113 protein-coding genes, 1 pseudogene and 1 riboswitch (2 of these 115 cut by a window edge) are annotated in these 109,757 nt (G+C 65.6%); of the genes and pseudogenes, 53 read left to right on the top strand and 61 right to left on the bottom strand.

Translation table 11 applies throughout. The features are described 5' to 3' along the window. On the top strand, window positions 1–445 hold the 3' portion of the coding sequence (locus B5M41_RS15070; protein ID WP_134648172.1) for a sulfite oxidase-like oxidoreductase. It extends 209 nt beyond the left edge of the window; the window shows 445 of its 654 coding nt (coding positions 210–654); its start codon lies off the left edge, out of view; the stop codon is at window positions 443–445. Between the two features lie 3 nt (window positions 446–448). Here the strand turns inward: B5M41_RS15070 and B5M41_RS15065 are convergent, their stop codons facing one another. The 3 genes from B5M41_RS15065 to B5M41_RS15055 are packed head-to-tail and all read right to left on the bottom strand — an operon-like array spanning window position 449 to window position 2,637. Next, complete coding sequence (locus B5M41_RS15065) at window positions 449–793, bottom strand: ArsC family reductase (RefSeq protein WP_134648170.1); 345 nt, start codon at window positions 791–793, stop codon at window positions 449–451. Between the two features lie 46 nt (window positions 794–839). Next, window positions 840–1,460, bottom strand: a complete 621-nt coding sequence (locus B5M41_RS15060) for a YitT family protein (protein WP_134648168.1) — start codon at window positions 1,458–1,460, stop codon at window positions 840–842. 7 nt (window positions 1,461–1,467) lie between these two features. Further along, complete coding sequence (locus tag B5M41_RS15055; protein WP_134648166.1) at window positions 1,468–2,637, bottom strand: amino acid aminotransferase; 1,170 nt, start codon at window positions 2,635–2,637, stop codon at window positions 1,468–1,470. Window positions 2,638–2,788: 151 nt separating this feature from the next. On the opposite strand from B5M41_RS15055, the gene B5M41_RS15050 reads away from it, so the two are divergent. Further along, window positions 2,789–3,268, top strand: coding sequence for an Lrp/AsnC family transcriptional regulator (locus tag B5M41_RS15050; protein WP_167718930.1), 480 nt, complete (start codon window positions 2,789–2,791; stop codon window positions 3,266–3,268). A gap of 85 nt (window positions 3,269–3,353) precedes the next feature. Continuing rightward, on the top strand, window positions 3,354–4,196 hold the full coding sequence (locus tag B5M41_RS15045) for an endonuclease/exonuclease/phosphatase family protein (RefSeq protein ID WP_230640100.1): 843 nt from the start codon (window positions 3,354–3,356) through the stop codon (window positions 4,194–4,196). Here the strand turns inward: B5M41_RS15045 and B5M41_RS15040 are convergent. Next, window positions 4,168–5,628: a phospholipase D-like domain-containing protein gene (locus B5M41_RS15040; protein WP_134648164.1), complete on the bottom strand. Its 1,461-nt coding sequence runs from the start codon at window positions 5,626–5,628 to the stop codon at window positions 4,168–4,170. The genes B5M41_RS15045 and B5M41_RS15040 overlap by 29 nt on opposite strands. Window positions 5,629–5,742: 114 nt before the next feature. Continuing rightward, complete coding sequence (locus tag B5M41_RS15035; protein ID WP_134648162.1) at window positions 5,743–6,801, bottom strand: M14 family metallopeptidase; 1,059 nt, start codon at window positions 6,799–6,801, stop codon at window positions 5,743–5,745. Between the two features lie 129 nt (window positions 6,802–6,930). Here B5M41_RS15035 and B5M41_RS15030 point away from each other — a divergent pair, with 129 nt between their 5' ends. The 3 genes from B5M41_RS15030 to B5M41_RS15020 all read left to right on the top strand — a co-directional run bounded on the left by B5M41_RS15030 (window position 6,931) and on the right by B5M41_RS15020 (window position 8,741). After that, window positions 6,931–7,515 (top strand): methylated-DNA--[protein]-cysteine S-methyltransferase, encoded by a 585-nt coding sequence (locus B5M41_RS15030; protein WP_134648160.1) that lies wholly within the window; start codon window positions 6,931–6,933, stop codon window positions 7,513–7,515. Window positions 7,516–7,582: 67 nt separating this feature from the next. Continuing rightward, window positions 7,583–8,161 (top strand): TetR/AcrR family transcriptional regulator, encoded by a 579-nt coding sequence (locus tag B5M41_RS15025; protein ID WP_134648158.1) that lies wholly within the window; start codon window positions 7,583–7,585, stop codon window positions 8,159–8,161. A gap of 88 nt (window positions 8,162–8,249) precedes the next feature. Then, entirely contained in the window at window positions 8,250–8,741 is a 492-nt protein-coding gene (locus B5M41_RS15020) for a hypothetical protein (RefSeq protein WP_134648156.1), read from the top strand. Window positions 8,742–8,806: 65 nt separating this feature from the next. Here B5M41_RS15020 and guaA read toward each other — a convergent pair whose 3' ends face one another. The 13 genes from guaA to B5M41_RS14955 all read right to left on the bottom strand — a co-directional run bounded on the left by guaA (window position 8,807) and on the right by B5M41_RS14955 (window position 22,244). After that, complete coding sequence (gene guaA / locus B5M41_RS15015) at window positions 8,807–10,369, bottom strand: glutamine-hydrolyzing GMP synthase (protein WP_134648154.1); 1,563 nt, start codon at window positions 10,367–10,369, stop codon at window positions 8,807–8,809. 54 nt (window positions 10,370–10,423) lie between these two features. Continuing rightward, window positions 10,424–11,068 carry a 5'-methylthioadenosine/S-adenosylhomocysteine nucleosidase gene (locus B5M41_RS15010; protein ID WP_134648152.1) on the bottom strand — a complete coding sequence of 215 codons (645 nt, stop codon included), beginning with the start codon at window positions 11,066–11,068 and terminating at the stop codon, window positions 10,424–10,426. Further along, entirely contained in the window at window positions 11,065–11,514 is a 450-nt protein-coding gene (locus tag B5M41_RS15005; RefSeq protein ID WP_134648150.1) for a PaaI family thioesterase, read from the bottom strand. Before B5M41_RS15005 ends, B5M41_RS15010 begins: the two co-directional genes overlap by 4 nt. 96 nt (window positions 11,515–11,610) lie before the next feature. Then, window positions 11,611–12,066 (bottom strand): TspO/MBR family protein, encoded by a 456-nt coding sequence (locus tag B5M41_RS15000; protein ID WP_134648148.1) that lies wholly within the window; start codon window positions 12,064–12,066, stop codon window positions 11,611–11,613. 42 nt (window positions 12,067–12,108) lie between these two features. Continuing rightward, a complete protein-coding gene (locus tag B5M41_RS14995) occupies window positions 12,109–13,212 on the bottom strand; it encodes a DUF1513 domain-containing protein (protein WP_134648146.1) in 1,104 nt (367 codons plus the stop codon). Then, the gene (locus tag B5M41_RS14990; protein WP_134648144.1) at window positions 13,212–14,381 is read right to left on the bottom strand and encodes an imelysin family protein; all 1,170 of its coding nucleotides are present in this window, start codon (window positions 14,379–14,381) and stop codon (window positions 13,212–13,214) included. Before B5M41_RS14990 ends, B5M41_RS14995 begins: the two co-directional genes overlap by 1 nt. Then, window positions 14,381–15,916: a di-heme oxidoreductase family protein gene (locus B5M41_RS14985; RefSeq protein ID WP_134648142.1), complete on the bottom strand. Its 1,536-nt coding sequence runs from the start codon at window positions 15,914–15,916 to the stop codon at window positions 14,381–14,383. Before B5M41_RS14985 ends, B5M41_RS14990 begins: the two co-directional genes overlap by 1 nt. Window positions 15,917–15,964: 48 nt before the next feature. Beyond that, window positions 15,965–17,242, bottom strand: a complete 1,278-nt coding sequence (locus B5M41_RS14980; protein ID WP_134648140.1) for an imelysin family protein — start codon at window positions 17,240–17,242, stop codon at window positions 15,965–15,967. A gap of 193 nt (window positions 17,243–17,435) precedes the next feature. Beyond that, window positions 17,436–18,725 (bottom strand): RsmB/NOP family class I SAM-dependent RNA methyltransferase, encoded by a 1,290-nt coding sequence (locus B5M41_RS14975; protein WP_134648138.1) that lies wholly within the window; start codon window positions 18,723–18,725, stop codon window positions 17,436–17,438. A gap of 73 nt (window positions 18,726–18,798) precedes the next feature. Continuing rightward, window positions 18,799–19,161 (bottom strand): septal ring lytic transglycosylase RlpA family protein, encoded by a 363-nt coding sequence (locus B5M41_RS14970; protein WP_134648136.1) that lies wholly within the window; start codon window positions 19,159–19,161, stop codon window positions 18,799–18,801. 362 nt (window positions 19,162–19,523) lie between these two features. Next, on the bottom strand, window positions 19,524–20,399 hold the full coding sequence (locus tag B5M41_RS14965) for an SDR family oxidoreductase (protein ID WP_134648134.1): 876 nt from the start codon (window positions 20,397–20,399) through the stop codon (window positions 19,524–19,526). Then, window positions 20,396–21,541: a tRNA epoxyqueuosine(34) reductase QueG gene (queG, locus tag B5M41_RS14960; protein ID WP_134648132.1), complete on the bottom strand. Its 1,146-nt coding sequence runs from the start codon at window positions 21,539–21,541 to the stop codon at window positions 20,396–20,398. The genes B5M41_RS14965 and queG overlap by 4 nt, the downstream gene beginning before the upstream one ends. Window positions 21,542–21,551: 10 nt before the next feature. Continuing rightward, the gene (locus tag B5M41_RS14955) at window positions 21,552–22,244 is read right to left on the bottom strand and encodes a glutathione S-transferase family protein (RefSeq protein WP_134648130.1); all 693 of its coding nucleotides are present in this window, start codon (window positions 22,242–22,244) and stop codon (window positions 21,552–21,554) included. 186 nt (window positions 22,245–22,430) lie between these two features. Between B5M41_RS14955 and B5M41_RS14950 the strand changes: the two genes are divergently transcribed. Then, window positions 22,431–23,237 carry an undecaprenyl-diphosphate phosphatase gene (locus B5M41_RS14950; protein ID WP_134648128.1) on the top strand — a complete coding sequence of 269 codons (807 nt, stop codon included), beginning with the start codon at window positions 22,431–22,433 and terminating at the stop codon, window positions 23,235–23,237. A 39-nt stretch (window positions 23,238–23,276) separates the two neighbouring features. On the opposite strand, the gene B5M41_RS14945 is transcribed toward B5M41_RS14950, so the two are convergent. The 7 genes from B5M41_RS14945 to dnaN form a co-directional block, all read right to left on the bottom strand. Then, the gene (locus B5M41_RS14945; protein ID WP_167718928.1) at window positions 23,277–23,426 is read right to left on the bottom strand and encodes a hypothetical protein; all 150 of its coding nucleotides are present in this window, start codon (window positions 23,424–23,426) and stop codon (window positions 23,277–23,279) included. A gap of 252 nt (window positions 23,427–23,678) precedes the next feature. Further along, window positions 23,679–24,659: a complex I NDUFA9 subunit family protein gene (locus B5M41_RS14940; RefSeq protein ID WP_134648126.1), complete on the bottom strand. Its 981-nt coding sequence runs from the start codon at window positions 24,657–24,659 to the stop codon at window positions 23,679–23,681. A gap of 120 nt (window positions 24,660–24,779) precedes the next feature. Next, on the bottom strand, window positions 24,780–25,067 hold the full coding sequence (locus tag B5M41_RS14935; protein ID WP_134648124.1) for a DUF1330 domain-containing protein: 288 nt from the start codon (window positions 25,065–25,067) through the stop codon (window positions 24,780–24,782). Between the two features lie 213 nt (window positions 25,068–25,280). Further along, complete coding sequence (gene pyrF / locus B5M41_RS14930) at window positions 25,281–25,979, bottom strand: orotidine-5'-phosphate decarboxylase (RefSeq protein ID WP_167718925.1); 699 nt, start codon at window positions 25,977–25,979, stop codon at window positions 25,281–25,283. Window positions 25,980–25,981: 2 nt separating this feature from the next. Then, window positions 25,982–26,563 carry a histidine phosphatase family protein gene (locus B5M41_RS14925; RefSeq protein ID WP_134648120.1) on the bottom strand — a complete coding sequence of 194 codons (582 nt, stop codon included), beginning with the start codon at window positions 26,561–26,563 and terminating at the stop codon, window positions 25,982–25,984. A 9-nt stretch (window positions 26,564–26,572) separates the two neighbouring features. Next, window positions 26,573–27,175, bottom strand: coding sequence for a phospholipid N-methyltransferase PmtA (pmtA, locus tag B5M41_RS14920; RefSeq protein ID WP_134648238.1), 603 nt, complete (start codon window positions 27,173–27,175; stop codon window positions 26,573–26,575). Between the two features lie 206 nt (window positions 27,176–27,381). Beyond that, a complete protein-coding gene (gene dnaN / locus B5M41_RS14915; protein WP_134648118.1) occupies window positions 27,382–28,500 on the bottom strand; it encodes a DNA polymerase III subunit beta in 1,119 nt (372 codons plus the stop codon). A 261-nt stretch (window positions 28,501–28,761) separates the two neighbouring features. On the opposite strand from dnaN, the gene rsmI reads away from it, so the two are divergent. From rsmI to B5M41_RS14895, 4 genes are all read left to right on the top strand, one after another. Next, complete coding sequence (gene rsmI / locus B5M41_RS14910; RefSeq protein ID WP_134648236.1) at window positions 28,762–29,661, top strand: 16S rRNA (cytidine(1402)-2'-O)-methyltransferase; 900 nt, start codon at window positions 28,762–28,764, stop codon at window positions 29,659–29,661. Next, window positions 29,651–30,019, top strand: a complete 369-nt coding sequence (locus tag B5M41_RS14905) for a YraN family protein (protein ID WP_134648116.1) — start codon at window positions 29,651–29,653, stop codon at window positions 30,017–30,019. Before rsmI ends, B5M41_RS14905 begins: the two co-directional genes overlap by 11 nt. A 117-nt stretch (window positions 30,020–30,136) precedes the next feature. Next, on the top strand, window positions 30,137–31,081 hold the full coding sequence (gshB, locus tag B5M41_RS14900) for a glutathione synthase (RefSeq protein ID WP_134648114.1): 945 nt from the start codon (window positions 30,137–30,139) through the stop codon (window positions 31,079–31,081). Between the two features lie 199 nt (window positions 31,082–31,280). Continuing rightward, entirely contained in the window at window positions 31,281–32,810 is a 1,530-nt protein-coding gene (locus B5M41_RS14895; RefSeq protein WP_134648234.1) for a YifB family Mg chelatase-like AAA ATPase, read from the top strand. Between the two features lie 178 nt (window positions 32,811–32,988). Here B5M41_RS14895 and B5M41_RS14890 read toward each other — a convergent pair whose 3' ends face one another. The 3 genes from B5M41_RS14890 to B5M41_RS14880 form a co-directional block, all read right to left on the bottom strand. Next, entirely contained in the window at window positions 32,989–33,387 is a 399-nt protein-coding gene (locus B5M41_RS14890; protein WP_134648112.1) for a VOC family protein, read from the bottom strand. A gap of 59 nt (window positions 33,388–33,446) precedes the next feature. After that, window positions 33,447–34,412, bottom strand: a complete 966-nt coding sequence (cysK, locus tag B5M41_RS14885; protein WP_134648110.1) for a cysteine synthase A — start codon at window positions 34,410–34,412, stop codon at window positions 33,447–33,449. 127 nt (window positions 34,413–34,539) lie between these two features. Then, window positions 34,540–35,157, bottom strand: coding sequence for a LysE family translocator (locus B5M41_RS14880; protein WP_134648108.1), 618 nt, complete (start codon window positions 35,155–35,157; stop codon window positions 34,540–34,542). 321 nt (window positions 35,158–35,478) lie between these two features. Here B5M41_RS14880 and B5M41_RS14875 point away from each other — a divergent pair, with 321 nt between their 5' ends. Beyond that, window positions 35,479–36,063, top strand: a complete 585-nt coding sequence (locus tag B5M41_RS14875; RefSeq protein ID WP_268998355.1) for a LysE family translocator — start codon at window positions 35,479–35,481, stop codon at window positions 36,061–36,063. On the opposite strand, the gene B5M41_RS14870 is transcribed toward B5M41_RS14875, so the two are convergent. After that, complete coding sequence (locus B5M41_RS14870) at window positions 36,064–36,954, bottom strand: GNAT family N-acetyltransferase (protein WP_134648104.1); 891 nt, start codon at window positions 36,952–36,954, stop codon at window positions 36,064–36,066. It lies immediately after the preceding gene. Beyond that, window positions 36,954–37,427 (bottom strand): dUTP diphosphatase, encoded by a 474-nt coding sequence (gene dut, locus B5M41_RS14865; RefSeq protein ID WP_134648102.1) that lies wholly within the window; start codon window positions 37,425–37,427, stop codon window positions 36,954–36,956. The genes B5M41_RS14870 and dut overlap by 1 nt, the downstream gene beginning before the upstream one ends. 95 nt (window positions 37,428–37,522) lie before the next feature. On the opposite strand from dut, the gene B5M41_RS14860 reads away from it, so the two are divergent. Further along, on the top strand, window positions 37,523–39,103 hold the full coding sequence (locus B5M41_RS14860) for a peptide chain release factor 3 (RefSeq protein WP_134648100.1): 1,581 nt from the start codon (window positions 37,523–37,525) through the stop codon (window positions 39,101–39,103). Between the two features lie 52 nt (window positions 39,104–39,155). Beyond that, a riboswitch (TPP riboswitch) is annotated at window positions 39,156–39,250 on the top strand. Window positions 39,251–39,291: 41 nt separating this feature from the next. Further along, complete coding sequence (gene thiD / locus B5M41_RS14855) at window positions 39,292–40,101, top strand: bifunctional hydroxymethylpyrimidine kinase/phosphomethylpyrimidine kinase (RefSeq protein ID WP_134648098.1); 810 nt, start codon at window positions 39,292–39,294, stop codon at window positions 40,099–40,101. Between the two features lie 3 nt (window positions 40,102–40,104). Here thiD and B5M41_RS14850 read toward each other — a convergent pair whose 3' ends face one another. From B5M41_RS14850 to B5M41_RS14835, 4 genes are all read right to left on the bottom strand, one after another. Next, on the bottom strand, window positions 40,105–40,716 hold the full coding sequence (locus B5M41_RS14850; protein WP_134648096.1) for a LysE family translocator: 612 nt from the start codon (window positions 40,714–40,716) through the stop codon (window positions 40,105–40,107). Window positions 40,717–40,790: 74 nt separating this feature from the next. Beyond that, window positions 40,791–41,591, bottom strand: a complete 801-nt coding sequence (locus B5M41_RS14845) for an AraC family transcriptional regulator (protein WP_134648094.1) — start codon at window positions 41,589–41,591, stop codon at window positions 40,791–40,793. A 3-nt stretch (window positions 41,592–41,594) separates the two neighbouring features. Next, on the bottom strand, window positions 41,595–41,999 hold the full coding sequence (locus B5M41_RS14840) for a GFA family protein (RefSeq protein ID WP_134648092.1): 405 nt from the start codon (window positions 41,997–41,999) through the stop codon (window positions 41,595–41,597). Window positions 42,000–42,054: 55 nt separating this feature from the next. Beyond that, window positions 42,055–42,966: a pirin family protein gene (locus B5M41_RS14835; RefSeq protein WP_134648090.1), complete on the bottom strand. Its 912-nt coding sequence runs from the start codon at window positions 42,964–42,966 to the stop codon at window positions 42,055–42,057. 275 nt (window positions 42,967–43,241) lie between these two features. On the opposite strand from B5M41_RS14835, the gene B5M41_RS14830 reads away from it, so the two are divergent. Further along, window positions 43,242–44,063, top strand: a complete 822-nt coding sequence (locus B5M41_RS14830) for a class II glutamine amidotransferase (protein ID WP_134648088.1) — start codon at window positions 43,242–43,244, stop codon at window positions 44,061–44,063. On the opposite strand, the gene coaBC is transcribed toward B5M41_RS14830, so the two are convergent. From coaBC to ubiE, 4 genes are all read right to left on the bottom strand, one after another. Continuing rightward, on the bottom strand, window positions 44,056–45,261 hold the full coding sequence (gene coaBC, locus B5M41_RS14825) for a bifunctional phosphopantothenoylcysteine decarboxylase/phosphopantothenate--cysteine ligase CoaBC (protein WP_134648086.1): 1,206 nt from the start codon (window positions 45,259–45,261) through the stop codon (window positions 44,056–44,058). The two genes, B5M41_RS14830 and coaBC, sit on opposite strands and share 8 nt — an antisense overlap. Window positions 45,262–45,363: 102 nt before the next feature. Next, the gene (locus tag B5M41_RS14820; RefSeq protein ID WP_134648084.1) at window positions 45,364–46,167 is read right to left on the bottom strand and encodes a potassium channel family protein; all 804 of its coding nucleotides are present in this window, start codon (window positions 46,165–46,167) and stop codon (window positions 45,364–45,366) included. 40 nt (window positions 46,168–46,207) lie between these two features. Next, complete coding sequence (gene ubiB / locus B5M41_RS14815; RefSeq protein ID WP_134648083.1) at window positions 46,208–47,782, bottom strand: 2-polyprenylphenol 6-hydroxylase; 1,575 nt, start codon at window positions 47,780–47,782, stop codon at window positions 46,208–46,210. Between the two features lie 37 nt (window positions 47,783–47,819). Then, window positions 47,820–48,596, bottom strand: coding sequence for a bifunctional demethylmenaquinone methyltransferase/2-methoxy-6-polyprenyl-1,4-benzoquinol methylase UbiE (gene ubiE / locus B5M41_RS14810; RefSeq protein WP_134648081.1), 777 nt, complete (start codon window positions 48,594–48,596; stop codon window positions 47,820–47,822). 175 nt (window positions 48,597–48,771) lie between these two features. Here ubiE and mutM point away from each other — a divergent pair, with 175 nt between their 5' ends. The 4 genes from mutM (at window position 48,772) to dnaA (ending at window position 53,379) form a co-directional block, all read left to right on the top strand. Further along, window positions 48,772–49,662 carry a bifunctional DNA-formamidopyrimidine glycosylase/DNA-(apurinic or apyrimidinic site) lyase gene (gene mutM / locus B5M41_RS14805; protein WP_134648079.1) on the top strand — a complete coding sequence of 297 codons (891 nt, stop codon included), beginning with the start codon at window positions 48,772–48,774 and terminating at the stop codon, window positions 49,660–49,662. A gap of 48 nt (window positions 49,663–49,710) precedes the next feature. Continuing rightward, window positions 49,711–50,484, top strand: coding sequence for an enoyl-CoA hydratase (locus B5M41_RS14800; protein ID WP_134648077.1), 774 nt, complete (start codon window positions 49,711–49,713; stop codon window positions 50,482–50,484). Window positions 50,485–50,674: 190 nt separating this feature from the next. Further along, complete coding sequence (gene rpsT / locus B5M41_RS14795) at window positions 50,675–50,941, top strand: 30S ribosomal protein S20 (RefSeq protein WP_134648075.1); 267 nt, start codon at window positions 50,675–50,677, stop codon at window positions 50,939–50,941. 986 nt (window positions 50,942–51,927) lie between these two features. Beyond that, window positions 51,928–53,379, top strand: a complete 1,452-nt coding sequence (gene dnaA, locus B5M41_RS14790) for a chromosomal replication initiator protein DnaA (protein WP_134648073.1) — start codon at window positions 51,928–51,930, stop codon at window positions 53,377–53,379. A 95-nt stretch (window positions 53,380–53,474) separates the two neighbouring features. Here dnaA and hemW read toward each other — a convergent pair whose 3' ends face one another. Genes hemW through rph form a run of 4 tightly spaced genes read right to left on the bottom strand, consistent with a single transcriptional unit; the run spans window position 53,475 to window position 56,470 of the window. After that, window positions 53,475–54,668, bottom strand: a complete 1,194-nt coding sequence (gene hemW, locus B5M41_RS14785) for a radical SAM family heme chaperone HemW (protein ID WP_370340559.1) — start codon at window positions 54,666–54,668, stop codon at window positions 53,475–53,477. Between the two features lie 7 nt (window positions 54,669–54,675). Next, window positions 54,676–55,320 (bottom strand): RdgB/HAM1 family non-canonical purine NTP pyrophosphatase, encoded by a 645-nt coding sequence (gene rdgB / locus B5M41_RS14780; RefSeq protein ID WP_134648071.1) that lies wholly within the window; start codon window positions 55,318–55,320, stop codon window positions 54,676–54,678. 9 nt (window positions 55,321–55,329) lie between these two features. Further along, window positions 55,330–55,740 carry a VOC family protein gene (locus B5M41_RS14775; protein ID WP_134648069.1) on the bottom strand — a complete coding sequence of 137 codons (411 nt, stop codon included), beginning with the start codon at window positions 55,738–55,740 and terminating at the stop codon, window positions 55,330–55,332. Window positions 55,741–55,753: 13 nt separating this feature from the next. After that, a complete protein-coding gene (gene rph / locus B5M41_RS14770) occupies window positions 55,754–56,470 on the bottom strand; it encodes a ribonuclease PH (protein ID WP_134648067.1) in 717 nt (238 codons plus the stop codon). 148 nt (window positions 56,471–56,618) lie between these two features. Here rph and hrcA point away from each other — a divergent pair, with 148 nt between their 5' ends. Together hrcA and grpE are read left to right on the top strand one after the other, a co-directional pair. Continuing rightward, window positions 56,619–57,698 (top strand): heat-inducible transcriptional repressor HrcA, encoded by a 1,080-nt coding sequence (gene hrcA, locus B5M41_RS14765; protein ID WP_134648065.1) that lies wholly within the window; start codon window positions 56,619–56,621, stop codon window positions 57,696–57,698. Between the two features lie 90 nt (window positions 57,699–57,788). Continuing rightward, a complete protein-coding gene (gene grpE / locus B5M41_RS14760; protein WP_134648063.1) occupies window positions 57,789–58,406 on the top strand; it encodes a nucleotide exchange factor GrpE in 618 nt (205 codons plus the stop codon). Window positions 58,407–58,486: 80 nt separating this feature from the next. On the opposite strand, the gene ptsN is transcribed toward grpE, so the two are convergent. The 6 genes from ptsN to lptC form a co-directional block, all read right to left on the bottom strand. Then, the gene (ptsN, locus tag B5M41_RS14755) at window positions 58,487–58,948 is read right to left on the bottom strand and encodes a PTS IIA-like nitrogen regulatory protein PtsN (protein WP_134648061.1); all 462 of its coding nucleotides are present in this window, start codon (window positions 58,946–58,948) and stop codon (window positions 58,487–58,489) included. A gap of 73 nt (window positions 58,949–59,021) precedes the next feature. After that, entirely contained in the window at window positions 59,022–59,597 is a 576-nt protein-coding gene (gene hpf / locus B5M41_RS14750) for a ribosome hibernation-promoting factor, HPF/YfiA family (protein ID WP_134648059.1), read from the bottom strand. A gap of 248 nt (window positions 59,598–59,845) precedes the next feature. Further along, window positions 59,846–61,399 (bottom strand): RNA polymerase factor sigma-54, encoded by a 1,554-nt coding sequence (gene rpoN, locus B5M41_RS14745; protein ID WP_134648057.1) that lies wholly within the window; start codon window positions 61,397–61,399, stop codon window positions 59,846–59,848. 140 nt (window positions 61,400–61,539) lie between these two features. Continuing rightward, complete coding sequence (lptB, locus tag B5M41_RS14740) at window positions 61,540–62,328, bottom strand: LPS export ABC transporter ATP-binding protein (protein WP_134648230.1); 789 nt, start codon at window positions 62,326–62,328, stop codon at window positions 61,540–61,542. A 40-nt stretch (window positions 62,329–62,368) separates the two neighbouring features. Next, the gene (locus tag B5M41_RS14735; protein ID WP_230640096.1) at window positions 62,369–62,926 is read right to left on the bottom strand and encodes an LptA/OstA family protein; all 558 of its coding nucleotides are present in this window, start codon (window positions 62,924–62,926) and stop codon (window positions 62,369–62,371) included. Window positions 62,927–62,933: 7 nt separating this feature from the next. Beyond that, window positions 62,934–63,602: an LPS export ABC transporter periplasmic protein LptC gene (lptC, locus tag B5M41_RS14730; protein ID WP_134648053.1), complete on the bottom strand. Its 669-nt coding sequence runs from the start codon at window positions 63,600–63,602 to the stop codon at window positions 62,934–62,936. Between the two features lie 195 nt (window positions 63,603–63,797). Between lptC and sppA the strand changes: the two genes are divergently transcribed. From sppA to B5M41_RS14715, 3 genes and pseudogenes are all read left to right on the top strand, one after another. Beyond that, window positions 63,798–64,748: a signal peptide peptidase SppA gene (gene sppA, locus B5M41_RS14725; RefSeq protein ID WP_134648051.1), complete on the top strand. Its 951-nt coding sequence runs from the start codon at window positions 63,798–63,800 to the stop codon at window positions 64,746–64,748. Between the two features lie 18 nt (window positions 64,749–64,766). Continuing rightward, a pseudogene (locus B5M41_RS14720) lies at window positions 64,767–65,075 on the top strand (integration host factor subunit beta); the annotation flags it as partial. A gap of 93 nt (window positions 65,076–65,168) precedes the next feature. Further along, window positions 65,169–65,513, top strand: a complete 345-nt coding sequence (locus B5M41_RS14715) for a LapA family protein (protein WP_134648049.1) — start codon at window positions 65,169–65,171, stop codon at window positions 65,511–65,513. Window position 65,514: 1 nt separating this feature from the next. Here B5M41_RS14715 and B5M41_RS14710 read toward each other — a convergent pair whose 3' ends face one another. Continuing rightward, window positions 65,515–65,964: a CoxG family protein gene (locus B5M41_RS14710; protein WP_134648047.1), complete on the bottom strand. Its 450-nt coding sequence runs from the start codon at window positions 65,962–65,964 to the stop codon at window positions 65,515–65,517. Window positions 65,965–66,098: 134 nt separating this feature from the next. Here B5M41_RS14710 and B5M41_RS14705 point away from each other — a divergent pair, with 134 nt between their 5' ends. The 5 genes from B5M41_RS14705 (at window position 66,099) to olsB (ending at window position 71,842) form a co-directional block, all read left to right on the top strand. Beyond that, on the top strand, window positions 66,099–67,196 hold the full coding sequence (locus tag B5M41_RS14705; protein ID WP_329959094.1) for a class I SAM-dependent methyltransferase: 1,098 nt from the start codon (window positions 66,099–66,101) through the stop codon (window positions 67,194–67,196). Next, window positions 67,193–68,047, top strand: coding sequence for a TrmH family RNA methyltransferase (locus B5M41_RS14700; RefSeq protein WP_134648045.1), 855 nt, complete (start codon window positions 67,193–67,195; stop codon window positions 68,045–68,047). Before B5M41_RS14705 ends, B5M41_RS14700 begins: the two co-directional genes overlap by 4 nt. After that, entirely contained in the window at window positions 68,044–68,535 is a 492-nt protein-coding gene (gene lspA / locus B5M41_RS14695; protein WP_134648043.1) for a signal peptidase II, read from the top strand. The genes B5M41_RS14700 and lspA overlap by 4 nt, the downstream gene beginning before the upstream one ends. Before the next feature lie 55 nt (window positions 68,536–68,590). Then, window positions 68,591–70,861 (top strand): hybrid sensor histidine kinase/response regulator, encoded by a 2,271-nt coding sequence (locus tag B5M41_RS14690; RefSeq protein WP_134648041.1) that lies wholly within the window; start codon window positions 68,591–68,593, stop codon window positions 70,859–70,861. Between the two features lie 102 nt (window positions 70,862–70,963). Next, window positions 70,964–71,842 (top strand): l-ornithine N(alpha)-acyltransferase, encoded by an 879-nt coding sequence (gene olsB / locus B5M41_RS14685; RefSeq protein WP_134648039.1) that lies wholly within the window; start codon window positions 70,964–70,966, stop codon window positions 71,840–71,842. Window positions 71,843–71,908: 66 nt separating this feature from the next. Here olsB and B5M41_RS14680 read toward each other — a convergent pair whose 3' ends face one another. Next, window positions 71,909–74,194: an NADP-dependent malic enzyme gene (locus B5M41_RS14680; protein WP_134648037.1), complete on the bottom strand. Its 2,286-nt coding sequence runs from the start codon at window positions 74,192–74,194 to the stop codon at window positions 71,909–71,911. A gap of 115 nt (window positions 74,195–74,309) precedes the next feature. Here B5M41_RS14680 and mutS point away from each other — a divergent pair, with 115 nt between their 5' ends. From mutS to murJ, 3 genes are all read left to right on the top strand, one after another. Further along, the gene (mutS, locus tag B5M41_RS14675; RefSeq protein ID WP_230640093.1) at window positions 74,310–77,048 is read left to right on the top strand and encodes a DNA mismatch repair protein MutS; all 2,739 of its coding nucleotides are present in this window, start codon (window positions 74,310–74,312) and stop codon (window positions 77,046–77,048) included. Window positions 77,049–77,142: 94 nt separating this feature from the next. Next, window positions 77,143–79,986 carry a [protein-PII] uridylyltransferase gene (locus B5M41_RS14670; RefSeq protein ID WP_134648224.1) on the top strand — a complete coding sequence of 948 codons (2,844 nt, stop codon included), beginning with the start codon at window positions 77,143–77,145 and terminating at the stop codon, window positions 79,984–79,986. Continuing rightward, complete coding sequence (murJ, locus tag B5M41_RS14665; protein ID WP_134648035.1) at window positions 79,983–81,575, top strand: murein biosynthesis integral membrane protein MurJ; 1,593 nt, start codon at window positions 79,983–79,985, stop codon at window positions 81,573–81,575. Before B5M41_RS14670 ends, murJ begins: the two co-directional genes overlap by 4 nt. Window positions 81,576–81,581: 6 nt before the next feature. Here murJ and B5M41_RS14660 read toward each other — a convergent pair whose 3' ends face one another. Further along, window positions 81,582–82,061: a YcbK family protein gene (locus tag B5M41_RS14660; protein ID WP_413713170.1), complete on the bottom strand. Its 480-nt coding sequence runs from the start codon at window positions 82,059–82,061 to the stop codon at window positions 81,582–81,584. A 269-nt stretch (window positions 82,062–82,330) separates the two neighbouring features. Between B5M41_RS14660 and trpS the strand changes: the two genes are divergently transcribed. The 15 genes from trpS (at window position 82,331) to trmB (ending at window position 95,690) form a co-directional block, all read left to right on the top strand. Beyond that, window positions 82,331–83,398 (top strand): tryptophan--tRNA ligase, encoded by a 1,068-nt coding sequence (gene trpS, locus B5M41_RS14655; protein WP_134648033.1) that lies wholly within the window; start codon window positions 82,331–82,333, stop codon window positions 83,396–83,398. A gap of 37 nt (window positions 83,399–83,435) precedes the next feature. Further along, complete coding sequence (locus tag B5M41_RS14650; RefSeq protein WP_134648031.1) at window positions 83,436–83,927, top strand: universal stress protein; 492 nt, start codon at window positions 83,436–83,438, stop codon at window positions 83,925–83,927. Window positions 83,928–84,024: 97 nt separating this feature from the next. Further along, on the top strand, window positions 84,025–84,594 hold the full coding sequence (locus B5M41_RS14645; protein WP_134648029.1) for a NifU family protein: 570 nt from the start codon (window positions 84,025–84,027) through the stop codon (window positions 84,592–84,594). 30 nt (window positions 84,595–84,624) lie between these two features. Beyond that, window positions 84,625–85,266, top strand: a complete 642-nt coding sequence (tsaB, locus tag B5M41_RS14640) for a tRNA (adenosine(37)-N6)-threonylcarbamoyltransferase complex dimerization subunit type 1 TsaB (protein WP_134648027.1) — start codon at window positions 84,625–84,627, stop codon at window positions 85,264–85,266. After that, a complete protein-coding gene (locus B5M41_RS14635) occupies window positions 85,267–85,761 on the top strand; it encodes a GNAT family N-acetyltransferase (protein ID WP_134648025.1) in 495 nt (164 codons plus the stop codon). A gap of 38 nt (window positions 85,762–85,799) precedes the next feature. Further along, window positions 85,800–86,225: a Fur family transcriptional regulator gene (locus B5M41_RS14630; protein ID WP_134648023.1), complete on the top strand. Its 426-nt coding sequence runs from the start codon at window positions 85,800–85,802 to the stop codon at window positions 86,223–86,225. A 57-nt stretch (window positions 86,226–86,282) separates the two neighbouring features. Then, entirely contained in the window at window positions 86,283–87,071 is a 789-nt protein-coding gene (gene olsA / locus B5M41_RS14625; RefSeq protein ID WP_134648021.1) for a lyso-ornithine lipid O-acyltransferase, read from the top strand. A gap of 69 nt (window positions 87,072–87,140) precedes the next feature. Further along, window positions 87,141–88,532, top strand: a complete 1,392-nt coding sequence (gene miaB, locus B5M41_RS14620) for a tRNA (N6-isopentenyl adenosine(37)-C2)-methylthiotransferase MiaB (RefSeq protein WP_134648019.1) — start codon at window positions 87,141–87,143, stop codon at window positions 88,530–88,532. 27 nt (window positions 88,533–88,559) lie between these two features. Next, a complete protein-coding gene (locus B5M41_RS14615) occupies window positions 88,560–89,612 on the top strand; it encodes a PhoH family protein (protein WP_134648017.1) in 1,053 nt (350 codons plus the stop codon). Window positions 89,613–89,626: 14 nt separating this feature from the next. Then, the gene (ybeY, locus tag B5M41_RS14610; protein ID WP_134648015.1) at window positions 89,627–90,133 is read left to right on the top strand and encodes an rRNA maturation RNase YbeY; all 507 of its coding nucleotides are present in this window, start codon (window positions 89,627–89,629) and stop codon (window positions 90,131–90,133) included. A gap of 13 nt (window positions 90,134–90,146) precedes the next feature. Next, window positions 90,147–91,298, top strand: coding sequence for a hemolysin family protein (locus B5M41_RS14605; protein WP_134648013.1), 1,152 nt, complete (start codon window positions 90,147–90,149; stop codon window positions 91,296–91,298). Between the two features lie 121 nt (window positions 91,299–91,419). After that, entirely contained in the window at window positions 91,420–93,003 is a 1,584-nt protein-coding gene (lnt, locus tag B5M41_RS14600) for an apolipoprotein N-acyltransferase (RefSeq protein ID WP_134648011.1), read from the top strand. Between the two features lie 148 nt (window positions 93,004–93,151). Next, on the top strand, window positions 93,152–93,571 hold the full coding sequence (locus B5M41_RS14595) for a helix-turn-helix domain-containing protein (protein ID WP_134648009.1): 420 nt from the start codon (window positions 93,152–93,154) through the stop codon (window positions 93,569–93,571). A 171-nt stretch (window positions 93,572–93,742) separates the two neighbouring features. Beyond that, the gene (gene metK, locus B5M41_RS14590; protein WP_134648007.1) at window positions 93,743–94,981 is read left to right on the top strand and encodes a methionine adenosyltransferase; all 1,239 of its coding nucleotides are present in this window, start codon (window positions 93,743–93,745) and stop codon (window positions 94,979–94,981) included. Between the two features lie 7 nt (window positions 94,982–94,988). Continuing rightward, entirely contained in the window at window positions 94,989–95,690 is a 702-nt protein-coding gene (gene trmB, locus B5M41_RS14585; protein ID WP_134648005.1) for a tRNA (guanosine(46)-N7)-methyltransferase TrmB, read from the top strand. A gap of 21 nt (window positions 95,691–95,711) precedes the next feature. On the opposite strand, the gene B5M41_RS14580 is transcribed toward trmB, so the two are convergent. Beyond that, window positions 95,712–95,969, bottom strand: coding sequence for a BQ00720 family protein (locus B5M41_RS14580; RefSeq protein WP_134648220.1), 258 nt, complete (start codon window positions 95,967–95,969; stop codon window positions 95,712–95,714). Between the two features lie 132 nt (window positions 95,970–96,101). Beyond that, a complete protein-coding gene (locus B5M41_RS14575) occupies window positions 96,102–96,533 on the bottom strand; it encodes an Hsp20 family protein (protein ID WP_134648003.1) in 432 nt (143 codons plus the stop codon). Window positions 96,534–96,714: 181 nt separating this feature from the next. Between B5M41_RS14575 and B5M41_RS14570 the strand changes: the two genes are divergently transcribed. Continuing rightward, window positions 96,715–97,656 carry a nucleoside hydrolase gene (locus B5M41_RS14570; protein WP_134648001.1) on the top strand — a complete coding sequence of 314 codons (942 nt, stop codon included), beginning with the start codon at window positions 96,715–96,717 and terminating at the stop codon, window positions 97,654–97,656. Then, a complete protein-coding gene (locus B5M41_RS14565) occupies window positions 97,656–98,015 on the top strand; it encodes a hypothetical protein (protein WP_134647999.1) in 360 nt (119 codons plus the stop codon). Before B5M41_RS14570 ends, B5M41_RS14565 begins: the two co-directional genes overlap by 1 nt. Window positions 98,016–98,092: 77 nt before the next feature. On the opposite strand, the gene B5M41_RS14560 is transcribed toward B5M41_RS14565, so the two are convergent. The 3 genes from B5M41_RS14560 to B5M41_RS14550 all read right to left on the bottom strand — a co-directional run bounded on the left by B5M41_RS14560 (window position 98,093) and on the right by B5M41_RS14550 (window position 102,858). Continuing rightward, window positions 98,093–100,429, bottom strand: a complete 2,337-nt coding sequence (locus tag B5M41_RS14560; RefSeq protein ID WP_134647997.1) for a methyl-accepting chemotaxis protein — start codon at window positions 100,427–100,429, stop codon at window positions 98,093–98,095. 291 nt (window positions 100,430–100,720) lie between these two features. Next, a complete protein-coding gene (locus B5M41_RS14555; RefSeq protein WP_134647995.1) occupies window positions 100,721–101,620 on the bottom strand; it encodes a ribokinase in 900 nt (299 codons plus the stop codon). A gap of 44 nt (window positions 101,621–101,664) precedes the next feature. Further along, window positions 101,665–102,858: a DNA recombination protein RmuC gene (locus B5M41_RS14550; protein ID WP_134647993.1), complete on the bottom strand. Its 1,194-nt coding sequence runs from the start codon at window positions 102,856–102,858 to the stop codon at window positions 101,665–101,667. Between the two features lie 111 nt (window positions 102,859–102,969). Here B5M41_RS14550 and def point away from each other — a divergent pair, with 111 nt between their 5' ends. The 3 genes from def to truA all read left to right on the top strand — a co-directional run bounded on the left by def (window position 102,970) and on the right by truA (window position 105,267). Continuing rightward, window positions 102,970–103,494 carry a peptide deformylase gene (gene def / locus B5M41_RS14545; RefSeq protein WP_134647991.1) on the top strand — a complete coding sequence of 175 codons (525 nt, stop codon included), beginning with the start codon at window positions 102,970–102,972 and terminating at the stop codon, window positions 103,492–103,494. Window positions 103,495–103,582: 88 nt separating this feature from the next. Next, window positions 103,583–104,524 carry a methionyl-tRNA formyltransferase gene (gene fmt / locus B5M41_RS14540; protein WP_134647989.1) on the top strand — a complete coding sequence of 314 codons (942 nt, stop codon included), beginning with the start codon at window positions 103,583–103,585 and terminating at the stop codon, window positions 104,522–104,524. Further along, window positions 104,524–105,267 (top strand): tRNA pseudouridine(38-40) synthase TruA, encoded by a 744-nt coding sequence (gene truA, locus B5M41_RS14535; protein WP_134647987.1) that lies wholly within the window; start codon window positions 104,524–104,526, stop codon window positions 105,265–105,267. The genes fmt and truA overlap by 1 nt, the downstream gene beginning before the upstream one ends. Here truA and B5M41_RS14530 read toward each other — a convergent pair whose 3' ends face one another. The 4 genes from B5M41_RS14530 to dapD form a co-directional block, all read right to left on the bottom strand. Next, window positions 105,268–105,864 (bottom strand): hypothetical protein, encoded by a 597-nt coding sequence (locus tag B5M41_RS14530; protein WP_134647985.1) that lies wholly within the window; start codon window positions 105,862–105,864, stop codon window positions 105,268–105,270. Continuing rightward, a complete protein-coding gene (dapE, locus tag B5M41_RS14525) occupies window positions 105,851–107,044 on the bottom strand; it encodes a succinyl-diaminopimelate desuccinylase (protein WP_134647983.1) in 1,194 nt (397 codons plus the stop codon). The genes B5M41_RS14530 and dapE overlap by 14 nt, the downstream gene beginning before the upstream one ends. A gap of 86 nt (window positions 107,045–107,130) precedes the next feature. After that, window positions 107,131–107,514 carry a DUF805 domain-containing protein gene (locus B5M41_RS14520; protein ID WP_134647981.1) on the bottom strand — a complete coding sequence of 128 codons (384 nt, stop codon included), beginning with the start codon at window positions 107,512–107,514 and terminating at the stop codon, window positions 107,131–107,133. A gap of 6 nt (window positions 107,515–107,520) precedes the next feature. Then, window positions 107,521–108,378 carry a 2,3,4,5-tetrahydropyridine-2,6-dicarboxylate N-succinyltransferase gene (dapD, locus tag B5M41_RS14515; protein WP_134647979.1) on the bottom strand — a complete coding sequence of 286 codons (858 nt, stop codon included), beginning with the start codon at window positions 108,376–108,378 and terminating at the stop codon, window positions 107,521–107,523. Window positions 108,379–108,553: 175 nt separating this feature from the next. Here dapD and B5M41_RS14510 point away from each other — a divergent pair, with 175 nt between their 5' ends. Beyond that, window positions 108,554–109,444, top strand: a complete 891-nt coding sequence (locus B5M41_RS14510) for an LOG family protein (protein ID WP_134647977.1) — start codon at window positions 108,554–108,556, stop codon at window positions 109,442–109,444. Between the two features lie 143 nt (window positions 109,445–109,587). On the opposite strand, the gene B5M41_RS14505 is transcribed toward B5M41_RS14510, so the two are convergent. Continuing rightward, window positions 109,588–109,757 carry the end of an EF-hand domain-containing protein gene (locus B5M41_RS14505; RefSeq protein WP_167718918.1) on the bottom strand. Its footprint extends 790 nt past the window's final position, so 170 of the gene's 960 nt are visible here — the last part of the coding sequence; the start codon falls outside the window, past its right edge; the stop codon is at window positions 109,588–109,590.

The raw sequence follows: 109,757 nt of genomic DNA, 5'->3' as shown, positions 1-109,757 counted from the left end.
AAACCCGATGTCCTTCGACTGGGCGGCCTTCCTCGCCCTGCCGCAGAGCGACCGGCTCACCGATATCCACTGCGTGACCACCTGGTCGCGCTACGACAACCGCTGGCAGGGTGTGGCGACGCGCGACCTGCTGGCGCTCGTCATGCCGCGGCCGCAGGCGCATTTCGTGATGCTGACGAGCTATGACGGCTACACGACCAACCTGCCGCTTGCCGATTTCGCCGCCGAGGACGCCATCCTCGCCACCCATTGGGAGGGCCAGCCGCTCTCCGTCGAGCATGGCGGTCCGATGCGGCTCGTCGTGCCGCATCTCTATTTCTGGAAAAGCGCCAAGTGGCTGACGCGCATCGACTTCCTGCCCGGCGACCAGGCCGGCTTCTGGGAGCGCAACGGCTATCACATGCGCGGCGATCCCTGGGCCGAGGAGCGCTACTCCGACGACTGAGCCTCAGAACAGGGTTTCGTAGATCTCGGGCTTGAAGCCGGCGGTCAGCGCGCCGTCGCGATCGAGGATCGGGCGCTTGATCATCGAGGGCTGGGCGAGCATCAGGGCGATGGCCTTGCCGGCATCGAGGTCCTGCTTGTCGGCATCCGGCAGGGCGCGGAAGGTCGTGCCGGAGCGGTTGAGCACGGTTTCCCAGCCGAGCGTCTCCACCCAGCGCTTCAGGCTCTCCGCGTCGATGCCCTCGGCCTTGTAGTCATGGAACCGGTAGGCCACGCCCTTGGCGTCCAGCCAGGTACGGGCCTTCTTCATCGTGTCGCAGTTCTTGATGCCGTAGATGGTGACGGTCACGCATGTCTCCTTCTGTCGTTTGCGCCTTCTTAAGCCGCGAAGGGGCTTACGTCACGCCCAGATAGCGGCCCGGGCGATGGTTGATGGCGAGCGTCATGTTGACGATGACGGCGCCGATCAGCGACAGCGCGAGCCGGTCGGCCGGGATGACGAACCAGGCGGCGGCGAGGATGGCGAGGTCCACGGCAAGCTGGAAATAGCCGGCGCGCAGGCCGAAGCGATCCTGCAGGTAGATGGCGAGAACGTTGATCCCGCCGAGCCCTGTGCGGTGGCGGAACAGGATGAGCAGGCCGGTGCCGGCGAGCGCCCCGCCCATGACGGCCGCATAGAGCGGATCGAGATGGGAGAAGCCGACGAGTTCGGAGGTCAGCCGGCTGAGCACGGAGACGAGCGTGACCGCCGCGAAGGTGCGCAGCGTGAACGCCCAGCCGAGCTTCTTCACCGCCAGCACGTAGAACGGCAGGTTGATGAGGAAGAACAGCCACCAGAAGCCGATGCCCGTCGCATATTGCAGCAGGAGCGCCAGACCAGACGTGCTGCCCGTGAGCAGCACGGCCTTGGTGTAGATCACCACGCCGAGCGCCACGAACATCGTGCCGATGAGGATGGCGATGACATCCTCATAGACGGAGTGCCGTTCCGGCGAGGTCGTGGTCCCGGTCGTCATGGAGGCCTCACAGGCTCAGGAATTTTTCGATGACGGCATCGACCTCGGCCGACTTGAGGCCGGCAATGTTGATGCGGCCGGAGGCGGGCATGTAGAGGGCGTGTTCGGCGCGCAGCTTCACGACGTCGGCTTCTTCCAGCGGCAGCAGCGAGAACATGCCTTCCTGCGCGCGGATCGCCGTCAGCACCTGCCAGCGGGCGGAAAGGCCGGCGGCGAGGCGTTCGCGGATCGAGGTGATGCGCTGGCGCATGGTTTCCAGTTCCGCCATCCAGTCGGCCTTGAGCGCGGCATCGCCGAGAATGGTGGCGACCACGGCCGCGCCATGGTCCGGCGGCATGGAATAGTTGGTGCGGGCGAGCGAGGCGAGGTTGCTGCGCACGGAAAGCGCCGTTTCGGCATTGCCGCAGGCGGCATAGATCGCGCCGGTGCGCTCGCGGTAGAGGCCGAAGGACTTGGAGCAGGAGACGGCAACCAGCGCCTCGGGAACGGCTGAAAGCAGCGTGCGCAGCCCTGCGGCATCCTCCTCAAGCCCGCGGCCGTAACCCTGATAGGCGATGTCGACGAGCGGCAGCAGGCCGCGCGCGGCGATGAGATCGGAGACGGCGCGCCACTGGTCGTCGGTGAGGTTGGCGCCGGTCGGGTTGTGGCAGCTGGCATGCAGGAGGACCGCATCGCCGGCAGACGCCCCCGACAGGGCCGCCATCATGCGATCGAACAGCACGGTCTGGGAGGGGACGTCGAAGAAGGGATAGCCGATGACCTCCAGACCGGCGACCTTGAAGATCGCCGCATGGTTCGGCCAGCTCGGCAGGCCGAGCCAGACGCGCTTTGTGCCCATGAGCGCCATGAGATCGGCGGCGAGGCGAAGCGCGCCGGAACCGCCCGGCGTCTGGAGGGCGGCGGTGGCGCGGCCCTTGCCGGCCTCGCCCGTCGTCAGCGTCCAGAGATGATCGAGAAAGACCGGGTTGCCCTCGGGGCCGACATAGGCCTTGGTCGGCTGCGTCTCGACAAGGCTGCGCTCGGCGGCCTTGACGGCGCGAAAGATCGGGGTCGCGCCCGTCTCGTCACGATAGACGCCGACGCCGAGATCCACCTTGCCGGCGCGCGCATCCGTGCGGAAAAGGCCGATCAGCGCAAGCAGCGGATCGTCGGGCTGGCGGGCGAGGGCATCGAACATGTCAAGGGATCCTGTCTGGGGTGGCAATGGTCGTGGTGTAGAAGAAACCTGCCGCAAAATCGACCATGATTTTGCGGGCATCGCGCAAGGTACTTTTATCTTATTGCGCATTTCAGCTAGACTGATCCTGATTTTTGCTGATGGGGCCGATATGGACAGAAAGATTGCCGATGACGCCGTGCTGGACCAGACGGATCGGCGCATCATCCGCCTGCTCGTCGAGGATGCGGGCCTCTCCAACAACCAGCTCGCCGAAAAGGTCGGCCTGTCGCCAGCACCGCTGTCGCGCCGGCTGGCGCGGCTTGAGGCGAGCGGTGTGATCCGCCACACCGTGATCGTCGATCCGCGCGCCGCCGGCATCGGCTTCCAGGCCTTTCTGGAGGTGTCGCTCGAGCGCACCGGCCCGCGCGTCGGCGAACGGTTCATCGATCTCGTGCGGCGCATGCCGGAGGTGGTGGAATGCCACACGGTCGCCGGCAGTTTCGATTTCCTGCTGAAGATCGCGGTGAAGGACGCCGGGGATTACCGCCGGCTGCTGTGGAGCGAATTCGAGCGCATGGGCGAGATCAAGACGCTGCGCTCGACCATCCTGCTCGACAGCCCGAAGATGCAGGTGAGCCCGCTGCCGTGATTTTTCCGGAACCTTCCCGCCGCCGGGCGGTTGCCGGAAAGGCGCGCGCGCCCATATGATGCATGGGTGCCACGAGGAAGGTGCATTGGACAGGAACAGCAGGACGACATCCGCCACATTGCTGACGGCCATCCGCAATCGCCGCGGTCATCGGCCGCCGGAAAGCAATCGCCCGGGCGACACGGTGATCGCCTCCTACAACGTGCACAAATGCATCGGCGTCGACCGGCGCTTCGATCCCGAACGCACCGCAAGCGTGATTGCCGAGATCGACGCGGACGTGATCGCGGTGCAGGAGGCCGACAAGCGTTTCGGCGAGCGCTCGGGCCTGCTGAACCTCGAGACGCTGGAGCGCGATTGCGGGCTGGTGCCGGTGCCGATCACATCGCTCTCGTCCTCCGGCCATGGCTGGCACGGCAACATGATCATGATCCGCAAGGGCGTCGTCGGCGCCGTCCGGCAACTCAAGCTGCCAGGCGTGGAACCGCGCGGCGCGCTCGTCGTGACGCTCGACCTGCCGCGCGGCAAGCTCCGGCTCGTCGCCGCCCATTTCGGCCTGCTCAAGCGCTCACGCGAGCAGCAGGCCATGGCGATCCTCGCCTCGGTGGCCGAGGAGGAGGCCATGCCCACGCTGCTCGTCGGCGATCTCAACGAATGGCGCGTCGGACGGCGTTCCTCGCTCGCGCGTCTCCAGCCGACCTTCGACCCGGCATCGGGCGCGGTGCCGAGCTTTCCCTCGCGTTTTCCCGTCCTGGCGCTCGACCGGGTGCTCGGCCATCCGCACGATCTCGTCACCTCCGTCGAAGTGCACGACACGCCGCTGGCGCGCATCGCCTCCGATCACCTGCCGATCAAGGCGCATATCGACCTGGAAGCGGTGTCGAGCCGCGCGGCGGATCCTAAAGATAGGGCGAGCCAAGCCAGGTAATGTGCTCGACGAGGCGCTGGACGAAGGGCCGCGCCCTGATCTCCTCCAGCGTCACCTCGTGGGCACCGGCAAGGGCGGTATCGATGCGCTCGCCGACAAGGCTGGCGAAGCCCGTATCCACCACCTCGATATCCACCTCGAAATTCAGCCGCAGCGAGCGCGGATCGATGTTCGACGAGCCGATATAGGTCCAGGCGTCGTCGACCACCGTGAGCTTGGAATGGTTGAACACGCCGGCCGCCCGCCAGATGCGGCAGCCGTGTTTGAGCATCTGGTCGAACTGGGCGCTCATGGCGAGGTCGACCAGTTTCAGGTTGTTGGAATAGGGCACGACGATATCGATCCTGACCCCGCGGCGCGCGGCCGTGAGAATGGCGCTGATCAGTTCGCGGTCCGGCAGGAAATAGGGCGACATGATGCGGATGTGCTTCTTGGCGACGGACACCGCCCCCATCAGCACGCGATGGTTGGTTTCGAGGCTCTTGTCGGGCCCTGACGGCACGACGCGGGCCAGCATGCCGCTGCCCGGCGCATCCGGCGGCGGCGCGATATGCCAGGCCTCGCCGGAAAGCTCGTCGCCACCCGAAAAGCGCCAGTCCTCGTAGGCGAGGCGGAAGAGATCGCCCACCACGGGGCCGGTGACGCGGAAATGCGTGTCGAGCGCCGCGGCCGCGCCGGCGAATTCCGTGCAGAAACCGGCGCGGATGTTGAGCCCGCCGGTGAAGGCGACGCTGCCGTCGACGATGAGGATCTTGCGGTGGGTGCGCAGGTTCGCATAGGGCAGCCGGAGGCCCATGACGATATTGCCGTTGAAAACGTCGACCGGCACGTTCGCCCGCTTCAGTTCCGACACGACGGAGGGAATGGAATAGCGCGCGCCGACGGCATCGATCAGCACGCGCACCTCGACGCCGCGTTCCACCGCATCGGCAAGTGCTGCCACGAAGCGGCCGCCGGCATCGTCCCGGTCGAAAATGTAGGTTTCCAGCAAAATGGAGCGTTCGGCGGCGTCGATGGCGGCCAGCATGGCGGCATAGGCCTCGTCGCCGCTCGACAGGAGGCCGATGCGGTTGCCCGAGGTCAGCCGGAAGCGGCCGACCGTGTCGCCCAGCCGCTGCATGGCGGCGAGCGCCCCGCCAAAGGCCACCTGCACATGCTCGTTGGACACGTCGTATTCGGCGCGGTGCTCCCAGCCGGAGGCCAGCAGTCCCTCGCGGCTGAGGCTGAGCGTCTTGCGGCGGATGCGGTTCACCCCGGCGACGTAATAGATGACAGCGCCGACGACCGGCGAGAGCACGATGACGCCGACCCAGCCGATGGCGGCGCGCACCTCCTCCTTCGTCATGGTCGCGTGGATCGCGGCCGGAACGCCCAGCGCGATGGACAGCGCGACGAGGATATGCGGCCAGTAGGCGGTGAAAGTGTCAAACATGATGCGTTCGGCTCATCCCGCGGGCGGCAAGCCCGCCCCGCTATATATTGCCCCGGATGATGCGAATGCGAGAGGGTGTTTTGCCCCTTGGCGGAAAGATTTTCCGCCCTGGCGTCAATCCTCCAGCGTGCCGGGCTTGCGATCGCGTCGCGTCTGCTCGTGGCCGGCGATCTTCATGAGGTCGTCGCCGCGCCGCGCATAGCGGGCGGAACTGCGGGTGGCGATCAGCCCGTCATGGCGCGCCGCCACGGTGATCGTGCCGTCCGCCTCGCCGGGGCGGGTGATGAGGGTGGCGAGGATGTCGCCCGCCCTGACGGTTTCGCCGATATCGCGGTGGAAGAGGATGGTGCCCGGCGTGGGCGCCTTCACCATCTCGATATTGTCGAGCGGAACGGCCGGGCCGGTATAGGCGCGCACGCTGAGCGCGGGATCGGCGACGACGCCGCGCCCGGCGAGGAAGGCCCAGAGGCCATCGGCATCGCGGGCGGCCATGCCGGCATAGACGTCGCGGCGGCCGCGCAGTTCCACGGTCACGGAGAGACGTCCGGGCACGGTTTTCAGCTTCTCTTCGCCCTGATGCTTGAAGGCGTGGCCGACGGCCTCCTCGAAGGCGGTGCTTTCGCCGTCGGAGAGGAACACCGCCTGCATGTCGAGGGCTGCGGCGAGATCGGCCGCCTCCGGCCAGAAGGCATCGTCGATATAGGCATATTGCAGGGATTCGTCGTCGCAATGCAGGTCGAGCACGAGGTCGTGGCCGAGTGCCGTGTGGAGCAGCGTGCGCTTCAGCCGGTCGATGGCGCTGCGGCGGTCCATGTCGGCGATGAGCGTCTCACGCTCGGCGAGCGCCACGAGCGGGAAATCCCGGTTGAAATTGGTGCGCGAGCCCAGGTCGAACCGGCCTTCCATCTCGCCGAAATGGGACTGGGCAAGCCCGATCGGATTGGCCTGCGGGATGACGGTGATGTCGCCGCGGATTGTGCCTTCGGCCTCCGCCGCGCGCAGCTTCTCGAGGAGGAAATGCGCGACCGCGACGCCGGGCAGTTCATTGGCGTGGAGGGCGGCCTGCATATAGACGGAGGGCGCCGTCGCATCGCTGCCCTTGAAGCGGAAGACCGGCGCGCGCCATTCGATGCCGGCCGTATCGCCGCTTATGATGATCTCTGTCCGTTCCACGTCATGCCCTCGCTGCTTCGTTTCGCCCGGTTATGCGAAGGGATGGCGCGTTCCGCAAGCCCCGGCAAGAATCGGGTTGAAAGCGGCGGGCCAAAGCCCGATCTTCGGTGAAACGGAAAGGAACCGATCATGCCCGGCAATATCCGCTATCTGATCTTCGACACGGCTGGCGGCCCCTGCGGCATCGCCTGGACCCCGGCCGGCATCGTGCGCTTCCAATTGCCGGGCGAGGATGCGGCGACGACGCGCCGCCTGCTGTTGCGCCGCCTGCCCGAGACCGAGACGGAAGCCGAGACAGCGGCCGAGACCGGCGCGCCGCCGCCGGATGTCGCCCGCGCCGTGGATGCGGTGAGGCGCTATTTCGCAGGCGAGGCTGTCGATTTTACCGGCGTCGCGCTCGACCTTGCGGGCCGGAGCGATTTCTTCCTGAAGGTCTATGAGGCCGCGCGCCGGGTGCCATGGGGCAGGACGACGACCTACGGCACGATAGCCCGCGATCTGGGCGCAGGCTCGGAAATGGCGCGCGAGGTCGGCCAGGCCATGGCGAAGAATCCCGTCGCGCTCATCATTCCCTGCCACCGCGTGCTCGCCGCCGGCGGCAAGGTCGGCGGCTTCTCCGCGCCGGGCGGCTCGTCCTCCAAGCTGAAGATGCTGGCGCTGGAGGGCATCTCCTTCGCGCCGCCCGCACCGGCGCAGCAGTCCTTCGGCTTCTAGGGACGTCGACGGCGGTGCGGCGGATGATGGGACTTGCATTCCGACCTACTAGTTGGTAGGTAGCGACATGAGCAACCTTCCTTCCACTGCCGACGACATTCTCCGCTGCGCCCGCACCCTCCTCGTGCGCGGCGGCTATAACGGTTTCAGTTATGCCGATATCGCTGCCGTCGTCGGCATCCGCAAGGCCAGCATCCACCATCATTTTCCGGCGAAGGCCGATCTCGTCCGGGCGGTCGTCGCGCAGTATCGCGAGGAGGCGCGGCAGGGCCTGGCGAACCTGGAGCAGGCCGTCGCCGATCCGCGCGCGCAGGTCGAAGCCTATCTCGGCTATTGGGAGGCCTGCATCGCCGATGCGTCGCACCCCTTCTGCGTCTGCGCGCTGCTCGCCACCGAGATGCAGCTTTTGCCCGAGGCGGTGGCGCTCGAAGTCCGCGCCCATTTCCGGCACCTCTCGGGCTGGCTCGCCGCCGTGCTGGAGCGCGGTGCCGCCGAGGACCGCTTTACATTGGCCGGCACGGCTGGCGATAATGCGGAACTGTTCATGGCCGCCGTGCACGGCGCGATGCTTTCGGCGCGCGCCTATGGCGAGCCTGCCGCATTCGCCACGGTCTCCCGCTCCCTGCTGGAGCGCATCGCCGTCTGAAACCGGCAATTCCAATGGCGCAACGCTGACACCAATTGCCTACCAACTAGTAGATAGTTGAACCGCTCACACCAGAAAGGACAATTTGATGTTCGGAATTTCTCCCCTCGGCTGGGTCCATACGCTCGGCAGCCTGCCGGCCATACCCGTGGCGCTCTACATGTTCGCCCGGCACGGCCGCATCGTCCCGCGCTCGCGCGCGGGCATGATCTATCTCGTTTCCATGCTGATCGGCGCTGCGACCGCCTTCCTCGTCGCGCACCAGCCCGTGAGCTACGGTATCGCCGGGGCGACGATCCTGTTCCTGGCCGCGGGTTACGGGGCGCAACGCCTGTTCGGCCAGACGCGCCTCGCACGATATGTCGAGACGATCTGTCTCACCCTGAGCGCGTTTCTTCTGATGCTGCCGACCATTACCGAAATCCTGCGCCGGGTTCCGGACGGACACCCGCTGGCGCCCGATCTGAATTCGCCGCTGCTGCTCGGCGCGCAGGCGACGCTGCTGGCCATCCTGATCATCGGCCTGGCCGCGCAGATCCTTTTCCTGCGGCGGCAGAACGGGGCTGTCGCGGCCACATGAGCCGCAAAGCCATGGCCCGATAAAGTTTGTCCCGGCGATGAGAGGCTATCGCCGGGACAAAACCATTATTCCCACTCGATCGTGCCCGGCGGTTTCGAGGTCACGTCGTAGACGACGCGGTTGATGCCGCGGACTTCGTTGATGATGCGGGTCGCGGCGCGGCCGAGGAAGTTCATGTCGTAATGGTAGAAGTCGGCGGTCATGCCGTCGACGGAGGTGACGGCGCGCAGCGCGCAGACGAATTCATAGGTGCGGCCGTCGCCCATGACACCGACGGTCTGGACGGGCAGCAGCACGGCGAAGGCCTGCCAGATCTTGTCGTAGAGGCCCGCCTTGCGGATTTCGTCGAGATAGATCGCGTCGGCTTCGCGCAGGATCTCCAGCTTGTCGCGGGTGATGCCGCCCGGGCAGCGGATGGCAAGGCCCGGACCCGGGAACGGGTGGCGGCCGATGAACGAGTCGGGCAGGCCGAGTTCGCGGCCGAGCACGCGCACCTCGTCCTTGAAGAGTTCGCGCAGCGGCTCCACGAGCTTCATGTTCATGCGCTCGGGCAGGCCGCCGACATTGTGGTGCGATTTGATCGTGACCGACGGGCCGCCGGTGAACGACACGCTTTCGATGACATCGGGGTAAAGCGTGCCCTGCGCGAGGAATTCCGCGCCGCCGAGCTTCTTCGCTTCCTCCTCGAACACCTCGATGAACAGGCGCCCGATGATCTTGCGCTTGGTCTCGGGATCCGAAACGCCTTCCAGCTCGCCGACGAAGCGGTCGACGGCATCGACATGGATGAGATGAAGGTTGTAGTGCTCGCGGAACATGGCGACGACATCGGCCGCCTCGTTCTTGCGCATCAGGCCGTGGTCGACGAGGATGCAGGTGAGCTGCTCGCCGACGGCCTCATGGATGAGGAGCGCCGCCACGGAACTGTCGACGCCGCCCGAAAGCGCGCAGATGACGCGCTTGTCGCCGACCTGCTCGCGGATCGCTTCCACGGCGCGGGCGCGGTAGGCCGACATCGACCAGTCGCCCTTGATGCCGGCGATCTTGTGCACGAAGTTCGACAGCAGCTTGGCACCATCCGGTGTGTGCACCACTTCCGGGTGGAACATCGTGGTGTAGTAGCGCTTCGCCTCGTTGACGCAGATGGCGAAGGGCGCGTTTTCCGACGTGCCGATGACCTCGAAGCCCTCGGGCGCCTTGGTGACGCGGTCGCCGTGGCTCATCCAGACCGGATATTTTTGGCCGACGTCCCAGAAGCCCTCGAAAAGCGGGCTGGACTTCAGGATCTCGACGTCGGCGCGGCCGAACTCGCGGGCATGGCCGCCTTCGACGGTGCCGCCGAGCTGCAGGCTCAGCGTCTGCTGGCCGTAGCAGATGCCGAGGATCGGCAGGCCGGAATCGAAAACCACCTGCGGCGCGCGCGGGCTGCCCTGGTCGAGAACCGAGGCGGGGCCGCCGGAAAAGATGATCGCCTTCGGCTTCATGCGGTGGAAGGCTTCTTCCGCCGACTGGAAGGGGATGATCTCGCAGTAGACGCCTGCTTCGCGCACGCGCCGCCCGATGAGCTGGGTCACCTGGCTGCCGAAATCGATGATGAGAACGCTGTCGGGATGGGCTGTCTGGGTCATGGCGAGCCTTTAATGAATATCCGTGCGACGCGCAACCGGGGACAGGCCGGATTTTCAGCCTTTCAGCACGATCGTGCCGTCGCGCAACGACGCTTCCAGCCGGTCGACCGCCACGGCGAGCTTTTCGTCGATGACGCCGAGGTACTGCGTCCAGTCGCCGATATGGCTGAGCTCGGTCTTGCCGTCGGAAATGCCGCGCAGGCCGATGAGCCGCACGCCGAAGGCCTGGCAGGCGCGCAGCGCCCCGTAGGTCTCCATCTCCACCATGTCGGCATCGATGGCCGCATGGGCAGCGCCCGAGACGATATTGGCGCCGGTGGAAAGCCGCGCTTCGGCGATGCCGGGAATGCGCGCGGGAAGCGGCACCTCCGCCGGCAGGGCGAGAAAGGGCGTGGCGCCCTTGGTAAAGCCGATGGCCGAGGCGTCCATGTCGCGGTAGGAAACCGAGGTGGCCTGGTAGATGCCGGTCTGCTCCAGCGTGGCGGAGCCGGCCGAACCGAGCGAGACGACGAAATCCGGCAGGCGCGCTTCCGCCGCGAGATGGCTGAGCGCCAAGGTCAGCTGCACGGCGGCCTCGACGGGGCCGACGCCGGTCAGGAGCGGCGTGATGCGCGATTTCAGATGCGGGCCATATTCGGCATCCACGGCCATGACATAGAGGACACGATGGTTGCCGACGGACTTGATGGTGAAGCTCATCCCGCAACGTCCTCGCGTCCGCGCACCACCATCATCGTGCCCGTCATGGACGCGATCAGCTTGGCCGGGCCATCGGAAACGGCATAGCCGCGCCCGTCGGCGACGATGATGTTGGAGCCCGGCTTGGTGACCTCGCCACGGAACAGGAAGCGCTCGCCGCGCCCCGGCGACATGAGGTTGACCTTGAATTCGATGGTGAGGATCGAGGCATCGGGATCGATGACGGAATAGGCGGCGTAGCCGCAGGCCGCGTCGAGCGCGGCGGAAATGATGCCGGCATGCAGGAAGCCGTGCTGCTGCGTCAGCTTCTCGTCGAAGGGAAGCTCGATTTCCACCGTGCCGTGGGAAATGCGGGTGAGCTCCGCGCCGATCAGGCGCATGGCGGCCTGACGCTCGAAACTCCTGGCGATGCGGTCGGCGAAACCCGACGGTGGAAAGCCTGTCATGATACTCACACGGTTGCCGGCGCGCCGGCCGAAAGCGGGACAGGCGGAAGGTTGCATGGCCGATGCTGCACTGCAAGCGTCATGATGGGACGCGTGTCAGTTCAGCGTGACGATGGCGGTGTTGAGCGCCGTCGCGAAGGCGACCCAGGCAAGGTAGGGCGTAAACAGCAGGGATGCCGTGCGATCCTGCCGCCAGGAGGCGGCCATGAAGCCGATGACGGCGACCAAGAGGCCGAGGATGACGATGAGCGCGGAGGAGGGATCGCGCAGGCCGAAGAACAGCGGCGACCAGGCGAAGTTGAGGATGAGCTGGGCAAACCACAGCCGCATCGCCATCGTGCGGCGGAAGGAAAGCCAGGTCCGCGCGCCGACCGCGCCGATGATGACATAGAGGATGCTCCAGACCGGCGCGAAGACCCAGTTCGGCGGGTTGAACGACGGCTTGGCGAGGGATTGATACCATTCGCCCGGCACGTTGTTGGCGCCGATGAAGAGGCCGCCGCCGAGAACGACGACGATGAAGACGAGATAGGTCAGGGTCTTGTTGCTCATGCTGCGCAAAGTAGCGCGCTCCGGCGCGTCGTCCACATGGATTCAGCGGCTAGCCGAGAGTTTCGCGATGTGCTGGTCCCAGGCTACGGGCTCGCGCCGTCCGGCGAAGTGGCCGTCATAGGAGGAGACGGCAAAACCGTGCGGCGCGGCGGCGATGCCGGCGGCATCCGCGACGCCTTCGTCCCGGATGACCCGGCCGCTGTCTGCCTCCAGCACGACGAAGCGCCCGCCGTTCGGCGAGGTGAGACCGATGAGGCCCTCGCTTCGGTTGACGGCGATGGCGCCGACATAGTTGGCAAGCCCGATCGTCGTTTCCGCCGGCAGCGAGAGGAATGTCAGGTCCTCGCCCTTGCCGAAATGGCCGACGAGCGGCGGCAGGTCGTTGCGCGGCCCCTCGTACTGGCAGGCGAACCAGATGCGGCCCTTGTCGTCGAGATCGATGTGGCGGGTCGAAAGCCGGCGCAGCTTTTCCGGCAGGGCGTGGCGTTCGACGAGCGCGCCGCTCGCCGCGTCGATCAGCGCGAGCGAGGGCTCCATATGGTCGAGATTGAGCTTGGTGCGGCCGAAATCCGGGTGGGTCTCGATGCCGCCATTGGCCGCGATCAACAGCCTGCCGTCGTCGCTGACCGAAAGGTCATGGGTGCCGATGCCGTAGGTCTGGTACTCGCCGATGCGGCGGTAGCCGTCGCGGGCGTCGTAAAGGCCGATGACGCCGCGGCGGTTGTCGAAATCGTTTTCGCTGGCATAGAGCAGCCGCCCGTCCGGCGAAAAGCAGCCGTGGCCGAAGAAATGCCGGTCCTCGGCAGCCGCGATGGCGACGGGCTCGGCCCGGCCCGTGCGGTCGATCACCAGCGCGAAGGTGCCGGGCCGCCGTGCGAAGGCGACGAGATGGCCGGTGACGGGCGAAAAGGCCATGCCGTGGCTGCGGGCGGGAAGCGGCGTGCGGTCGATGACGGTGCCGTCCTCGGTAAGCACGGCGATGCCGAACGTGCCGTCGCGGTCGCGGTAGCCGGAGGCGAAGACCGCATCGGTGCGCGACAGGGCGAAGGATGGGCGCGGCGCGAGCGCGGCGACGAAGGCCACGCCCGCCATGCGCAGGAAGGCGCGGCGCTCGATGGCCGCACTGGACCGGCCCGCCGCGCGCATCAGTCGCCGTCCGCGAAGGAGAAGCCGGCGCCCAGCCCCATGGCCGTGCCGTATTCGCCGTTCAGCCGCTCGATCAGGTCACGGGAATTGACGAGCAGGAAGGCGATCTTCTGCTGTTCCTCGGGCGTCGACACCGCCTTTTCGATATCGGGATCGATGGTCGGCGTGACGCGCGCCAGCGCCTTCAGCACGAAATCGATATTGCCGCCGATGGACACGAAGCCGGGATCGATGAGGCCGGCCATGCCCGACGTGTCGAACAGCGCGCGCAGGCCGTCGATATTGGCGCCGATCGACACCCAGGTGTTGCCGGAGCGCCAGAACAGCGCCGATTTCGGGCGCGCGATGCCGCCGTGCCGGTAGAAGGTCTCGATGCGCTGGTCGCGCACCGCCTCCGCACCGTGCACGAGGATGCCGAGCAGCGCGGTCATGGCCTCGCGGCCGGTGCGGAAGACCGGGTTCTGCGGGCCGGGGTGTTTCCAGTCGCGCTGCACGCCGTCGGGCGCATCCCAGGCGGCGACGAGCTGCCCCGCCGTCTTTTCGATATGGCTGGCGACGGCGGCGGCGTAACGGCAGCGGAAGCCGTCCGGCCCGGCCATCAGCGCGTCGGCGCCCGTGCCGTAGAGCGCGAATTCCAGCGCGCCGAAGCCCTGGATGGCGACGCTCCTGGCGCCCATCGTGGCGGCGTCGGCATCCGCCGGATCCTGCTTTTGAAGAAGCGCCTGCACCTGCTTCAGGCCGGTGCTCTTGCGGTCGGGATAGAAGAGGATGCGTTCGAAGCGGTTGTCGTCGAGCACGGGGCCGATGCGCACGATCTCGATGCGGCCCCAGTCGGCGACCGCCTGGCGAAACGCCGTGTCGACCGCCTGCCGCGCTTCGGCGGACGGGGCTGCGCAGAAGGCATCGGTCGCCTTGGCGAGCGCGCCGGCGGAGGTGTGGAAGGCGCGGTAGCCGGGGCGGATGACCTCGTCCACGGCCTTGGTCATCACGCCGACGACGTTTTCATCGGTGAGATCAGGCGGCACCGGCGCGGTGCCCTCCTGCGCCAGTGCGGGAAGCGTGGCGGTGACCGTAAGGCAGGCGGCGAGAAGCAGAGTGGCTATCCGGGGTTTGCCCGGCTTTAGCCGCGGGCGCAGGGAAAAGCGGAGGAAAGAAAGGCGCCGGATCATCAGAGGCTCTCCAGGAAGGTCAGAAGGGCGTCGCGGTCGTGTTTTTCCAGCGCGGCGAAGCGGTCGCGCGCCGCCTGGGCCTCCCCGCCGTGCCACAGGATGGCCTCGGTGAGGTTGCGGGCGCGCCCGTCATGCAGGAAGAACGTATGACCGTTGACGGTTTTTGTAAGGCCGATGCCCCAGAGCGGCGGGGTACGCCAGTCGCGGCCGGTGGCAATGCCGACTGCCTGCCCGTCGGCAAGGCCGTCGCCCATGTCGTGCAGCAGGAAATCGGAATAGGGCCAGATCAGCTGGAAGGCATGGGCCTTGTTGTCGGCATCGCGCCGCGTCACGAATTTCGGATGGTGGCAGGACACGCAGCCCGTCTCGTAGAAGACGCGCTTGCCGGCCAGCGTTTCGGGGAAACTCGCCTTGCGCCGCGCGGGCACGGCGAGGTTTTCGGCATAGAAGGTGACGAGGTCCATGACCGGCGGCGGCGCCTCCACGTCGCCGAGGCGCGGCTGCACGCCGTTCGGCCGTTCCAGGCAGGCGGTCTGCGCGGGCGTGCAATCGCCCTGGTGCAACGGCACCTCCGGCGTCGAGATGCCGATATCGAAGGCGAAGGCTTCCGCGCTCTGCCGGCGCACCGTGGCAGACTGCGCCTTCCAGCCGAAACGGCCGAGCGCCTGCTTGCCGGTCGCGGGATCGATGGCGATGGCCGCGCGGCCGCGGATGCCGTCGCCATTCGCATCGTCAGGGTCGGCAAGCGCGCGGATATCGGCCTCGTGGATCGCCTGGATCAGCCCGAGGCCGAGCATCGGCTGGGTGACGCGCGGCGACAGCGTCGTGGCCGGGTCGAGATCACCATAGGCGAGATCGGTGACGGAGTAATGCGGCCGGCGCAGCATGACCATCTCGCCGCCGGCAAGCGTCACCGGTTCCTCGGTATAGGTGACGGCCATGCGTCCCTCTGCCTTGAGGCCGGGCACGGCCTGATCCTGCAACTGGCGTCCGTAGATGGGATCAGGCAGGCTCATCTGGCCGAAACTGGCGAGGGCGGCCTTTTCGTCTTGCGTGCGCGCCGGGCGGGCAAGCCGCAGGAACATGGAGGTGGCATCGGCCGCGCCTTCCGGCGGATGGCCGCGGCCGTCGCGGATATGACAGGTCTGGCAGGAGCGCGCATTGTAGAGCGGGCCGAGCCCGTCGGAGGCCTGCGTGGAGGAGGGCGAGGAGACCCAGAGCTTCTGGAAGAGGGCGTTGCCGAGCTTGAAGCTCTCGCGTTCCTCGAAGGTGATGTTTTCGGAAAAATGCGAGAAGCTGTTGATGTCCGTACGGGCGAGCGACGTCGCGGCCCCGCCGGACATCGCCTCGTACTGCTCCGCCTTGGAAAAATCGGTGGTCAGGGCGGTCGCCGCCTCGACGCGCTTTTTGTCCTTTGCGGAGAGATCGTCCCGGGCGCGCCCGGAGGAATGCGCCGCCCCAAGCGCAAAAACGCCTGCCGACACGGCGACCGCGGCGAAAACCGCGAGCAGACGGCGGGCAGGGCGTTTCGTCATGCATGAAATCGGGCCACCGTTCCCGGGAGCGGCGGCCCGCCTTCTTTCTTATTTGAAGACAGCGTTAGGATTATCCAGGCTGTCGGAGCCTTCAAGCTCGATCTTGCCGAGATCGAGCGACGCAACGACGCGCTCGATCGTCTTGGTCTGGTCGACCAGCGTGTCGATGGCGGTCTGCACGACCTTGTTGCCCTCGGCATTGCCCTCGCCGATCATCTGGTCATAGGCCTCGCCGCCTTCCGCGCGGTCCACCAGCGCCTTGAAGGCGGCATGGCTGGCGTCGAGCTTCCCGGTCATCTCCTTGTCGAGCGCTGCGTCCTTTTCGGCGACGAGCTCGTGGAGCGACGGGCCGGTCATCTTGGTGCCGTCCGGGCGGGTATATTCGCCCGTATAGACGGTCTGGATGCCGACGACGTCATAGTAGTGCGAATTGTGCGTGTTGTCGGAGAAGCAATCGTGTTCTTCTTCCGGATCGTGCAGCAGGAGGCCGAGCTTCATGCGCTCGCCGGCAAGCTCGCCGTAGGAGAGCGAGCCCATGCCGGTCAGCATGGCGGTGATGCCGGCCTTCGGGTCGGCCGTCACGTTCTTGGTGGCGTCGCCGTCCGGCGACCAGGCCTTGACCATGTCCTGAAGGTCGGAGACGAGCAGCGAGGAGGCGGCCTTCAGGTAGGCGGCGCGGCGGTCGCAATTGCCGTTGGTGCAATTGGCCGTATCGTAGTCGCTCGCCTGGCGGTTGCCCGCACCGGGGCCGGTGCCGTTCAGGTCCTGGCCCCACAGCAGGAACTCGATGGCGTGGTAGCCGGTCGCCACATTCGCCTCGACTTCGCCGGCCTCGTGCAGCTCCTGCAGGACTTCGGGCGTGATGGTGGCGGCGTCGATGGTCTTGCCGGCGATTTCGAGCTTCGGATTGGCGATGACATTGCCGACGAACAGCGCGTTGGTGTCGCTCTCGGTGCCGTAGCTCGCGTCGACATAGTCGATCAGGCCTTCATCGAGCGGCCAGGCATTGACCTTGCCTTCCCATTCGTCGACGAGCGGGTTGCCGAAGCGGTAGGCTTCCGTCTGCTGGTAGGGCACGCGGGCCTTGAGCCACGCCGCGCGCGCGGCCTTCAGCGTTTCGTCGCTCGGCTTGGCGATCAGCGCGTCGACGGCGGCATCGAGCGCCTTGGCGGCATCGAGCGAGTCCGAGAACTTCGCATGCGCGATCTCGGCATAATGCTTGACGATGGCGGCCGGATCGGCAGCCGCATGCGCCGTGCCGATGGCAAGGCCGGATGTCGCAGTGGCGAGTACAAAGACGGCCGCGCGAAGGAAGGAAGTGGTCATGACGTCTCCTGGTGTCCTGTTTGGCGTGTCCCCCGACGCCGGGCAGCAGCCGATGGCCGCAGTCCGGACGGCCCTCAAAACCGGGGCCGGGTCTGTTCAGGCCTTGATGTCATGGACCAAATAAAAACTAGTGTCAAAGTGTATAGTTTAGAACGGTTTCAAGCTGTTCCGCGCTTTTGACACAACGCAATCTTCAGGGCTTGCGCGCCATGGCGCAGAAGAAGAAACCGTCCGTGTCGGTGGTCGCCGGGGTGAGCGTCACCGTCTTGCCGTCGCGCGAGCGCGGCTGCGGCTTGTCCTTGCCGAAAAGCGTGCTCCAGGTCTCGGTGGCCGGCAGGAGTTCGAAGCCGGGATGGTCCTGGCAAAAGGCGTGGACCTGCGCCTCGTTCTCCTGCGGCAGGATGGAACAGGTGACGTAGAACAGCAAACCGCCGGGGCGCACGAACACGCTGGCATTGGCAAGCGCCTCCCGCTGCTGGGCAAGGCGCTCCTCCAGGTTCTTTTCGGTGAGGCGCCACTTGGTATCGGGGCGGCGGCGCCAGGTGCCGGTGCCCGTGCACGGCGCATCGACCAGCACGCGGTCGAAACGGTCTTTCAGGGGCGCGAGGCTGGAAAGATCCTCGTGGACCTGCACATTGCGGGTGCCGGCGCGCTTCAGCCGCTCGATGATGGGCGCAAGGCGCTTGCGGTCCGTGTCATAGGCATGGACCTGGCCCTTGTTGTGCATGGCCGCCGCCATGGCGAGCGTCTTGCCGCCGCCGCCCGCGCAGAAATCGAGCACCTGCTCGCCTTCGCGCGGCACGACGAGATCGGCGACGATCTGCGAGCCCTCGTCCTGCACCTCGAACCAGCCCTTCTGGAAGGCGAGGTCGGCGGTGACGTTGGGCAGGCGCGAGGCGCCTTCGCCGGCAGGAATGCGGATGCCCTGGCGGGCGATGGCCGAGGCGACGGCGCCGTTGCGCTCCAGCGCCTTCAGAACCTTCTCGCGGTCCGCCTTGAGCGTGTTGGCGCGAAGGTCGAGCGTCGGCCGGCCGGCAAGCGCCTTGGCCTCGGCCAGCCAGTCGGCGGCAAAATTCGTCTCGAAGGCGGGCTGGATCCATTCGGGGATATCGCCCTGAACGTGGGGCGCGGCAGCGTCGAGATTGCGGGCGCGGAAGGCGGCGAGCTTTTCGGCGCCGAGAGGTTCCGGCGCGAAGCGGTCGCCATCGAACTCCGCCGCAAGGGTTTCGGGCGTGAGGCCCCACTGGCGCAGCAGCACGGCATGGCCCAGCGCGTTGGGGCTGTCATCGTCCATCAGATAGGCGTGCGACAGTTTCATGCGCAGCGCGTCATAGACGATATTGCCGATGGCGGCGCGGTCGCCGGAGCCGGCGAACCGGTGGGAGAGGCCCCAGTCCTTGAGCGCATCGGCGACGGGGCGTCGCCGCGTCTCGATATCCGTCAGAACCTCGATGGCTCCCGAGAGCCGCCCACCCAATCGCATCCGTTTACTCCGTTTTGCGTCGTGGTAGCGGCGGAATGCAGCAAGAGCAAGCCGGAGCCGGTAGAATTCGGGATCAGCCGATGACCTCGTAGCAGATCTTGGCATGGCCGGAGCGGATCATGCCGATGTTGGAAGCCGCCGCCTTGGAGAGATCGAGAACCCGGCCGCGGATGAACGGGCCGCGATCGTTGATGCGAACGACGACGCTCTTGCCGTTGTTGGCGTTGGTCACCTTGACCTTGGTGCCGAAGCGCAGGCTGCGATGCGCTGCCGTCATGAGGTTGGGGTTCATGCGCTCTCCCGAGGCGGTGCGCGAGTGCAGCGCATACCAGGAGGCGCGGCCACAACCGGCGGCCTGCGCATCGGAGAACGACACGAAGGAAGAGGAAGCGGCGACGAGCGCGGCGATGGCGATGCTGGAGAGCTTGGACGTCATATATCGGTGGACCTTCAGGGCAGGTTGTAGGCTTTCGCTGTGATTGGCGCCCTATGAGGAAGCAAAAATGGCAAAAACGTGCCTCAACCGGCCACACTTGCTGGCGCAAGCCCGCCGGATATACAGTCCATCGCCCGCGATGGATCTTTAACCTTCGTTAACGGGTTCGGAAAAGTTCTTTGGAATCAGTCGATAAACTGTTTCGACTTGAAAAGCGGAATGGTCTTCCGGCATTAGCGCAATTTTTCGGAAAAAACTTTCAATATCCGCCGGAATCGCACAGGAATTCGGCGGCAATAATGTGGCAGATAAATTTCAGGTTGCATGAAATCGCAAAAAGACGGCCTCGCCGTCTCCCGCCTTCAGCCGCGCCAGCGGCCGGAGGAATGGAGTTCGGCAAGCGAAACGCGGTAGTTCGGATATCGAAAACCGAAGCCCGCGGCGCGCAGTTTCGCATTCGAAACGCGCTTGTTCTCGCCGTAGAAAGACCGCGCCATGGGAGAAAGTTCCGCCGTCTCGAAAGGAATATCCGGCGGCACGGGATAGCCCATCAGGCGGGCGGCCTCGGCCACCACGTCCTGCGGCGGGCCCGGTTCGTCGTCGGTGATGTTCCAGATGCCGCCAAGGCTCCGTTCCGCGAGGAAGAGGGTTGCCCCGCCGATATCCTCGACGCGGATGCGGTTGAACACCTGGTCCTTCTTGATGAGGCGGCGGGCGGTTCCCTCCTCGATGTTGCGCAGCGCGTTGCGGCCCGGCCCGTAAATGCCCGAGAGGCGAAGCACCGCGACGGGAAGGCCGGAAGCCTGCCCGAAGGCGAGCCAGTGGTTTTCGGCCTCGACACGCTCGATGGAACGGGTGGAGACCGGGTTCAAGGGCGTGTCCTCGTCCACCCAGGCGCCCTTGTGATCGCCATAGACGCCGACGGTGGAGAGATAGCCGGCCCATGCCAGCTTCGGCATCAATGCGGAAAGCGCGGGACTTGCGGCACGAAACAACGGGTCGCCATCCCGGCCCGGCGCGATGGACTGCACGACATGCGTGGCGCGCGCCATGGCGGCGACGAGCGCAGCCGACAGGTCGTTGCCGTCATAGAGGACGGGTTCGATACCCAGCGCACGGAGGCTTTCCGCCTTCTCCTCGGAGCGGGTGGTGCCGGAAACCGTATAACCGGCCGCCCGGAAGGTTTCGCCGATGGCCTTGCCGGAAAACCCGGCGCCGAGGATCAGGAGGTGCTTCAACGCGCGTCTGCCTTTGCTCTCTCATATTCCGCGCGCACGTCCTCGTCCGCGTCCTCAACCCTTCCTGCCGCAAATCTTGCGAATTCGCCAGCATCCATCAGCCGCGACAGCGCCCATGCGGCCATGCCGCGCACCATGGGCGCCGCATCGTCGGCGAGACGGAGGCACGCAGCGATCAGGCCGCGGTCGCGCGAATTGCCGGCGGCGATCAGCGTGTTGCGCACGAAGCGGTCTCGCCCGATGCGCTTGACGGGCGAACCGGAGAAATGGCTGCGGAAGGCCGGATCATCGAGCGCAAGCAGATCCGCGATGGCGGGCGCCTTCAGCTCCTCGCGCGCCACGAGCTTCATCTCCGAGGCTGCCGCCGCGAACTTGTTCCACGGGCAGGCGGCGAGGCAATCGTCGCAGCCATAGATGCGGTTGCCGATCTTCTCGCGCATGTCGGGCGCAATCGTGCCCTTGTGCTCGATGGTGAGATAGGAAATGCAGCGCCGCGCGTCGAGCTTGTAGGGCGCGGGAAAGGCATCCGTCGGGCAGGCGTCGAGGCAGGCGCGACAGGAGCCGCAATGATCGCGCTCGGGTTCGTCGCGCAGAAGATCGGCGGTGGTGAAGAGGCTGCCGAGAAACAGCCAGGAGCCATGCGTGCGGCTGACGAGGTTGGTGTGCTTGCCCTGCCAGCCGAGGCCGGCGGCCGCCGCGAGCGGCTTTTCCATGACGGGTGCGGTATCGACGAAGACCTTGACGTCCTCTCCGCCGCGCGCGGCAAAGCGGGTCGCCACTTCCTTCAGCTTGCCCTTGATGATGTCGTGATAGTCGCGGTTTTGCGCATAGACCGAGATCGCCGCCCGGTCCGGCAGGCCGAGCACCTCGCGCGGATCGTGCGCCGGGCCGTAGTTCATGCCGAACAGCACGATGGAGCGCACGTCGCTCCACAGGACACGCGGATCGGCGCGGCGGGCCTGTGTCTCCGCCATCCAGTCCATGGTGCCGTGATAGTCGGCGGCGAGGAAATCGGCGAGCCGGGCAGGCGCTTGCGGAATGGAATCGGGTGCGGTGATGCGACAGAGGTCGAACCCCTTGTCGGCCGCTTCCGCCTTGATGAAATCGGTCAGGCGGCGCCGGATCTTCTCGTCGCCCGACATGATCAGGTCCTCAGAAATCCAGGTCCGCGTAATGCGAGACCGGCGTGACCCCGCGCACGCGCTCGGCCAGCAGCGGTCGGAAGGAGGGGCGCGATTTCAGCCGCTGATACCAGTCCTTGGCCTGCGGCGCCTCGGTCCAGTTGATCTCGCCCATATAGTCGAGAACCGAAAGACAGGCCGCGGCGGCAAGATCGGCATAGGAGAGACGGTCGCCGGCCAGATAGGTGCGCGAGCCGGCCAGCCAGGACAGGTATTTCATGTGCTGGCGGATATTGGCGCGCGAGTTGCGCAGGATCTTGCTGTCGGGCGGCCCGCCGCCCTGGTCCGATGTCATCTGGAGCTTGAAGATGCGCTCGCGCACCAGGGGACGCGTGACGTCCTGCTCCATCTTCTGCAGGAACCATTCCGTCAGGCGGCGGATCTCCGCGCGCTGGAAAGGGTCTTCCGCCAGCAGGCGACGGTCGCGCTTCAGGACGCCATGGGTCTCGTCGAGATATTCCGAGATGATGCTGGCGCCACAGAGCGCGCGCATGCTGTCATCGACATAGACGGGAAGCGTGCCGGCCGGGTTGAGCGCCAGGAAGTCGCGCCGGTTCTCCCAGGGTTGCTCCTCGGCGAGCTCCGTCTGGAACCCGTATTCCGCAAGGATGAGGCGGACGAAGCGGGAGGCGGCAGACATCGGGTGATGATAGAGTGTTGGCATGAACGCGGCTTTTACTCATCGTGCGGAAAGGAATGCGCCGGGCCCGCCGACTCATGCGGAACTGATTTGGCCACGGATTTGACGAACCTATAGAAATTTGGTGGTACAAACACAAGCGAATCGGGCCTCGTGCTGCAAGCCCGCTTTCGCTTCTCGCCTTTCCTCCCAAAGACTCAAGGAAGTTTCATGGCAGACCAGTCCATCGTCAGCGCCCTCATCCTCGGCCTCATCGAGGGCCTGACCGAATTCATCCCGGTGTCTTCGACCGCCCATATCCTGCTCGCCGGGCATTTCCTCGGCTTCAAGTCGCCGGGCAACACCTTCGCCGTGCTCATCCAGCTCGGCGCGATCCTGGCGATCCTGTCCGTCTACGCGGCGAAACTCTGGAAGGTCGCGGTCGCGCTGCCGTCGAGCCCGGAGGCGCGGCGCTTCGTCATCAGCGTCCTCGTGGCCTTCCTGCCGGCGGTCGTCATCGGCATGCTCGCGCATGATTTCATCAAGACGGTGCTGTTCGAAACGCCCATGCTGATCTGCATCGTGCTGATCATCGGCGGCGTCATCCTCTACGTCATCGACCGCATGCCGCTTCAGCCCCGCTATACGGATGCGATGAAGTACCCGCCGTCGCTCGCCTTCAAGATCGGCCTTTGCCAGTGCCTTGCCATGATCCCCGGCACGTCACGCTCGGGCGCCACCATTGCCGGCGCGCTGCTGATGGGCACCGACAAGCGCTCGGCGGCGGAATTCTCGTTCTTCCTGGCGATGCCGACCATGCTCGGCGCCTTCACGCTCGACCTCTACAAGAACCGCGACGCGCTGTCCTCCGACGACATCCTGATCATCGGCGTCGGCTTTATCGCCGCCTTCATCGCGGGCCTCTTCGTGGTGCGCTCGCTGCTCGACTTCGTGTCGCGCCGCGGCTTCACGATCTTCGCCATCTGGCGGATCATCGTGGGAACGCTGGGCCTGATCGCCCTTCTGATCTGGGGTTGAAAGACCGGCTTCGGCCGGTCGCTTCAGACGGGCCGAAGCTTACTTGACCGACGAGGTCGTGCAGGGGTCGACGCCATAGGCCGGCGTGCAGCCGTGCTTGCCGGCGGAGACCGTCGTGGGTGCGGCAAAGGATCCGGCCACGATGATCAGAGCCGAAAATCCGAAGAAGATTGCAATTGCCTTGCCCATTTGCGCCGAAAGCCTCTCGAGGTGCTGAAATACGCCGCACACTGCTTTCCTGCAGGACGCGACGGGGGCGGTGTTTATTCTCTGACCCTGACACAAGCAATATCGCGACATGCTGAATCCGGCGTAAATGCCGCCACGCTTTTTTTAACCGCTGCATAAGTGCAACAGCCGCCGCAAAGCCCCTTGCGCCAAACACAACGGCCGCCGCGCGAGACCTCGCACGGCGGCCGTTTTCATGGGGGAAAGGCAGGCTCAGGCGGTGCGGTCGAGGCGCGTGAACTGGCCCTGCTGGCGATAGCGAACGAGGTAGCTCGGCAGGATGGCTTCCACCAGCGCCGGCTCGATGCCGATGGCTTCCAGCGTGCGGCCCTCGCTGATGGCGGCCTGCGAGACGATGTTGTCGGAGCGCAGCAGCGTCACCTGGTCGGAGGTGAGCGGCGGCTTCACGAAGGGCACCAGCGAGGCGATGGAGCCGATCAGCGACGCGATGCCGAAGGGAAGCGAGACGAAGGGGTTCTTGCGGTCTGTCACGCGCAGCATGGTTTCGAGACACTGGCGGAAGGTCAGGACCTCCGGGCCGCCGAGTTCATAGATGCGGCCGCGGGCGATCGTGCCGTCGACGGAGCGTGCGACGGCTTCGGCGACATCGGCGACATAGACCGGCTGGAGCTTCGTGTGGCCGCCGCCGATCAACGGCAGGACGGGCGAGAAGCGCGCCATGGTGGCGAACTTGTTGAAGAAGCCGTCCTCGGGACCGAAGACGATGGACGGGCGCAGGATGACGGCATCCGGAACCGCGCGCAGCACGGCAGCCTCGCCGCGCGCCTTGGTGCGGGAATAGGTGGAGGCGGATTTTTCATCCGCACCGATGGCGGAGATGTGGGTCAGCGTCGCACCGGCCGCGCGGGTGGCCTCGGCGACGGCGCGCGCGCCGAAATCCTGCACCGCATCGAAGGTGTTGCGGCCGCTTTCCAGGAGCAGGCCGACGCAGTTGATGACATGGTCGGAGCCCGCCACGGCGCGGTCGACCGACTGCCGGTAGCGCAGGTTCGCCTGGACGAAGGAAATCTGCCCGACGCCACCCATCGGCTGAAGGAAGCCGGCGAGATCGGGACGGCGCACGGCGACGCGGATGCGGTAGCCGCGGCGCGCCAGCGCGCGCACCACATGACGCCCGACGAAGCCCGAGCCGCCGAAGACGGTGACGAGCGGCGGAAGGTTGGACAAGGTCATGAGGCTGCTCCTGAGAAATAGGATCGGTAGGTGAGGCCTACATAGCCCAAAGCATCGGCAAGGTGAAGCGCGGCGAAGCGTCTCGCGCGCCGGTTTTTCAGGCGTCGGCCCGCCGGATGCTCATATGCCCTCGACGACGACCATCTCCGCGTCCGCCACTTCCTGCCGGATGGCGGCGGCGATCTGGTATTCGGGCGAATTGTAGCAGTCGACGGCGGCCTGGAGCGAGGGGAACTCGATCACCACGTTGCGGGCGCGCACCTGGCCTTCCAGCGGCTCGAAAGCGCCGCCGCGGGCCAGGAAATTGGCGCCGTATTTCTCGAAGGCCGGCTTGGCGGCGGCGACATAATCCTTGTAGCGTTCGGCATCGCGCACATCGACCCGTGCAATCCAGTAACCCTTCGCCATGGTTTTCTCCCTTTTGATCGTTGAAGCCCGGCCGCCCCCCTCATCCGCCTGCCGGCATCTTCTCCCCGAGGGGAGAAGGGGACAAATGAGAGGTCGCCACCCTTCCTTCTCCTCACAGGGAGAAGGGCATTGTCGCCGACGTCTCGCTTCCCTTCTCCCCTCGGGGAGAAGGTGGCCCGAAGGGTCGGATGAGGGGGCCGCCTGTCCGTTATTTCACGCCGCCAGCGCGCCGTCCATCTCGGCGAGGATCGCCCGGGCGGCGGCAAGCGGATCGGCGGCCTTGACGATGGGGCGGGCGACGACGAGATGGCTGGAGCCGGCCTTCAGGGCATCGGCGGGCGTCATCACGCGCTTCTGGTCGCCAGGCTCGGCGCCGGCCGGGCGGATGCCGGGCGTGACGATGGCCATGTCCGCGCCGACGATCTTGCGCACGGCGCGCGCCTCCTCGGCGGAGCAGACCACGCCGCCCATGCCGGCGACGCGGGCCTGTTCGGCGCGGCGCAGCACCAGCGTGTGCGGATCGTATTCATAGCCGGCGTCGATGACGTCCTTGGCATCCATGGAGGTGAGCACGGTGACGCCGAGCAGGCAGAGATCCGAACCCTTCGTGGCGGCGACCGCGGCGGCCATCGCCTTCGGATAGGCATGCAGGGTCAGCATCGACATGCCCATCTTGACGATGTTCTCGACGCCCTTGGCCACCGTGTTGTCGATGTCGAGCAGTTTCATGTCGAGGAAGACCTTCTTGCCATCCCTGGCAAGATCGCGGGCGAATTCCAGGCCGCCGGCGAAGACCAGCTGGTAACCGATCTTGTAGAAGAGGGCGGTGTCGCCCAATGTCCTGACCACCCGTTCCGCCTCCGCGATGGTCGGTACATCGAGGCCAACGATCAGGCGGTCGCGCGCGGACATGGTCAAAACCCTTTCCAAGATTCCATTGCCGTCCAGTCGCATGTGACGGTGCGGTCCGCAAGCCGGAAAGCGAAAAGATTGCCGCCGCCGGCAGGCTGGTCCCGGTCGCGCGCGATCGGCCTGCCCTGGAGGTGGCATTTGAGCAGCGTGCCGACCCCGCCATGGCCGACGAAGGCGATGGGGGCGGAGGGATCGTGCCCGGCCAGCGCCCGCTCGACGGCCGCAACGATACGCGCCTGCGCATCCACCGCCCGCTCCCAGCCGTTGAAGCTCTCCGCAGGATGCGCAAAGAACCAGTTTGCGGCGTCCTCGAAGGCGTCGGGCGGCAGGTAGCCGGTGGCGGAACGGTCGTTCTCGCCCATGGCGTGGTCCGTCTCGATCGTGATGCGCCCGGCGGAGAGGATTTCGGCGGTCTCGATGGCCTTGCGCTCGGTGCTCGCGGCAAAGCGGCCGATCTCTCCCGCCCAGCCGGAGGAAGCCGCAAGCCGCGCCCTTTCCACGCCCCTTTCGGAAAGGCCCCAGTCCGGCACCGGCACGGCCGGGTCGATGGCAACCTGCGGATGGGTGATGTAGACGGCGAACACCGCAACACCTCAATGGGTGCGGCGGTAGGTCCACAGCTGCGCCGGCGGGATGTTGCGCACGACGAAGTCGAGATGGCTGATCTGGTAGCGGTCCGGCATGGCGACGACGGGGGAAAGCGGCCCGTAGGAAATCTGCACGACCGGCCGGCCGATGGGGATGCGCGACAGGAGGTCCTCGATCAGCTCGACGCGGCGGTGCATGGGGAAGTTGAGCAGCGGCACGGCGGAAATGACGCTGTCGAAGGTCATGTCCTTGAGATCGCCGAGCGTCTTGTCGAGATCGAAGGCATCGCCGTTGATGAAGTTGACGCCGTGGAAGCGTTCGACGAGGTGATTGTAGAAATCCGTCGAGAATTCCACGGAAACCAGCTTGTCCGGGGCGATGCCCGCGCCGAGGATCGCCTTGGTGATGACGCCGGTGCCCGGGCCGAGCTCGAGGACCGGAAGGCCGGAGGCGGGGTTGACGACGCTCGCCATCCGCCGGGCGGTGACGGAAGAGGTCGGGATGATCGCGCCGACCGCCTTGGTGTTGCTCACCCAGCCCTTGAAGAAACGGATCTCGTCATCGAATTTCTTGCCGAAGCGTTCCTTCACCTTCATGCGCAGCGTCATGTCGTTCCCCTTCATGGTTCATCCGCAAGCCGCTGGCGGGTTGTGCCCCCTCGACTCATCGGCCCGGCGAATATGCGACGCGGTTTGCGTCAAAAACAAGTCTGATTGCGTCGCTGTCAGGCGTTTCCGGTCAGCGACCGGGTAAAAAAGAACCCGCCGGCGGCCGGCGGGTTCCTGAACGGTTTACCCAAGCCGCGAGACCGGCCCTAGACGCGCATCGGCATCAGAACATAAAGCGCGTCGTCGCCGGCGAGATCACGCACGAGCGTCGGCGAGCCCGGATCGGCCAGCATGAACACGGCTTCCGAGCCCGAAAGCTGCGCGGTGATGTCGAGCAGGTACTTCGCGTTGAAGCCGATTTCGAGCGGATCGTTGTCGTAGCCGACGGGCAGTTCTTCCGTCGCACTTCCGGAATCAGGGTTGTTGACGGTGAGCGTCAGCTGCCCCTCGGCCAGCGCCAGCTTCACGGCGCGGCCGCGTTCCGACGAGATGGTGGAGACGCGGTCGACGGCCTGCGCGAAGGACTGGCAGTCGATCTTCAGTTCCTTGTCGTTGTTCGTCGGGATCACGCGCTGGTAATCCGGGAAGGTGCCGTCGATCAGCTTGGAGGTCAGCACGATGGAGCCGATGGTGAAGCGGATCTTCGCATCCGACACCTCGACGGTGACAACGAGCTCGGGATTGTCCACCAGCTTCTGCAACTCGCCGACCGTCTTGCGCGGGATGATGATGCCCGGCATGCCCTCGGAGCCCGAAGGCGCTTCCACGTCGGCGCGCGCCAGGCGATGGCCGTCGGTGGCGACCGCGCGCAGCTTCAGCTGGCCTTCGCTCTCGATCGTGTGGATGAAGATACCGTTGAGGTAATAGCGGGTCTCTTCGGTCGAGATCGCGAACTGCGTGCGATCGATCAGCATCTTGAGGTCCGTCGCCTTGAGGCGGAACGTGTGCGAGAAGCTGCCGGCGGTGAGATCGGGGAAGTCGGACTGCGGCAGGCACTGCAGCGAGAATTTCGAGCGGCCCGACGTGACCGACATGGACGAGCCGTCGGCATTGGTGGCGAGCGCGACTTCCGAACCGTCGGAAAGCTTGCGCACGATATCGTAGAGAAGGTGGGCCGGAACGGTCGTGGCGCCGGCCTGGTCGACCTGCGCGGGCGTCGCCTCGGTGATCTCGAGGTCGAGGTCCGTCGCCTTCATGTCGAGGCTGGCGCCGTCGCAGCGCAGCAGAACGTTCGAGAGGATCGGGATCGTGTTGCGCCGCTCGACCACGCGATGAACGTGGTTCAACGACTTCAGGAGATTGGACCGCTCGAGAGTAATGCGCATGAACTGTACCGCTTTCGACCGCTGGCACGCCGGAAACCGGCGCGGCATTGCCTTGAAATTCCGGCCAGGCCGGAAAGATGGGACGGGCAAAATGGCAGAATTTCGCGACGGATTGCAAGTGCTAACGGTGCGCGACACGCGATAGTCAACCGTCGTCTCTTGCGAGCGTGCCGGTGCTCGACCATAAGGGGTGGAATGCACGGCCGTTCACGCGGCCGGAAAGGCGTGGGATCGATGCGGGACGAAAGCGTGGCAAGCGGGATGGGCGAAGGCGGCAGGACGTTCCGCCTGCACAATGCCGTGGTGCCCGCCCGGCCGCTGGAGCCGGCGCTCTATCTCGTGGCGACGCCCATCGGCAACCTCTCCGATATCACGCTGCGGGCGCTCGAAACGCTGGCCGGCGCCGATGTGCTGGCCTGCGAGGACACGCGCGTCACCCGCGTGCTGCTCGACCGCTACGGCATCGTCAACCGGCCCTACGCCTACCACGAATACAATGCCGACGAGGTCGGCCCGCGCCTGATCGCGGCACTGGAGGCCGGCAAGTCCGTCGCGCTGGTGTCGGATGCCGGCACGCCGCTCGTTTCCGACCCCGGTTATCGCCTCGCATTGCTCGCCATCGAGGCCGGTCACCGCGTCGTGCCCATTCCCGGCGCTTCGGCGCCGCTCGCCGCCCTTGTCGGCGCGGGTCTTCCGAACGACGCCTTCTTCTTCGCCGGGTTCCTGCCGTCGAAGGACAAGGCCCGGCGCGACCGGCTGGCCGAGCTTGCCGGCGTTCCCGCCACGCTTCTCTTCTTCGAATCGCCCCATCGCATCGCCGCCACGCTGGTGTCCGCGGCCGATGTGCTGGGCGAAAGCCGGCCGGCCTGCGTCTGCCGCGAACTGACCAAGACCTTCGAGGAATTCCGCCGTGGGACGCTCGGCGAGCTCGCGGCGCATTATGCCGAGGCCAGCGCGGTCAAGGGCGAGATCGTGCTGGTCATCGGCCCGCCGGGCGAGGCGGCCGCACCCGAGGCGGAAGACGTCGACCGCCTGCTCGCAAAGCTTGTCCGCGACATGCCGGCCGGCAAGGCGGCGACCGAGGCGGCCCGCCAGACAGGCCTGCCGCGGCGCGATCTCTACCAGCGCCTGCTCGACCTGAAGGACGGCGATGCGCGATAGGCCGGCGGATCCGAACCGGCTCAAGGCCTTCCGCCGCGGGCACGTCTCGGAATATCTCGCCGCGCTCTATCTTCTCGCCAAGGGCTATCGCATCCGCGCGATCCGCTACCGCACCAAGGCCGGCGAGATCGACATCATCGCCCGGCGCGGCGATCTGGTGGTCTGCGTGGAGGTCAAGGCGCGCCGCGATGCGGACAGCGCCGTCTTCGCGGTGACCGGCACGGCCCAGCGCCGCATCCGCGCGGCGAGCGAAGTCTGGCTCGCCCGCCAGCCCGACGCCCACCGTATTTCCCTGCGCTACGACATCGTCGCGGTGCGGCCATGGCGGCTGCCACGGCATTTCGTGGATGCGTTCTGACGGGAAAGAGCCCTGAAGTCTGTCCGGGCGACGCCACCGCGGATTTCGCCTCCGGCCGGCGTTGTCTTCGCGCCCGGGGCGTCCTAAATGTGAGCGGCATTTCTGAGGGGACTTTTCATGGCTAAGATCAAGAACGTCGCGGTCCAGATGGACCATGTGTCGACCATCAGCATCGCCGGCGATTCCACCTTCGCCATGAGCCTCGAGGCGCAGGCCCGCGGCTACAGGCTCTTTCACTACACGCCCGACCGGCTGAGCCTGCGGGACGGGAAGGTCTATGCGAGCGTCGAGCCGATGGAACTGCGCGACATCAAGGGCGACCACTATACGCTGGGCGAGGCCGAGCGCGTCGATCTCTCGACCATGGACGTGGTTCTGCTGCGCCAGGATCCGCCCTTCGACATGTCCTATATCACCTCCACGCACCTGCTCGAGCGGATCCATCCGAAGACGCTCGTCGTCAATGACCCGGCCTGGGTGCGCAATTCGCCGGAGAAGATCTTCGTCACCGAATTCGCCGACCTGATGCCCAAGACCCTGATCACCCGCGATCCCGCCGAGATCCGCCGCTTCCGTGACGAGATGGGCGACATGATCCTCAAGCCGCTCTATGGCAATGGCGGCGCCGGTGTCTTCCATTCGACCAAGGACGACCGCAACCTGTCGTCGCTGCTCGAAATGTTCGGCCAGATGTTCCGCGAGCCCTTCATCGCCCAGCAATATCTGCCCGACGTTCGCAAGGGCGACAAGCGCATCATCCTTGTCGATGGCGAGCCGGTGGGTGCGATCAACCGCGTGCCGGCCGAGCACGATGCCCGCTCCAACATGCATGCCGGCGGCCGCCCGGAGCCGACGGAACTGACGGGGCGCGAAAGGGAAATCTGCGCCCGCATCGGCCCTGCGCTGCGCGAGCGCGGCTTCCTGCTCGTGGGCATCGACGTCATCGGCGACTACATGACCGAGATCAACGTCACCTCGCCGACGGGGTTGCGCGAGGTGAAGAAGTTCGGCGGCGCCGACATCGCGGCCCTGTTGTGGGACGCCATCGAAAGCAAACGCTGACGCCGGCGGCGGGGCCCGCGGTTCGCCGCCGCCCCGCCTTTGTTCCGCCGATACAACCGCATGCAACCGATGCGCGGATAATTCTCGCCGAAGTTCTATAGTTGTTCTTGTTTCATTCCGCATTCCATGCCAGATTTGCAGCTGCAACCCTGGGGCGGGTTTGATGGTCCGTTTTCGGCTGGAGCGAGCGGGGGCAGTCATGGTGGCGCGTGTCGGGACAATAGCGTTTCGGGGCATCGAGGGCGTGCCTGTCGATGTGCAGGTGATGGTCGCGCCGGGCAAGGTGGGCATGCAGATCGTCGGCCTCGCCGACAAGGCGGTCGCCGAAAGCCGCGAGCGGGTGCAGGCCGCTCTGCACGCCTCCGGCCTCTCGCTGCCGCCCAAGCGGGTCACGATCAACCTTGCCCCGGCCGACCTGCCCAAGGAGGGCAGCCACTACGACCTCGCCATTGCGCTCGGCCTGATGACGGCGCTCGGGGCGGTGCCGGGCGATGCGCTGGATGATTATCTCGTCATCGGCGAACTCAATCTCGACGGCACGATCGCGCCGGTTGCCGGTGCGCTTCCCGCAGCCATGGCGGCCAACGCCCTGGGCAGAGGCCTGATCTGCCCGGCGGAAAACGGCGCGGAAGCCGCCTGGGCCGGCGGCGGTCTCGATATTCTGGCGCCCCGCAGCCTGATCGCGCTTGCCAATCATTTCAAGGGCAGCCAGGTCCTGTCGCGCCCGGCGCCGGCCATTCGCGCCGCTGCCGCCGGCCTGCCGGATCTTGCCGATATCCGCGGGCAGGAAAGCGCCAAGCGCGCGCTGGAAGTGGCGGCGGCGGGCAACCACAACCTGCTGATGGTCGGGCCGCCCGGCTCGGGCAAGTCCATGCTCGCCGCGCGGCTGGCCGCCATCCTGCCGCCGCTCTCGCCGGCGGAGCTGCTCGACGTCTCGATGATCCATTCCATCGCCGGCCAGCTTTCCGGAGGGCGCCTGTCGGATCGGCGCCCGTTCCGCACGCCGCATCATTCCGCCACCATGGCGGCCCTTGTGGGCGGCGGATCGCGGGCAAGGCCCGGTGAGGTGTCGCTCGCGCACAACGGCGTGCTGTTCCTTGACGAGCTGCCGGAATTCTCGCCGCAGGCGCTCGATGCCTTGCGCCAGCCGCTGGAGACGGGCGAATGCATCATCGCGCGGGCCAACCACCGCGTCAGCTATCCCGCGGCCTTCCAGCTCGTCGCGGCGATGAATCCCTGCCGCTGCGGCATGGCGGGCGAGCCGGGACGCAGCTGCGCGCGCGGGCCGCGCTGCATGAGCGAGTATCAGGCCCGCGTTTCCGGCCCGTTCATGGACCGCATCGATATCCGCATCGATGTGCCGGCGGTGTCGGCGAGCGATCTCATCCGCCCCGTGGCCACCGAGCCGAGCGAGGCGGTTGCCCGGCGCGTCGCGACCGCGCGCGCCCTGCAGGTCGACCGGTTCGCCCGTCTGGGCATGCCCCGGGTGACCAGCAATGCCCGCGCCTCCACCGCCCTCGTCGAACGCATGGCCGAGCCCGATCCGGCGGGCCTCCAGCTGTTGCGGGATGCGGCGGAGAAGATGCGGTTTTCCGCGCGTGGCTATCATCGTGTGCTCAAGGTCGCCCGCACGCTGGCCGATCTCGACGAAGCCGCGATCGTCGGACGGATCCATCTGGCGGAAGCCATTTCCTATCGCATCGTGGGAGAGCGGATGGTCGCGGCCTAAAGCATTTCCAGCCGAAGCGAAGTCGCTTCGGCGTCGGATAATGCGGCAAAAACAGGAATCTGGAGCATGTCCGGTGAACCGGAGTTCACCGGAAATGCTCTAGCGCCGGGCCCGCGACTGGCGGCGTGAACGGGAGATGGCACGCGATATCGAGCGGGTCATGCGGCGTGCCGTGGCGTCACGCCGGCCACTTGAAGACGGCTTCGATCCGGTGCCCGTCCGGGTCGATGACGAAGGCGGCATAATAGTCCGGGCCATACTGCGCCCGAAGCCCGGGTGCCCCGTTGTCGGTGCCGCCGGCCGCCAGTGCGGCGGCGTGGAAACGGTCCACGGCCGCGCGGCTCGACGCGGCGAAGGCGATGTGGAAGCCCGGTCCGGGAGGATGCGCAGCGACGCCAAGTTCCTTGATGGCGAGCTTATCGCCACCGCCCGGGAGACCGTAGCCCACAGCCTGTCCGGGCTCACCCGGCCGGATGTCGGACCAGACGCGTGCATAGCCGAGCGCCGCCATCGCGGCGTCGTAGAACACGACGGCCCGGTCCAGGCTGTGAACGCCGAGGGAAAGATGGTGGAGCATGGCAGAGCCCGCCTGTTGCGGAAGGCCCACCGCGGTTGTGGCGGCGGGCCCATCCTCTGTCAGGCGAGGCCTTCGAAGAGCGCGGTCGAGAGATAGCGTTCCGCAAAGGACGGGATGATGACGACGATCGTCTTGCCAGCATTTTCCGGGCGGCTGCCCACCTTGGCGGCGGCCGTAAGAGCCGCACCCGAGGAGATGCCGACCGGAACGCCTTCGAGGCGCGCCACCAGGCGGGCATTCTGGAAGGCCTCGTCATTGGTCACGGTCACGACCTCGTCGTAGACCGACTTGTCGAGGATCGCGGGGGCGAAGCCCGCGCCGATGCCCTGGATCTTGTGCGGGCCGGGATTGCCGCCTGATAGCACCGGGCTGTCGGCCGGCTCGACGGCGACGACCTTGAAGCCGGGCTTCCTGGCTTTCAGCACCTGGCCGACACCGGTGATCGTGCCGCCGGTGCCGATGCCGGACACGAGGATGTCGACGGCGCCGTCGGTGTCGTTCCAGATTTCCTCGGCCGTCGTCTTGCGGTGGATGTCCGGGTTGGCCGGGTTCTCGAACTGTTGCGGGATGACGGCGCCGGGAATGGTGCTCGCCAGCTCCTCGGCCATGGCGATCGCGCCCTTCATGCCCTTGGGCCCCTCGGTCAGCACGAGCTCGGCGCCGAGCAGGGCGAGCATCTTGCGGCGCTCGACCGACATGGTCTCGGGCATGGTGAGGATGAGACGATAGCCCTTGGCGGCCGCCGCGAAGGCCAGCGCGATGCCGGTATTGCCCGATGTCGGCTCGACCAGCGTCGACTGGCCGGGCGTGATCTTGCCCTGCGCTTCCAGCGATTCGATCATCGCCACGCCGATACGGTCCTTCACCGAGGCGATCGGATTGAAGAATTCGAGCTTGCCGAGAAGATGGGCGACGACGCCGTTTGCCTTGGCGAACTTGTCGAGCCGCACAAGGGGTGTGTCGCCGATCGTCTCGGTGATGGATGCATAGACGCGGCCGCGGCCGGGTTTGCGGGTGTCGCTCATCGGGTACCTCCTGGTTCTCGTTGACGGGAATGTAGGAGGGAATGGGCCTTTAGACGAGTCCGGATTTCGCGGCAAAAGCGCCGGTTGTGGAATAATCGGGTCGTTCCGCTGCGAAAGCCCGCTCCCGTCAGGCCGCCCTCGTCGCGATATAGGCCGCCGTGCCGGCAAGAACGCTCGCCGCGACGCGGTTCAGCCTTTGCAGGGCCTTGGGCTGCCTGAGAAGCAGCCGGGCGCGCGAGGCGAGCGCGATATAGGGAATGAGCACGGCGAGAAGCACGATGAAGGTCGCAGCCAGCAGCAGGCCGTAGTCCGCAAGGCCGACGGCGTTGAGGTCGACGAGCGTCGGCACGAGCGCCACGTAGAACAGCATCGTCTTGGGATTGCCGAGCGTCACGAGCAGGCCGGAAAGGAAGGCCGCGCCGTTGCTCGTGGTGCGGCGGGCCTCGATATCCTGCGGCAGGAGCCCGGTGGTCCACAGCTTCCAGGCGATATAGCCGAGATAGAGCGCACCGGCGATCTTGATGACCATGAAGGCCGTGGTGAAGGTCTGCGCGATGAAGGCGAGGCCGAGGATGACGGCCGTCAGATAGACCATGTCGCCGAGGATGAGCCCGAGCCCCATGAAGAAGGTCGGCCGGAAACCGGAACCGAGCGCACGCGCCACGATGGCCGTGATGCCGGGGCCGGGAATGATGGCGGCGATGAAGAGCGCGCCGGAATAGGCGAGAAGAACGGCAAGCGACATGGAGAGCTCCTTGATCGGCTCCTCTTACGCCCGACGCCGTTTTCCGGCAATGGGTCGCGCGCTCGCTGATCCGTCATCTGAACGCGCGAAAACGGCGCGTGAAAGCCGGCGGGACCGGTTCATTCGGCCCGGGCAAGGCGGTATCGCGGCGCCTGCATTCGCGTCAACGGCGGGCCACGGCCGGCGGCGGCACTTGTCACCGGGACAAGGGCCCTCCTTGCGATGGCCGCAGCCGCGGCGTAGGCTTTAGGGGCGCATCAGGGAGAAACGTCCGTGCCCGACCCGACAAGCCTTGCCGCCTTCGCCCTCATCGCGCTCGGCATGGTGCTGACGCCGGGGCCGAACATGATCTATCTCGTCTCCCGCTCGATCTGCCAGGGGCCGGCGGCCGGTCTCGTCTCGCTCGGCGGCGTCGCGCTTGGCTTCGTCTTCTATGTCTTGTCGGCTGCGCTCGGCATCACCGCCTTCCTGATGGCGGTGCCCTTTGCCTATGACGCGTTGCGGCTAGCCGGCGCGCTCTATCTCGCCTGGCTTGCCTGGCAGGCGCTGCGCCCGGGCGGCCGCTCGGCCTTCGAGGTGAAGGCGCTGCCGCGCGACAGCAACCGCAGGCTCTTCTTCATGGGGTTTCTGACCAATCTCCTGAACCCGAAGATCGCGATGCTCTATCTTTCGCTTCTGCCGCAGTTCATCGATCCCGCAAAGGGGAACGTTCTCCTGCAATCGCTGGTGCTGGGCGGGGTGCAGGTGGTCATCAGCGTCAGCGTCAACGCGCTGATCGCCGTTTCGGCCGGCTCCGTCGCGGCCCTCCTTTCAGCGCGCCCGCGCTGGGCGCTCGTGCAGCGCTGGCTGATGGGCACGGTGCTGGCCGGGCTCGCCCTGCGCATGGCGACCGAAGCGCGCCGCTGATCAGAACGCGGCCATCGGCGGCAGGGCGAAGGGCAGGGCGGGCTGAAGATCGTCCGGGCCGCGCAGCATGAGGACCATCTCGCCGTCGTCGGCAGTCGCCTCGCCATCCCACGCCAGATGATCGGGCGCGAAATGCACGGTCACGCGCTGCGGCGTGACATCGAGGCTCGCCAGAATATCCGCGAGGGCGGGCATGCGCGTGCCGACGATGTCGAGGATATCGACATTGCCTTCGCCATCCGCCTGCCAGGCGACGACCGCGCCCGCCTCTCCCAGGAGGTCGAGCTTGAGATCCGGCATCAGCGATGCGTTGAACAGGAACATTTCCTTCTGCCGGAGCGGCGCGAAGCGGTCGGAGACGGGTGCGCGGCCATCGAGCAGACGGCTGAGCAGCGTCAGGTCCGCCTCGTTCGCGAGGTGAAGCCGGCGGGTCGCGAACGCCTGCCCGCCCGTGGGAGGCACGCCGGCGAAGCGGTGCTGCGGGAGCGGGCGAAAGCCATGTTTCTCATAGAGCGCCGGCTTGTCGGTCAGCAGCACGACGGCCTCGAAACCCTCGGCATCGCAATGATCGAGCGCCGCCTCCATGACGGCGCGGTAGAGCCCGCGGCCGCGATGGCTCGGCCGGACTGCGCCGGATTGCAGGCCTGCCGCCCGCACGAAGACGCCGTCGATGACGAGCGGCATGGCGAAGGCGGTGATGTTGGCGATGCAGGCGCCGTCGGCGTCAAAGAAGCCGAAGGGCGCGCTGGTCGGGTCCGGCCCGCCGAGCCGGTCAAGGCCCGAAACGTCGATCTCGAAGATGTCCCGGAGCAGGTCGCAGAGGCCCTGCCAGGCGGCGCGGTCGTCGATGTAATGCGCGCGGAAGATGAGGCCCGCCTTGCCGGATGACATCACCGCACGCCGGTGGAGCCGAAGCCGCCGGCGCCACGCGCGGTTTCGCTTGCCTCCACGGCCTCGCGCACGGCGACCTGCGTCACGGGCGCGATGATCATCTGGGCGATGCGCATGCCGCGTTCGATGGTGAAGGCCTCCTCGCCGAGATTGACGAGCAACACCTTCACCTCGCCGCGATAATCGCTGTCGATGGTGCCGGGCGTGTTGAGGCAGGTGACGCCGTGCTTGAAGGCGAGGCCGGAGCGCGGCCGGATCTGGGCCTCGTAGCCATGCGGGATTTCGAAGATGAAGCCGGTCGGCACGAGCGCGCGTTTTCCCGGCGCAAGCATAAGCGGCGCGTCGGCATCCACCGCCGCGCGCAAATCCATGCCGGCGGCGCCCGTCGTCTCGTAGGCGGGAAGCTCGATATCCGCGCCGTTGGGCAGGCGAACGAGGGAGAGCGTGGGCTTGGCGGGGGCGTGTGCGTTCATGGCACCCATAAGCCGGCCGCAGGCGCGGGCCGTCAATTGCATCTTCGCGGCGGAGCCTGTAAAGACCGCGCCAACTCACAGGATATTGCTTGAACATGGCCGAAACCCTTGCCGAGGCGGTCTCCCGCCGCCGCACCTTCGCGATCATCGCGCACCCGGACGCCGGTAAAACAACGCTCACCGAAAAGCTGCTGCTGTTCGGCGGCGCCATCCAGCTCGCCGGCGAAGTGAAGGCGAAAAAGGACCGCATCCAGACCCGTTCGGACTGGATGAAGATCGAGCGCGAGCGCGGCATCTCGGTCGTGACCTCGGTCATGACCTTCGAATATGACGGCAACGTCTTCAACATTCTCGATACGCCCGGCCACGAGGACTTCGCCGACGACACCTACCGCACGCTGACGGCGGTGGATGCGGCCGTCATGGTCATCGACGCCGCCAAGGGTATCGAGCCGCGGACGCTGAAGCTGTTCGAGGTCTGCCGCCTGCGCGATATCCCGATCATCACCTTCGTCAACAAGATGGACCGTGAGAGCCGCGATCCCTTCGAGATCCTCGACGAGGTGGAAGAGAAGCTGGCGCTGGACACCGCACCGGTCACCTGGCCGGTCGGCCGCTCCAAGACCTTCTGCGGCTCCTATCATCTGGCCGATCGCACCTTCCGCGGCTCGGACACGCAGGTCCAGCCGACGAAGATGGACGATGCCGCCGAAGTCGCCAAACACCTGCCGGAAAACGAGCGCCAGGCCTTCATCGACGAGATGGAACTGGCCCGCGAGGCCTGCCGCCCGTTCGACCGCGAAGCCTTCCTCGAAGGCCACATGACGCCGGTGTTCTTCGGTTCGGCGCTGCGCAATTTCGGGGTGCGCGATCTCATCAACGCGCTCGGCGCCTTCGCGCCGCCGCCGCGCGACCAGGTGGCGGATGTGCGCAAGGTCCACGCCGCCGAAGACAAGATGACGGCCTTCGTCTTCAAGATCCAGGCCAATATGGATCCGAACCACCGCGACCGCATCGCCTTTGCCCGTGTCTGCTCCGGCATGCTGGAGCGCGGCATGAAGGTGCGCCTTGCCCGCACCGGCAAGCAGATCGGCCTCTCGGCGCCGCAGTTCTTCTTCGCCTCGCAGCGCCAGCTCGCCGATACGGCCTATGCCGGCGACGTGGTGGGCATTCCCAACCACGGGACGCTGCGCATCGGCGATACGCTGACGGAAGGCGAGGCGCTGGTGTTCGAGGGCGTGCCGAACTTCGCGCCGGAAATCCTGCGCCGCGTGCGGCTGGAAGACGCGATGAAGGCCAAGAAGCTGAAGGAAGCGTTGCAGCAGATGGCGGAAGAGGGCGTCGTGCAGCTCTTCTCGCCGGAAGACGGCACGCCGGCCATCGTCGGCGTCGTCGGCGCGCTGCAGCTCGACGTTCTCAAGGAGCGCCTGCAGCAGGAATACGGCCTGCCGGTATCCTTCGAAATGTCGCGCTTCTCCGTCTGCCGCTGGATTTCCTCCGACAATGCGGCCGAACTCGACAAGTTCGTCACCCAGCGCCGCGGCGATATCGCCCGCGACCTCGATGGCGATCCGGTCTTCCTTGCGCAGGACAGCTTTTCGCTGCGCTACGAGGCGGAACGTTACCCCGCTATCAAGATGGTCGCCATCAAGGAGTACCACGTCACCAAGGCGTGACGGCGGCCTGTCACTTTCAAGGTGACAGGCGCCTCTCCATTTGCGAAAAGCGTTGCCGAGACAGGGGCGTCCGCGCAGGCGGGCTGAGAAGCACCCTTTGAACCTGAACCGGATCATGCCGGCGGAGGGAGTCGCTGGCACTGCAATCGCCGTTGTCCCGCGCCCGCCTCCGTCCGCAAGGAGGCGAGATGGCAGACACAATCGCAAACATCCTGTCGATCGCAGGCTCCGACCCCTCGGGCGGCGCGGGCATCCAGGCCGACCTCAAGACCTTCGCCGCCCGCGGCACCTACGGCATGGCCGTGCTGACCGCGCTGACGGCGCAGAACACGCAGGGCGTTTCCGGTCTGCATCTCGTGCCGCCGGCCTTCGTCGCCGCGCAGATCGCCGATGTCTTCGCCGATGTGCGGGTGGGCGCCGTCAAGATCGGCATGATCGCCTCGGGCGAAATCGCCGAGGCGGTGGCGAATGCGCTGTCGCCGCATCGCTCCGTCCCCGTCGTGCTCGATCCCGTCATGATCGCCAAGGGCGGGGCCTCGCTTCTGGCCGCAGACGCCGTGGAGGCCCTGACGCGCCGGCTGCTGCCGCTGTCCACGCTGCTCACGCCCAACCTGCCGGAGGCGGCCGCCCTGCTCGGCGAAGCCGAGGCGGCGGACCGCGCGGCGATGGAAAACCAGGCGAAGCGCCTGCTGGCGCTCGGGCCGAAAGCGGTTCTGCTGAAGGGCGGGCATCTGCCGGGCAACGAGAGCCCCGACGTGCTGGCCATGCCGGGCGCGCTGCGCTGGTTCGAGGGCGTGCGCGTGCTCACGCGCAACACCCACGGCACCGGCTGCACGCTGTCGAGCGCGGTGGCGGCGGAACTGGGCAAGGGGCATTCGCTGCCCGATGCCGTGGCGGCGGCCAAGAGCTTCGTCGCCGGTGCCGTGCGCGGATCCGGTGCGCTGGCGGTCGGCGCGGGGCACGGTCCGCTGCATCATTTCCACGCGCTCTGGGCGTGATGGTCAGCGGTCCGAAAGCGCCAGCCGCAGGCCCATGAGCCCCAGGGCCGCGGCGAAGCTGCGCTGCATCCAGGTCATGACCGCCGGTCGGCCCAGCACCTGCCGGCGCAGGCTGGCCGCAAGCGCGGCATAGACGGCGAAGACGAGGAAGGTCAGCAGCATGAACACGCCGCCGAGCACGAGCATCCGCGCCGTCAGGTCCGGCGCGCCATCAGGCACGAACTGTGGCAGGAAGGCGAGGAAGAACAGCGAGAGCTTCGGGTTGAAGACATTGGTGAAGGCGCCCTTGCGCACGATGCGCGCGGCGGCCTCCACCGGCTGTTCCGGTGCCGTATCGAGCGCAACGCTTTCGCGCAGCATGCTCCAGGCGATGAACAGCAGATAGATGACGCCGATGATGCGCAGCATTTCGAAGGCAAGCGCGCTGGCATGCAGGATGGCGGCGAGCCCGGCGATGCTGGCCAGCATATGCGGGATGATGCCCAGCGTGCAGCCGAAGGCCGCAAGCAGGCCGGCGCGAAAGCCGCCGCTGACCCCACGCGCCACGGTGTAGATGACGCCGGTGCCCGGAAGCAGGATGACGATGAGCGAGGTGATGAGGAATTCGGCGGTCATGTCGGGTTTCCATGCGCTTGAAGAGGCGGCAGGAAACACCGGATGGTCATCGCGGTCTTGAACGAAATTGCAGGTCAGGAGAGGGCGGCGAGATAGGCGCCCGGCGTGTAGCCGTAGCGCCGTGTGAAGTTGCGCGTCATGTGGCTCTGGTCGGCAAAGCCGGCGCCGGCCGCGGCATCCGCAAGCGGATTGCCGGCGGCGATGAGGCGTCGGGCGAGATCCGTCCGGCGCTGGATGAGATAGGCGTGGGGTGTCAGCCCCGTGGCGCGGGCGAAATCCCGCACCAGCCGGAAACGGCCAAGGCCGCAATCGGCGGCCAGCGCATCGAGCGTGACGGGCGAGACCGGGTCGGCGTCGATCCGCTCGCGTGCGCGGGCGATGCCGGCGGCCGCAATGCCCTCGCGGCGTGGCGCCCGTTCGCGCAGCACCGCCGCCAGCAGCAGGAGAAGGCGCTCGTCGCGGCAGATTGCGGCGGCCTTGCTGTCGACCAGCGCCGCCAGGGCGGCTGCGACAAGCCGGCCGACACGGCCGTCGTCCAGCACGGGGGCATGAAACTCGTCGCGGGCGCTCCCTTCGAAAATGTCCTGTGCCGCGGCCGCGACGATACCGGGCCGCATATAGAGCATGCGCCAGGCGCGGGACGCCCCGCCGAGCGGCGCGCCGTCATGCACCTCGCCGGGATTGACGGTGATCGTGTTGCCGGCCTGCGCCTCCACGCGGCCGCGCCCGCTCGCCGACGTCTGCGCGCCGCGTTCGACAAGGCCGATGCCGTAGGTGTCGTGGCTGTGGCGGGCGAAGGCGTGGCTGCTGTCGGCGATGACGGCCTCGACGCCGTCGATGGCCGTGCGCAGGATCTGGAAGCGCCCGGCTGCCATGCCTTACTCCTGGGGCGTGCCGGGAAGCGCTTTGGTCTCGCCGAACCAGTCCATGGCCGAAGAGCACCAGATCTGGCGCTTGGGCTTGAGGGCGGCGCGCTGGTTGATGCTGCCCCAACGGATGCCCCAAAAGGCGGCCGCCCCGCCCGTGCCGGAGGAAAACAGCGGCGTTCCGCATTCCGGGCAGAAGTGCAGAAATCGCTCGCGGCCGCTTTCGGCGATCTTGGTGTAGACCTTCGGCGTCTCGCCGGTGAGGGTGAGATCGGCCCGCGGCACGCGCACGGTAACGCGATAGGGCGAGCCGGTCAGCCGCTGGCAATCCGTGCAGTGGCAGATGAGCAGCCCATCGGGATCGATCTCGGCTTCATAGGTCACGAAGCCGCAATGGCATTGTCCGTCGATCCGCATCTCTCGTCCTTCCGCCTCGGGTAAAGGCGGAAGGATAGGCGCCTGTCGCGCGACGTCAATGCGCCGGCTTGATGAAGGTGCCGTTGCGCAGTTCGCGCATGGCCTGCTGCAATTCGGCCTGCGTGTTCATCACGATGGGGCCGTGCCAGGCGACGGGCTCCTCGATGGGCTTGCCCGAGACCAGCAGGAAGCGGATGCCCTGCTCGCCGGCCTGCACCGTCACCTCGTCGCCCGTGTCGAAGACCACGAGCGTGCGGTTGCCGGAGAGATCGCGGATGTTCAGCTCCTCGCCCTGGAACTCCTTCTCCACCTTCACGCCGAAGGGCTTCGAGGCGTCGCGGAACGTGCCGGAGCCGGCGAAGATATAGGCGAAGGCAGAGCGGTAGGTATCGACCGGCAGGCGCTTCGTCTTGCCCGGCGGCACCGAGATGTCGAGATAGACGGGCTCGGCGGCGATGCCGTCGACCGGGCCGGTCTTGCCCCAGAAGCTGCCGGCGATGACGCGCGCCACCGTGCCGTCGTCGTCGACGGCGACGGGAATATCGGCGGACTTGATGTCCTGATAGCGCGGCGCCGTCATCTTGAGCGACGAGGGCAGGTTGGCCCAGAGCTGGAAGCCATGCATCTTGCCGGCGAAATCGCCGCGCGGCATTTCCTGGTGCAGGATGCCGCTGCCGGCCGTCATCCACTGCACGTCGCCGGCGCCCATGACGCCGTGGTTGCCGAGGCTGTCGCCGTGCTCGACGCTGCCGGCCAGCACATAGGTGATGGTCTCGATGCCGCGGTGGGGATGCCAGGGGAAGCCGCGGATATAGTCGTCGGGATCGTTGTTGCGAAAGTCGTCCATCATGAGGAACGGGTCGGTCAGCGACGGATCGCCGAAGCCGAAGACGCGGTGCAGTTTCACGCCGGCGCCTTCCATGGCGGGGCGGGCAATGCTTTCGTGTTTGACGGGGCGTATGGACATGGGAGAAGTCCTTTCGACTGGGTTGCTTGTCCCTTCTATACGCCAGCGCCATTGTTCACGAAATCTGCCCGACGTGAAACGCAGTGTTCACAACAAGCGACGTTCGTGGCGCGCAGCCGTGCGGCTCGCCTGTGCGGGAATGACACGCATGGTTTCCGCCCGTTTACTTTCGTTAACGCATTTTTACCCATTTGCGTTGAAAATCCGGGTAGTGCCATGGTTAATGCGTCGGATCCGTCACCGGTTCGCACCGGTCCAATCAAGCAGGAAATGTCATGTGCCGTTGGGCAGCCTATCGCGGAGAGCCGCTCTTTCTCGAGGAACTCGTGTCCTCGCCCGCCCATTCGCTGATCGAACAGTCCCACTGCGCCACGCGCGCCAAAACGGCCACCAACGGTGACGGCTTCGGCATCGCCTGGTACGGCGACCGTCCGGAGCCCGGCCGCTACCGCGATATCCTGCCGGCCTGGTCCGACTGCAATCTGCGCAGCATTGCGCGGCAGGTCCGCTCGCCGCTCTTCCTCGCCCATGTCCGCGCCGCGACGGGCGGCGGCACGCGGCGCGACAATTGCCATCCCTTCGTGCACGGCATCTGGTCCTTCATGCACAATGGCCAGATCGCCGATTTCGAGCATCTGCGCCGGCCGCTCGAGACCATGCTGGACAATGATCTCTACAGCGCGCGCACCGGCTCGACGGATTCGGAACTGCTCTTCCTGCTGGCGCTGCAATTCGGCCTTGCTCGCGATCCGCTCGGCGCCATGGCCGAGACCATCGCCTTCGTCGAGCGCCTTGCCGCCCATCTGGAGCATAAGGTTCTCGTGCGGTTCACGGCCGCGTTTTCCGATGGCAAGCAGCTTTATGCCGTGCGCTATGCGACGGACTATGCGGCACCGACGCTCTACGCCGCGCCGATGGGCGATACCGGCGGCTATTGCCTCGTATCCGAGCCCCTGAACGACGACACGGAGGCCTGGGTGGAAATTCCGGATGGCAGCGCCGTGGTGCTCGGCGAAAACGGCGTCGACATGCGCATCTTCTCGCCTGCCGGCCGCCCGGCGGGATCGATGGAAGCCAAGCTCGCCCTCGTCAAATAAGCCGTTCGGCAATCCAGCCGGCGAGACGATCGGCGACATCGTCCTTGGACAACTCCGGCCATGCCGTGATGCCGTCGGCGGTAATGAGCTTCACGCTGTTCGTCGTGCCGCCCATGATGCCGGTTTCCGGGGAGACATCGTTGGCGACGATGAGGTCTGCGCCCTTTTTTTCGAGCTTCACCCGACCGTTGTTTTCGACATCCTGCGTCTCGGCCGCAAAGCCGATGACGACAGTCGGGCGCTTCGTGTGATGGCCGACGGTCTTCAGGATATCGGGGTTTTCCGACAGCATCAGCGGCGGCGGGCCTTCGCCGGGCTGCTTCTTGATTTTCTCCGCGTTGGGCGTCGTCACGCGCCAGTCGGCGACGGCGGCCACCATGACGGCGATATCCGCCGGCAGCGCGCCGAGCACCGCCTCCAGCATCTCCGACGCCTGCTCGACGCGGATCACCGTCACGCCTGGCGGGTCGGGGATCGCGACCGGCCCGGAAACGAGCGTCACCTCGGCTCCAAGCCGCGCGAGCGCTGCGGCGATGGCATGGCCCTGCCGGCCCGAGGAGCGGTTGGCGATGTAGCGCACGGGATCGATGGGCTCATGCGTCGGACCCGACGTGACCACGGCCTTGCGGCCGGCAAGCGGCTTAGCCCCGCCATCCAGCAGGCGCTCCACCGCCGCGACGATCTCCAGCGGTTCGGCCATGCGGCCGGCACCCGCCTCGCCGCTCTCGGCCATTTCGCCGGCATTGGGGCCGATGAAGGCAAGGCCGTCGCGGCGCAGCGTCCCGACATTGCGGCGCGTCGCGGCATGGGACCACATTTTCGGGTTCATGGCCGGCGCGAGCAGCACGGGGCGGTCGGTGGCGAGAAGCACGGTCGAGGCGAGGTCGTCGGCCAGCCCGTTCGCCATCTTGGCCATCAGGTCGGCCGTGGCGGGCGCGACGACGATGAGGTCGCAGTCGCGCGCCAGGCGGATATGGCCGACATCCTGCTCGTCCTCACGCGAGAACAGGTCCGTATAGACATGGCCGGACGACAGGGCGCCGACGGCAAGCGGCGTGACGAAGTGCTGGGCGCCCGACGTCATGACGGGCCGCACCTCTGCGCCGCGTTCGCGCAGGCGGCGGATGAGATCGAGGCTCTTGTAGGCGGCGATCCCGCCGGAAATGACGAGGAGGATGCGTTTTCCTGCAAGCGGCATGGCATGTCCCGGGCTCGTGAGGCGCAAGCGGCCCCGAAGGGCGTTCGTGATGTCCTATCGCGTCGAAACCGCATTTCCAAGCGCGCTCTTCGCCCGAACGCCTCAACTGCCCTCGTCGGGAATGTTGAGGACATGGCCGCAGGCCTTGCAATGCACGGCGTCGGCGTCGTGCCGCGAGAGGCCGCACTGCGGGCAGGGGAAGGTCACCTTGTAGGGCCGTACGATGGCCTGGGCGAGGCGCACGAAAAGCGAGATGCCGACGATCATCGTCACGATGGCGGTGAGCTTGCCGAGCGTGCCGGGCAGCACGATATCGCCGAACCCCGTGGTGGTGACGGTCGCGACCGAGAAATAGAGCGCGTCGACGAAGCCGGCAAAGCCCTCCGCGCCGTAGAAGAAGTTGGAATAGACGAAGCCGGTCACGAGGAAGAGGAAGACGAGGAAGTTCACGCAGGCCTGGATGAGGTCTTCCTTGTCGCCATGCCCGGTGCGCCGCAGCGTCAGCGTGACGAGCTTGCTCTGGCTGATCGCCCAGATGCGCAGCACGCGCAGGAAGGCGAAGTTGTGCAGCTGGTGGGGAAAGAGCAGCGTGCCGAGAATGACGATATCCACCCAGGTCATCGGCCGCATGAGCCAGTAGCGCAGGTTGGGCGCGATCAGGGCGCGGGCGCACAGTTCGAAGGCGATGACGGCGGCGATGAGATAGTCGACGATCACATAGGCCGAGCCCTTTCGCAGATAGGGGCCGGCAATGAAGAAGGCGAGGATCGCCACATCGAGCAGAAGCATGCCGATCTGGAAGCGGATCGCCTCCCGGTCCCGGCCGAAATAGAGCCCGCGCAGCTGCCGTCGCGTGCGCTCGATAAAGGATAGGGATTCGTCGACGCCGGGTGGCTCTGCGCTCATGGCAGGGAGACTAGCGCCGGGCCGGCGCCGGTCAAGCGGCTCAGGTGAGCTTCCAGGCGATGTAGACGAGCGTCGCGGCGATCAGCCAGAGCGCGACGCGGCCCGAACGGCTGTGGCGGGCTTCCGAGCGGCCGATGGCTTCCGCCGTGTCCGCGTCGAAGCGCAGGCCGCGCTCTGCCATGACCGTCAGGTCGTGCGAGAACTTCTCGGCCTTGGCGGCAATCTCCGGGGCGGCTTCCGCCAGCCGCAGGGCGGCGTGCGCGCCGTCGCGCAGGTCGACCAGGAGGCGCTTGGGGCCGAGATTGTCGCGGATCCAGTCGCCCACGACGCCTTCCGAGGCCTTCCACATGTTGAAGCGCGGGTTCAGCGTGCGCGATACGCCCTCCACCACCACCATCGTCTTCTGCAGCATGACGAGCTCGGTCCGGGTCTCCATGTCGAAGAGTTCGGTGACCTCGAAAAGCAGGGTGAGCAGCTTGGCCATGGAGATGGTCTCGGCCGGCTGGCCGTGGATCGGTTCGCCGATGGCGCGGATCGCCTGGGCGAAGCTCGCGGTATCGTGGTGCGACGGCACGTAGCCGGCTTCGAAATGGACGTCGGCGACGCGCTGGTAGTCGCGCGTGATGAAGCCGTAGAGGATTTCCGCGAGGAAGCGGCGCTCCTTCTTGCCGAGCCGGCCGACAATGCCCATGTCGACCGCGACGATGACGCCCTGCGGATCGACGAACAGGTTGCCCTGGTGCATGTCGGCATGGAAGAAGCCGTCGCGCAACGTGTGGCGCAGGAAGGACTGGATGAGCGTGTCCGCGAGCTGGTCCAGATCGTGGCCGGCGGCGCGCAGGCCCTCGACATCCGACATCTTGATGCCGTCGATCCATTCCATGGTGACGACGTCGCGTCCGGTGCGCTCCCAGTCGACCTTGGGCACGCGGAAGCCGGGATCTTGGGCGGTGTTCTCGCCGAGCTCGGAAAGGGCTGCGGCTTCGAGGCGAAGGTCCATCTCGACCTTCGTCGTCTGTTCCAGCGTTCGCGTCACCTCGACGGGTTTCAGGCGGCGCGTGTTGGGCAGGATCGTTTCCTGCAGCCGCGCTGCGGCATACATCGCTTCGAGATCGTGGGTGAAGCGCTGGCGCACGCCGGGCCGGATGACCTTCACGGCGACCTTGCGCTCGCCGTTGGCGTCGCGCACCGTCGCGGGATGGACCTGCGCGATGGAAGCCGCGGCGACGGGATCGCCGAACGTGACATAGAGGTCATCGAGCCGTCGGCCGAGCGAACCTTCCACCGTCGTGACCGCCGCCTCGCGCGGGAACGTCGCCATGCGGTCCTGAAGGGTGGACAGCTCCACGGCGATCTCGGCGCCGACCACATCGGGCCGCGTCGCGAGAAACTGGCCCATCTTCACATAGGACGGGCCCAGGCGCTCGATGGCCCGCGACAGCCGGTCGCCGCGGTCTTCGTGCGCGGCCCTGCGGCGCGCCAGAAGGCCGGCGAAGGCGTGCGCGGTGCGCGCCAGCGGCGGCATGCCCTCGGTCGGCAGGGCGGAAACGACACCCTCGCGCACAAGAACCCAGCCCACGCGGGCGAGGCGAAGATAGGCACCGACGACGCTCATGCGGCAAGGCTGCTTGAAGACGAAAAACGGATCATGATCAGAGCTTCCAGCCCGAATGCAGCGCGGCGATGCCGCCGGTATAATTGGTGTAGGTGACGCGGGAGAACCCGGCAGCGCGGATCATCGCGGCGAAGTCTTCCTGGTTGGGGAACTTGCGGATGGATTCCACGAGATACTGGTAAGGCTCCGCATCGCCGGTGATCATCTTGCCGAACTGCGGGATCGCATTGAACGACCAGGCATCGTAGAACCTGTCGAGCAGCGGCATCTCCACTTCGGAGAATTCCAGAACCAGCAGGCGGCCGCCGCGCTTCAGCACCCGGTAGGCTTCCGAAAGCGCCACGTCGATGCGCGGCACGTTGCGGATGCCGAAGGCGATCGTATAGGCATCGAAGCTGCCGGCTTCGAACGGCAGTTCCTCGGCATTGGCCTCGACGAAATCGAGATTTGCCGAAAGCCCTTTCTTCGCGGCCCGGTCGGCGCCCACGGACAGCATCGAGCCGTTGATGTCGAGCACGGTGGAATGCGCCAGCCGGTCGGAGGCCTCGATGATGCGGAAGGCGATGTCGCCCGTACCGCCCGCCACGTCGAGCGTTCTGTAGGACGGGTCCTTGCGCGGGTTGAGGCTTGCGATCATCGCATCCTTCCACGCCCGGTGGAGGCCCGCGGACATGACGTCGTTCATGATGTCGTAGCGCTTGGCGACCTTGTGGAACACGTCGTTGACGAGCGCCTGCTTCTCGCCCTCGCGAACCTCGCGAAAGCCGTAGGAGGTTTCCATGCCGCCGTCTGCGGATGTGCGCTGTTCCGTCATCGTCGTCTCCATGGGCCGGTCTGTCGCAGCCGAATTGCCGCAAGGACCATAGCGAATTGGCTGTTGCCGCGCTATCTGAACGCTTCGCGGGGTATATAGGACATAGATTGCCGAGAGGGAAATGCCGGAGCGCGGCAAATGCGCCCAAGGTTAAATCCCGTTCAAGGAGATGGACATGCCGGAACTGCCGGAAGTGGAAACCGTCAAGCGCGGCCTCGCGCCCGTCATGGAAGGTGCGCGGATAAAAAGAGCCGAACTGCGCCGTCCGGATTTGCGCTTTCCCTTTCCACCCGCCTTCTCCGAGGCGCTCGAAGGCCAAAAGATCCTGTCGCTCGGCCGGCGTGCGAAATACCTGCTGATTGATCTTGGAAGCAGCGACGTGGTGATCTCGCATCTGGGCATGTCCGGCTCGTTTCGCGTGGAAGGCCCCGCATTGGAAGAGACGCCCGGCGATTTTCACATGCCGCGCAGCAAGGACCCGCGTCACGACCATGTCGTGCTTCACCTGGAGACGGGGGAAGGCGAGCGCCGGGTCATCTACAACGATCCCCGCCGCTTCGGCTTCATGGATCTTGCACGGCGCGAGGATATCGCCGCCCACGCCTTCTTCCGCGATCTCGGTGCCGAGCCGACGGGCAACAGCCTGGACGCCGATTATGTCGCGGCGAAGTTCCGCGGCCGGCAGACGCCGCTGAAGGCGGCGCTGCTCGACCAGAAGAACATTGCCGGCCTCGGCAATATCTATGTGTGCGAGGCGCTCTGGCGCGCGCATCTTTCGCCCGAACGGCTGGTGGGGACGCTGGTGACGGCGGCGGGCAAGCCGAAGAAGGAACTGGTCGCGCTGACCGAGGCGATCCGCCAGGTCATCGCCGATGCCATCGAGGCCGGTGGCTCCACCCTGCGCGATCACATCCGCACCGACGGCTCGCTCGGCTATTTCCAGCACACCTTCTCCGCCTATGATCGCGAGGGCGAGCCTTGCCGGACACCGGGTTGCACGGGCACTATCGGGCGAATCGTCCAGAGCGGCCGCTCGACCTTCCATTGCGCGGTCTGCCAGAAATAAAGCCGATGCCGGGACGGGTGTCGCGCGCCGCAAACGAGGAGACAGGACATGGCCTATGAAACCCTGCTGGTCGAGACGCGCGGACGCGTCGGTCTCGTCACGCTCAACCGGCCGCAGGCGCTGAACGCGCTGAACCGCCAACTGCTGGAGGAGCTGCAGGGCGTGCTTGCCGGGTTCGAGGCGGATGCCGGTATCGGCGCCATCGTCATCACCGGCTCGGAAAAAGCCTTCGCGGCCGGCGCCGACATCAAGGAGATGCAGCCCTACGGCTTTGCCGAGGCCGTGACGGAAGACCTCGCCGCCGGCTGGGACGCGGTGGCTGCCTGCCGCAAGCCGATGATCGCGGCCGTCAGCGGCTTTGCGCTCGGCGGCGGCTGCGAGCTCGCCATGATGTGCGATTTCATCATCGCCTCGGAAACCGCGAAATTCGGCCAGCCGGAAATCACCCTCGGCATCATTCCCGGCATGGGCGGCACGCAGAGGCTGACGCGCGCCGTCGGCAAGGCAAAGGCCATGGACCTCGTTCTCACGGGCCGCATGATGGATGCGGCGGAGGCCGAGCGGTGCGGTCTCGTCGCCCGCGTGGTCGCCCCGGAAAGGCTTCTGGACGAGGCGCTGGCGGCAGCCGAGAAGATCGCCGGCTTCTCGCTGCCGGCGGTCATGATGGCAAAGGAGGCGGTCGGCCGCGCGCAGGAAACGGTGCTGTCGGAGGGCATGCGCGCCGAGCGGCGGCTGTTCCATGCGCTGTTTGCCACCGAGGACCAGAAGGAGGGCATGGCGGCCTTCATCGAGAAGCGCAAGCCGACCTTCGCGAACCGCTGAGCATCCGTGCGGCCTTTCTTGCAGAATCCGCGTTGACGGCACCGCGGTTTCCAGCTATACGCCGCCCACAGTTTGGAAAGCCGAATTCTGAGGTTTTCCGATATTGCTCCCGAATTGCTTGGATGACAGGTCGCAGTGACCCGGCACAGCGAGGGTGGAGTTTGTGTCAGATTTCTGAAGAGAGGCATACATGGCCAATACAACCTCGGCTAAGAAGGCGACCCGCAAGATCGCCGCGCGCACCGCAGTCAACAAGTCGCGCCGCTCGCGCGTCCGTAACTTCATCCGCAAGGTCGAGGAAGCCATCGCTTCCGGCGACCAGACGGTTGCCGCTGCTGCCCTCAAGGCAGCCCAGCCGGAACTGATGCGCGCCGCCACCAAGGGCGTGCTGCACGCCAACACGGCTTCGCGCAAGGTCTCGCGCCTCGCAAACCGCGTGAAGACGATGTCGGCCTGATCGCTCAGCCCGAAGAGCTATGCATTTTTAGTCAAAGCCCGGCCATCGGCCGGGCTTTTTCTTTGCTTTTTCGGCGCCGCTATGGTTAATGCGCAAGGCTCGATCGTGTCAAAAGAGTGACGACGAAAATTGTTTAAATTCAATTACTTGTGGGAGGTTGTCCCGCTCGGGCCGGCCTTTCGTAGCGGAAGTTTGACAGCAATTTGAGTCAAGCGAATTTTTATTTTTTTCGTTTTTCGAGCCCTGCGAAAGCCAGGCGAAAACAAAGCCATTGATTCCTAACGGATTCTCTTGAGAGGCCCCGATTCCGAGTCAAAAACCCCCATCCGAGTCAACGGCCGGCCCTTAATTTTGCGTAAAATTCGCCATTGATCTTGCCCCCTGATCCTGCCTAAATGCTTTCCACAGGGGGCGCGGGACAAGCCTGAAAACAAGCATCGGCAAGGCCGTCTTTAACGGTGGCCATGGTTGTTTTTGTCCTCTGTGACGGAGCGGTCTACGCTTCGTAAAATCACCCAACCGGCAAAGCTTGCCCCAGGTGCCATCGGCACGCTGGCAAAGGCTTTTGTGACCTCAGGTTGTGCCGGTTGTCGGCGCGCGAAAGCGCGCCGATGGTGGTATGGTGTCTGCTGCGGTTCTACGAGGGAACGGCGGCGAGGCACCAATCGGGACGGTCGGCTCAGACATGGATGTCCGGTCGGTCCGAAGCGACTTGTGTTTGGGAGAAGGGACTGTGCCGGAGTTTGGGGACCGGCATGGTTCGGGGCACCCATATCCAGAACGGGGCGATTGGCTCACCCGGTTTTGGACATGGCAAACATGAAAGGCGCCGGCAATGCTGCCGGCGTGGCGAATAGAGCATGAAAGGCGGCAAGATGCAGATGAATTCGGCCAGGACGGCTGGTGCATTGGCAAACGGGGAAAATGCAAGACAAGCGCTCCCGCAAGCAGGAGCGCAAACAACGGACGCGGGGGTTCCATCCGACATGAAGCAAGACGCGCTTTTCGACCGAGTCAGCGCGCGCCTGAAGGCGCAGGTCGGTCCCGACGTCTATGCGAGCTGGTTCGGACGCCTGAAGATTCACTCCGTTTCCAAGAGCCTTGTGCGTCTTTCCGTTCCCACGACATTCCTGAAGTCGTGGATCAACAACCGGTATCTCGATCTCATCACCTCGCTCTTCCAGCAGGAAGACGCCGAGATCCTGAAGGTGGAGATCCTGGTGCGCACCGCCACCCGCGGTGCCCGTGCCGGCGCCGTGGAGGATGCCGTCGTTGAGCAGCCCGCACCGCAGGCGCAGGCCCGTCGCACCGTCTCCGGCCCGCAGGCGGTCGCCAGTGCCGTTGCATCGGTCGCCGCCGCTGCCCAGCCGCGCGCCACGCAGAACACGAGCCCGCTGTTCGGCTCGCCGCTCGATCCGCGCTACACGTTCGATGCCTTCGTGGAAGGCACGTCGAACCGCGTCGCCCTTGCCGCTGCCCGCACCATCGCGGAAGCCGGCGCCGGCGCCGTGCGCTTCAACCCGCTCTTCGTCCATTCCAGCGTCGGCCTCGGCAAGACGCATCTTCTGCAGGCCATCGCGCTCGGTGCGCTCTCCAGCGCCCGCAATCCGCGCGTCGTCTACCTGACCGCCGAATATTTTATGTGGCGCTTCGCAACCGCCATCCGCGACAACGATGCGCTGTCGCTGAAGGAAACGCTGCGCAACATCGATCTGCTCATCATCGACGACATGCAGTTCCTGCAGGGCAACTCGATCCAGAACGAATTCTGCCATCTCCTGAACATGCTGCTCGATTCCGCCAAGCAGGTCGTCGTCGCCGCCGACCGTGCGCCGTGGGAACTGGAATCGCTCGATCCGCGGGTGCGCTCGCGCCTCCAGGGCGGCGTTGCCATCGAGATGGAAGCGCCTGACTACGAGATGCGCCTGGAAATCCTCAAGCGCCGCCTTGCGGCCGCCCAGCAGGAAGACCATTCGCTCGATATCTCGCCTGAAATCCTGAGCCATGTCGCCCGCAACATCACGGCGAGCGGCCGCGAGCTGGAAGGCGCCTTCAACCAGCTGCTCTTCCGGCGTTCCTTCGAGCCGAACCTGACGATCGAGCGCGTCGACGAACTGCTCGGCCATCTCGTTGCCGCCGGCGAGCCGCGCCGCGTGCGCATCGAGGATATCCAGCGCGTCGTGGCCAAGCACTACAATGTGTCGCGCCAGGAACTCGTCTCGAACCGCCGCACCCGCGTCATCGTCAAGCCGCGCCAGATCGCCATGTATCTCTCGAAGACGCTGACGCCGCGGTCCTTCCCGGAAATCGGCCGCCGCTTCGGCGGACGCGATCACACCACGGTTCTGCATGCCGTGCGCAAGATCGAGGAACTGATCTCGGGCGACACCAAGCTCAGCCACGAGATCGAGCTGTTGAAGCGTCTGATCAACGAATAGGGATGATGGCGAATAGCGAATAGAGTATGGACACCCGTCGCGTTACGGGTATCCCGCTATTCGCTATTCGCTATTCGCTATTCGCTATTCGCTATTCAGCAAGCCAAATCCGCCACCACCGCATCCAGGATCAGCATCCCTGCCGGCGTGCAGCGCAGGCGGGAATTGCCGAGGCGCTCGATGAAGCCGTGTTCGATGAGGAACTGTTCGCGGTCCGGGTCCGGGTCGCGGCCCGACAGGCTCTGCCAGCGGGCAAGGTCGACGCCTTCCTTGAGGCGAAGGCCCATCAGGAGCAGTTCATCGGCCTGCGCCTCGCGCTCCAGAAGCTCCTGCTCGATCATGCCGTGCCCTTCGGCCTCCACGAGGCCGAGCCAGGCTTCCGGCTTGCGCTCGGTCGCCGTCGCGATCTTCGCGCCGCCGGTCGTCAGGCGTCCATGCGCGCCGGGGCCGATGCCGACATAATCGCCGTAGCGCCAGTAGGTCAGGTTATGGCGGCTCTCGCAGCCGGGGCGGGCGTGGTTGGAGACTTCATAAGCCGGCATGCCCTCACGCTCGGTGATCTCCTGCGTCGCCTCGTAGAGCACCGCCGACTGCTCACCGTCGGGCACGATCAGCTTTCCGGCCTTGTGCAGGCCGTAGAAGGGCGTGCCTTCCTCGATGGTGAGCTGGTAGAGCGAAAGGTGGTCGACCGCGTAGGACACCGCCTCCTTGAGCTCCAGGTCCCACTCCGCGACCGTCTGGTTCGGGCGGGCATAGATCAGGTCGAAGGACATGCGCGGAAAGATGTCGCGCGCCAGCCTGATCGCCTTCAGCGCATCGGCGACGTCATGCAGCCGTCCCAGGAATTTAAGATCGCGGTCGTTCAGCGCCTGCACGCCGAGCGAGACGCGGTTGACGCCGGCGGCGCGATAGCCGCGGAAACGCTCCGCCTCCACGCTGGACGGGTTGGCCTCCAGGGTGATCTCGATACCGTCAGGCACATGCCAGTGCCGCGCGATGCCGTTGAGAATGGCGTCCACCGTTTCCGGCGCCATCAGCGATGGCGTGCCGCCGCCCATGAAGATGCTGGTCACGGTGCGCGAGCCCGTCATGCGGCGCATCGTCGCCATTTCCTTCAGGAAGGCCTGCACGAAGCGCGGCTGGTCCACCGGCTGGTGGCGGACATGGCTGTTGAAGTCGCAATAGGGGCATTTGGCGGCACAGAACGGCCAGTGCACATACACGCCGAAGCCGGGATCGGAGAGATCCGTCAGGATGCTCGGCCGCATGTCGAAGGGCACTGCCGTCATGGGTCGTTTACGCCTTCAGGCAGGTTTCGACGAAGATCTTGAAGGCGCGGGCGCGGTGCGACAGCGCGGCCGCGTCGCCGGGCTTCCAGCCGTGCTTTTCCTCCGCACTCATCTCGCCGAACGTCGTCTCGTAGCCTTGCGGCTGGAATATGGGATCGTAGCCGAAGCCGCTGGTGCCGCGCGGCGGCCACACGACATGGCCCTCGACTTCGCCGCGGAAGAGTTCGGTATGACCGTCCGGCCAGGCAAGGCAAAGCACGGAGACGAAGCGCGCGGTGCGGTCCTTCGCCTCTGTCGCGCCTTTCTCGGCAAGCGCCTTCTCGACCTTCTCCATGGCCATGGCGAAGTCGCGCGTGCCGGTCGCCGTTTCCGCCCAATTTGCGGTATAGACGCCGGGGGCGCCATCAAGGGCATCGATGACGATGCCGGAATCGTCCGAAAGCGCGGGCAGGCCGGAGGCCCTGGCCGAGGCGAGCGCCTTGATGGCGGCATTCTCCTCGAAGGTCGTGCCGGTTTCGTCGGGCTCTTCGAAGTTCAGTTCGGCGGCGGATTTCGCCGAAAAGCCGAAGGGGCCGATCAGGTCCTCGATCTCGCGGATCTTTCCGGCATTGTGGCTGGCGACGACGATCGTCTTGGTATCGAGCTTGCGCATGAGGTTTCCCTAGGCGATGTTCCACAGGCCGGGCTCGGCACATTCGAGGCTGTTGCCGGCGGGGTCGCGGAAATAGATGGAGCGGGCGCCGTTCGGCCAGTGAAAATCCGCTTCGATGGCGATGCCGGCTTCTACGAGCTTTTCGACCCAGAAATCAAGCTCCGGCCCCGGCACGCGGAAACAGGCATGGCCCGGACCGCGCGCCCCGTGCGCGGGCACGGCGCTCCCCGGCGAGGCGTGGATGGTCTCTGCCGGATTGAAGATCAGCAGAACGCCGGGACCGCAGCGGAAGAAAACGTCGCGGTTTGCCTGGCGCGCGATCTTCTCCAGCCCCAGGATACCGCCATAGAAGGCTTCCGCCGCGTCGAGGTCGTCCACGTAGAGCGCGGTTTCGAGAATACCTTCGAGCGCGGCGGCCATGGGCAAATCCCTCTCAGGCGATGGCCTGCTTCTGCATCTCGACGAGTTCGGCAATGCCGTTGCGGGCGAGCAGCATCAGCGAGGCGAATTCCTCCTCGGTGAACGGCTTGCCTTCGGCGGTGCCCTGGATCTCGACGATGCCGCCCGAGCCCGTCATGACGAAGTTCGCGTCGGTTTCCGCGGCGGAGTCTTCCAGATAATCGAGGTCGATCACCGACTGGGCGGCGAAGATGCCGCAGGAGATGGCCGCGACATGATCCTTCAGGACCTTTTCGGTCTTGATCATGCTGCGGGCTTCCATCCACTTCAGGCAGTCGTGCAGGGCTACCCAGGCGCCGGTGATGGAGGCGGTGCGGGTGCCGCCATCGGCCTGGATGACGTCGCAGTCGATGGTGATCTGGCGTTCGCCGAGCGCTTCGAGATCGACGATGGCGCGCAGCGACCGGCCGATGAGGCGCTGGATCTCCTGCGTGCGGCCGCCCTGCTTGCCGGCTGCGGCCTCGCGCTTCATGCGGTCGCCGGTGGCGCGCGGCAGCATGCCGTATTCGGCGGTCACCCAGCCCTTGCCGCTGTTGCGCAGCCACGGCGGCGTCTTGTCCTCGAGGCTTGCGGTGACCAGAACATGCGTGTCACCGAACTTGACGAGACAGGATCCCTCGGCATGCTTGGAAACGTTGCGCTCGAAAGAAACCTTGCGCATCTGATCGGTTTTTCTGCCGGACGGCCGCATTGCGAACTCCTCATTGGTATGGTGGGAGTGCTTTAGACCGTTTCGCCGGGCGAGGGAATGCCGGTGCGGCAACTGGTTGGAAAATCCGTTTTGCGCTGCCCTTAGAAATCACTATATTCCAGGGGAGTAACAGGGTTGCAGACAGACGATGGTTTTGAGATCTCCGGGTCCTGACATTCAGGCGGCACTGGACGAACGTTCAGGGGAAGTCTTCCGCCGCATCGTGGAAAGCTATCTGGAAAGCGGCGAGCCGCTGGGTTCGCGAAACCTTTCCCGTATCCTGCCCATGTCGCTCTCGCCGGCCTCCGTGCGCAATGTGATGAGCGATCTGGAAGAGCTTGGGCTCATCTACTCCCCCCATGTCAGCGCCGGACGACTCCCCACGCAGCTCGGCCTGCGCTTTTTCGTCGATGCCTTCATGCAGGTCGGCAATATCTCGGCGGAGGATCGCGCCTCCATCGAGCGGCATGTGCGCCCGCATGGCCAGAAGCACGGCGCGGTCGAGACCATGATGAGCGAGGCGAGCCAGGCGCTGTCGGGCATGTCGCGCGGCGCAGGCCTCGTCATCACCACCAAGAACGATGCCGTTCTAAAACATGTCGAGTTCATCCGCCTGGAGCCGACCAAGGCGCTGGTCGTGCTCGTGGGCGATCACGACCAGGTGGAAAACCGCATCATCGAGTTGCCGGCCGGCGTCACCAGCTCGCAGCTCACCGAGGCTGCCAATTTCCTCAACGCGCATCTGGCCGGCAACACGCTGCTGGAGGCGCGCTCGCAGCTCGAGCGGCTGCGCGGCGAGATCAGCCGCGAGCTCGACCGGCTGTCGCAGGATCTCGTCGAGCGCGGCCTTGCCGTCTGGTCGGGCGATTTCGAGGAAAACAAGGCCACAAGGCTCATCGTGCGCGGCCGGGCCAATCTGCTGGAAGGGCTGGCCGGCGCCGACGATATCGATCGCCTGCGCCTGCTCTTCGACGATCTCGAGCGCAAGGAGAGCCTGATCGAGTTGCTGAACCTCGCCGAGACCGGCCCGGGGGTCCGCATCTTCATCGGCTCGGAGAACAAGCTGTTCTCGCTGTCCGGCTCCTCGCTGATCGTTGCGCCCTACCGCGATGGCGACGACAAGATCGTCGGTGCGGTGGGCGTCATCGGCCCGACACGGCTGAATTACTCCCGTATCGTGCCGATGGTGGACTATACGGCGCAGCTCATGTCGCGGCTTTCGCGCTGAGAGCCGCTATTCACCCTTCAGCCCTTGATTTTTCGGGTCTAAACCTCGATATCGGGCCCAAACCCCAACAGTTGCAATTCGGAGTACGTCATGACCGACGAGACCAAGAAACACGGACCTGACGAAGCGGTGGACAGCAATCTCGCCGCGGATGCAGCCGCGGAAGACGCGATCATCGAGGAGGAGGCCGTCGCCACGCCCGATCCGCTGGACGTTCTGCGCGCCGAAAACGCCGATCTCCGTGACAAGTACCTGCGGCTCGCCGCCGAGATGGACAATCTGCGCCGCCGCACCGAGCGCGATGTGAAGGATGCCAAGTCCTATTCCGTCGCCGGTTTCGCCCGCGACATGCTGGCGGTCTCCGACAACCTGCGCCGCGCGCTCGACGCCATCCCGGCCGATGCGCTGGAAAACGACGCGAGCCTGAAGGCACTGGCCGAGGGCGTGGAGATGACCGAACGGTCCATGCTGGGCGCCCTCGAGCGCCACGGCGTGCGCAAGCTCGACCCGATGGGCGAGAAGTTCGACCCGAACTTCCACCAGGCGATGTTCGAAGTGCCCAATCCCGATGTCGCCAACAACACGGTCGTTCAGGTCGTGCAGGCCGGCTTCACGATCGGCGAGCGCGTGCTGCGCCCGGCCATGGTCGGTGTGGCCAAGGGCGGCCCCAAGGCGCCCTCCGGCGAGGCGAATGCCGCGGACGCCTGATCGCGCGACAGGCTCAACGACACAAACAAAAACCGGCGGCCGAAAGGCCGCCGGTTTTTTTCATGCAGAGATGGTCGGCCTCAGGCCGCGGACGCCTGTTCCTCGCTGAGGCAGGCATAGATCGCGCTCTCGCTGTCGGAGGCGCGCAGCTTGGCGACCATCGCGGGATCGCGCAGCACGCGCGCAATGCGCGACAGGGCCTTGAGGTGATCTGCCCCTGCGCCTTCCGGCGCCAGGAGCAGGAAGACGAGATCGACCGGCTGATCGTCGAGCGCTTCGAAGTCCACGGGGGTTTCGAGCCTCGCGAAAAGGCCGACGATCTGGGTAAGCGCCCTCAGCTTGCCGTGCGGGATGGCGATGCCATTGCCCACGCCGGTCGAACCGAGCCGTTCACGCTGAAGGATGACGTCGAAGATCTCACGTTCCGGAATCCCGGTGATCTTGGCCGCTTTTGTCGCCAGTTCCTGAAGCAGCTGCTTCTTGGAATTGGCCTTCATCGCCGGAATAATCGCACTCTGCTGCAGTAGACCTGCCAATGCCATGCTTTTGTCCTCGTGCGCTGCGTGAAGGGGTTGAAGAGACGTGGTGCCGGTCAGCGGCACCACGTTCCCCCACTCAGCCTTTGATATTGGCTGCGTCGATCCAGCCAATATTTCCGTCGTTGCGTCGGTAGACGATATTGAGCTGCTCCGAGCCGGCGCTGCGGAAGAGAAGAACCGGATCGTCCGTCATGTCGAGCGCCATGACGGCACTTGCGACAGACATCGTCCTCAGTTTCTTCGTGCTTTCCGCAACGATGGTCGGTGCGTAGTCCTCGGGAAGCTCGTCGTCTTCGTCGGGGACCGAATCCATCACCGTGTAGGCTACTTCTGCAAAGGCATCGTGACCGTTGCCGTTATGGTGTGCCTTGAGCTTGCGCTTGTACCTGCGCAGGCGCTTCTCGATCCGTTCCGAGGCCGACTGGAAAGCGGCCAGAGGATCGTTTGCTTCGCCATTTGCCTGCAAGGCCATCCCCGTATCGAGGTGGATCTTGCAGTCCGCGCTGTACCGCGATCCCGCTTTTTCTACGGTGACCTGGCTCGAATATCCTCCGTCGAAATATTTGGTTACGGCATCTCCCATCTGCTCTTCAATGCGCTGACGGAAAGTTTCACCGATTTCCATATGTTTACCGGATACACGCACACTCATGGAGGTTTCCTCTCTTTCGTGATTTGCGTGCAACAGTCTATTCCAACCTCATCCACGTTCCAAGCTTTTCACGCATGTGATGTCGCGGGTATCGCCTGATAAAGAAAAACGGGGATATGTCTGGAATTCCGGCCTGTCTTCCCATTGGAATTGGGGCGCGCATTAGCCCGTCTGGCCGGTGAAGTCAATCGGCGGATTCAGCGATCGTTAACTTCCGGCCGCCGGAGGGTTGTTTTCGCAGGCCCGTTTTACGAGGCCGTGGCCCTGGCAAGCGCCCGCTTTTCCCGGCGCCGCTGCACGGACGACGGGATGTTCATCGCCTCGCGGTACTTGGCGACCGTGCGGCGTGCGAGATCCACCCCCCCCTTGCGCAGGGCATCGACGATGTCGTCGTCGGACAGTACCGCGGCAGGGTCCTCCTGCGTGATCATGGTGCGAATGCGGTGGCGTACGCTCTCGGCGGAATGGGAATCGCCGCCTTCGGCCGAGCCGATCGAGACGGTGAAGAAATATTTCAGCTCGAAAAGGCCGCGCGGCGTCAGCATGTATTTGTTGGACGTGACGCGGCTCACCGTCGATTCGTGCATCTTGATCGCGTCGGCGACCGTCTTGAGGTTCAGCGGGCGCAGATGATCGACGCCGTGCATGAGGAAGGCATCCTGCTGGCGCACGATCTCGGTGGCCACCTTCATGATGGTGCGGGCGCGCTGGTCGAGGCTGCGGGTCAGCCAGTTGGCCGTCTGGAGGCATTCATTGAGGAAGCCGTGGTCTTCGCTGTCGCGGCGCGTGCGGCTGGAGACGTTGGCGTAGTAATCGCGGTTCACGAGCACGCGCGGCAGCGTGTCGGCGTTGAGCTCGATGTGCCAGGAGCCGTCAGGGGCAGCGCGCACGATGATATCGGGCACCACGGCTTCCGATGCGCCCGTCTCGTAGCGCGTACCCGGCTTGGGATCGAGCTTGCGGATTTCCGTCAGCATGTCCAGAAGGTCCTCCTCGCCCACGCCGCACAGCTTCTTGAGCGTGGCGAAATCGCGCCGGGCGAGCAGCTCGAGATTGCCCACGAGCGCGGCCATGGCCGGATCGAACCGGTCGAGCGCCTTCAGCTGGAGGGCGAGGCATTCGCTGAGCGAGCGGGCAAACACGCCGTGCGGCTCCAGCTGCTGCAGGCTTGCGAGAACGCGCTCCACCTCGGCCACCGGCCTGGCGAGCTTCAGCGCCGTCTCGGCGATATTGCCCTGCAGATAGCCGGCATCGTCCAACTGGTCGACCAGATGCTGGGCAATCAGCCGGTCGACGGGACTTGCGAGTGCGAAGGGGATCTGCTCGTTCAGGATATCGCGCAGCGTCTTGCGTGCGGCCACGAAGTCGTCGAGGTCATAGCCTTCGCCTGCCTCGCTGCCAGGCATCGACTTCCATTGGCCGATCAGTTCCGGGGCATCCGCGGCCCGCGGCCCGGCATCATCCGGAAACACGTTGTCGAGGCCGCCGTCGAAGGTTTCGGAGGCGTCGCCCGCGCTGCCCATCGTGGCATTGTCGTAGAGATCCGGCTGGCCGGCGTCCTCATTGCCCATGCTTTCGGCAGGGCCGCGGTCGTCATTGACGAGAATATGGTCACTTGGCCCGCCACCGCCGCCATCGTCGGCCGGTGCGATTTCGAGCAGCGGATTCTTCTCGACTTCCTGCTCGATGAACTGGTTGAGCTCGAAATGCGTCATCTGCAGCAGCTGAATCGACTGCATCAGCTGCGGTGTCATGACCAGCGACTGGCTTTGGCGCAGAAAAAGGCTGGCTGCGAGTGCCATTCGGACGCGTTACTCCCCGGAAAAAACAGTTTCCGTCCGCCACGGCGGACGTGGCAAAATCCAACTGGCCCAAAAATTGCTTTTTTAGGGGGTTTGGTCAAGTCACAGCGACGAACTTGGTGAAGATCGCCGCTGTCGTCTCAAAGACTGAAGTTATCGCCGAGATAAAGGCGGCGGACATCGGGATTGTTGACGATGTCGTTCGCCCGGCCGTGGGTCAGCACTTCGCCGGCATGGATGATATAGGCCCGGTCGATCAGGCCGAGCGTCTCGCGCACATTGTGGTCGGTGATGAGAACGCCGATGCCGCGGGACGTGAGGTGGCGCACCAGCGCCTGGATATCGGAGACCGAAATGGGGTCGACGCCGGCAAAGGGTTCGTCGAGCAGCATGAAGGTCGGGTCGGTGGCCAGCGCGCGGGCGATTTCCAGACGACGGCGCTCGCCGCCCGAAAGGGCCACGGCCGGCGACTTGCGCAGATGGGAAATCGAGAACTCGGCGAGCAGGCTGTCGAGCTTGGCTTCGCGCCGCGCCTTGTCCTTGTCGTGAACTTCCAGCACGGCGCGGATGTTTTCCTCGACCGTCAGGCCGCGAAAGATCGAGGCTTCCTGCGGCAGGTAGCCGACGCCGAGCCGCGCGCGGCGGTACATCGGCATGGTGGTCACCTCGTGGCCGTTGATCTCGATCGACCCTTCGTCGACAGGCACAAGCCCGGTGATCATGTAGAAACAGGTGGTCTTGCCCGCGCCGTTCGGCCCCAGCAGCCCGACCGCCTCGCCCCGGCGCACCACGAGCGACACGCCATTGACGACGCGCCTGTCGCGATAGGTCTTGGTCAGCCCGCGGGCGATGAGGGTGCCCTCATAGCGTGCCAGATCCGCTGCGTGCGGAGCATGATGCTGCGCAGCATTCTTCGGAGCGCGCGTCAGACGGGAGAGCAGGGAAGGAGCCACTGGGTAAAACGCTATATCAGTTCGTTTGCTTGCGGGACTTGGGATCCAGCTGGATCATCACGCGGCCGCCGCAGGCATCGAGCGTGGCCTCGCCGGTGCGCATGGCCACGTTGAGCTGGCAGCCGACGAAGACGTTTTCGCCTTCCGAGAGCACGACCTTCTTGCCCTTCAGCTGCATGGTCTCGTTGACCATGTTGAAGGTGCCGGTGTCGCCGGTCGCCTCCTGCTTGTCAGACTTGAGATAGACCTTGTCGAAGACGTCGATCTTCTCGATGTCGGCATTGCCGCTGGCCACCGAGCCTTCGCCCGATTTGTAATAGACCACCATCCGGCCGGCCTGCATCGTCGTGGTGCCCTGCACGACCTTCACATTGCCGGTAAACTCGGCCTTGCGCTCCTGGTCGCGGATCTCGAGCTTGTCGCTCTGGATCTGGATGGGCTGGTCGTTGGAGAGCTGCATGCCCGTCATCTGGCTCTTCTGCTGGGCGCCGGCCGGACCGGCGGCAAACGCGAAGCCCGCGACAAGAACCAAAAGGCTGGTGGCCCGGACAGGGGCGGAGAGGGTGGCGAACATGGGGCTCTTACTGTTCTTTGTTGCGGATAGCGGCCGGGTCGACATCGACGACGACCTTGCCCTCGAAGACGACGACCTTGCCTTTATCCGTCATTCGCAGCGACTGCGCAACAATGGATGCGCCGCTGGATTTGATCGAGACGGGCTTGTCCGTCGACATCGTGCCGCCATTGATATCGAGCTGGGCGGACTGGAAGGCGGCATCGAGGCCGGTATTGAGGTGGATGGTGAAGGGCGCAACCATGTCGAGCAGGTTGCGGCCGCGGTCGTAGATGCCGTTCTGGGCGACGACTTCCGCCACCGTGGATTCGTTCATCGGCATTTTCGCGAGGATGTCGTGAAGCTCGATGACGTCGGGCTGCTTCATGTCCTGCAGCGCGCGTTCGGCCTTCATGGAATAGCTGATGCCGTCCTTGTTGCGGCCGGCGATGGCCGGATTGCGCATCACGATCTTGCCGTCCTCGATCGATGCACTCTCCACCTGGAGATCGGAGGGGAGATAGGTGCGCACGATGGAAACCACGGCAAAGACGGCGCCGATGATGAGGGCGGCCACAGGCAGGGCGATCTTCAGCAGGCGCACGCGCGAGGAGTGCCGCGTCGCGAGGCGGTAGGCCTCCACGGAATTGCCTGTGCTCTGCGCACCCGTCGATGTGTCTGCCGCGCTGTTCAGCATCCTGCCTGCTTGAATTCGAGTATCGGCAAATCGGGTCGCCCTGGTAACGGCTCCCATATGGCGATTATTCCTGAACAAACAATGGATGCCAAGAAAGTTCAGCGACGAATTGCCATTTGCACGGCCAATGCCATATCGATAGGGCCTTCGGCAAGTCACCCAAGGGTCGGCTTCCATAGGGAATGAGGACAGGGAATGGATCACTCCGCCATCGCCGACCGCCGGCAGCTGCGTCGCAAACTCACGTTCTGGCGCGTCGTCGCCATCCTGATCGCGCTTGCCGTCATCTTTGCGGCCGTCGCCTGGCGCTGGCCGGATGCGGGCGCTGGCGACCATATCGCGCGCGTCGAGATTTCCGGCATCATCCAGGACGACAAGGACCTGCTGGAACGCCTCGACCGCATCGCCAAGAACGACCGCGCAAAAGCCCTGGTGGTGACGATTTCCTCGCCGGGCGGCACGACCTATGGCGGCGAGGTCATCTTCAAGGCGCTGCGCAAGGTGGCGGAAAAGAAGCCCGTCGTCTCGGATGTGCGCACACTCGCCGCCTCCGCCGGCTATATGATCGCAACCGCCGGCGATACGATCATCGCGGGTGAAAGCTCGATCACCGGCTCCATCGGCGTTCTCTTCCAGTATCCGCAGTTGAAGGACCTCATGGACAAGGTCGGCGTCTCCCTGGAGGAGATCAAGTCGGCGCCGCTGAAAGCCGAGCCGTCGCCGTTCCATCCCGCCAGCGAAGAGGCCAAGACCATGATCCGCGCCATGGTGATGGACAGCTACGACTGGTTCGTCGACCTGGTCGCCGAGCGCCGCAAACTGCCGCGCGCCGAGGTGCTGCGCCTTGCCGACGGCAGCATCTTCACCGGCCGGCAGGCGCTCGCCGCCAAGCTGGTGGACACGCTGGGCGGGCCGGAGGCGATCCGCGCCTATCTTGCCGAGCGCAAGGTCTCGGCCGACCTTCCCGTCATCGACTACGCGCCGGCCGGCCGCACTGGCTTCCCGTTCCTCGGTTCAGGCGCGCTCGATTTCGTCCGGTCGCTTCTCGGCATGCCGCTCGACCTGCAGCCGACAATCGAAAAACTGGGCGGCCAAAAGTTGTTTCTTGACGGTCTTGTCTCCGTTTGGCAGGTTGACCATGATTGAAAAACAAGAGTTTTTGAGGGGGATACAGTGATCAAGTCCGAACTGGTTCAGATTGTCGCCGCTCGCAATCCACACCTCTACCATCGCGACGTCGAGAATATCGTCAATGCCGTGCTCGACGAGATCACCGATGCGCTTGCCGCAGGTAATCGGGTCGAGTTGCGCGGCTTCGGGGCCTTTTCGGTCAAGAACCGCCCCTCGCGCTCCGGCCGCAACCCGCGCACCGGCGACGCGGTCTTCGTCGAAGAGAAGTGGGTCCCCTTCTTCAAGACCGGCAAGGAACTGCGTGAACGCCTCAATCCCGGTCAGGCCGACCAGGACGATTGAGGCGATTAGCCAAGGGTTTCGCGGGGTTATGCGCGGAGCCGCAGGAATGGAGGCAGGGCGCCCACGGGCGCCTCGCGCCGGAAAGGTGACGTCATGGTCAAGAGAGTTTTCAACGTCGTCGTGCTGATCCCGATCGGCATCCTGCTGATCGTTCTGTCGGTCGCCAATCGCCAGCCCGTGACCCTGGCGCTCAACCCCTTCCGGCCGGAAGACAGCGTGCTGTCCGTCACCGCGCCCTTCTTCGTCTACCTATTCCTCGCGACGATCCTCGGCCTTGTGCTGGGTGCGCTGATCACCTGGTTTACCCAGGGCAAGTACCGCAAGCGTGCCCGTATCGAGGCCAACGAGGCGGTGAAATGGCACAGCGAGGCCGAAAAGCACCGCACCCGCGCCGAGGCGATCGCCTCGCAGGCCGTCCTGCCGTCGCCGGGAAAGTGATCTAGGCGGCCCTGCCGTTCAGCCGCGCCTCGAGATCGGCGAAGAAGCGCATCGCCAGTTTTCTGGCCGAGGAACCGATGAGGCGCGAGCCGAACTGGGCGAGCTTTCCACCAACCTGCGTGTGGATGTCATAGGCGAGGATCGTGCTCGCGTCGTCCTCGATCAACCGCACATCCGCGCTGCCCTTGGCGAGGCCGGCAATGCTGCCCTTGCCTTCGCCCGTGATCGTGTAGCTTTCGGGCGGGTTGAGGTTCGAGAGGGTGACTTCGCCGCTGAAGGTGGCCGAAACCACGCCGATCTTGAACTTCACGGTCAGGTCGAGCTCCGTCGGCGATCGCCGGACGATCTCCTGGCAGCCGGGAATGCAGGCCTTCAGCGTGTCGGGATCGTTGAGAGCGGCCCACACCGCATCGCGCGGGGCGGCTATGCGTTCCTCACCGGTCAGGTCCATCTGCGATTCTCCCTTGTGTAGTCTCAAGTTATCGTCATCGGAAAGCGCTTTGCCAAGTGGGGGAGGGATGGTATGGGAGCCGCTTGTTTTCCGGCGTTGCCGGCCAGTTTCCAACCGACGACGGACGATCCATCGTGAAGGACAGACACCGCCGGCCGAAAAGCGGCCCCGCCGCCCCCGCCAAGCCACACGGATCCCCGCGGCCGCAGACGCAGAAGGCCCCGGCCGTAAAGACCACCGTCGCGAAGCCCGCCGCGAAGAAGGAGCCGCGCCCGGCGCCGGATGCGCCCGCACGCCCGCTGATGCGCCGCGACGGGTCAAAACCGGCCGAGCGCGTGCCGGTCATTCTCGAAACGGCGGGTTCGGATCAGTATCGCCTCATCGACACTGGCGCCGGCGAGAAGCTGGAGCAGTACGGCCCCTATCGCATCGTGCGCCCGGAAGCCCAGGCGCTCTGGCAGCGCAGCCTGCCCGACAACCTGTGGGACAAGGCGGACGCCCTCTTCACCGGCGATACGGACGAGGACGGCATGGGGCGCTGGAAGTTTCCCCGGGAGGCTCTCGGCGAAACCTGGCCGATGCAGCTCCTGGGTGTCGATTTCCATGGCCGCTTCACCGCCTTCCGCCATGTCGGCGTCTTCCCCGAACAGCTCGCGCATTGGAGCTGGATGAAGGAGAAGGTCGAGACGGCCGGCCGGCCGGTCAAGGTGCTGAACCTCTTCGGCTATACCGGCGTGGCTTCGCTGGTGGCCGCCGCCGCCGGGGCCGAAGTCACCCATGTCGATGCCTCGAAGAAGGCGATCGGCTGGGCGCGCGAGAACCAGGCGCTCGGCCGCATGGACAAGCTGCCGATCCGCTGGATCTGTGAAGACGCGATGAAGTTCATCCAGCGCGAGGAACGCCGCGGCAGCAAATACGACATCATCCTCACCGACCCGCCGAAATTCGGCCGTGGTCCCAATGGCGAGGTCTGGCATCTCTTCGACCATCTTCCGCTGATGCTCGATGTCTGCCGCGAGATCCTGTCGCCGAAAGCCATCGGCCTCGTGCTGACCGCCTATTCGATCCGCGCGAGCTTCTATTCGATCCACGAGCTGATGCGCGAGACGATGCGCGGCGCCGGCGGCACGGTGGAATCGGGCGAACTCGTCATCCGCGAGAGCGGCACGGACGGCAGGCAAGCCGGCCGCGCGCTCTCCACCTCCCTCTTCAGCCGATGGATCAGCGCATGAGCCACGATCACCAGGGAACGCGCCGCGTCGGGCAGGTCAAGGAGGTCACGAGCCTCTCCAACCCGATCGTCAAGGACATCAAGGCGCTGTCCGACAAGAAGCACCGCGACGAGACGAAGAGCTTCATGGCCGAAGGCCTCAAGCTCGTCATCGACGCGCTGGAGCTCGGCTTCGAGATCCGCACATTGGTCTATGCCAAGAACGTCAAGGACAAGCCGCAGGTCGTGCAATGCGCGACGAAGACGGTGGCGCGCGGCGGTCTGGTGCTGGAGGTGAGCGAGAAGGTGCTTTCCTCGATCACGCGGCGCGACAATCCGCAGATGGTCGTCGGCATCTTCACCCAGCGCTGGACGAACCTGCGCGACGTGAGGCCCGGAAACGGCGAGACCTATGTCGCGCTCGATCGCGTCCGCGATCCCGGCAATCTCGGCACGATCATCCGCACGGCCGATGCCGCGGGTGCGAGCGGCGTCATCCTCGTCGGCGAAAGCACCGACCCGTTCTCGATGGAGACCGTGCGCGCCACGATGGGATCGGTCTTCGCCGTGCCGCTGGTCAGGGCCAGCGTGGCGGACTTCCTCGCCTGGAAGAAGGGGGCGGGCGTGCGCGTCGTTGCGACCCATCTCGCCGGCGCCGTCGATTATCGCACCATCGACTACAAGACGAAGCCCGTCGTGCTCCTGATGGGCAACGAGCAGTCCGGCCTGCCGGATACGCTGGCGAGCGAGGCGGATGCGCTGGCCCGCATTCCGCAGGCGGGCCTTGCGGATTCGCTCAACCTCGCCATCGCAACCGGCGTCATGCTCTTCGAGGCGCGCCGCCACCTGCTGACGCTGGACGACCGCGCATGACCAATCGCATTCCCCTCATGTCCCGGCCGGTGCCGGTCATCATCGTCATCCTGCTCGCGCTGCTGCTCGATCAGGCGGTGAAATTCGCCGTCGAGATGTGGCTTCCCTTCCAGGAGGCGGTGCATGTCGTGCCGATGCTGGCGCTCTACCGCACCTACAATTACGGCGTCGCCTTCTCGATGCTGTCGGGCCTGGAGGGCTGGCTGATCGTGACGCTGCGCCTTTTCGTCGTGGCTTTCGTCGCCTGGCTGTGGCGGCAGACGCCGAAGGAGCGCGGCTTCGCCCATGCCGGCTACGCCTTCATCATCGCCGGCGCCTTCGGCAACCTCATCGACCGGGCGCTCTTCGGCTATGTGATCGACTATATCCTGTTCTACACGGAGACATGGTCCTTCGCGGTGTTCAATCTCGCCGACAGTTTCATCACCATCGGCGCAGGCCTGGTGATCCTCGACGAACTGCTTCTGCTGCGCCGTAAGGATCGCTAAACTTTTAGCGACTTGCTGAAGCCGATTTGAACGGTCCGCATGATAAGCGGATCCCATGAGCGAACCCGTCAAGCTACAGAGCCGGCTTCAGGCCGAATTCGCCGAGGCGCCGTCCCGGCCGGCTCACGGCCGCCCGGATGGAGAGGTCACGCGCGACGCCTCAGCGTCCGCCGCACCCGCGCGGGAAAGCCATGCGGCGATCCGCGCCGTCATCGCCGGCGTCGGTCTGCTTTGCGCCGCGCTGGTCCTGATCACCGGCATGGCGTCGGGCTTTTACATCGCTGCCGCCGGTCTTGGTCTCACGGGCATAGCCGGCGCCATGTTCCTCTTCCTGTCCCGCCGGCCGCCCGCCGGCATCGAGACGATGCATGACCGCGGCTGGGAACGCAGCGAGACCTCCGAAATCCTTTCCGCGATCCATGACGTGCTGGGCGATATCATCGTCACCCGCACCCTTGATGGCCGCATCCTGCGGGCCAATGCCGTTCTGGGTGCGCTGACGGGCGTCGCTGATGTCGAAGGCCGCACGCTGGAGGCGCTCGGCCTCTCCTTCCGTTCGCAGGCAAGCGCACATCGCTACGATGTCGACGTGCAAACCGCGTCTGGCATGCGCATCTATTCCTGGCACGATGTCACGGTGCGCGATCCCGCGTCGGGCGAACTGGTGGTGCAGTCCATTGCGCGCGACGTGACGGAAGAACGCCGGGCGGAAGGCGAGCGCGAGAAGGCCCGCCAGCGCGCGGAGGCGGCGAGTGCCGCCAAGTCTCGCCTGCTGGCCACCGTCAGCCACGAAATCCGCACGCCGCTTTCCGGCATCCTCGGCATGTCCCATCTCCTGGGCCAGACCCGGCTCACGGCCGAGCAGAAGAACTACCTCGCCGGCATGCGCCAGTCCGGGCATGCGCTCGTGCAGCTCGTCGACGACCTCCTGGATTTCTCCAGCATCGAGGCAGGCCGCTTCCAGCTGCGGCCGTCGGAAGAGCCGGTGCGTCCGATGCTGGAAAGCGTCGTGGAGATGCTGTCGCCGCGCGCCCATGAAAAGGGGATCGAGATCGGTTCGTTCGTCTCCGCGGATGTGCCGGGCCTTCTTCTCTACGACGCCGCGCGCCTGCGCCAGGTGCTCTACAATGTCGTCGGCAATGCCGTGAAATTCACCCATACCGGCGGTGTCCTGCTGGAAACGATGCTCGACGGCGATGCCATCGTCATCCGGGTGACGGATACGGGGCCCGGCATGCGGCCGGACGAGCAGGCCCGCATCTTCGAGGAATTCGAACAGACCGGCAGTGCGGCGCAGCGCAGCGGCGGCACGGGGCTGGGGCTCGCCATCTCGGCACGCATCCTTTCCGAGGCCGGCGGCGCCCTGACGCTGGAGAGCGCCCCCGGCCGGGGCAGCACCTTCACCATCCGCATGCCGGTGGAGGCGCGGCTGCGCGCCTCTCGCGGCACGCGCAAGAGCGTGCTGCGCGGCAGCCTCGTCTTCCTGCTCGCGCCGGCGGGTCCCGCCTCGGCGGCGCTGGTGCGCACCATCGGCGCGCTCGGCGGCGCCTGCCATCTCGCCACCTCCGTCGAGGAGGCCGAAAACGTCATGCGCCACCTGGCCGCACGGGGAGAAACCCTCACCGATATCATCGTGGACAACCGCCTGGCCGGGGTCTTCCGCCGCGAACTGGCCGACATGGCCTTTCTGCGCGAGAGCGCCGCCCGCCGCATCTATCTCGTCAATCCCGAGGATCGCGGCAGCCGCGCCATCGGCAAGGGCGAGGGGTACGATTCCTGGCTGATCCGGCCGCTGCGCGAGCGTTCGCTCGTCGAGGTGCTGCGCGGCCGGATGAAGGGGGTCGAGGTGCGCGACGCGATCAACGACAACCGCCCGATCCTGAAGGACCCTCCGCCGGTGGCGCCGGACCCGCGTGCGGCGGCCTCCTCGGGCATCCGGATCCTGCTGGCGGAGGACGATCCGGTCAATGCCATGCTGGTGCGCTCGGTCCTGGAACGCGCCGGCCATACGGTACGCCACGTGCCGGATTATCCGGCTCTTGTCTCCGCGCTCGGCGGGGCGACGGATGCGGGGCCGTTTGCGCCTGAACTGATCGTCACCGATCTCGGCATGCCGGGCGGTGAAGGGCAGGAGATGATCGCCCGGATCGTGCGCTGCGATTACGGCAATGCCCGCCTTCCCGTGATGGTGCTGACGGCGGACAACCGCACGGGCCTAGCGGAGGAACTCCTTTCCATCGGCGCCGATGCGGTGCTGGCCAAGCCCGCCGATCCCGCGCGTCTTCTGGGAGAAATCGCCCGGATCGCCCGGCGCGCACGGGCCTGACGGCCACCCCGGCGGCTTTGCCCTATCCAAGCCAGCTTTACGTCATTATCCTGTTGCAGAATCGTGATTAAAGTCGCGAAGCTCATCAACGGGTAGACTGCCATGACGATCGAACTCTCCCAGACCATCGCTCCCGCGGAGATCGCTCAGAAGCCCGCCCCGGCAACGGAACGGCCGGCGTCGGACGTGCTCGGCCGCATTGGCAATCTCGAAACCCGTCTGGCGCGCTCCGTCTCCGAGATCGATGCCGCGCAGGCCGTACGCTACCGCGTCTTCGTCGAGGAGATGAACGCCCAACTTTCGCCCGATGCCGTGCGCCGCAAGCGCGACATCGATGCCTGGGACATGGTCTGCGACCACCTGCTCGTGCTCGATACCGCAATCGAGGGCGATGCCGAGGAGCAGATCGTCGGCACCTACCGGCTGTTGCGGCAGGATGTGGCGGCCGTTTCCGGCGGCTTCTATTCGCAGTCCGAGTTCGATGTCGACGCCCTGGTCGCCCGCCATCCCGACAAGCGCTTCATGGAGCTCGGCCGCTCCTGCGTGCTGCCGGCCTATCGCACCAAGCGCACGGTCGAGCTGCTTTGGCAGGGCGCCTGGGCCTATTCGCTGAAACATGGCGTGGACGTGATGTTCGGCTGCGCCTCCTTCCACGGCACGGTGCCGGAGGAGCACGCGCTGGCGCTTTCCTTCCTGCACCACAATGTGCAGGCCAAGGACGACTGGAGCGTTTCGGCCCGGCCGGAACTCTTCCGCGTCATGGACCTGATGCCGGCGGAAGGCATCGATGCGCGCAAGGCGCTGGTGGCCATGCCGCCGCTCGTGAAGGGCTACCTGAGGCTCGGCGCGACCATCGGCAGCGGCGCGGTCGTGGACCACGCCTTCAACACGACGGACGTGCTGATCGTCCTGCCGATCGGCCAGATTTCCGGCCGCTATCTCAATTACTATGGCGCGGATGCCGGGCGTTTCGCGAGCTGAGGAATGAGGCGGTAGCCAATAACCGGTAGGTGTGTTGCGCTTCCCTACTGCCTACTGCCTACTGCCTTAACCGCCCGAATTATACGCGGCCAGCGTCGCCATGTTGACGATGTCCGAATCCTTTGCACCCATCGAGACGATCTGCACCGACTTGTCGAGGCCGACCAGAAGCGGGCCGATGACGGTGGAGCCGCCGAGTTCCTGCAGCATCTTGGTCGAGATCGACGCCGAGTGGAACGCCGGCATCACCAGCACGTTGCCGGGGCCGGAGAGGCGGCAGAATGGATATTGCTCCATGATGCGCGGATTGAGCGCCACGTCGGCCGCCATCTCTCCATCATATTCGAAATCGACGCGGCGGCGGTCGAGGATCTTCACCGCCTCGCGCACCCGCTCGGAGCGTTCGCCCGACGGATGGCCGAAGGTGGAGTAGGCGAGCATCGCCACGCGCGGCTCGTAGCCGAGACGCCGTGCGAGGCCCGCCGCTTCCTCCGCGATATCGGCCAGTTCTTCGGACGACGGCATGTCGTGCACGGCGGTATCGGCCACCAGCACGGCGCGGCCGCGGCAGAGCGCCAGCGACGCGCCGATGACGCGATGGCCGGGCTTGGGATCGATGCAGCGCCGCACGTCTTCCAGCGCGGTGGAATAGTTGCGGGTCAGGCCCGTCACCATCGCATCCGCATCGCCGAGGGCCACCATGCACGCCGCGAAATGGTTGCGGTCGTTATGGATCATGCGCTGCGCGTCGCGGTAGAGGAAACCCTTCCGCTGGATGCGGGCATAGAGATAGTCGATATAGGCGTCGTTGCGCGTCGAGATACGGGCATTGAGCAGTTGGATGCCGGGCCGGTCGAGATCGATGCCGGCGCGTTCGGCGATCTCCCGCATCCGGTCGTCGCGGCCGACGAGGATGGCGGTGCCGAGCTGCTGGTTGGCATAGGACACGGCGGCGCGCATCATCTGCTCTTCCTCGCCCTCGGCGAAGACGACGCGTTTCGGCTGGCGGCGCACCCGGGCATAGATCTGCTGCAGCGTCGAGGCGATCGGGTCTCGCCGTGCCTTAAGGTCGCGTGCATAGGCGTCGAGGTCGGGAATGTCCTTGCGCGCCACGCCCGTTTCCATCGCCGCCTTGGCCACGGCGACGGGTATGGCCGAGATGAGGCGCGGGTCGAAGGGCACCGGGATGATGTATTGCGCCCCGAAACGCGGGCGCACGCCCTGATAGGCGGCGGCCACGTCGTCAGGCACGTCTTCCTTCGCGAGATGGGCGAGCGCTTCGGCGGCGGCGATCTTCATCGCATCGTTGATGGTTGAGGCCCGCACGTCGAGCGCGCCGCGGAAGATATAGGGGAAGCCCAGCACGTTGTTGACCTGGTTCGGATAATCCGAGCGGCCCGTCGCCACGATGGCGTCGTCGCGGATGCGCGCGACTTCCTCGGGCGTGATTTCCGGGTCGGGATTGGCCATGGCGAATATGATCGGGCGCGGCGCCATCGAGCGGATCATCTCTTCGGAGAATGCGCCCTTGGCCGAGAGGCCGAACACCACGTCGGCGCCCGCCATGGCCTCGGCCAGCGAGCGGCGGTCGGTCTTGACCGCATGGGCCGATTTCCACTGGTTCATGCCGTCTTCGCGGCCCTGGTAGATGACGCCCTTGGTGTCGCAGAGGATGACGTTGTCGGGAGCGAAGCCCATCGCCTTGATGAGTTCGATACAGGCGATGGCGGCCGCACCCGCGCCGTTGCAGACGAGCTTCGTCGTCTTGAAGTCGCGGCCGGTCAGCGCCAGCGCATTGATGAGGCCGGCGGCGGCGATGATGGCGGTGCCGTGCTGGTCGTCGTGGAAGACCGGGATGTCCATCAGCTCGCGCAGGCGGCTTTCGATGATGAAACAGTCGGGCGCCTTGATGTCCTCGAGGTTGATGCCGCCGAAGGAGGGGCCGAGATAGCGCACGCAGTTGATGAACTCGTCGACATTCTCCGTATCGACCTCGAGGTCGATGGAATCGACGTCGGCGAAGCGCTTGAAGAGCACCGACTTGCCTTCCATGACCGGCTTGGAGGCAAGCGCGCCGAGATTGCCGAGGCCGAGAATGGCCGTGCCGTTCGAGATGACGGCGACCATGTTGCCGCGCGTGGTGTAGTCGTAGGCGGTGGAGGGGTCTTCGGCGATGGCCTTCACGGGCACGGCCACGCCGGGCGAATAGGCGAGCGACAGGTCGCGCTGCGTCGCCATCGGCTTGGTCGGCGTGATCTCCAGCTTGCCCGGACGGCCGGACGAGTGGAAATCCAGCGCTTCGATGTCCGTGACGCTGGCCTTCTGGCGATCGGATTTGGCGGTTCCCGGCATGCTGTCCCCCTTCATACTCCTGTGGGCGATAGGCCCACACCTCCACGCAGGTGTTGTTTTCTATAGCGGCACATGGCTAGGGTGACACCTCTTTTTTGGGAAGAACTGACTCTCCGTGAACGACCAGATCGCACGACCGAACGATATCCTGTCGACGGCCGAACTCGCCTCCGACGAAAGCCGCGCATCGGCCACGCCGATGATGGAGCAGTTTATCGAGATCAAGGCGGCCAATCCCGACAGCATGCTGTTCTACCGCATGGGGGATTTCTACGAGCTGTTCTTCCAGGATGCCGTGGACGCTTCGCGCGCGCTCGGCATCACGCTGACGAAACGCGGCCAGCATATGGGCCTCGACATTCCCATGTGCGGCGTGCCGGTCCATGCGGCGGACGATTATCTGCAACGGCTCATCGCGCTCGGTTTCCGCGTCGCCGTCTGCGAGCAGGTCGAGGATCCCGCGGAGGCCAAGAAGCGCGGCTCGAAATCCGTGGTGCGCCGCGATGTCGTGCGCCTCGTCACGCCGGGCACGCTGACCGAGGAAAAGCTGCTCTCGCCCTCGGATGCCAATTACCTGATGGCCGTCGCGCGCATTCGCGGCGGGGCGGAACCCTCCATGGCGCTCGCCTGGATCGATATCTCGACCGGCATCTTCCGCCTGTCGGAGACCGCGCAGGGCCAGCTTCTGGCCGATATCCTGCGCATTGATCCGCGAGAGCTGATCGTGCCGGATACCCTGTTCCACGATCCCGATTTCCGCCCGGTGCTCGATGTTCTCGGCCGCGTGGCCGTGCCGCAGCCGGCCGTGCTGTTCGACAGCGCCACGGCGGAAGGCCGCATCGCGCGCTATTTCGGCGTGTCCACCCTCGACGGTTTCGGGACGTTTTCGCGCGCCGAGATGGCTGCGGCCTCCGCCGCCGTCGCCTATGTCGAAAAAACCCAGATCGCGGAGCGCCCGCCGCTCGGCCGGCCGGAGCGCGAAAGCTCGGCCTCGACGCTCTTCATCGATCCCGCCACCCGCGCCAATCTCGAACTGGTGCGCACGCTCTCGGGCGAGCGCAGCGGCACGCTTCTGAAGGCGATCGACCGCACCGCCACGAGCGGCGGCGCGCGTCTTCTCGCCGAACGTCTGATGTCGCCCTTGACCGACCCCGAGGCGATCAATGCCCGGCTCGATTCGATTGCGACGCTCGCCGACCGGCCCTCCTTCTGCGAGGACCTGCGCCGCGCCCTCAAGCAGCTGCCCGACATGCCGCGCGCGCTTTCGCGCATCGCGCTCGGCCGTGGCGGCCCGCGTGATCTGGGCGCGATCCTCCAGGGGCTTTCCACCTCTGCCGAGATCGCCCGCCTGATGGCATCCGAGGCGCTGGAGGGCGAGCTGGCCGCCGCGCGCGACGCGATCGCCACGCTGCCGCTCGATCTGTCGCATCGCCTCGCCTTCATGCTGGCCGACGAACTGCCGCTTCTGAAGCGCGACGGCGGCTTCATCCGCGAGGCGGCCGATGCCGAGCTGGACGAGATGCGGGCGCTGCGCGACCAGTCCCGCCGCGTCATTGCCGGCCTCCAACTGGAATATGCCGAGGAGACGGGCGTCAAGTCTTTGAAGATCAAGCACAACAACGTGCTCGGCTACTTCATCGAGGTTTCGGCCGGAAACGCCGCGGCGCTGACCGACAGCGACGCGGCCAAGGCGCGTTTCATCCACCGCCAGACCATGGCCGGCGCCATGCGCTTCACCACGACGGTGCTCTCCGAACTCGAAACCAAGATCGCCAATGCCGCCGACCGGGCGCTGGCCATCGAGCTTGCCGCCTTCGACGGTCTGGTCGAGGCGGTGGTGGCCGAAGCCGAGGCGATCAAGGCGGCGGCGCGCGCGCTTGCCGTGGTGGATGTGTCCGTCGGGCTGGCGGCCCTGGCGGAAGAGCAGGCCTATTGCCGGCCGGTTGTGGACGCCTCGACCATGTTCGCCATCGTCGGCGGGCGGCATCCGGTCGTGGAACAGGCGCTGCGCCGCCAGCGCGGCACCGCCTTCGTCGCCAATTCCTGCGATCTCTCGCCCCACGACGGCAAGGGCCACGGTGCGATCTGGCTGCTGACCGGTCCCAATATGGGCGGTAAGTCGACCTTCCTGCGCCAGAATGCGCTGATCGCCATCCTCGCGCAGATGGGATCCTACGTGCCGGCCGAAAGCGCCCATATCGGCGTTGTGGACCGGCTGTTCTCGCGCGTCGGCGCATCCGACGATCTGGCGCGCGGCCGGTCGACCTTCATGGTCGAGATGGTCGAGACGGCGGCGATCCTCAACCAGGCGACGGACCGCTCGCTTGTCATTCTTGATGAAATCGGCCGCGGCACCGCGACCTTCGACGGCCTGTCTATCGCCTGGGCCGCCGTCGAGCACCTGCATGAGGCCAATCGCTGCCGTGGCCTGTTCGCCACGCATTTCCACGAGCTGACGGTGCTGTCGGAGAAGCTCGCGCGCCTTTCCAACGCCACAATGCGCGTCAAGGAGTGGGACGGCGACGTGATCTTCCTGCACGAGGTGGGCCCGGGGGCTGCGGATCGCTCCTATGGCATTCAGGTGGCGCGTCTTGCCGGCCTGCCGGCCTCGGTCGTGGCGCGCGCCAAGGATGTGCTCGCAAAGCTCGAGGATGCGGACCGCAAGAACCCGGCAAGCCAGCTGATCGACGATCTGCCGCTGTTCCAGGTCGCGGTGCGCCGCGAAGAGGTGCAGCGCAGCTCCGCTCCGTCGAAGGTCGAGGAACTGGTGAAGGACCTCAACCCGGATGACATGACGCCGCGCGCGGCGCTGGATGCGCTCTATGCGCTGAAGAAAGAACTTGGCAACCGGTAACGGCTAGGGTGATTGTCCTCGCGTGCCGAAAGGGTCTATAGGCATGCGCACCGAACGGGCGATGGACGACAAGCGGGACGCAAGCCGGAATCCGATGGAAAAGAAGCTTCTGGCACCGGCCGAATCCGGCCTTCTCGACGTGCCTGCACTGCGCGCAAGATGCGAATTCATTGCCAGTGCCAATGCCGATTATCGCGACCGCATGCGCAGCGCGCTCCTGGCCGAGTTCAAGAAGGCCAATAGCGAAGGCCGGGAGCGGGCACGCGAGCTGCTGTTTTCAGACGGCAGCGGCCTGCAATGCGCCGCGCGCATCTCCTGGCTTCAGGACCAGCTGATAACGGTCCTTCACGATTTCACGCTGAACCATGTCTTCAGCGCCGGTCAGGCATCGCCCGCCGCGCGCATCACGGTCACGGCTGTCGGCGGCTACGGGCGCGGCACGCTGGCGCCGGGCTCGGATATCGACCTGCTCTTCCTGCTGCCGGCAAAGCCCGCCGCCTGGAGCGAGCCGGCCATCGAGTTCATGCTCTACATCCTGTGGGATCTGGGCTTCAAGGTCGGCCATGCGACCCGCAACATCGAGGAATGCATCCAGCTTTCCAAGGGCGACATGACGATCCGCACGGCGATCCTGGAGGCACGCTTCATCTGCGGCTCGGTCGCGCTTTTCGAGGAGCTGGGCGTGCGCTTCGACCGCGAGATCGTGCGCGGCACCGGCCCGGAATTCATCGCCGCCAAGCTCGCCGAACGCGACGAGCGCCATCGCAAGGCCGGCGACACGCGCTACCTCGTCGAGCCGAACGTCAAGGAAGGCAAGGGTGGTCTTCGCGACCTGCACACCCTGTTCTGGATCGCCAAATACTTCTATCACATCCGTGATCCGGCCGAACTGGTGAAGCTCGGCGTGCTCTCGCGGCAGGAATACAAGCTCTTCCAGAAGGCGGACGACTTCCTCTGGGCCGTGCGCTGCCACATGCATTTCCTGACCGGCAAGGCGGAAGAACGGCTGTCCTTCGACATCCAGCGCGAGATCGCCGAGTGCCTCGGTTACCAGCCGCATCCGGGCCTCTCGGCCGTCGAGCGCTTCATGAAGCACTATTTCCTCGTCGCCAAGGACGTGGGCGACCTCACGCGCATCTTCTGCGCGACGCTGGAGGACCAGCAGGCCAAGGAAGCGCCGGGCCTGACCGCGGCGATCAGCCGCTTCACCCACCGCACGCGCAAGATCCCCGGCACGCTGGATTTCGTCGAGGACCGCGGCCGCATCACCATCGCCGGTTCGGATGTCTTCAAGCGCGATCCGGTCAACATCATCAGGCTGTTCCACATCGCCGACATCAACGGGCTGGAATTCCATCCCGATGCGCTGAAGCAGGTCACGCGCTCGCTGAAGCTCGTCAATGCCGCCCTGCGCGAGGACGAGGAGGCGAACCGCCTCTTCCTGTCCATCCTGACCTCGCCGCGCGATCCCGCGCTCAGCCTGCGCCGCATGAACGAGGCGGGCGTGCTTGGCCGGTTCATCCCGGAATTCGGCAAGATCGTCGCGATGATGCAGTTCAACATGTATCACCACTATACGGTCGACGAGCACCTGATCCGCGCTGTCGGCGTGCTGGCAAGCATCGACCAGGGCCGCGAGAAGGAGGCCCATCCGCTCAGCTACCAGGTGATGCCGGCCATCGAGGACCGCATCGCGCTCTATGTGGCGGTGCTGCTGCACGACATCGCCAAGGGCCGTCCCGAGGATCATTCGGTGGCCGGGGCGAAGGTCGCCCGCAAGCTCTGCCCGCGTTTCGGCCTCTCGCCGAAGCAGACGGAGCTGGTCGTCTGGCTGATCCAGGAGCATCTGACCATGTCGATGGTCGCACAGACCCGCGACCTCAACGACCGCAAGACCATCGTCGACTTCGCCGACAAGGTGCAGTCGCTGGAGCGCCTGAAGATGCTGCTGGTGCTGACGGTGTGCGATATCCGCGCGGTCGGCCCCGGCGTCTGGAACGGCTGGAAGGGCCAGTTGCTGCGCACCCTCTACTACGAGACCGAGCTTCTGATTTCCGGCGGCTTCTCCGAATTGTCGCGCAAGGAGCGGGCGCGGGCGGCGCGCGAGGTGCTGCTCAAGGCATTGCCGGCCGACTGGAGCCAGAAGGATCGCAAGACCTATGCGAACCTCAACTACGATCCCTATCTGCTGACGGTCTCGCTGGAGGATCAGGTCCGGCATGCGGCCTTCATCCGCGAGGCCGACCGGGCGCGCCAGACGCTGGCGACGACGGTGCGCACCCACTCCTTCCACGCCATCACCGAAATCACGGTGCTGTCGCCCGACCATCCGCGGCTTTTGACCGTGATTGCCGGCGCCTGCGCGGCGGCCGGCGCCAACATCGTCGATGCGCAGATCTTCACCACATCCGATGGGCGCGCGCTGGACACGATCCTCGTCAACCGCGAATTCCCCAACGATTCCGACGAGATGCGTCGAGCCGGCACCATCGGCAAGATGATCGAGGACGTGCTGTCCGGCCGCAAGCGCCTGCCGGAAGTCATCGCCACGCGCACCAAGAGCCGCAAGCGCAGCCGCACCTTCACCGTCTCGCCGGCCGTCACCATCTCCAACACGCTGTCGAACAAGTTCACCGTCATCGAGATCGAGTGCCTCGACCGGCCCGGCCTGCTGTCGGAGGTCACGGCCGTCCTGTCCGACCTGTCGCTCGATATTGCCTCGGCGCATATCACGACCTTCGGCGAGAAGGTCATCGACACCTTCTACGTCACCGATCTGGTCGGCCAGAAGATCACGACGGACAACCGGCAGGCCAATATCATCGCGCGGCTGAAGGCCGTCATGGCGGATGAGGCGGACGAACTGCGCGACCGCATGCCGTCCGGCATGATCGCGCCGGTGCCCGCGACGCCGAAAAAGGTCAGGGCAGAACAATGAGTCTGGTCAAGAAATTCGCGACGGTGGGCGGCGCGACGCTCGGCAGCCGCGTGCTCGGCTTCGCCCGTGAGACGCTGATGGCGGCCGCGCTGGGCACGGGCCCGATGGCGGATGCCTTCTATGCCGCCTTCCGCTTCCCGAACCTCTTCCGCCGCCTCTTTGCCGAAGGCGCCTTCAACGCCGCCTTCGTGCCGCTCTTCGCCAAGGAGATCGAGGAAGGCGGTGTCGATGGCGCCAAGCGCTTCTCCGAAGAGGTCTTCGGCGTCCTGTTCACGGTCCTGCTTCTGCTGACCATCGCGATGGAGCTGCTGATGCCGCTCATCGTCGCCTGGATCATCGCGCCGGGCTTCGTGGGCGACGCGGAGAAGTTCGACGTGACGGTGAAGCTGGCCGTCGTCATGTTCCCCTATCTCATGTGCATGTCGCTGACGGCCATGCTTTCGGGCATGCTGAACTCGCTGCATCACTATTTCGCCGCCGCCGTTGCGCCCGTTTTCCTCAATGTCGTGCTGATCGGCGCGCTGGGCTACGCGCTCTGGCAGGGTGCCTCGCCGCTCGATACGGCCTGGTATCTCTCCTGGGGCGTCCTGGTGGCGGGGCTGCTGCAGATGGCGGTGCTTTACGCGGGTGTGCGCCACGCCGGCATCCGGATCGGCTTTCGCAGGCCGCGCATGACGCCGAACGTCAAGCGTCTGCTGTGGCTGGCCTTTCCGGCGGCCGTGACGGGCGGCATCACCCAGATCAACCAGCTGATCGGCCAGATGATCGCCTCCACCAAGGACGGCGCCATCGCGGCCCTGCAATATGCCGACCGCGTCTACCAGCTTCCGCTCGGCGTCGTGGGCATTGCCGTCGGCGTGGTGCTGCTGCCCGAGCTCGCGCGTGCGCTCAAGGGCGGGCACCGGATCGAGGCGGCGAACATCCAGAACCGCTCCATGGAGTTCGTGCTCTTCCTCACTCTGCCGGCCGCGGGCGCGCTCTGGGTCATTTCGGATGAGATCGTGCGGGTTCTCTACGAGCGCGGCGCCTTCAGCCCCGATACGACCTCGATCGTCGCCGGGACGCTCGCGATCTATGGCCTCGGCCTGCCGGGCTTCGTGATGATCAAGGCGCTCAATCCCGGTTTCTTCGCGCGCGAGGATACCAAGACGCCGATGCGCATCACCATGCTGTCGGTGGTGGTGAACTGCATCCTGGCCGTCTCGCTCTTCCCGCTTTTCCACGAGCGCGGCATTGCCACCGCCGAGGCCGTCTCCGGCTGGCTGACAGCGCTGCTTCTCTTCGTGACGCTGGTGCGGCGCGGTCACTGGCCGCTGGAGCGGGCGCTTGCCTGGCGCGTGGCGCGCCTCATCGTCGCGACCCTCGTCATGGCCGTGTCGCTGGAATACGCCTCCGGCTTCCTCGCCGACCGGCTCGCGCCATCCTCGCCGCTCCTCGAACAGCTGGCGGCGCTCGGCCTTCTGATCGGCTTCGCCATGGTCGTCTATTTCTCGGTCGCCTTCCTCATCGGCGGTGCCGATCTCGGCATGATCCGCCGCAACATGAAGCGCAAGGCGAAGGCCGTGCCAGGCGAGGGGTCCGCCGAGTAGGCCACTCTAGCGCGAGGCGGGCCGTGCGCGTGTCGTGAGCCGTGCCAGCCCGCCGCCGCAATGATGCCAGCGGCGCTTCGGCCCGACATCGACATGCACGATGCCGTTGCAATAGGTGCCGAGGCCGCCGATACCAGGTGCCGAGCGTGCGGCCGCGAGGATGCGGTTTACCGAAACGCCGGGAACGCGGATATCCGCCGCAAGGCATTTGCGGTGATAGGAGCCGCGCCGACCGTTCGAGCGGTGCCCGGACGTGACGAGGGGCCTTCGGCCGACCGCGCGGGCGATATGCGACAGCACGCCCCTGAGCTTGCCGGGGAAACATCGGTGCCGCACGCGCGGCGTCTGGATGCCGTATGTTTTCGCCACCACGTCCTTGTCGGTTCTGGCGGCGTGCTTGTCGTTGCGGCCTGCCGTGGTCTCCGTCGCGAAGAGCGACGTCACAGCCACGAGGCAGGCAAGCAGAATGGAACCGTTCCTTCGCACGGTGTCCTCCCGTTTTGCGCCCCTTCGTCACAAAACGGCCGATCGGGATCGACCTTCCCTCAAATCCCCGCAGCCAGGAACAACCGGAAAGTGTCATTTATAAGGACTCCCTGATGAGAGGTCCCGCCGCAAGGCCGGCCCCACTTGATCGGCGTCCCGGCGCCGTGCATAAGCGCGGCGTATTTCTTTCGCAGATCCGTCCGCAGAACCGGGCCGGAAACTGCGCGTGCAACAGGACCAGGCCCTCCACCCGCCTGAAGGAAACCGTCATGAGCGCATTCAAGCCCCTCGTCTTCTCCGGCGTGCAGCCGACCGGCAATCTCCACCTCGGCAACTATCTCGGCGCGATCCGCAAGTTCGTGGCGCTGCAGGACGATAACGACTGCATCTATTGCGTCGTGGACCTGCACGCCATTACCGCGCAGCTGGTGCACGAAGACATGCGCGGCCAGATCCGCTCGATTGCCGCCGCCTTCATCGCCGCCGGCATCGACCCGAAGAAGCACATCGTCTTCAACCAGTCCGCCGTGCCGCAGCATGCCGAGCTCGCCTGGATCTTCAACTGCGTGGCGCGCATCGGCTGGATGGAGCGCATGACCCAGTTCAAGGACAAGACCGGCGGTAAGAATGCCGAACAGGTCTCGCTCGGCCTGCTTGCCTATCCAAGCCTGATGGCCGCCGACATCCTCGTCTACCGTGCGACGCATGTGCCCGTCGGCGACGACCAGAAGCAGCACCTGGAGCTGACCCGCGACATCGCGCAGAAGTTCAACATCGACTTCGGCAATCACATCCGAAAGGCCGGCACCGGCGTTGATATCGTGGTCGGCGAGGAGCCGGTGCACGCCTATTTCCCGATGGTCGAGCCGCTGATCGGCGGGCCGGCACCGCGCGTCATGAGCCTGCGCGACGGCACGAAGAAGATGTCGAAGTCGGATGCCTCCGACCTGTCGCGCATCAACCTCACCGACGATGCCGAGACGATCTCCAAGAAGATCCGCAAGGCCAAGACCGATCCGGACGCCTTGCCGAGCGAGGTCGAGGGCCTGAAGGGACGCCCCGAGGCGGACAACCTCGTCGGCATCTATGCGGCCCTTGCCGACAAGACCAAGGCCGACGTTCTCGTCGAATTCGGCGGCCAGCAGTTTTCGGCCTTCAAGCCGGCGCTGGTCGACCTTGCGGTCAACGTTCTCTCGCCGATCACCGACGAGATGCGCCGCTTGATGGACGACACGAGCCATATCGACGCCATCCTGCGCGATGGTGGCGAAAGGGCACGCGCGCGGGCCGAAAAAACCATGAAGGAAGTCCGCGACATCGTCGGTTTTGTGCAGTAAGGTCGACCCCGAAACGTCTTAGAGAGAAGGGGGCCGCATGGTTTCTCGACGACTTTCCCGCCTGGAAGGCCACCGCCGCAAGTTTCTGGCCGTCATCGACGATACGCCGGAATGCCAGCGCGCCGTGCATTATGCGGGAATGCGTGCGAAGAATTCCAACGGCGCCGTCGTGCTGCTCTACGTGATCGCCAATGGCGATTTCCAGCAATGGCTGGGTGTCGAGGAGATCATGCGGGCGGAAGCGCGCGAGGAGGCCGAGGCCGTGCTGGCCAAGGCCGGCCAGGCGCTGCGCGAGGCCATCGGCATCGAGCCGGAAACCGTGATTCGCGAGGGCGTTGCCAGCGAGGCGATCAACAGCCTGATCGAGGAAGACCGCGACATCGCGATCCTCGTTCTCGCCGCCGGATCGTCAAAGGAAGGGCCGGGACCGCTCGTCACGTCGCTCGCCAGCCGCGCGCAGGCGTTTCCGATCCCCGTCACCGTCATCCCCGACCAGCTGAGCGACGAGGAACTGGATGCGCTGAGCTGAGGTCTCGACCTTGAAGATAGCGACCAAAAGGTTTATCTTCTTTTGAACGTTTCTAAAGAATATGGCCGCGAGCCTGTCCGGCCGCACGGAGAGTAAGATGTTCATCCAGACCGAATCGACGCCGAACCCGTCGACCCTGAAGTTCCTGCCGGGCAAGGTGGTGCTGGAGAGCGGCACGGCCGAGTTCCGCGACGAGACCGAAGCGCGCGCCGCGTCCCCGCTTGCCGCCCGCCTCTTCGGCATTCCCGGCGTCACCGGTGTCTTCCTCGGCTACGATTTCATCACCGTCACCAAGGACGGTGCCGATTGGCAGCACATGAAGCCGGCCATCCTCGGCAACATCATGGAACACTTCATGTCCGGCCAGCCGGTTCTGGCCAGCGGCGCTTTCGGTGGCAATGGCGATGACGAAGGCGAGTTCTTCGAGGCGGGCGACGAGACCATCGTCGCCACCATCAAGGAACTGCTCGACACGCGCGTGCGCCCGGCCGTCGCCCAGGATGGCGGCGACATCACCTTCAAGGGTTTCCGCGACGGCGTCGTCTACCTCAACATGAAGGGCGCCTGCTCGGGCTGCCCGTCCTCGACGGCGACGCTCAAGCACGGCGTCCAGAACCTTCTTCGCCATTTCGTACCGGAAGTGCAGGAAGTTGAAGCCGTCGCATAAGGCCTGCCGCGCGCATCGCCGGTGCCCGGCATGATCGTCCTGGCGATCGATACGGCGGGAACGGGCTGCTTTGCCGCGCTCTATGATTCCGACAGGGACACCGTCCTCGGCGCCGCCGGCGCCGATATCGGCCGCGGCCATGCCGAGCGGCTGATGGAATTCGTCGATGCGGCGCTCGAGGCGGCCGGCATGGATCTTCCGGATATCGACCGTATTGCCGTCACCATCGGCCCCGGCTCCTTCACGGGCATCCGCGTGGGTGTCGCCGCAGCGCGGGGTCTCGCGCTGGCGCTCGGCGTGCCGGCCGTCGGGGTCTCGACGCTTGCCGCCCTTGCCGCCGACCGGTCGGGGCCGTCGCTCATCGCCATCGATGCCAAGCGCGACGAGGTCTATTGGCAGCGGTTCGCAGCCGATGGCAGCGCGGCCACGCCGCCGGCCATCGCCTCCGTCGAGCAGGCGCGTGCCATCGCGCTGGCTGAGGGGGAGACGCTCGGCGGCTCGGGTGCGACGCTGCTGCGCGCAGATGCCGAAGCAGGGACGGACGGCGTTTCCATCGCCACCGTCGCGCGGCTTGGCGCCCGCCTCGATCCCGAGGCCAGCCAGCCGCGGCCGCTTTATCTGCGCGGGCCCGATGCCAAGCCGCAGGCGGGCTTCGCGATCCGGAGGGCGTGAATGTCTCTCAGCGACTACTTCATCCGCAAACCCGTCTTCGAGATCTTCCCGCTCGAAAAGGATGACGTCGCGCTTGCCGCGGCCGTGCACAAGCTGCGATTTGCCCAGCCCTGGAATGACGGCGAGTTTCATTCGCTGCTGTCGCAGGACACCGTCTTCGGCTTTCTGGCTCTGAAGGCTGGCGTGGCGGAACGTGCGGCGGGCGGTTTCGTGCTTGCGCGCGCCACGGCGGGCGAGGCGGAAATCCTGACCATCGGCGTCGACCAGCGCTTCGGGCGCGGCGGTCTCGGCTGGCGGCTCATGCTGGCAGCGCTGCGTGAGGCGAAGATGCGCGGTGCAGAGGATATTTTCCTCGAGGTGGATGCGGCCAATCAAGCCGCCTGCGGCCTCTATGCGAAGCTCGGCTTCGCCAAGGTCGGGGAGCGCAAGGCCTATTACGCCTCGGCCGATGGCGGCCGCTCCACGGCGCTTGTCATGCGGCGCGATCTTCGCTAGTCCCCTTGCGGGAGGCCGGAAGAACGAGGGCAGGTCGTATGACGTATGTCGAGAAATCGCTGGAAGAGCTGTGTGTCGAGCGCGGCATGCGCATGACCGAACAGCGCCGCGTTATCGCGCGCGTATTGGAGGGCTCCGCCGATCATCCCGACGTGGAGGAGCTTTATCGCCGCTCCTCGGCCATCGATTCGCGCATTTCCATCTCCACCGTCTATCGCACCGTCAAACTGTTCGAGGATGCCGGCATCATCGAGCGCCACGATTTCCGCGACGGACGGTCGCGGTACGAGACCGTGCCGGACGAGCATCACGATCATCTCATCGATCTGAAACATGGCCACGTCATCGAGTTCCACTCCCCGGAAATCGAGGCCCTGCAGGAGCGCATCGCCCGCGAGCACGGCTTCAAGCTGGTCGATCACCGGCTGGAGCTTTACGGCATTCCGCTCAAGGAGGGTGAGTGAGGTCCGTCGCCGTTCCCACTTTGAGACCTCTCTCCCCGACATCGGTCCGGTGAGCGCTTGATCACCTGGCTGCGCATCGCCATCGGCGCGATTGTCCTTCTTGCGGTCACGCTCCTGCTCTTGCCGTTCCAGCTCCTCGGCCTGCGCTTCAACTGGAAGATCCGCCGCTTTCTGCCGCGTCTGTGGCATCGTGTCGCCTGCCGGGTGCTTGGCATCAGGGTGCGTGTGCATGGCGTGCTGGAGGCGAAGCGTCCGCTGCTTCTGGCCGCCAACCATGCGTCCTGGAAGGATATCCTGGTGCTCGGCTCGGTCGCCGACGTCGTCTATATCGCCAAATCGGAGGTGCGCGGCTGGCCGGTTTTCGGCATTCTCGCCCGCCTCCAGGCGACGATCTTCGTGGAGCGCGAGCAGCGCCAGAAGACCGGTGAGAAGGTCAACGAGATCGCAGAGCGCCTGGCGGCCGGCGAGATCGTCGTGCTCTTTCCCGAGGGAACGACCTCCGACGGCAATCGCCTGCTGGAGGTGAAGTCCTCGCTCTTCGGTGCGGCCGCCTCCGCCGTGCCGCATGCGCCTGATGGCATCGTGCACATCCAACCCGTTTCCATTGCCTATACCGGCCTGCACGGCATGGCGATGGGCCGCTACCACCGCCCGATCGCCGCCTGGCCGGGCGATATCGAACTCATGCCGCATCTCATGGGCATCCTGCGCGCCGGGGCCGTGGACGTCGATGTCGATTTCGGCGAGCGCGTGGATTACACGCGCACGAGCAACCGCAAGGCGGTGAGCCGCACGGTCGAGGCGCGCATCCGCGCCATGCTCGGCGCACGCCTGCGCGGCCGATAGGGCGCGAGCGCAACGGCGAAAACAAAGAATCGCTTCATTCTCCGGGCTTTTTCCACTATGGAAGCGGCCATGAGCGAACAGTCCCTCTCTGCCCCCGATGCCCCCGTGGCCACGCCGAACATCCGCAAGGTCTTCGTGAAGACCTACGGCTGCCAGATGAACGTTTATGACAGCGACCGCATGACGGACGCCCTGTCGAAGGACGGCTATCAGGCGACGGACGTGCTGGAAGAGGCCGATCTGGTGCTGCTCAACACCTGCCATATCCGCGAGAAGGCTGCCGAGAAGGTCTATTCCGAGCTTGGCCGCCTGCGCGAGATGAAGAAGGCGCGCGCCAGGGACGGCCGCGAGATGGTGATCGGCGTCACCGGCTGCGTCGCCCAGGCCGAGGGCAGGGAAATCCTGCGCCGCGCGCCGGCCGTGGACCTCGTCGTCGGTCCGCAGACCTATCACCGCCTGCCCGACGCGCTGCGTCGTGCCAAGGGCGGCGAGCGTGTCGTGGAGACGGACTATGCCATCGAGGACAAGTTCGAGCACCTGCCGGCGCCGGAAAAGGCCAAGACCCGCGCGCGGGGCGTCACCGCCTTTCTCACCGTGCAGGAAGGCTGCGACAAGTTCTGCACCTTCTGCGTCGTGCCCTATACGCGCGGCTCGGAGGTCTCCCGGCCGGTCGCGCAGATCGTCACGGAGGCCGAGCGACTCGTCGAGGGCGGCGTGCGCGAGATCACGCTGCTCGGCCAGAACGTCAATGCCTGGCACGGTCTCGGGCCCGATGGCACCGAGTGGGGCCTGGGCGACCTGCTTTACCGCCTCGCCGAAATCGAGGGCCTGGCGCGCCTGCGGTACACGACCAGCCATCCGCGCGACATGGACGACCGCCTGATCGAGGCCCATCGCGACCTGTCCAAGCTGATGCCCTACCTGCATCTGCCCGTGCAGTCCGGCTCCGACCGTATCCTCAAAGCGATGAACCGACGCCACACGGCCGCCGAATACATCGCCCTCATCGAGCGCATCCGCGCCGTCCAGCCGGACCTCGCGATCTCGGGCGATTTCATCGTCGGCTTCCCCGGCGAGACGGATGAGGACTTCGAGGACACGATGCGCCTCATCGGAACCGTCGGTTATGCACAGGCATTTTCGTTCAAATATTCCATCCGCCCCGGCACGCCGGGGGCGGAGATGGACGGCCATGTGGCCGAGGACGTGAAGGCCGAACGCCTTGAAAGATTGCAGGCTTTGCTGTTTCGCCAGCAGCGCGAATTCGCCAGGACCTGCATCGGCAAGGAGATCGACCTGCTCCTGGAGAAGCCCGGCCGCATGCCCGGCCAGCTCGTCGGCCGCTCGCCCTGGCTCCAGCCTGTGAATATTGATGCAAAAGGTTCTGAAATCGGTGACATTATCCGGGTACGAATCATCGATGCCGGGCCCAACAGCCTCTTCGCCGAAGCGATCGGTTGACGGGTTTCACACAAGGAGCTTGACCGCTTGAACGGACACGAACTGATGACGTCCTCGCCGCGCCAGTCGAAGACCGAGACCGACGCAAATCAATTCGTCCTGACTTTCGAGAACAATCGATACGCAAGCGAGCTCTTCGGCCAGTTCGATCAGCACCTGAAGCTCATCGAGCAGCGCCTGCACATCGATGCGCGGGCCCGCGGCAACTCCGTCGTCATCTCCGGCGACGTGGTGGCCACCAGCCAGGCCCGCCGGGCGCTGGACTATCTTTACGACCGCCTCCAGAAGGGCGGCTCCATCGAGCTTTCCGATGTCGAGGGCGCCATCCGCATGGCGATCGCAGCCGACGACCAGCTGTCGCTGCCGACCATGGAGCGCAAGGCCAAGCTGACCATGTCGCAGATCTCCACCCGCAAGAAGACGATCGCCGCCCGCACGCCGACGCAGGATACCTATATCCGCGCGCTCGAGCGCTCCGAGCTGGTCTTCGGCGTCGGTCCGGCCGGTACGGGCAAGACCTATCTTGCCGTCGCCTATGCCGCCCAGCTTCTGGAGCGCGGCGCCGTCGACCGCATCATCCTGTCGCGCCCGGCCGTGGAAGCCGGCGAGCGCCTCGGCTTCCTGCCCGGCGACATGAAGGAAAAGGTCGATCCCTATCTGCGCCCGCTCTATGACGCGCTTTACGACATGATGCCGGGCGACAAGGTCGAACGCGCCATCACCGCCGGCGTCATCGAGATCGCGCCGCTCGCCTTCATGCGCGGCCGCACGCTGGCCAATGCCGCCGTGATCCTCGACGAGGCGCAGAACACGACGTCGATGCAGATGAAGATGTTCCTGACGCGTCTTGGCGAAAACGGCCGCATGATCGTCACCGGCGACCCGAGTCAGGTGGACCTGCCGCGCGGCGTCAAGTCGGGCCTTGTCGAGGCCCTGCAGATCCTGCATGGCGTCGAGGGTGTCTCGGTCGTGCGCTTCAAGGATGTGGACGTCGTGCGCCATCCGATGGTCGCACGCATCGTGCGGGCCTACGAGGCGACGACGGCCGTGCACGACGAAAGCGAGCAGATCGACCGCTAAGGTCGGCACGTCCGATGAGCCAGCTCGACATCCAGATTTCCATAGAGGAGGGCCGATGGCCCTCCGAAGAACGCCTGTTCGAGATGAGCACGCATGTGCTGGGTGCCGCCGTCGATTTCCTGCGCGAAACCGAAAAGCAGCCCTTTCCGAAGACAGGCGCGCCGGAAGTCTCCCTCGTCTTCACCAGCGATGCGGAGATCCGCGGCATCAATGCGCAATGGCGCAGCCAGGACAAGCCGACCAACGTCCTGTCCTTCCCGGCCTTCCCGCTGACACCCGGCAAAATGCCGGGGCCGATGCTCGGCGACATCATTTTTGCAGAGGAAACATTGACCCGCGAGGCTGCCGAACTCGGCAAGTCTTTCGACGATCATCTCACCCATCTGATGGTGCATGGATTTCTGCATCTCTTCGGCTATGATCACATGGACGAGGAAGAGGCGGAAAAAATGGAAGGGCTTGAGACTCGCATTCTTGCCGGGCTTGGCCTATCTGACCCCTACGGGGACGATCCCGATTAACCAGTTTGGACCAATGAGCGACTTCAGAAACCAGTCCGTAGCGACGGAAAAGCACGAGGCGGATGCCTCCAGTCAGGACGAGGCGGGCAGTAGTACCAGCGCGCCGAAGCAGGAAAACGGGGGCCGGACATCCTTCTGGTCCCGCGCAGCGCGGCTTTGGCGCATGACAGGGGCCTCCAGCCTCCGCAAGGACCTCGCAGAGGCCTTGATGACGGAAGAGAGCGGCGGCGAGCCGGCCTTCCTGCCCGAAGAACGGGCGATGCTGCACAACATTCTCCGCTTCCGCGAGGTGCGGGTCGAGGACGTGATGGTCCCGCGCGCCGATATCGAGGCCGTCGACCAGGACATCACGATCGCCGAGCTGATGGTGATCTTCGAGGATTCCGGCCGCTCGCGCATGCCGGTCTACCATGAAAGCCTCGACGATCCGCGCGGCATGGTCCATATCCGCGACCTGCTCGCCTATGTCACCAAGCAGGCCCGCAACAAGCGCCGCAGCGGCGCAAAGGCGGCGCCCGCAAACGGCGAGAAGCCGGTTCGCACGCCGAAAGCTGAATTCGACCTCGGCCGCGTCGATCTTTCCAAGACCGTCGCGGAAGCCGGCATCATCCGGCAGGTGCTGTTCGTGCCGCCGTCGATGCTGGCCGCCGACCTGATGGCGCGCATGCAGGCCGATCGCACGCAGATGGCGCTCGTCATCGATGAATATGGCGGCACGGACGGTCTGGCCTCGCTGGAGGACATCGTCGAGATGGTCGTCGGCGATATCGAGGACGAGCACGACGACGAAGAGGCCATGATCCAGCGCGCCGGCGACGACGTGTTCATCGCGGATGCCCGCGTCGAGCTGGAGGAACTGGCCGAAGCGATCGGCCCGGATTTCGACATCCGCGACCAGCTGGAGGATGCCGATACGCTCGGCGGCCTGATCTTCGCATCGCTCGGACGCATTCCGGTGCGCGGCGAGGTCGTGCAGGCGGTGCCGGGCTTCGAATTCCACGTTCTGGATGCGGATCCGCGTCGCGTGAAGCGCGTGCGTGTCACCCGCAAGCGCGCCAGCGCCGTACGCCGCCGGGAACGTCGCCCGGAAGGCGAGGCGGGCGGGGTGACGCCGGAGCGCGCAACGGTTTCGGAGCCGCAGGCCGACAGCACGGGCACAGATTGAGCCGTCCTGAGATAATCTTGAAAATGATCTGCGCCTTGTCCTGCCGTGACGCGGGACAAGGCGCTGGTTTTTTGGGAGACTGGCGCGGCTGATTCGGGGAAAGCGACAAGAAGGGGACGGCATGGAGCGGCTCGCGGGCACGGTCATGCTCCTGTCTGGAAAAAGACGGGCGCTTGTTGCATTTCTTGCGGGCCTGATCGGCGTCCTGGCGCTGCCGCCCTTCGGCTTCCTCGCGGCGCTGTTCGTTTCCTTCACCCTTCTCGTCTGGCTGCTCGATGGTGCGACTGCCGCGCCTGAAGCGGGCTTCCTCCGGCGCCTGGCGCCCGCCTTCCGCATCGGCTGGCTGTTCGGCTTCGGCTACTTCGTCGGCGGATTGTGGTGGCTCGGCAATGCATTGCTGGTGGAGGCGGATGCGTTTGCCTGGGCCGTGCCGCTCGCCGTGCTGGGACTACCGGCCTTCCTTGCCTTCTATTACGGCTTTGCCACAGCGCTCGCCCGGCTCTTCTGGTCCGACGGCATGGGCCGGATCGCCGCGCTCGCCTTCGCCTTCGGGGTGGGAGAATGGCTGCGCGGCACGCTGTTCACCGGCTTTCCGTGGAATGCCGTCGGCTATGGCATGATGCCGGTCCCGCTGCTCATGCAATCCGCCGGCCTCGTCGGCATCGCCGGCATGAACGTGCTCGCCGTCTTCGTCTTCGCGGCCCCCGCGCTGCTCGGCACGCGGCGGGGAAGGGTGGCCGGCCTCGGCCTCGCCGTCATCCTGTTTGCCGCCCATCTCGGCTATGGCGCCTATGCGCTTCATGTCCTGCCGCTGCCGGAAAACCAGGCGACCGTCATCCGCCTCGTCCAGCCGGTCATCGACCAGGCCATGAAGCTCGATGATTCCGCCCGTGCGGATATCTTCGAAAAGCATCTGGCGCTGAGCGCGGCCAAGCCTGCGGAGGGGGGCAAGCGGCCGGACATTATCGTCTGGCCGGAAACCTCCATTCCCTTCATCCTCACCGACAATCCCGATGCGCTCGTGCGCATCGCCGAGGTCCTGGAAGACGACCAGGTGTTGATCGCCGGCGCGGTGCGCACCGAAAGTGCGGGATCCGGCAAGGCGCCGCGCTACTACAACTCCATCTACGCGATCGACGGCAAGGGGCAGATCATCGGCGCGGCCGACAAGGTTCATCTCGTGCCCTTCGGCGAATACATGCCCTTTGCCGAGGTCTTCGAAAGCCTCGGCGTCTCGCCCGTCGCCATGCCCGGCGGGTTTTCCCCGGCACGCGAGCATCCGCTGTTGAACGCCCTCGGCAAGGGCCTTTATCCGCTGATCTGCTACGAGGCGATCTTCCCGTCCGAGATCGGCCCCGCATCCGACGCGGCCGCAGCCCTGCTGAATGTGACGAACGATGCCTGGTTCGGCGACACGCCCGGGCCCTACCAGCATTTCCAGCAGGCGCGTCTTCGCGCCGTGGAGCGCGGCATGCCGTTGATTCGCGCCGCCAACAACGGTATTTCCGCCGTCGTCGATGCCAGGGGCGAGGTGATCTCGGGCCTGTCCTACGACGTCACGGGTTTCGTGGATGCAACCCTTCCGGGTAAGATTGCGCAGGGCCTGTGGACGAAGTGGCGGGATTGGGTCTTTCCCGCTCTTCTTGGTCTTTTCTTTCTTGTGGCGAGCATTTCACGCATTGGTTTTAGAAACAGATTGAATTGACCAAAAACCCCTAAAATAGCATAGTGCCCGCCACCGGTCGTTCTGCTGTAGTGTCGGACTCTCCGGTGGTCGCGCATACAACGTGACGTTAAGTATTCAGTAAGGGTGCCGGTCGGGGTGGGGCCATTTCCGCGTTAGGACCAAAGTGATGATGGAAAACAAGAAGAAGCCGAATCCGATCGACATTCATGTCGGCAGCAGAATTCGGCTTCGCAGGACCATGCTCGGTATGAGCCAGGAGAAGCTGGGCGAAAGCCTTGGCATCACCTTCCAGCAGATCCAGAAATACGAGAAGGGCACGAACCGCGTCGGCGCAAGCCGGTTGCAGAACATTTCGAGCATTCTCAACGTGCCTGTCTCATTCTTTTTCGAGGATGCACCCGGTGACACCGCTGACTCCCAGAGCGGTTTCGCCGATGCGTCCAGTTCCAATTATGTGGTGGATTTCCTGTCGTCTTCCGAAGGCCTGCAGCTGAACCGCGCCTTCGTGAAGATCACCGATCCCAAGGTGCGCCGCAAGCTCGTCGATCTCGTCAAGGCGCTGGCAGCCGAAGCCGAAATCGAATGATCGCTTTCAGCGAGATGGTCTGAAAAGGCGGCCCTTCGGGGCCGTTTTTTTTATGCGCGCAGGAGAAGGAAATTTCGATATAAAGATATTCTTATGTCCTTCTGTTCTTGTTTTTGGGCGATGAACTGAATAACAACATCGAAGTCTGTTTTCTTTGAGGGGACTTCCCGCATGCGCAGCAATTATCTCTTCACCAGCGAGTCCGTCGCCGAGGGGCATCCGGACAAGGTTTGCGACCGCATCTCCGACGAGATCGTGGATCTCGTCTATCGTGAGGCTGTGAAGTCGAAGGTCGATCCGTGGTCGGTCCGCATCGCATGCGAGACGCTCGCCACCACCAACCGGGTCGTCATCGCCGGTGAAGTGCGCTTGCCGCCGAGCCTTCTGAAGAAGGACAAGGACGGCAACGACGTCATCAACCCGTCGAAGTTCAAGTCCGCCGCGCGCAAGGCGATCCGTGACATCGGCTACGAGCAGGACGGCTTCCACTGGAAGACGGCGAAGATCGACGTGCTGCTGCATTCCCAGTCGGCGGATATCGCCCAGGGCGTCGACAATGCCGCGGACAGGCAGGGCGACGAGGGCGCCGGCGACCAGGGCATCATGTTCGGTTACGCCTGCCGCGAAACGGCGGAGCTGATGCCCGCACCGCTTTATTATTCGCACCGCATTCTCCAGCTGCTCGCCGAGGCCCGCAAGAAGGGCGTGGGCGATGCCGGCAAGCTCGGCCCGGATGCCAAGAGCCAGGTGACCGTGCGTTACGTCGACGGCAAGCCCGCCGACGTCGCCTCGATCGTCCTGTCCACCCAGCATCTCGATGAAAGCTGGGATTCCAAGAAGGTGCGCGAGGTCGTCGAGCCCTATATCCGCGAGGCCCTGCATGACATCGCGATCGCCGACGATTGCGTCTGGTACATCAACCCGACGGGCAAGTTCGTCATCGGCGGCCCGGATGGCGACGCCGGCCTGACCGGCCGCAAGATCATCGTCGACACCTATGGTGGCGCGGCACCCCATGGCGGCGGCGCCTTTTCCGGCAAGGACACGACCAAGGTCGACCGTTCGGCCGCCTATGCCGCTCGCTACCTTGCCAAGAACGTGGTGGCCGCCGGCCTCGCCGACCGTTGCACGATCCAGATTTCCTATGCCATCGGCGTCGCGCAACCGCTGTCGATCTATGTCGACCTGCACGGCACGGGCAAGGTGAGCGAGGACGAAGTGGAAGCCGCGATCCGCAAGGCCATGGACCTGTCGCCATCAGGTATCCGCCGCCACCTGGACCTCAACAAGCCGATCTATGCCAAGACATCCGCCTATGGCCATTTCGGTCGCAAGGCCGGCCGTGACGGCTCTTTCTCCTGGGAGCGCCTCGACCTCGTCAAGGCACTCAAGGAAGCGCTGAAGAACTGAGATCGCCATGACCGATGCAGAGCGCCGCAGCCGCGCGACCGAAGCCTTCTTCGGTCGCCGCAAGGGAAAACCGCTGAGGGAGCGGCAGGCGCATCATCTCGAGACGCTGCTTCCGGCGCTGAAGGTCGACCTTTCGGCACCGGCGCCGGCCGACATCGCATCGCTCTATGATTTCGAGCCGGCGCGCGTCCGGCTCGAAATCGGTTTCGGCGGCGGCGAGCATCTCATTCATCGCGCCCAGGAAACGCCGGATACCGCCTTCATCGGCGTCGAGCCCTTCGTCAACTCCATGGCCAAGCTCATCGGCAGCATCGAGGACACGGGCGCGAAGAACATCCGCCTCTACGACGACGATGCGACGGAATTGCTGGATTGGTTGCCGGCGGCGTCGATCGATCAGATCGATCTTCTCTACCCCGACCCGTGGCCGAAGAAGAAGCACTGGAAGCGGCGCTTCGTGTCCAGGGCCAACCTGGATCGCTTTGCCCGCGTGCTGAAACCGGGCGGGCACTTCTGTTTCGCGTCCGACATCGACACTTATGTCAACTGGACGCTGATGCATTGCGGGGCGCATCCCGCTTTCGTATGGACCGCGGAAAACGCGGCCGACTGGCTGACGCCCTATGCCGGCTGGCCGGGCACGCGCTACGAGGCCAAGGCCAAGCGCGAGGGCCGCAAGTCCGCCTACCTCACCTTCCGCCGTCTCTGACGGAAGGCTTCGGCTTCGGGGTCAGTGGAGGCTGACGGTCCGCAGGTCGTCCTCGGCAGCCTTGTAGAAGGTGCTGGAACGATTGTCGGTCAGCAGGATCGGCGTGCCGTCGGCGCCGAACAGGGCCCACAGGTCGAGGCTGGGGTCGATCTCGGGCGCCTCGGGAAAGACGCGCGAAACTTCATCCGCCTTCATCTTCCTGATGTAGCCGACTTCACCCTCGCCCAGATGTGCGAGATCTGCCTTCGAAACGGTGGGGGTAATGGTCTTCAGTCCCATCTTTGCCTCCATGGCAATGCCGGCAAGTGCCGGCCGCTGGGCGCCCGCGTCCATAAGGGAGCTCGGTGCGTCAGCGATCAGGTTACGCTCGAGACGGTCCGGCGGGGTGTTGCCGCAGGAACGGCTCATGATCTAGTCTGATACGGAAATGTTAATTTTCTTTACCATTCGCTGCGGTTCCGGCCGGATGAGATCGACCGAGAGAAGGCCGTTCTTCAACTCGGCACCCTCCACGCGCATGCCCTCGGCAAGGACGAAGGTGCGCTGGAACTGGCGAGCGGCAATGCCGCGGTAAAGATAATCCCGTTCGTTGCTGTCGGTCTGGCGACCGCGGATGACGAGCTGGCTTTCCTCTGTCGTGACATCGAGCTCCTCTTCGGAGAAGCCCGCCACGGCCAGCGTGATGCGCAGGCGCTCGGGCGCACCCGTCGCGTCGTTCGAACGCAGCCGTTCGATGTTGTAGGGGGGATAGCCATCGTTGCCCTTGGCGATGCGCTCCAGGGTTTTTTCCATGGCGTCGAAGCCCAGCAGCAGTGGGCTTGCGAAAGGGGTCATGCGAGACATACGTCCAGTCCTTGCTTTCAAGCGACCAAGACGGGACCCGAAACCGGCATCCCGACGGAACCAATATGGTGACTGTGCGCTTGCGGCGCAAGACGCTTGCGAAGCGCGATTTCGCAAATATAGTCGCCGCTTCGCCCGCGCGGTGCTGGCGAAAACCATGAAGAGACAAGGACGCAACGGCATGTCTGAGCCGAGGAAAATCATCATCGATACCGATCCTGGCCAGGACGACGCCGCCGCGATCATGCTGGCGCTCGGCAGCCCCGAGCTGGAAATCCTCGGCATCACGACCGTCGCCGGGAACGTGCCGCTGTCGCGGACCTCGACGAATGCCCGCATCATCCTGGAGTTCTGCGGCCGCACCGACATCAAGGTCTTCGCCGGCGCCGAAGGGCCGATTGCCCGTCCGCTGGTGACCGCCGAGCATGTGCATGGCAAGACCGGTCTGGACGGTCCGGAACTGCATGAGCCGCAAATGCCGCTCCAGCCGCAGCATGCCGTCGACTTCATCATCGAGACGCTGAAGCGCGAGCCGGCAGGCACCGTCACGCTCTGCACCCTCGGCCCGCTCACGAACATCGCCCTGGCGCTGGAAAAGGCGCCCGAGATCGCCGGCCGGGTGCGCGAACTGGTCATGATGGGCGGCGGCTTCTTCGAGGGCGGCAACATCACGCCGGCGGCCGAATTCAACGTCTATGTCGATCCCGAGGCGGCGGCCGCCGTCTTCATATCAGGCATTCCGATCGTCATGATGCCGCTCGATGTCACCCACAAGGTGCTGACGCTGAAGAGCCGTGTCGAAAAGCTCCGCGCGATCGGCAACCGCCCGGCCAGGGCTCTGGTGGAGATGCTGGAATTCTTCGAACGGTTCGACGTGGAGAAATATGGCTCCGACGGCGGCCCGCTGCATGATCCGACCGTCATCGCCTATCTACTGAAGCCCGACCTGTTCTCCGGCCGTGATTGCAATGTGGAGGTGGAAACGACGTCGCCGCTCACGGCCGGCATGACGGTGGTCGACTGGTGGCAGGTGACAGGCCGCAGGCACAATGCCCGGGTCATGAAGGAGGTCGATGCCGAGGGGTTCTTCGCGCTGCTCACCGAGCGCGTCGGGCGCCTTTGATGCGGGGTTCGCGCGTCGTCAGTCCCGCGGTGGAGGCCCGTTTCCACAAGGAGATGATGGGCCTCTACGACCGGTTCGCCGACCTCGGTTTCCGACCCGTCCTGCTGCGCCGCTTCGTGCTGCTCAACGGCGGCGTGGCGGCGGCGAAGGAACTCGTCTTCAAGCCCGGCACGACCGGCCTGGAGCGGCTGCTCGATGCGGGCAAGGCCGAGCTTTCCATGGAGGCGCTGATGCTGCGGCCGGAATACCAGCCGCTCTTCTCCGAGCTGGAGCTGAAGGAAGCCACCCAACGGCTGGCCAGCGCCACGCGGTCGCGCTCACGCGGGCGGCTGCAGGCGCAACCGACCCAGCCGAAGTAGCCCAGCAGCCTCGCCCCCCAAAGAAACGAAAAAGGCCGGCGTTTCCGCCGGCCTTTTGCTTTGATCGCGGGAGCGGCTCAGAACTCTTCCCAGTCGTCCTGCGCCAGCGCCGTGTTGCCGGAAACCTGCGGGACCGGCCGGCTGGCCGTGCGGGCGGGCTGGTAGGCCGCACGCTGCGGCTGGACCTGCGGGCGTGCCGCCTGCTGTACCGGCTGCACGCTTGCCGTCACCGCCGAGCCGGAGCGGAAGCGCGCGACGAGCGACTTCAGCGTCTGGGCTTCGTCGTTCAGCGCCATGCTGGCGGCGGTGGTTTCCTCCACCATCGCGGCGTTCTGCTGTGTGACCTGGTCCATCTGGTTGACGGCGGCGTTGATTTCCTTGAGCCCCACGGCCTGTTCGGACGCGGAAGAGGAAATCTGGCGGATGAGATCGTTGATCTGGTTCACCTGGTGGGCGATGTTTTCCAGCGCGTCGCCCGCACGGCCGACGAGGCTGACGCCGTCGCGCACCTGGGACTCCGATGTGTTGATCAGCGTCTTGATCTCCTTGGCGGCATTGGCCGAGCGCTGGGCAAGCTCGCGCACTTCCTGCGCCACGACCGCAAAGCCCTTGCCGGCTTCGCCGGCGCGCGCCGCTTCCACGCCGGCATTGAGCGCCAGCAGGTTGGTCTGGAAGGCGATGTCGTCGATGACGCCGATGATGTTGGAGATTTCGCGCGAGGAGCTTTCGATGCCGTGCATCGCATCGATCGCCTTCTGCACGACTTCGCCCGACCGGCTCGCATCCTCGTTTGCCGTTTCGACGGACTTGGCCGCGACCCGGGCATTCTCCGCGCTGGAATTGACCTGCGAGGTCAGCTGGTCGAGGGCGGCCGCGGTCTCCTCGAGGCTTGCGGCCTGCTGCTCGGTGCGGTGCGAAAGATCGGCCGCGCCCTTGGAGATCTCGCTGGTGCCGCCGCCGATATTGCCGACGGAGGCGTTGACCGTCTGGATCGTCTCCTCGAGGCTGGCGATGGCGGAGTTGAAGTCGGTCTTCAGCTTGCCGTACTCGCCCGGGAAATCGCCGGACAGGCGGAAGGCCAGGTTGCCTTCGGAGAGCTGGGCGAGGCCGTCGCCGAGGCGGGCGACGATCTCGCGCTGCAGGGCGCTCGATTCCGCGCGCTCCGTTTCCGAGCGGCTGCGTTCGGCTTCCGTCAGCTCGCGCTGGCGGCTGGCTTCGGCTTCCAGCGTGCGGGTATTGGCGAGCTGGTGGCGGAACCCTTCCAGCGCCTTGGCGACGGCGCCGGTTTCATCGGACCGGTCCTGCCCGCTGACGGGCTGCGTGTAGGTGCCGCCGCTCAGCGCATCGACGTCGCGGACAAGGCCGGCAAGCGGCTTCTGCACGAACATACGCACCGCGACGTAGAGCCCGGTCAGCACGGCGGCCAGAACGATGAGGCCACCGATGATCATCATGAAGGTCTGATCCTGCACGGGCGCATTGATCGCCGCGCGCGGCACATCGACGAGCACGATCCAGGACGTGTTGATGTCCGGCAGCGCGAAGGGGTAGACGACACGATCGAAGGCCGCGAGTTCGTTGAAGGTCACGTTCTCGACGAGACCCGGCTTGCCCGTGGAGAGCGCGGATTTGACGATATCCTCGCCGACACCTTCATAGGGCTTCATGACGAGGTCGGCATTCGGCGCGACGAGCCACTTGCCGGTCTGCGACAGCAGCAGCACGCGGCCCTCGCCGAACGGCGCCAGTTTGCTCAGCTTGTCGGAGAGGGTCTTCAGCGAGACGTCGACGCCGGTGACGCCGATACGCTTGCCGCCCGAGACGACAGGAAACGCGATCGAGGCCATGGTGAAGCCTTCGCCGGTCGAGCTTTCCTTGTAGGGCTGGGTCATCGCGCCCTTGCCTGAATTCGCCGCCAAGGCATACCACTCCGCCTTGTAATCGGATTCGAAGGTGGAGAGCGCGATGGAGCCGTCCTTGCGCTTGGTCCAGTAGGGATTGAACGAACCATCCTTGAACGTGCCGGTCTCCAGCGATTCGCCCGTCTCGCGCGACTTGCCGTCGAAGGCGTTGGGCTCTTCCGCAAACCAGCTTCCGAGCGCGAAGTCGTTCTTCTCCGCATTGGCCTTGATGATGTCGACCACTTCCTTTCGGTCGAAGTGCGCGTTGGCATGGCCCTGCTCGATCACGCCGGCCATCGAGCGCGCGGCGCTGGCGAGCTGTCCGATATCGGTCGCGATGTCGGACGCGATGGCTTTCGCTTCCGTGTTCGCCTCCGAATAGACGAGGCCGGCGACGCGATCCTGGCTCTGCTGGATGAGCACGGTGTTGGAGGCGAGCAGCACCAGGGCGATGGTGCCACCGGTCACTGCGATGAGCTTCGTCGCGAGCGACTTGGCCTGAAGCTTGAACATGAAATCCTCACGATAGGAAGCGTCCGCGGCGGGTGCCGCGGAGAAGCACGTTCGATTGTCGGGATGGGCTCCATCATGGAGTGCGAGGCGCGCGACCTGCGTCCTGGACCGCCCGGGCCGCTTTTCGCAACGTCGGTGGTTTGAGGATTTCAATACCCTGTAGAATATTAATAAAGAGCCAAATTTCGATCCCCAGTGTCAGCGGGATCGCTGAATTACCGGGCGTCGCGGGCAAAACGACACGCGGTGTCCCCGTTGCGAAGTTCTCCACAACGGGGCCACGCGATGGCGTCAGACTTCCGCGTCGACGGCGTTTGCGAAGGGGATGGACGGCTGGGCGCCGGGCTTCAGGCAGGCAAGCGAGCCTGCGACGGCCGCGCGGCGCAGTGCGTCCTTGAAGGCAAGTCCGGCATCCAGCGACGCGGCCAGGTAGCCGCAGAACGTGTCGCCCGCGCCGACCGTATCGACCGGCTCGATCTTGAGGCCGGCGGCCCGGTAGATCTCGTTCTTGCGGATGGCGACGACGCCGTCCGCCCCGAGCGTGACGATGATGGTCTGGCCGTTCTCGCCGTGGATGCGATGCATGACGGCTTCCCGCTCCTCGTCGGACAGCTCGCCCTTGCCGACGAAGAGATCGAATTCCGTTTCATTGGCGACGAGGATGTCGGCCGTGCCACCCAGCCGCTTGGCCTCGGCATTGAACGGCGCGATGTTGATGATGGAGACGACACCCTTCTGCCTGGCGGCGGCCAGCGCGGCCTCGATCGCGCTCGTCGGGATCTCGAACTGCAGCATCAGGTAATCGCCGCGCGACATGGCCGCGATAGCGCGCCGGGCGTCCTCGTCGCTGACGGTTCCGTTGGCGCCGGGAACGACGACGATCATGTTCTCGCCGTCAGGGGCGACGAGGATGTGGGCGGTGCCCGTCGCCTCGGCGGGATAGCGCACGGCGTTGAGGTCCACGGCGGCATCGGCCAGCAGCGCCAGCGCCTGGCTGCCCAGGCGATCGTCACCCACGGCGCCGGCCATGCGCACCATCGCGCCGGCGCGGCGCGCGGCAAGCGCCTGGTTGGCGCCCTTGCCGCCGGCAGCGGTGGTGAAGCTGGTTCCCATCACCGTTTCGCCGGGTCTCGGCAGGCGTTCCGGCGTGGCGATGAGGTCCATGTTGATGGAGCCGAAGACGGTGATCATGAAAATAGCCCTTTGTCGTTTCCGCCGGACACTGCCCGAGGCAGTCAGTCCTCGTCAACCACCCTCAGCCGCGGCGGCGCCGTTCGTCCCTCGGCAACCGCATCGGGGCTCTCCGAAAGGGCGACGACGGTCTCGAATTCCAGCTCGCCGATGCGCGCGCCGCGCCGGGTAAGCTTCTCCGTCGACGTCAAAATCAGGTCCACATCCTTCTGCGCGGAGGTGAAATGGCCGTGCAGCTTGCGCACCCGGTCGTCGAGCCGCGTCAAATCGTCCATCAGCCGTGCGACCTCGCCCTGGATGACATGGGCCTGCTCGCGCATGCGCTGGTCCTTCAGCAGTGCCTGCAGCACCTGCACCGACAGCATCAGCAGTGAGGGCGAGACGATGACGACGCGGGCGCGGTGCGCCCGCTGCACGACGGCCTCGAAATTCTCGTGGATGCCGGCGAAGATCGATTCGGACGGCACGAAGAGGAAGGCCGTATCCTGCGTCTCGCCGGCGATCAGGTATTTTTCGGAGATATCGCGGATGTGGACTTCCATGTCGCGGCGGAATTGCTGGGCGGCGATCTTCGCGGCCTCCGGCGAGCGCGCGTCCGACATCGCGTTCCACGCTTCGAGCGGGAATTTCGCGTCCACGACGAGCGGCGGCTGGCCGTTCGGCATGCGGATCGTGCAGTCCGGCCGCACCCCGCTCGCCAGCTGCGCCTGGAACTGATAGGCGCCGGACGGCAGCGCGTCGGCGATGATGGTCTCCATGCGCGACTGGCCAAAAGCGCCGCGCGTCTGCTTGTTGGAGAGAATGGCCTGAAGCCCCACCACGTCCTTGGCTAGCGACTGGATGTTGGTCTGGGCGTTGTCGATCACCGCGAGCCGCTCCTGCAGGCGGCGCAGGTTCTCATGGGTCGCGCGCGTCTGTTCGGAGATCGACTGGCCGAGCCGCTGCGTCAGCCCGTCGAGCCGGGTGTTGATCGCCTGGTTGGTCTCGGATTGCTTGGCGCCGAAGACCTCGGCCATGGCGGCGACGCGCCCCTGCATCTCCGTCTGCGCCTTGAGCAGTTCGGCGAAGCGCAGCTCCGCGAGGCTCGCCGCCTCGCGCTGGCGCGCCTGGCTGCGGCGAGCCGAAAGCAGGCCGAAAACCAGGATCAGGACGGCGAGAAGCAGGGCCAGCGCAGGCCCGGTTCCGCCGAGCCGGTCGAGCGTGGAGGTGAGAAGCGTATCAAGGGCAGGATCGATCATGCCGCGACCATACCACGGATGACGGCAAAAACCAGATCATACCGTGAACAAAGCCGCTGTCCGGTCGTGCAAGCCGATTGAAAGCCCGAAAAAAGCAGGTTAAGGAGGCGCATGACCATCAAGCCGCTGATTATCCTTCCCGATCCGATCCTTCGCCAGGTCTCGCAGCCCATCGAGACCGTGGATGGCGAGGTCAAGAAGCTCGCCGACGACATGCTGGAAACCATGTACGACGCGCCGGGCATCGGCCTTGCCGCCATCCAGATCGGCGTTGCGCGCCGCATGCTGGTGCTCGACGTGTCGAAGGATGGCGAGGACAAGCAGCCGCTCGTCTTCATCAACCCGGAAATCGTCTCCGCCACGGATGCGCGTTCGGTTTACGAGGAAGGCTGCCTTTCGATCCCCGACTATTACGCGGAAGTCGAGCGTCCGGCGGCGATCAAGGTCAGACATCTCGACCGGGACGGCAAGGAGCAGCTGACGGAGGCCGACGGCCTTCTGGCGACCTGCCTCCAGCACGAGATCGATCATCTGAACGGCGTGCTGTTCATCGACCACATTTCCAAGCTGAAGCGCGAAATGGTGATCCGCAAGTTCACCAAGGCCGCCAAGCTGCGCGGCAGCAAGGCGCTCTGAGCGCGATTGCTGCGGCGTCGTTTTCACGCGGTTCAAGGCGCAAGACCGCCTTGCGGTTTTGCCGAACTGCTTTCACGGAGGCTGACCGATGGCCCTTCGCATCATTTTCATGGGCACGCCGGACTTCTCCGTCCCGACCTTGACGGCACTGGCCGAGGCGGGCCACGAGATCGTCGCCGTCTATTCGCAGCCGCCCCGCCCCGCCGGCCGCCGCGGCCTCGAACTGGTGAAATCCCCTGTGCACCAGGCGGCGGAACGGCTGGGCATTCCCGTCCACACGCCCGTCAATTTCCGTGAGGACGCGGAGCGCGAGGCGTTCCGCGCCCTGAAGGCGGATGTCGCCGTCGTCGTGGCCTACGGCCTGCTGCTGCCGGAAGCGATCCTCACCGGCACGCGCCTCGGCTGCTACAACGGCCATGCCTCGCTCCTGCCGCGCTGGCGGGGGGCGGCCCCCATCCAGCGGGCGATCATGGCGGGCGATGCCGAGACCGGCATGATGGTCATGAAGATGGACAAGGGCCTCGATACCGGCCCTGTCGCGCTCACCGCCCGCGTGGCGATCGACGAGACCATGACCGCAGGCGAACTGCACGATGCGCTGATGCAGGAAGGCGGCGCGCTGATGGTCGAGGCCATGGCGAAGCTGGAGGCCGGCAACCTGCCGCTGACGCCGCAGGCCGAGGAGGGCGTGCTCTACGCCGCCAAGATCGACAAGGCCGAAACCCGTATCGGTTTTTCGAAGCCGGCTAAGGATGTGCACAACCATATCCGCGGCCTCTCGCCGTTTCCCGGCGCGTGGTTCGAACTGCCCGTCGCCGGCAAGCCGGAACGGGTGAAGGTGCTGGCAAGCGCGCTCGTCGATGAAAGCGCCGCGCATCCCGCCGGCACGGTACTCGACGATGCGCTGGCCATCGCCTGCGGCAAGGGCGCCGTCCGGCTCCTGCGCTTGCAGAAGGCCGGCGGCAAGCCGCTCGACGCCGCCGATTTCCTGCGCGGCACGCCGGTCGCGCCCGGTCAGGTCCTGGCCTGATGCCGCGCTACAAGCTCGTGATCGAATATGACGGCACGCCCTATGTGGGCTGGCAGCGGCAGGACAATGGTCCCTCCGTCCAGGGCGCCATCGAGGCCGCGATCCTGTCGCTGACCGGCGAGACCGTCTCGATCCGCGGTGCGGGGCGCACGGATTCCGGCGTGCACGCCATGGGGCAGGTCGCCCATGCCGACCTGACACGCGACTGGAAGGAGCATACGCTCCGCAACGCCCTCAACGCCCATCTCGGCATGGCCGGCGAGCGGGTCGCGATTCTCGATGCGGCACGGGCGCCCGACGATTTCGATGCGCGCTTCTCCGCGAAGAAGCGGCACTATCTCTACCGCATCATCTCGCGCAAGGCGCCGCTGGCGCTGGAGGCGAACCGCGCCTGGTTCGTCGCCAAAGACCTCGATCACGACGCCATGCACGCGGCCGGGCAGATGCTGGTGGGAAAACACGACTTCACGACGTTCCGCGCGGCCCAGTGCCAGGCGAACAGCCCGGTGCGCACCATCGACCGTCTGGAGGTGACGCGCAACGGCGATCTCATAGAGATGCGTGTGTCCGCGCAAAGCTTCCTGCACAACCAGATCCGTTCCTTTGCCGGAACGCTGAAGCTGGCCGGCGAGGGCAAGTGGACGGCCGGCGATGTGCGCGCGGCGCTGGAGGCGCGCGACCGCAAGGCCTGCGGCCCCGTCGCGCCGCCCGATGGCCTTTACTTCATGGCTGTCGATTACTGATCAGACCGGCATCGTGCCGAGAAGGCGCTGCAGTTCCTGTCCGACGATCATTGGCGGCAGCACGAAGATCGCGGTGATGGCCGCGGCCAGAAGGGCCTGCCTGCCGACGCACATCCAGACCAGCCGGTACTGCAGCACGACACTGGCGCCGAAGACCACGTAGAGAAGCAGGCCGGCGAACGGCGCGCTTGTGGGCAGCACGAGCGTCAGCGCGAAGGGAATGGCGGCCGCATAGGCGAAGGGGATCGCGACCCAGTTGCTGGCGGTCACCAGCGTTGCGAGATACTTGCCGTAGCCCAAGGGGCCGGCAAGCACCGCCAGCAGCGCGAGCGGTAGCATCCAGCCGACGACATCGATGACGGCGAGCTTCACCAGGAAATTGAAGCCCGCCGGCGTATCGGCGGGCATGGCAGCGAGATAATAGAGCCGCCACGATGCCCAGATCACGGCAAAGGCCGGCAGGCACCACACGATCGCCCAGAACGACCGCGTGAAGCCGCGCATCGTCAGGTCCAGCCAGCCGAAGCCTTCCTGCTTCTGGCGCAACAGCAGAACGACGCCGGTAAGATAATGCAGGACCTCGTCAAGACCGGGCATTGTCGAACCAGCGTTCGATGAAGGTCTCGTAGATCGACGTCAGCGTCTCGAGATCAGCGACGGCCACCCGCTCGTCCACCATATGCATGGTCTGCCCCACAAGGCCGAACTCGACGACCGGGCAATAATCCTTGATGAAACGGGCATCGGACGTGCCGCCGGTCGTCGACAGCTTCGGCGCGCGGCCGGTCACCGCTTCCACCGCGCCCGATAGCGAGGCGATCAGCTGGTTGTTGCGCGTCAGGAAGACATGGCTGGGGCGTTCGGCCCAGGCGATATCGTAGCGCACGGGGCTGCGGCCGGGCCGCAGCCTCTCGTCGGCGGCCGCGGCATCGAGCCGGCGCACGATCTCGGCCATGACGGTCTCGGCCGTCCAGGTGTCGTTGAAGCGGATGTTGAAGCTGGCGGTCGCCTTGCCCGGCACGACATTGGTGGCGCGGTTGCCGATGTCGATGGTGGTCACTTCGAGGTTCGACGGCTGGAAGTTTTCCGTGCCGGCGTCGAAGGGCGGGTCCATCAGGGCGTCCGTCAGCGCGACGATGCCGCGCACGGCATTGTCGGCGAGGTGCGGATAGGCGGCATGACCCTGCACGCCGTGCACCGTCACGGTGCCGGAGACGGAGCCGCGCCGGCCGATCTTGATCATGTCGCCGAGCTGATCGGGATTGGTCGGCTCGCCCACGAGGCAGGCATCCCAGCGCCCGCCGCGGGCGGCCGCCCATTCGAGCAGCTTGATCGTACCGTTGACGGCCGGGCCTTCCTCATCGCCGGTGATGAGGAAGGAGACGGAGCCCTTCGGTGGGCCGTGTTTCCCGATATGGCGCGCGACGGCCGCGACGAAGCAGGCGATGCCGCCCTTCATGTCCACGGCGCCGCGGCCGAACATCTCGCCGCCGGCGATCTCCGCGCCGAACGGATCATGCGTCCAGGCAGCCTCGTCGCCGACAGGCACGACGTCGGTGTGGCCGGCAAACATCAGATGCGGGCCGTCCGTGCCGATGCGGGCATAGAGGTTCTCGATATCGGGCATGCCGGGTTCGCGGGCCACCATGCGCTCCACGGTGAAGCCGAGCGGCTCCAGCATGGCGGCAAGGGCTGTCAGCGCGCCGCCCTCGGCGGGCGTCACGGACGGGCAGCGGATCAGGGTGGCGAGATTGGCAATCGGGTCGGCAGAGGTCATGGGCATGCGATCACGGCACGGAAACAGAGGGAATCGAGATGTAGCCCATCGCTCGCAAGCTGTCACGCGCGCGAGGAGCGCGGCAGTCAGTCCATCGGGCGGTCGGGCAGGCGTCCGTAGTCGTTCGGCCCCTGGGTGCCGGGCCAAACGAGAAACACGAAGAGCGCGAAGAACGAAAGCGCGGGAACGAAGAGGCAGAGGATGAGAGGGGCGGGCAGGTTCATGTCGTGCACCCGCTTGACCGAAAGCATCAGCGAGGAGATCGTCGAGACGACCGCCAGCGCCAGGAAGACGAGAACCCACGGGACGAAGGACGGATGATCCTCCGGCACGGCAAGGACGCGGGTGAAGGAGGCCGACAGGACCATCAGCCAGAAGGCCCAGCCGAGCGCATGGGGCGCGCGACTGAGGCGACCCGACCAGCCGAAGAAGAGCCAGGCGAGACGCGGTCGCTGCTCTTCCACGGCCATCGGGGATTAATCCCGGAGAAGCTCGTTGATGCCGGTCTTCGAACGGGTCTGGGCATCCACGCGCTTGACGATGACGGCGCAATAGAGGCTGGGCGCGGGCAGGCCGTTCGGCATGGTCTTGTCCGATGGCATGGAGCCGGCGACGACGACCGAATAGGGCGGCACTTCGCCATAGGTCACTTCGCCGGTCGCGCGGTCGACGATCTTGGTCGACTTGCCGATGAACACGCCCATGCCGAGCACGGAGCCCTCGCGCACGATGCAGCCTTCGACGACTTCCGAGCGCGCGCCGATGAAGCAATTGTCCTCGATGATGGTCGGGCCGGCCTGCATGGGTTCCAGCACGCCGCCGATGCCGACGCCGCCGGAGAGATGCACATGCTTGCCGATCTGCGCGCAGGAACCGACCGTCGCCCAGGTATCGACCATGGTGCCTTCGCCGACATAGGCGCCGAGATTGACGAAGGAGGGCATCAGGATGGCGTTCGGCGCGATATAGGCGGAGCGGCGCACGACGCAGTTCGGCACGGCGCGGAAGCCGGCCTTCTCGAATTCATTGACGCTCCAGCCGTCGAACTTGGAGGGCACCTTGTCCCACCACGAGGACTCGCCCGGGCCGCCCTTGACGATTTCCATCGGGTTGAGGCGGAAGGAGAGCAGCACGGCCTTCTTGAGCCACTGGTTCACCGTCCAGTTGCCGTCCTCGCCGCGCTCGGCGACGCGCACCTTGCCTGCATCCAGCAGGTTGAGCGCGGTCTCGACCGCATCGCGGATTTCGCCGCGCGTGCCGGTGCTGACACCGTCGCGTTCCTCGAAGGCGCGCTCGATGGTGGCGGAAAGGGTGGCGAGATCGGACGTGCTCATCGGAATTCCTTAAACTTCGACGCTTATTTTCGCTTGTCGGCAGGCCGGAAGGTCGATTTCATCAATCAGCGAAATGCTCTAGAGCAAGTGCCGGAAAAGATGAAGCCCTTTTCCGGCAGATACTGTCGCACGGACGCAATGGTGATTCCGCACGGCGGCAAGACAGGAAAAAGTGATGGCAAGACTGAAGAAAAAGAATCTGCGCCGCAAGGACGGCGTGTGGGATCCGTTGGCCGACAGCGCGCAGGACAAGCATCGCGCTTCCGTCGTGCCGCAGACGCCGCAATCGGCCCACCCGGCCTATCGGCTTGCCTATGTCGACGACGATTTCCTCTGCCGCGAGGAACTGCGTCCGGTGCGTCTCCAGCTGGAACTCCTGAAGGTGGAGATGATGCTGTCCGAGCACGGCATCAAGTCGACCATCGTGATGTTCGGCGGCGCGCGCATTCCCGCGCCCGGGCAGGATGCCTGGGCGGCCCGCAACGAAACGCAGCGCGTCAATCTGGAAGCGGCCTCGATCTATTACGAGGAAGCGCGCAAATTCGCGCGCATGTGCTCCGAGAAGTCGGCGGAGCTCGGTTTCAAGGAATATGTCGTCGTGACCGGCGGCGGGCCGGGCGTGATGGAAGCGGGCAACCGCGGCGCGGCCGATGTCGGCGCACCGTCCATCGGCCTCAACATCGTATTGCCGCACGAGCAGGCGCCGAACCCCTATGTCACGCCCGAGCTCAGCTTCAATTTCCACTATTTCGCGATCCGCAAGATGCATTTCCTGCTGCGCGCCAAGGCCGTGACGGTCTTCCCGGGCGGCTTCGGCACGCTGGACGAGCTGTTCGAGACGGTCACGCTGATGCAGACCGGCCGCATGGCGCTCGTTCCGCTCATCCTGTTCGGCAAGGAATTCTGGCACAAGATCATCGACTTCGACGCCCTTGCCGCCTTCGGCACCATCGCGCCCGGCGATGTCGAACTCCTGGAATTCGTCGAGACGGCCGAGGAGGCCTGGGACATCATCGTGAAGTTCTACGAGAAGCTCGAAGCCGAGCATGCCGTGGCTGAAGCCTGACATGAGGCAGGCCATGCACTGCCGCCAATAAAAGACGCCCCGGCATGGCCGGGGCGTTTCAGTTGGACGTGCTGGCAGGGAATGCTCTGTCGTTTCGCAGCATTGTCCGATGCCGAAGCGCTCCCGCCTCGGCTGGAAATGCTCTATTTCTGGTGGCGTTTCATGACCATTTCGTCGGCGGTGATGAAGCCGTCGCCGTTGCGGTCGCGCTGCTTGAAGAGAGCGGCGGCGGCGGTTTCCATCTCCGCCTTCGTCAGGACACCGTTCTTGTCGGTGTCGGCGCGCTCGAACATGCGTGCGCCCATGCGGTCGA

It is taken from the genome of Shinella sumterensis (genome assembly GCF_004514425.2).
GTDB classification, from domain to species: Bacteria; Pseudomonadota; Alphaproteobacteria; order Rhizobiales; family Rhizobiaceae; genus Shinella; species Shinella sumterensis.
The sequence above is the reverse complement of the archived record's forward strand: the minus strand, read 5'-3'. Positions and strand labels throughout refer to the sequence as shown.

Bases quoted from the DNA above. Each gene is read 5' to 3' on its own strand.
- B5M41_RS14955 (WP_134648130.1), bottom strand. From the start codon at position 22,244: ATGCCAACACTCTATCATCACCCGATGTCTGCCGCCTCCCGCTTCGTC.
- B5M41_RS14510 (WP_134647977.1), top strand. From the start codon at position 108,554: ATGGCAAGACTGAAGAAAAAGAATCTGCGCCGCAAGGACGGCGTGTGG.
- B5M41_RS14905 (WP_134648116.1), top strand. From the start codon at position 29,651: ATGCGCGATAGGCCGGCGGATCCGAACCGGCTCAAGGCCTTCCGCCGC.
- miaB (WP_134648019.1), top strand. From the start codon at position 87,141: ATGAGCGAACAGTCCCTCTCTGCCCCCGATGCCCCCGTGGCCACGCCG.
- B5M41_RS14560 (WP_134647997.1), bottom strand. From the start codon at position 100,429: ATGTTCAAGCTTCAGGCCAAGTCGCTCGCGACGAAGCTCATCGCAGTG.
- hpf (WP_134648059.1), bottom strand. From the start codon at position 59,597: ATGAGTGTGCGTGTATCCGGTAAACATATGGAAATCGGTGAAACTTTC.
- B5M41_RS14680 (WP_134648037.1), bottom strand. From the start codon at position 74,194: ATGCCGGGAACCGCCAAATCCGATCGCCAGAAGGCCAGCGTCACGGAC.
- ybeY (WP_134648015.1), top strand. From the start codon at position 89,627: ATGAGCCAGCTCGACATCCAGATTTCCATAGAGGAGGGCCGATGGCCC.
- B5M41_RS14735 (WP_230640096.1), bottom strand. From the start codon at position 62,926: ATGTTCGCCACCCTCTCCGCCCCTGTCCGGGCCACCAGCCTTTTGGTT.
- grpE (WP_134648063.1), top strand. From the start codon at position 57,789: ATGACCGACGAGACCAAGAAACACGGACCTGACGAAGCGGTGGACAGC.
- B5M41_RS15055 (WP_134648166.1), bottom strand. From the start codon at position 2,637: ATGTTCGATGCCCTCGCCCGCCAGCCCGACGATCCGCTGCTTGCGCTG.
- lptC (WP_134648053.1), bottom strand. From the start codon at position 63,602: ATGCTGAACAGCGCGGCAGACACATCGACGGGTGCGCAGAGCACAGGC.
- trpS (WP_134648033.1), top strand. From the start codon at position 82,331: ATGAGCGCATTCAAGCCCCTCGTCTTCTCCGGCGTGCAGCCGACCGGC.
- murJ (WP_134648035.1), top strand. From the start codon at position 79,983: ATGAGTCTGGTCAAGAAATTCGCGACGGTGGGCGGCGCGACGCTCGGC.
- hrcA (WP_134648065.1), top strand. From the start codon at position 56,619: ATGGTTTTGAGATCTCCGGGTCCTGACATTCAGGCGGCACTGGACGAA.
- B5M41_RS15020 (WP_134648156.1), top strand. From the start codon at position 8,250: ATGTTCGGAATTTCTCCCCTCGGCTGGGTCCATACGCTCGGCAGCCTG.
- B5M41_RS14875 (WP_268998355.1), top strand. From the start codon at position 35,479: ATGGTGCTGACGCCGGGGCCGAACATGATCTATCTCGTCTCCCGCTCG.
- B5M41_RS14850 (WP_134648096.1), bottom strand. From the start codon at position 40,716: ATGACCGCCGAATTCCTCATCACCTCGCTCATCGTCATCCTGCTTCCG.
- dapD (WP_134647979.1), bottom strand. From the start codon at position 108,378: ATGAGCACGTCCGATCTCGCCACCCTTTCCGCCACCATCGAGCGCGCC.
- B5M41_RS14775 (WP_134648069.1), bottom strand. From the start codon at position 55,740: ATGGCCGCCGCGCTCGAAGGTATTCTCGAAACCGCGCTCTACGTGGAC.
- lnt (WP_134648011.1), top strand. From the start codon at position 91,420: ATGGAGCGGCTCGCGGGCACGGTCATGCTCCTGTCTGGAAAAAGACGG.
- olsB (WP_134648039.1), top strand. From the start codon at position 70,964: ATGACGATCGAACTCTCCCAGACCATCGCTCCCGCGGAGATCGCTCAG.
- thiD (WP_134648098.1), top strand. From the start codon at position 39,292: ATGGCAGACACAATCGCAAACATCCTGTCGATCGCAGGCTCCGACCCC.
- fmt (WP_134647989.1), top strand. From the start codon at position 103,583: ATGGCCCTTCGCATCATTTTCATGGGCACGCCGGACTTCTCCGTCCCG.
- guaA (WP_134648154.1), bottom strand. From the start codon at position 10,369: ATGACCCAGACAGCCCATCCCGACAGCGTTCTCATCATCGATTTCGGC.
- B5M41_RS14650 (WP_134648031.1), top strand. From the start codon at position 83,436: ATGGTTTCTCGACGACTTTCCCGCCTGGAAGGCCACCGCCGCAAGTTT.
- sppA (WP_134648051.1), top strand. From the start codon at position 63,798: ATGGATCACTCCGCCATCGCCGACCGCCGGCAGCTGCGTCGCAAACTC.
- B5M41_RS15030 (WP_134648160.1), top strand. From the start codon at position 6,931: ATGCCCGGCAATATCCGCTATCTGATCTTCGACACGGCTGGCGGCCCC.
- rsmI (WP_134648236.1), top strand. From the start codon at position 28,762: ATGGGCGAAGGCGGCAGGACGTTCCGCCTGCACAATGCCGTGGTGCCC.
- B5M41_RS14555 (WP_134647995.1), bottom strand. From the start codon at position 101,620: ATGATCACCGTCTTCGGCTCCATCAACATGGACCTCATCGCCACGCCG.
- B5M41_RS14800 (WP_134648077.1), top strand. From the start codon at position 49,711: ATGGCCTATGAAACCCTGCTGGTCGAGACGCGCGGACGCGTCGGTCTC.
- B5M41_RS14820 (WP_134648084.1), bottom strand. From the start codon at position 46,167: ATGAGCGCAGAGCCACCCGGCGTCGACGAATCCCTATCCTTTATCGAG.
- B5M41_RS14700 (WP_134648045.1), top strand. From the start codon at position 67,193: ATGAGCCACGATCACCAGGGAACGCGCCGCGTCGGGCAGGTCAAGGAG.
- metK (WP_134648007.1), top strand. From the start codon at position 93,743: ATGCGCAGCAATTATCTCTTCACCAGCGAGTCCGTCGCCGAGGGGCAT.
- B5M41_RS14630 (WP_134648023.1), top strand. From the start codon at position 85,800: ATGACGTATGTCGAGAAATCGCTGGAAGAGCTGTGTGTCGAGCGCGGC.
- rdgB (WP_134648071.1), bottom strand. From the start codon at position 55,320: ATGCGCAAGCTCGATACCAAGACGATCGTCGTCGCCAGCCACAATGCC.
- B5M41_RS14830 (WP_134648088.1), top strand. From the start codon at position 43,242: ATGTGCCGTTGGGCAGCCTATCGCGGAGAGCCGCTCTTTCTCGAGGAA.
- B5M41_RS14980 (WP_134648140.1), bottom strand. From the start codon at position 17,242: ATGACCACTTCCTTCCTTCGCGCGGCCGTCTTTGTACTCGCCACTGCG.
- B5M41_RS14690 (WP_134648041.1), top strand. From the start codon at position 68,591: ATGAGCGAACCCGTCAAGCTACAGAGCCGGCTTCAGGCCGAATTCGCC.
- B5M41_RS14845 (WP_134648094.1), bottom strand. From the start codon at position 41,591: ATGGCAGCCGGGCGCTTCCAGATCCTGCGCACGGCCATCGACGGCGTC.
- B5M41_RS14580 (WP_134648220.1), bottom strand. From the start codon at position 95,969: ATGGGACTGAAGACCATTACCCCCACCGTTTCGAAGGCAGATCTCGCA.
- B5M41_RS14895 (WP_134648234.1), top strand. From the start codon at position 31,281: ATGGTGGCGCGTGTCGGGACAATAGCGTTTCGGGGCATCGAGGGCGTG.
- lspA (WP_134648043.1), top strand. From the start codon at position 68,044: ATGACCAATCGCATTCCCCTCATGTCCCGGCCGGTGCCGGTCATCATC.
- dapE (WP_134647983.1), bottom strand. From the start codon at position 107,044: ATGACCTCTGCCGACCCGATTGCCAATCTCGCCACCCTGATCCGCTGC.
- B5M41_RS14670 (WP_134648224.1), top strand. From the start codon at position 77,143: ATGGAAAAGAAGCTTCTGGCACCGGCCGAATCCGGCCTTCTCGACGTG.
- B5M41_RS14570 (WP_134648001.1), top strand. From the start codon at position 96,715: ATGTCTGAGCCGAGGAAAATCATCATCGATACCGATCCTGGCCAGGAC.
- B5M41_RS15010 (WP_134648152.1), bottom strand. From the start codon at position 11,068: ATGAGCTTCACCATCAAGTCCGTCGGCAACCATCGTGTCCTCTATGTC.
- B5M41_RS14530 (WP_134647985.1), bottom strand. From the start codon at position 105,864: ATGCCCGGTCTTGACGAGGTCCTGCATTATCTTACCGGCGTCGTTCTG.
- dnaN (WP_134648118.1), bottom strand. From the start codon at position 28,500: ATGCGCATTACTCTCGAGCGGTCCAATCTCCTGAAGTCGTTGAACCAC.
- pyrF (WP_167718925.1), bottom strand. From the start codon at position 25,979: ATGTCCGCGCGCGACCGCCTGATCGTTGGCCTCGATGTACCGACCATC.
- B5M41_RS14945 (WP_167718928.1), bottom strand. From the start codon at position 23,426: ATGGGCAAGGCAATTGCAATCTTCTTCGGATTTTCGGCTCTGATCATC.
- def (WP_134647991.1), top strand. From the start codon at position 102,970: ATGACCATCAAGCCGCTGATTATCCTTCCCGATCCGATCCTTCGCCAG.
- B5M41_RS15025 (WP_134648158.1), top strand. From the start codon at position 7,583: ATGAGCAACCTTCCTTCCACTGCCGACGACATTCTCCGCTGCGCCCGC.
- B5M41_RS14835 (WP_134648090.1), bottom strand. From the start codon at position 42,966: ATGTCCATACGCCCCGTCAAACACGAAAGCATTGCCCGCCCCGCCATG.
- cysK (WP_134648110.1), bottom strand. From the start codon at position 34,412: ATGAGCGACACCCGCAAACCCGGCCGCGGCCGCGTCTATGCATCCATC.
- rpoN (WP_134648057.1), bottom strand. From the start codon at position 61,399: ATGGCACTCGCAGCCAGCCTTTTTCTGCGCCAAAGCCAGTCGCTGGTC.
- coaBC (WP_134648086.1), bottom strand. From the start codon at position 45,261: ATGCCGCTTGCAGGAAAACGCATCCTCCTCGTCATTTCCGGCGGGATC.
- B5M41_RS15060 (WP_134648168.1), bottom strand. From the start codon at position 1,460: ATGACGACCGGGACCACGACCTCGCCGGAACGGCACTCCGTCTATGAG.
- dnaA (WP_134648073.1), top strand. From the start codon at position 51,928: ATGAAGCAAGACGCGCTTTTCGACCGAGTCAGCGCGCGCCTGAAGGCG.
- ubiE (WP_134648081.1), bottom strand. From the start codon at position 48,596: ATGACGGAACAGCGCACATCCGCAGACGGCGGCATGGAAACCTCCTAC.
- B5M41_RS15005 (WP_134648150.1), bottom strand. From the start codon at position 11,514: ATGACAGGCTTTCCACCGTCGGGTTTCGCCGACCGCATCGCCAGGAGT.
- B5M41_RS15040 (WP_134648164.1), bottom strand. From the start codon at position 5,628: ATGTTTGACACTTTCACCGCCTACTGGCCGCATATCCTCGTCGCGCTG.
- B5M41_RS15050 (WP_167718930.1), top strand. From the start codon at position 2,789: ATGGACAGAAAGATTGCCGATGACGCCGTGCTGGACCAGACGGATCGG.
- B5M41_RS14860 (WP_134648100.1), top strand. From the start codon at position 37,523: ATGGCCGAAACCCTTGCCGAGGCGGTCTCCCGCCGCCGCACCTTCGCG.
- B5M41_RS14970 (WP_134648136.1), bottom strand. From the start codon at position 19,161: ATGACGTCCAAGCTCTCCAGCATCGCCATCGCCGCGCTCGTCGCCGCT.
- rph (WP_134648067.1), bottom strand. From the start codon at position 56,470: ATGCGGCCGTCCGGCAGAAAAACCGATCAGATGCGCAAGGTTTCTTTC.
- B5M41_RS15000 (WP_134648148.1), bottom strand. From the start codon at position 12,066: ATGAGCAACAAGACCCTGACCTATCTCGTCTTCATCGTCGTCGTTCTC.
- B5M41_RS14710 (WP_134648047.1), bottom strand. From the start codon at position 65,964: ATGGACCTGACCGGTGAGGAACGCATAGCCGCCCCGCGCGATGCGGTG.
- ubiB (WP_134648083.1), bottom strand. From the start codon at position 47,782: ATGAGCGTCGTCGGTGCCTATCTTCGCCTCGCCCGCGTGGGCTGGGTT.
- truA (WP_134647987.1), top strand. From the start codon at position 104,524: ATGCCGCGCTACAAGCTCGTGATCGAATATGACGGCACGCCCTATGTG.
- B5M41_RS14550 (WP_134647993.1), bottom strand. From the start codon at position 102,858: ATGATCGATCCTGCCCTTGATACGCTTCTCACCTCCACGCTCGACCGG.
- B5M41_RS14565 (WP_134647999.1), top strand. From the start codon at position 97,656: ATGCGGGGTTCGCGCGTCGTCAGTCCCGCGGTGGAGGCCCGTTTCCAC.
- B5M41_RS14950 (WP_134648128.1), top strand. From the start codon at position 22,431: ATGGCAGACCAGTCCATCGTCAGCGCCCTCATCCTCGGCCTCATCGAG.
- B5M41_RS14840 (WP_134648092.1), bottom strand. From the start codon at position 41,999: ATGCGGATCGACGGACAATGCCATTGCGGCTTCGTGACCTATGAAGCC.
- B5M41_RS14635 (WP_134648025.1), top strand. From the start codon at position 85,267: ATGTCTCTCAGCGACTACTTCATCCGCAAACCCGTCTTCGAGATCTTC.
- B5M41_RS14715 (WP_134648049.1), top strand. From the start codon at position 65,169: ATGGTCAAGAGAGTTTTCAACGTCGTCGTGCTGATCCCGATCGGCATC.
- mutM (WP_134648079.1), top strand. From the start codon at position 48,772: ATGCCGGAACTGCCGGAAGTGGAAACCGTCAAGCGCGGCCTCGCGCCC.
- tsaB (WP_134648027.1), top strand. From the start codon at position 84,625: ATGATCGTCCTGGCGATCGATACGGCGGGAACGGGCTGCTTTGCCGCG.
- B5M41_RS14520 (WP_134647981.1), bottom strand. From the start codon at position 107,514: ATGGCCGTGGAAGAGCAGCGACCGCGTCTCGCCTGGCTCTTCTTCGGC.
- trmB (WP_134648005.1), top strand. From the start codon at position 94,989: ATGACCGATGCAGAGCGCCGCAGCCGCGCGACCGAAGCCTTCTTCGGT.
- B5M41_RS14870 (WP_134648104.1), bottom strand. From the start codon at position 36,954: ATGTCATCCGGCAAGGCGGGCCTCATCTTCCGCGCGCATTACATCGAC.
- hemW (WP_370340559.1), bottom strand. From the start codon at position 54,668: ATGACGGCAGTGCCCTTCGACATGCGGCCGAGCATCCTGACGGATCTC.
- B5M41_RS14990 (WP_134648144.1), bottom strand. From the start codon at position 14,381: ATGATCCGGCGCCTTTCTTTCCTCCGCTTTTCCCTGCGCCCGCGGCTA.
- pmtA (WP_134648238.1), bottom strand. From the start codon at position 27,175: ATGACGCTGCGCATGAAGGTGAAGGAACGCTTCGGCAAGAAATTCGAT.
- gshB (WP_134648114.1), top strand. From the start codon at position 30,137: ATGGCTAAGATCAAGAACGTCGCGGTCCAGATGGACCATGTGTCGACC.
- B5M41_RS14975 (WP_134648138.1), bottom strand. From the start codon at position 18,725: ATGCGATTGGGTGGGCGGCTCTCGGGAGCCATCGAGGTTCTGACGGAT.
- B5M41_RS14935 (WP_134648124.1), bottom strand. From the start codon at position 25,067: ATGGCGAAGGGTTACTGGATTGCACGGGTCGATGTGCGCGATGCCGAA.
- rpsT (WP_134648075.1), top strand. From the start codon at position 50,675: ATGGCCAATACAACCTCGGCTAAGAAGGCGACCCGCAAGATCGCCGCG.
- B5M41_RS14890 (WP_134648112.1), bottom strand. From the start codon at position 33,387: ATGCTCCACCATCTTTCCCTCGGCGTTCACAGCCTGGACCGGGCCGTC.
- B5M41_RS14995 (WP_134648146.1), bottom strand. From the start codon at position 13,212: ATGCGCGCGGCGGGCCGGTCCAGTGCGGCCATCGAGCGCCGCGCCTTC.
- B5M41_RS14605 (WP_134648013.1), top strand. From the start codon at position 90,147: ATGAGCGACTTCAGAAACCAGTCCGTAGCGACGGAAAAGCACGAGGCG.
- dut (WP_134648102.1), bottom strand. From the start codon at position 37,427: ATGAACGCACACGCCCCCGCCAAGCCCACGCTCTCCCTCGTTCGCCTG.
- B5M41_RS14595 (WP_134648009.1), top strand. From the start codon at position 93,152: ATGATGGAAAACAAGAAGAAGCCGAATCCGATCGACATTCATGTCGGC.
- B5M41_RS14985 (WP_134648142.1), bottom strand. From the start codon at position 15,916: ATGACGAAACGCCCTGCCCGCCGTCTGCTCGCGGTTTTCGCCGCGGTC.
- B5M41_RS14575 (WP_134648003.1), bottom strand. From the start codon at position 96,533: ATGTCTCGCATGACCCCTTTCGCAAGCCCACTGCTGCTGGGCTTCGAC.
- B5M41_RS14645 (WP_134648029.1), top strand. From the start codon at position 84,025: ATGTTCATCCAGACCGAATCGACGCCGAACCCGTCGACCCTGAAGTTC.
- queG (WP_134648132.1), bottom strand. From the start codon at position 21,541: ATGTCGGGCGACGAGAAGATCCGGCGCCGCCTGACCGATTTCATCAAG.
- B5M41_RS14940 (WP_134648126.1), bottom strand. From the start codon at position 24,659: ATGACCTTGTCCAACCTTCCGCCGCTCGTCACCGTCTTCGGCGGCTCG.
- B5M41_RS14880 (WP_134648108.1), bottom strand. From the start codon at position 35,157: ATGTCGCTTGCCGTTCTTCTCGCCTATTCCGGCGCGCTCTTCATCGCC.
- ptsN (WP_134648061.1), bottom strand. From the start codon at position 58,948: ATGGCATTGGCAGGTCTACTGCAGCAGAGTGCGATTATTCCGGCGATG.